This is a genomic window from Streptomyces sp. NBC_00057, from assembly GCF_045041165.1.
Classification (GTDB): domain Bacteria; phylum Actinomycetota; class Actinomycetes; order Streptomycetales; family Streptomycetaceae; genus Streptomyces.
Genome location: NZ_CP108256.1, coordinates 4,807,255 through 4,920,829, shown reverse-complemented (window position 1 = coordinate 4,920,829; position 113,575 = coordinate 4,807,255). Strand labels below are relative to the sequence as shown.

At 68.3% G+C, this 113,575-nt stretch carries 108 protein-coding genes, 1 tRNA gene and 12 pseudogenes (2 of these 121 running past the window's edge); 68 read left to right on the top strand and 53 right to left on the bottom strand.

Going from position 1 to position 113,575, the window contains the following annotated elements:
* From OG953_RS23225 to OG953_RS23205, 5 genes and pseudogenes are all read left to right on the top strand, one after another.
* Positions 1-750, top strand: partial view of a hypothetical protein gene (locus OG953_RS23225; protein WP_405686594.1) — the 3' portion only. 564 nt of this gene lie to the left of the window's left edge; only the last 750 of its 1,314 coding nucleotides appear in the window; the start codon falls outside the window, past its left edge; it ends in the stop codon at positions 748-750.
* A gap of 13 nt (positions 751-763) precedes the next feature.
* Entirely contained in the window at positions 764-1,930 is a 1,167-nt protein-coding gene (locus tag OG953_RS23220) for a pyridoxal phosphate-dependent aminotransferase (protein ID WP_405686593.1), read from the top strand.
* A gap of 846 nt (positions 1,931-2,776) precedes the next feature.
* Positions 2,777-3,295 carry a hypothetical protein gene (locus tag OG953_RS23215; protein WP_405686592.1) on the top strand — a complete coding sequence of 173 codons (519 nt, stop codon included), beginning with the start codon at positions 2,777-2,779 and terminating at the stop codon, positions 3,293-3,295.
* Positions 3,296-3,490: 195 nt separating this feature from the next.
* A pseudogene (locus OG953_RS23210) lies at positions 3,491-3,754 on the top strand (LamG domain-containing protein); the annotation flags it as partial.
* A 142-nt stretch (positions 3,755-3,896) separates the two neighbouring features.
* Entirely contained in the window at positions 3,897-4,481 is a 585-nt protein-coding gene (locus tag OG953_RS23205; RefSeq protein ID WP_405686590.1) for a sigma-70 family RNA polymerase sigma factor, read from the top strand.
* Between the two features lie 3 nt (positions 4,482-4,484).
* Here the strand turns inward: OG953_RS23205 and OG953_RS23200 are convergent, their stop codons facing one another.
* Positions 4,485-5,426, bottom strand: coding sequence for a hypothetical protein (locus OG953_RS23200; RefSeq protein ID WP_405686589.1), 942 nt, complete (start codon positions 5,424-5,426; stop codon positions 4,485-4,487).
* 243 nt (positions 5,427-5,669) lie between these two features.
* Between OG953_RS23200 and OG953_RS23195 the strand changes: the two genes are divergently transcribed.
* On the top strand, positions 5,670-10,052 hold the full coding sequence (locus OG953_RS23195; RefSeq protein WP_405692003.1) for an FtsK/SpoIIIE domain-containing protein: 4,383 nt from the start codon (positions 5,670-5,672) through the stop codon (positions 10,050-10,052).
* Between the two features lie 97 nt (positions 10,053-10,149).
* Here the strand turns inward: OG953_RS23195 and OG953_RS23190 are convergent, their stop codons facing one another.
* The 4 genes from OG953_RS23190 to OG953_RS23175 all read right to left on the bottom strand — a co-directional run bounded on the left by OG953_RS23190 (position 10,150) and on the right by OG953_RS23175 (position 12,803).
* The gene (locus OG953_RS23190; protein WP_405686587.1) at positions 10,150-11,382 is read right to left on the bottom strand and encodes a hypothetical protein; all 1,233 of its coding nucleotides are present in this window, start codon (positions 11,380-11,382) and stop codon (positions 10,150-10,152) included.
* 25 nt (positions 11,383-11,407) lie between these two features.
* Positions 11,408-12,106, bottom strand: a complete 699-nt coding sequence (locus OG953_RS23185) for a hypothetical protein (RefSeq protein WP_405686585.1) — start codon at positions 12,104-12,106, stop codon at positions 11,408-11,410.
* Positions 12,107-12,137: 31 nt separating this feature from the next.
* Entirely contained in the window at positions 12,138-12,434 is a 297-nt protein-coding gene (locus tag OG953_RS23180; RefSeq protein WP_405686583.1) for a hypothetical protein, read from the bottom strand.
* A 66-nt stretch (positions 12,435-12,500) separates the two neighbouring features.
* Positions 12,501-12,803 (bottom strand): WXG100 family type VII secretion target, encoded by a 303-nt coding sequence (locus OG953_RS23175; RefSeq protein ID WP_405686581.1) that lies wholly within the window; start codon positions 12,801-12,803, stop codon positions 12,501-12,503.
* Between the two features lie 337 nt (positions 12,804-13,140).
* Here OG953_RS23175 and OG953_RS23170 point away from each other — a divergent pair.
* Positions 13,141-13,434 (top strand): annotated as a pseudogene (locus OG953_RS23170) (aminotransferase class I/II-fold pyridoxal phosphate-dependent enzyme); the annotation flags it as partial.
* Positions 13,435-13,526: 92 nt separating this feature from the next.
* Here the strand turns inward: OG953_RS23170 and OG953_RS23165 are convergent.
* The 3 genes from OG953_RS23165 to clpB form a co-directional block, all read right to left on the bottom strand.
* Positions 13,527-14,087 (bottom strand): YbjN domain-containing protein, encoded by a 561-nt coding sequence (locus OG953_RS23165; protein ID WP_114245333.1) that lies wholly within the window; start codon positions 14,085-14,087, stop codon positions 13,527-13,529.
* A 71-nt stretch (positions 14,088-14,158) separates the two neighbouring features.
* Complete coding sequence (locus OG953_RS23160) at positions 14,159-15,424, bottom strand: MFS transporter (protein ID WP_405686579.1); 1,266 nt, start codon at positions 15,422-15,424, stop codon at positions 14,159-14,161.
* A gap of 388 nt (positions 15,425-15,812) precedes the next feature.
* The gene (gene clpB / locus OG953_RS23155; RefSeq protein WP_405686577.1) at positions 15,813-18,413 is read right to left on the bottom strand and encodes an ATP-dependent chaperone ClpB; all 2,601 of its coding nucleotides are present in this window, start codon (positions 18,411-18,413) and stop codon (positions 15,813-15,815) included.
* 192 nt (positions 18,414-18,605) lie between these two features.
* Here clpB and OG953_RS23150 point away from each other — a divergent pair, with 192 nt between their 5' ends.
* The gene (locus tag OG953_RS23150) at positions 18,606-19,010 is read left to right on the top strand and encodes a pyridoxamine 5'-phosphate oxidase family protein (protein WP_405686576.1); all 405 of its coding nucleotides are present in this window, start codon (positions 18,606-18,608) and stop codon (positions 19,008-19,010) included.
* Between the two features lie 118 nt (positions 19,011-19,128).
* Here the strand turns inward: OG953_RS23150 and OG953_RS23145 are convergent, their stop codons facing one another.
* Together OG953_RS23145 and OG953_RS23140 are read right to left on the bottom strand one after the other, a co-directional pair.
* Positions 19,129-19,449, bottom strand: a complete 321-nt coding sequence (locus OG953_RS23145) for a (2Fe-2S)-binding protein (RefSeq protein ID WP_093899390.1) — start codon at positions 19,447-19,449, stop codon at positions 19,129-19,131.
* Positions 19,446-19,823 carry a 5'-nucleotidase gene (locus tag OG953_RS23140; protein ID WP_405686574.1) on the bottom strand — a complete coding sequence of 126 codons (378 nt, stop codon included), beginning with the start codon at positions 19,821-19,823 and terminating at the stop codon, positions 19,446-19,448. Before OG953_RS23140 ends, OG953_RS23145 begins: the two co-directional genes overlap by 4 nt.
* Positions 19,824-19,952: 129 nt before the next feature.
* On the opposite strand from OG953_RS23140, the gene OG953_RS23135 reads away from it, so the two are divergent.
* Together OG953_RS23135 and OG953_RS23130 are read left to right on the top strand one after the other, a co-directional pair.
* Complete coding sequence (locus OG953_RS23135) at positions 19,953-20,939, top strand: helix-turn-helix transcriptional regulator (RefSeq protein WP_405686572.1); 987 nt, start codon at positions 19,953-19,955, stop codon at positions 20,937-20,939.
* Between the two features lie 346 nt (positions 20,940-21,285).
* A pseudogene (locus OG953_RS23130) lies at positions 21,286-21,753 on the top strand (peptidoglycan-binding protein); the annotation flags it as partial.
* A 398-nt stretch (positions 21,754-22,151) separates the two neighbouring features.
* Here the strand turns inward: OG953_RS23130 and OG953_RS23125 are convergent.
* The 4 genes from OG953_RS23125 to dnaK all read right to left on the bottom strand — a co-directional run bounded on the left by OG953_RS23125 (position 22,152) and on the right by dnaK (position 26,369).
* Positions 22,152-22,598, bottom strand: a complete 447-nt coding sequence (locus OG953_RS23125) for a heat shock protein transcriptional repressor HspR (protein ID WP_093899393.1) — start codon at positions 22,596-22,598, stop codon at positions 22,152-22,154.
* A gap of 1 nt (position 22,599) precedes the next feature.
* The gene (dnaJ, locus tag OG953_RS23120) at positions 22,600-23,784 is read right to left on the bottom strand and encodes a molecular chaperone DnaJ (protein ID WP_266360177.1); all 1,185 of its coding nucleotides are present in this window, start codon (positions 23,782-23,784) and stop codon (positions 22,600-22,602) included.
* A 93-nt stretch (positions 23,785-23,877) separates the two neighbouring features.
* Positions 23,878-24,519, bottom strand: coding sequence for a nucleotide exchange factor GrpE (gene grpE / locus OG953_RS23115; protein ID WP_405686571.1), 642 nt, complete (start codon positions 24,517-24,519; stop codon positions 23,878-23,880).
* Positions 24,516-26,369, bottom strand: a complete 1,854-nt coding sequence (gene dnaK, locus OG953_RS23110) for a molecular chaperone DnaK (RefSeq protein ID WP_405686569.1) — start codon at positions 26,367-26,369, stop codon at positions 24,516-24,518. The genes grpE and dnaK overlap by 4 nt, the downstream gene beginning before the upstream one ends.
* 265 nt (positions 26,370-26,634) lie before the next feature.
* On the opposite strand from dnaK, the gene OG953_RS23105 reads away from it, so the two are divergent.
* The 4 genes from OG953_RS23105 (at position 26,635) to OG953_RS23090 (ending at position 31,332) form a co-directional block, all read left to right on the top strand.
* Complete coding sequence (locus tag OG953_RS23105; RefSeq protein WP_405686567.1) at positions 26,635-27,348, top strand: sugar transferase; 714 nt, start codon at positions 26,635-26,637, stop codon at positions 27,346-27,348.
* A 102-nt stretch (positions 27,349-27,450) separates the two neighbouring features.
* Positions 27,451-29,718 (top strand): (Fe-S)-binding protein, encoded by a 2,268-nt coding sequence (locus OG953_RS23100; RefSeq protein ID WP_405686566.1) that lies wholly within the window; start codon positions 27,451-27,453, stop codon positions 29,716-29,718.
* A gap of 194 nt (positions 29,719-29,912) precedes the next feature.
* Positions 29,913-30,860 (top strand): Yip1 family protein, encoded by a 948-nt coding sequence (locus tag OG953_RS23095; protein WP_405686565.1) that lies wholly within the window; start codon positions 29,913-29,915, stop codon positions 30,858-30,860.
* Positions 30,861-31,119: 259 nt separating this feature from the next.
* Entirely contained in the window at positions 31,120-31,332 is a 213-nt protein-coding gene (locus OG953_RS23090) for a hypothetical protein (protein WP_405686564.1), read from the top strand.
* Positions 31,333-31,362: 30 nt separating this feature from the next.
* Here the strand turns inward: OG953_RS23090 and OG953_RS23085 are convergent, their stop codons facing one another.
* Together OG953_RS23085 and dcd are read right to left on the bottom strand one after the other, a co-directional pair.
* A complete protein-coding gene (locus OG953_RS23085; protein ID WP_405686563.1) occupies positions 31,363-31,863 on the bottom strand; it encodes a phosphoribosyltransferase in 501 nt (166 codons plus the stop codon).
* 6 nt (positions 31,864-31,869) lie between these two features.
* Positions 31,870-32,445 (bottom strand): dCTP deaminase, encoded by a 576-nt coding sequence (dcd, locus tag OG953_RS23080; protein WP_072487843.1) that lies wholly within the window; start codon positions 32,443-32,445, stop codon positions 31,870-31,872.
* Between the two features lie 479 nt (positions 32,446-32,924).
* Here dcd and OG953_RS23075 point away from each other — a divergent pair.
* The 3 genes from OG953_RS23075 to OG953_RS23065 all read left to right on the top strand — a co-directional run bounded on the left by OG953_RS23075 (position 32,925) and on the right by OG953_RS23065 (position 35,637).
* Positions 32,925-32,995, top strand: a tRNA-Gly gene (locus OG953_RS23075).
* A 459-nt stretch (positions 32,996-33,454) separates the two neighbouring features.
* On the top strand, positions 33,455-35,254 hold the full coding sequence (locus tag OG953_RS23070) for a hypothetical protein (RefSeq protein WP_405686561.1): 1,800 nt from the start codon (positions 33,455-33,457) through the stop codon (positions 35,252-35,254).
* Positions 35,255-35,256: 2 nt separating this feature from the next.
* Positions 35,257-35,637, top strand: coding sequence for a hypothetical protein (locus tag OG953_RS23065; protein ID WP_266919135.1), 381 nt, complete (start codon positions 35,257-35,259; stop codon positions 35,635-35,637).
* Between the two features lie 101 nt (positions 35,638-35,738).
* On the opposite strand, the gene OG953_RS23060 is transcribed toward OG953_RS23065, so the two are convergent.
* The 3 genes from OG953_RS23060 to OG953_RS23050 all read right to left on the bottom strand — a co-directional run bounded on the left by OG953_RS23060 (position 35,739) and on the right by OG953_RS23050 (position 37,785).
* Positions 35,739-36,893, bottom strand: coding sequence for a tyrosine-type recombinase/integrase (locus tag OG953_RS23060; RefSeq protein WP_405686559.1), 1,155 nt, complete (start codon positions 36,891-36,893; stop codon positions 35,739-35,741).
* Complete coding sequence (locus tag OG953_RS23055; RefSeq protein ID WP_014046958.1) at positions 36,893-37,111, bottom strand: helix-turn-helix domain-containing protein; 219 nt, start codon at positions 37,109-37,111, stop codon at positions 36,893-36,895. The genes OG953_RS23060 and OG953_RS23055 overlap by 1 nt, the downstream gene beginning before the upstream one ends.
* Positions 37,112-37,299: 188 nt before the next feature.
* Complete coding sequence (locus tag OG953_RS23050) at positions 37,300-37,785, bottom strand: helix-turn-helix domain-containing protein (protein ID WP_405686557.1); 486 nt, start codon at positions 37,783-37,785, stop codon at positions 37,300-37,302.
* 307 nt (positions 37,786-38,092) lie between these two features.
* Between OG953_RS23050 and OG953_RS23045 the strand changes: the two genes are divergently transcribed.
* The 4 genes from OG953_RS23045 to OG953_RS23030 all read left to right on the top strand — a co-directional run bounded on the left by OG953_RS23045 (position 38,093) and on the right by OG953_RS23030 (position 42,759).
* Complete coding sequence (locus tag OG953_RS23045) at positions 38,093-39,316, top strand: DUF3631 domain-containing protein (protein ID WP_405692002.1); 1,224 nt, start codon at positions 38,093-38,095, stop codon at positions 39,314-39,316.
* Positions 39,317-39,507: 191 nt separating this feature from the next.
* A complete protein-coding gene (locus tag OG953_RS23040; protein WP_405686556.1) occupies positions 39,508-40,314 on the top strand; it encodes a DUF2637 domain-containing protein in 807 nt (268 codons plus the stop codon).
* A 223-nt stretch (positions 40,315-40,537) separates the two neighbouring features.
* Complete coding sequence (gene mobC, locus OG953_RS23035) at positions 40,538-41,062, top strand: plasmid mobilization relaxosome protein MobC (protein WP_405686554.1); 525 nt, start codon at positions 40,538-40,540, stop codon at positions 41,060-41,062.
* Positions 41,059-42,759 carry a relaxase/mobilization nuclease domain-containing protein gene (locus OG953_RS23030; protein WP_405686553.1) on the top strand — a complete coding sequence of 567 codons (1,701 nt, stop codon included), beginning with the start codon at positions 41,059-41,061 and terminating at the stop codon, positions 42,757-42,759. Before mobC ends, OG953_RS23030 begins: the two co-directional genes overlap by 4 nt.
* On the opposite strand, the gene OG953_RS23025 is transcribed toward OG953_RS23030, so the two are convergent.
* Together OG953_RS23025 and OG953_RS23020 are read right to left on the bottom strand one after the other, a co-directional pair.
* Complete coding sequence (locus OG953_RS23025) at positions 42,760-43,317, bottom strand: flavoprotein (RefSeq protein WP_405686551.1); 558 nt, start codon at positions 43,315-43,317, stop codon at positions 42,760-42,762. It abuts the gene before it with no gap.
* Positions 43,314-43,498, bottom strand: a pseudogene (locus OG953_RS23020) (transcriptional regulator); the annotation flags it as partial. The pseudogene OG953_RS23020 and the gene OG953_RS23025, both read right to left, overlap by 4 nt.
* A 481-nt stretch (positions 43,499-43,979) precedes the next feature.
* On the opposite strand from OG953_RS23020, the gene OG953_RS23015 reads away from it, so the two are divergent.
* The 9 genes and pseudogenes from OG953_RS23015 to OG953_RS22975 all read left to right on the top strand — a co-directional run.
* The gene (locus tag OG953_RS23015; RefSeq protein WP_405692000.1) at positions 43,980-45,209 is read left to right on the top strand and encodes a helix-turn-helix domain-containing protein; all 1,230 of its coding nucleotides are present in this window, start codon (positions 43,980-43,982) and stop codon (positions 45,207-45,209) included.
* Between the two features lie 55 nt (positions 45,210-45,264).
* Entirely contained in the window at positions 45,265-45,711 is a 447-nt protein-coding gene (locus tag OG953_RS23010) for a hypothetical protein (protein WP_405686550.1), read from the top strand.
* The gene (locus OG953_RS23005; RefSeq protein ID WP_405686549.1) at positions 45,708-45,920 is read left to right on the top strand and encodes a hypothetical protein; all 213 of its coding nucleotides are present in this window, start codon (positions 45,708-45,710) and stop codon (positions 45,918-45,920) included. Before OG953_RS23010 ends, OG953_RS23005 begins: the two co-directional genes overlap by 4 nt.
* 191 nt (positions 45,921-46,111) lie before the next feature.
* Positions 46,112-47,344 (top strand): hypothetical protein, encoded by a 1,233-nt coding sequence (locus tag OG953_RS23000; protein WP_405691998.1) that lies wholly within the window; start codon positions 46,112-46,114, stop codon positions 47,342-47,344.
* A gap of 106 nt (positions 47,345-47,450) precedes the next feature.
* Positions 47,451-48,773 carry a UDP-glucose dehydrogenase family protein gene (locus OG953_RS22995; RefSeq protein ID WP_405686548.1) on the top strand — a complete coding sequence of 441 codons (1,323 nt, stop codon included), beginning with the start codon at positions 47,451-47,453 and terminating at the stop codon, positions 48,771-48,773.
* Positions 48,774-48,799: 26 nt separating this feature from the next.
* Positions 48,800-49,120 (top strand): MazG-like family protein, encoded by a 321-nt coding sequence (locus OG953_RS22990; RefSeq protein ID WP_405686546.1) that lies wholly within the window; start codon positions 48,800-48,802, stop codon positions 49,118-49,120.
* Positions 49,121-49,497: 377 nt separating this feature from the next.
* A complete protein-coding gene (locus OG953_RS22985; protein WP_405686545.1) occupies positions 49,498-52,377 on the top strand; it encodes an NACHT domain-containing protein in 2,880 nt (959 codons plus the stop codon).
* Positions 52,378-52,725: 348 nt separating this feature from the next.
* Positions 52,726-53,019 carry a transcriptional regulator gene (locus OG953_RS22980; RefSeq protein WP_405691996.1) on the top strand — a complete coding sequence of 98 codons (294 nt, stop codon included), beginning with the start codon at positions 52,726-52,728 and terminating at the stop codon, positions 53,017-53,019.
* 3 nt (positions 53,020-53,022) lie between these two features.
* Positions 53,023-53,394 (top strand): annotated as a pseudogene (locus OG953_RS22975) (hypothetical protein); the annotation flags it as partial.
* A 406-nt stretch (positions 53,395-53,800) separates the two neighbouring features.
* Here OG953_RS22975 and OG953_RS22970 read toward each other — a convergent pair.
* Both OG953_RS22970 and OG953_RS22965 read right to left on the bottom strand, forming a co-directional pair.
* Positions 53,801-54,013 carry a DUF4287 domain-containing protein gene (locus OG953_RS22970; protein WP_405686543.1) on the bottom strand — a complete coding sequence of 71 codons (213 nt, stop codon included), beginning with the start codon at positions 54,011-54,013 and terminating at the stop codon, positions 53,801-53,803.
* A 69-nt stretch (positions 54,014-54,082) separates the two neighbouring features.
* Positions 54,083-54,757 carry a DUF998 domain-containing protein gene (locus OG953_RS22965; protein ID WP_405686541.1) on the bottom strand — a complete coding sequence of 225 codons (675 nt, stop codon included), beginning with the start codon at positions 54,755-54,757 and terminating at the stop codon, positions 54,083-54,085.
* 657 nt (positions 54,758-55,414) lie between these two features.
* On the opposite strand from OG953_RS22965, the gene OG953_RS22960 reads away from it, so the two are divergent.
* The 9 genes from OG953_RS22960 (at position 55,415) to OG953_RS22920 (ending at position 61,875) form a co-directional block, all read left to right on the top strand.
* Positions 55,415-55,960: an SMI1/KNR4 family protein gene (locus OG953_RS22960; protein WP_405686539.1), complete on the top strand. Its 546-nt coding sequence runs from the start codon at positions 55,415-55,417 to the stop codon at positions 55,958-55,960.
* A 13-nt stretch (positions 55,961-55,973) separates the two neighbouring features.
* Entirely contained in the window at positions 55,974-56,291 is a 318-nt protein-coding gene (locus tag OG953_RS22955; RefSeq protein WP_405686538.1) for a hypothetical protein, read from the top strand.
* 398 nt (positions 56,292-56,689) lie between these two features.
* Positions 56,690-56,995 (top strand): transposase, encoded by a 306-nt coding sequence (locus OG953_RS22950; protein ID WP_405686536.1) that lies wholly within the window; start codon positions 56,690-56,692, stop codon positions 56,993-56,995.
* The gene (locus OG953_RS22945) at positions 56,992-57,660 is read left to right on the top strand and encodes an IS3 family transposase (protein ID WP_405691995.1); all 669 of its coding nucleotides are present in this window, start codon (positions 56,992-56,994) and stop codon (positions 57,658-57,660) included. Before OG953_RS22950 ends, OG953_RS22945 begins: the two co-directional genes overlap by 4 nt.
* A gap of 604 nt (positions 57,661-58,264) precedes the next feature.
* Positions 58,265-58,537 (top strand): hypothetical protein, encoded by a 273-nt coding sequence (locus tag OG953_RS22940; protein ID WP_383978323.1) that lies wholly within the window; start codon positions 58,265-58,267, stop codon positions 58,535-58,537.
* 110 nt (positions 58,538-58,647) lie between these two features.
* Positions 58,648-58,920 carry a hypothetical protein gene (locus tag OG953_RS22935; protein WP_266747157.1) on the top strand — a complete coding sequence of 91 codons (273 nt, stop codon included), beginning with the start codon at positions 58,648-58,650 and terminating at the stop codon, positions 58,918-58,920.
* Between the two features lie 270 nt (positions 58,921-59,190).
* Positions 59,191-59,613, top strand: a complete 423-nt coding sequence (locus OG953_RS22930; RefSeq protein WP_405686535.1) for a YjbQ family protein — start codon at positions 59,191-59,193, stop codon at positions 59,611-59,613.
* A 228-nt stretch (positions 59,614-59,841) separates the two neighbouring features.
* Positions 59,842-60,432: a DUF5994 family protein gene (locus OG953_RS22925; protein ID WP_266747159.1), complete on the top strand. Its 591-nt coding sequence runs from the start codon at positions 59,842-59,844 to the stop codon at positions 60,430-60,432.
* A gap of 450 nt (positions 60,433-60,882) precedes the next feature.
* Complete coding sequence (locus OG953_RS22920; RefSeq protein WP_405686534.1) at positions 60,883-61,875, top strand: phosphotransferase family protein; 993 nt, start codon at positions 60,883-60,885, stop codon at positions 61,873-61,875.
* 17 nt (positions 61,876-61,892) lie between these two features.
* On the opposite strand, the gene OG953_RS22915 is transcribed toward OG953_RS22920, so the two are convergent.
* From OG953_RS22915 to OG953_RS22890, 6 genes and pseudogenes are all read right to left on the bottom strand, one after another.
* A complete protein-coding gene (locus OG953_RS22915) occupies positions 61,893-62,447 on the bottom strand; it encodes an AAA family ATPase (RefSeq protein ID WP_405686532.1) in 555 nt (184 codons plus the stop codon).
* A complete protein-coding gene (locus tag OG953_RS22910; RefSeq protein ID WP_398628218.1) occupies positions 62,441-62,944 on the bottom strand; it encodes a hypothetical protein in 504 nt (167 codons plus the stop codon). Before OG953_RS22910 ends, OG953_RS22915 begins: the two co-directional genes overlap by 7 nt.
* Before the next feature lie 11 nt (positions 62,945-62,955).
* Entirely contained in the window at positions 62,956-63,465 is a 510-nt protein-coding gene (locus OG953_RS22905; protein ID WP_405686531.1) for a GNAT family N-acetyltransferase, read from the bottom strand.
* 293 nt (positions 63,466-63,758) lie between these two features.
* Positions 63,759-64,754, bottom strand: coding sequence for a tyrosine-type recombinase/integrase (locus OG953_RS22900; protein WP_405686529.1), 996 nt, complete (start codon positions 64,752-64,754; stop codon positions 63,759-63,761).
* Positions 64,754-64,965: pseudogene (locus OG953_RS22895) on the bottom strand (excisionase family DNA-binding protein). The gene OG953_RS22900 and the pseudogene OG953_RS22895 overlap by 1 nt, the downstream one beginning before the upstream one ends.
* Positions 64,962-65,702, bottom strand: a pseudogene (locus OG953_RS22890) (replication initiator); the annotation flags it as partial. The pseudogenes OG953_RS22895 and OG953_RS22890, both read right to left, overlap by 4 nt.
* A 157-nt stretch (positions 65,703-65,859) precedes the next feature.
* Here OG953_RS22890 and OG953_RS22885 point away from each other — a divergent pair.
* Positions 65,860-66,243, top strand: coding sequence for a hypothetical protein (locus tag OG953_RS22885; protein ID WP_405686527.1), 384 nt, complete (start codon positions 65,860-65,862; stop codon positions 66,241-66,243).
* A 155-nt stretch (positions 66,244-66,398) separates the two neighbouring features.
* On the opposite strand, the gene OG953_RS22880 is transcribed toward OG953_RS22885, so the two are convergent.
* Complete coding sequence (locus OG953_RS22880; RefSeq protein WP_405686526.1) at positions 66,399-67,676, bottom strand: tetratricopeptide repeat protein; 1,278 nt, start codon at positions 67,674-67,676, stop codon at positions 66,399-66,401.
* 383 nt (positions 67,677-68,059) lie between these two features.
* Between OG953_RS22880 and OG953_RS22875 the strand changes: the two genes are divergently transcribed.
* Positions 68,060-68,686 (top strand): hypothetical protein, encoded by a 627-nt coding sequence (locus tag OG953_RS22875; protein WP_405686525.1) that lies wholly within the window; start codon positions 68,060-68,062, stop codon positions 68,684-68,686.
* Between the two features lie 98 nt (positions 68,687-68,784).
* On the opposite strand, the gene OG953_RS22870 is transcribed toward OG953_RS22875, so the two are convergent.
* Positions 68,785-69,567, bottom strand: coding sequence for a polysaccharide deacetylase family protein (locus OG953_RS22870; protein ID WP_405686524.1), 783 nt, complete (start codon positions 69,565-69,567; stop codon positions 68,785-68,787).
* A 147-nt stretch (positions 69,568-69,714) separates the two neighbouring features.
* Here OG953_RS22870 and OG953_RS22865 point away from each other — a divergent pair.
* A pseudogene (locus OG953_RS22865) lies at positions 69,715-70,044 on the top strand (IS1380 family transposase); the annotation flags it as partial.
* A 249-nt stretch (positions 70,045-70,293) separates the two neighbouring features.
* On the opposite strand, the gene OG953_RS22860 reads toward OG953_RS22865, so the two are convergent.
* From OG953_RS22860 to OG953_RS22840, 5 genes and pseudogenes are all read right to left on the bottom strand, one after another.
* Entirely contained in the window at positions 70,294-70,893 is a 600-nt protein-coding gene (locus OG953_RS22860; protein WP_405686523.1) for a hypothetical protein, read from the bottom strand.
* Between the two features lie 528 nt (positions 70,894-71,421).
* Positions 71,422-71,935 (bottom strand): annotated as a pseudogene (locus OG953_RS22855) (tyrosine-type recombinase/integrase); the annotation flags it as partial.
* A 107-nt stretch (positions 71,936-72,042) separates the two neighbouring features.
* Complete coding sequence (locus tag OG953_RS22850) at positions 72,043-73,317, bottom strand: LPXTG cell wall anchor domain-containing protein (protein ID WP_405686522.1); 1,275 nt, start codon at positions 73,315-73,317, stop codon at positions 72,043-72,045.
* Positions 73,318-73,549: 232 nt separating this feature from the next.
* Positions 73,550-73,696 (bottom strand): hypothetical protein, encoded by a 147-nt coding sequence (locus tag OG953_RS22845; RefSeq protein WP_405686521.1) that lies wholly within the window; start codon positions 73,694-73,696, stop codon positions 73,550-73,552.
* A gap of 280 nt (positions 73,697-73,976) precedes the next feature.
* On the bottom strand, positions 73,977-74,609 hold the full coding sequence (locus OG953_RS22840) for a TetR/AcrR family transcriptional regulator (protein WP_405686519.1): 633 nt from the start codon (positions 74,607-74,609) through the stop codon (positions 73,977-73,979).
* 115 nt (positions 74,610-74,724) lie between these two features.
* Here OG953_RS22840 and OG953_RS22835 point away from each other — a divergent pair, with 115 nt between their 5' ends.
* Positions 74,725-75,675 (top strand): alpha/beta fold hydrolase, encoded by a 951-nt coding sequence (locus tag OG953_RS22835; protein ID WP_405686517.1) that lies wholly within the window; start codon positions 74,725-74,727, stop codon positions 75,673-75,675.
* 310 nt (positions 75,676-75,985) lie between these two features.
* On the opposite strand, the pseudogene OG953_RS22830 reads toward OG953_RS22835, so the two are convergent.
* Positions 75,986-76,189, bottom strand: a pseudogene (locus tag OG953_RS22830) (site-specific integrase); the annotation flags it as partial.
* A 69-nt stretch (positions 76,190-76,258) separates the two neighbouring features.
* Entirely contained in the window at positions 76,259-76,450 is a 192-nt protein-coding gene (locus tag OG953_RS22825; protein ID WP_405686516.1) for a hypothetical protein, read from the bottom strand.
* A gap of 336 nt (positions 76,451-76,786) precedes the next feature.
* On the opposite strand from OG953_RS22825, the gene OG953_RS22820 reads away from it, so the two are divergent.
* The gene (locus tag OG953_RS22820; protein ID WP_405686515.1) at positions 76,787-77,158 is read left to right on the top strand and encodes a hypothetical protein; all 372 of its coding nucleotides are present in this window, start codon (positions 76,787-76,789) and stop codon (positions 77,156-77,158) included.
* A gap of 815 nt (positions 77,159-77,973) precedes the next feature.
* Here OG953_RS22820 and OG953_RS22815 read toward each other — a convergent pair.
* Positions 77,974-79,104, bottom strand: coding sequence for a site-2 protease family protein (locus OG953_RS22815; RefSeq protein WP_405686513.1), 1,131 nt, complete (start codon positions 79,102-79,104; stop codon positions 77,974-77,976).
* 245 nt (positions 79,105-79,349) lie between these two features.
* Here OG953_RS22815 and OG953_RS22810 point away from each other — a divergent pair, with 245 nt between their 5' ends.
* From OG953_RS22810 to OG953_RS22785, 6 genes and pseudogenes are all read left to right on the top strand, one after another.
* Positions 79,350-79,634 (top strand): hypothetical protein, encoded by a 285-nt coding sequence (locus OG953_RS22810; protein WP_405686512.1) that lies wholly within the window; start codon positions 79,350-79,352, stop codon positions 79,632-79,634.
* Between the two features lie 73 nt (positions 79,635-79,707).
* A pseudogene (locus OG953_RS22805) lies at positions 79,708-80,075 on the top strand (DNA-binding protein).
* Positions 80,076-80,231: 156 nt separating this feature from the next.
* Positions 80,232-80,357 carry a hypothetical protein gene (locus OG953_RS22800; protein ID WP_405686511.1) on the top strand — a complete coding sequence of 42 codons (126 nt, stop codon included), beginning with the start codon at positions 80,232-80,234 and terminating at the stop codon, positions 80,355-80,357.
* Between the two features lie 421 nt (positions 80,358-80,778).
* Positions 80,779-81,702 carry a hypothetical protein gene (locus OG953_RS22795; protein ID WP_405686510.1) on the top strand — a complete coding sequence of 308 codons (924 nt, stop codon included), beginning with the start codon at positions 80,779-80,781 and terminating at the stop codon, positions 81,700-81,702.
* A gap of 187 nt (positions 81,703-81,889) precedes the next feature.
* Positions 81,890-82,189, top strand: coding sequence for a response regulator transcription factor (locus tag OG953_RS22790; protein ID WP_405686508.1), 300 nt, complete (start codon positions 81,890-81,892; stop codon positions 82,187-82,189).
* 204 nt (positions 82,190-82,393) lie between these two features.
* The gene (locus OG953_RS22785; RefSeq protein WP_405686507.1) at positions 82,394-82,624 is read left to right on the top strand and encodes a hypothetical protein; all 231 of its coding nucleotides are present in this window, start codon (positions 82,394-82,396) and stop codon (positions 82,622-82,624) included.
* Positions 82,625-82,661: 37 nt separating this feature from the next.
* On the opposite strand, the gene OG953_RS22780 is transcribed toward OG953_RS22785, so the two are convergent.
* From OG953_RS22780 to OG953_RS22760, 5 genes are all read right to left on the bottom strand, one after another.
* A complete protein-coding gene (locus OG953_RS22780; protein ID WP_405686506.1) occupies positions 82,662-83,123 on the bottom strand; it encodes a hypothetical protein in 462 nt (153 codons plus the stop codon).
* A 164-nt stretch (positions 83,124-83,287) separates the two neighbouring features.
* Positions 83,288-84,349 (bottom strand): LuxR C-terminal-related transcriptional regulator, encoded by a 1,062-nt coding sequence (locus OG953_RS22775; RefSeq protein WP_405686505.1) that lies wholly within the window; start codon positions 84,347-84,349, stop codon positions 83,288-83,290.
* A gap of 193 nt (positions 84,350-84,542) precedes the next feature.
* The gene (locus OG953_RS22770; protein ID WP_405686503.1) at positions 84,543-85,421 is read right to left on the bottom strand and encodes a JmjC domain-containing protein; all 879 of its coding nucleotides are present in this window, start codon (positions 85,419-85,421) and stop codon (positions 84,543-84,545) included.
* A gap of 35 nt (positions 85,422-85,456) precedes the next feature.
* Positions 85,457-86,326 carry a JmjC domain-containing protein gene (locus tag OG953_RS22765; protein ID WP_405686502.1) on the bottom strand — a complete coding sequence of 290 codons (870 nt, stop codon included), beginning with the start codon at positions 86,324-86,326 and terminating at the stop codon, positions 85,457-85,459.
* A 158-nt stretch (positions 86,327-86,484) separates the two neighbouring features.
* Complete coding sequence (locus tag OG953_RS22760; RefSeq protein WP_266360070.1) at positions 86,485-86,691, bottom strand: hypothetical protein; 207 nt, start codon at positions 86,689-86,691, stop codon at positions 86,485-86,487.
* A 1,295-nt stretch (positions 86,692-87,986) separates the two neighbouring features.
* Here OG953_RS22760 and OG953_RS22755 point away from each other — a divergent pair.
* The 9 genes from OG953_RS22755 to OG953_RS22715 all read left to right on the top strand — a co-directional run bounded on the left by OG953_RS22755 (position 87,987) and on the right by OG953_RS22715 (position 95,707).
* Positions 87,987-89,219 (top strand): ATP-binding protein, encoded by a 1,233-nt coding sequence (locus OG953_RS22755; protein WP_405686501.1) that lies wholly within the window; start codon positions 87,987-87,989, stop codon positions 89,217-89,219.
* Complete coding sequence (locus OG953_RS22750) at positions 89,216-89,623, top strand: roadblock/LC7 domain-containing protein (protein ID WP_401996448.1); 408 nt, start codon at positions 89,216-89,218, stop codon at positions 89,621-89,623. Before OG953_RS22755 ends, OG953_RS22750 begins: the two co-directional genes overlap by 4 nt.
* On the top strand, positions 89,620-89,994 hold the full coding sequence (locus OG953_RS22745) for a DUF742 domain-containing protein (RefSeq protein ID WP_114245364.1): 375 nt from the start codon (positions 89,620-89,622) through the stop codon (positions 89,992-89,994). Before OG953_RS22750 ends, OG953_RS22745 begins: the two co-directional genes overlap by 4 nt.
* Positions 89,969-90,559, top strand: coding sequence for a GTP-binding protein (locus OG953_RS22740; protein ID WP_405686500.1), 591 nt, complete (start codon positions 89,969-89,971; stop codon positions 90,557-90,559). Before OG953_RS22745 ends, OG953_RS22740 begins: the two co-directional genes overlap by 26 nt.
* 92 nt (positions 90,560-90,651) lie before the next feature.
* Positions 90,652-92,040 carry a cytochrome P450 gene (locus OG953_RS22735; RefSeq protein ID WP_405686498.1) on the top strand — a complete coding sequence of 463 codons (1,389 nt, stop codon included), beginning with the start codon at positions 90,652-90,654 and terminating at the stop codon, positions 92,038-92,040.
* Positions 92,041-92,370: 330 nt separating this feature from the next.
* Complete coding sequence (locus OG953_RS22730) at positions 92,371-93,501, top strand: cytochrome P450 (RefSeq protein ID WP_405691994.1); 1,131 nt, start codon at positions 92,371-92,373, stop codon at positions 93,499-93,501.
* Positions 93,498-94,310 carry an enoyl-CoA hydratase/isomerase family protein gene (locus OG953_RS22725; protein ID WP_405686497.1) on the top strand — a complete coding sequence of 271 codons (813 nt, stop codon included), beginning with the start codon at positions 93,498-93,500 and terminating at the stop codon, positions 94,308-94,310. The genes OG953_RS22730 and OG953_RS22725 overlap by 4 nt, the downstream gene beginning before the upstream one ends.
* Positions 94,311-94,430: 120 nt before the next feature.
* On the top strand, positions 94,431-94,736 hold the full coding sequence (locus tag OG953_RS22720; protein ID WP_405686496.1) for a CAP domain-containing protein: 306 nt from the start codon (positions 94,431-94,433) through the stop codon (positions 94,734-94,736).
* 506 nt (positions 94,737-95,242) lie between these two features.
* Positions 95,243-95,707, top strand: a complete 465-nt coding sequence (locus tag OG953_RS22715; protein WP_405686495.1) for a CAP domain-containing protein — start codon at positions 95,243-95,245, stop codon at positions 95,705-95,707.
* A 25-nt stretch (positions 95,708-95,732) separates the two neighbouring features.
* Here OG953_RS22715 and OG953_RS22710 read toward each other — a convergent pair whose 3' ends face one another.
* The 3 genes from OG953_RS22710 to OG953_RS22700 are packed head-to-tail and all read right to left on the bottom strand — an operon-like array spanning position 95,733 to position 99,429.
* A complete protein-coding gene (locus tag OG953_RS22710; RefSeq protein WP_405686494.1) occupies positions 95,733-96,746 on the bottom strand; it encodes a hypothetical protein in 1,014 nt (337 codons plus the stop codon).
* A gap of 6 nt (positions 96,747-96,752) precedes the next feature.
* On the bottom strand, positions 96,753-98,960 hold the full coding sequence (locus tag OG953_RS22705; protein ID WP_405686492.1) for a hypothetical protein: 2,208 nt from the start codon (positions 98,958-98,960) through the stop codon (positions 96,753-96,755).
* A gap of 37 nt (positions 98,961-98,997) precedes the next feature.
* Positions 98,998-99,429: a hypothetical protein gene (locus OG953_RS22700; RefSeq protein WP_405686491.1), complete on the bottom strand. Its 432-nt coding sequence runs from the start codon at positions 99,427-99,429 to the stop codon at positions 98,998-99,000.
* A gap of 245 nt (positions 99,430-99,674) precedes the next feature.
* Here OG953_RS22700 and OG953_RS22695 point away from each other — a divergent pair, with 245 nt between their 5' ends.
* From OG953_RS22695 to OG953_RS22685, 3 genes are all read left to right on the top strand, one after another.
* Positions 99,675-100,277 carry an FAD-dependent oxidoreductase gene (locus tag OG953_RS22695; protein ID WP_405686490.1) on the top strand — a complete coding sequence of 201 codons (603 nt, stop codon included), beginning with the start codon at positions 99,675-99,677 and terminating at the stop codon, positions 100,275-100,277.
* 18 nt (positions 100,278-100,295) lie between these two features.
* Positions 100,296-101,042, top strand: a complete 747-nt coding sequence (locus tag OG953_RS22690; RefSeq protein ID WP_405686489.1) for a DUF4118 domain-containing protein — start codon at positions 100,296-100,298, stop codon at positions 101,040-101,042.
* 159 nt (positions 101,043-101,201) lie between these two features.
* Positions 101,202-101,999: a VOC family protein gene (locus OG953_RS22685; RefSeq protein ID WP_405686488.1), complete on the top strand. Its 798-nt coding sequence runs from the start codon at positions 101,202-101,204 to the stop codon at positions 101,997-101,999.
* Positions 102,000-102,101: 102 nt separating this feature from the next.
* Here the strand turns inward: OG953_RS22685 and OG953_RS22680 are convergent, their stop codons facing one another.
* Entirely contained in the window at positions 102,102-102,926 is an 825-nt protein-coding gene (locus tag OG953_RS22680; protein WP_405686487.1) for an HAD-IIA family hydrolase, read from the bottom strand.
* Positions 102,927-103,045: 119 nt separating this feature from the next.
* Here OG953_RS22680 and OG953_RS22675 point away from each other — a divergent pair.
* Positions 103,046-103,672, top strand: a pseudogene (locus OG953_RS22675) (phosphoribosyltransferase); the annotation flags it as partial.
* A gap of 140 nt (positions 103,673-103,812) precedes the next feature.
* Here the strand turns inward: OG953_RS22675 and OG953_RS22670 are convergent.
* Complete coding sequence (locus OG953_RS22670) at positions 103,813-105,345, bottom strand: alpha/beta hydrolase (RefSeq protein WP_405686486.1); 1,533 nt, start codon at positions 105,343-105,345, stop codon at positions 103,813-103,815.
* Between the two features lie 90 nt (positions 105,346-105,435).
* The gene (locus OG953_RS22665) at positions 105,436-106,173 is read right to left on the bottom strand and encodes a polyprenol monophosphomannose synthase (RefSeq protein WP_405686485.1); all 738 of its coding nucleotides are present in this window, start codon (positions 106,171-106,173) and stop codon (positions 105,436-105,438) included.
* A 373-nt stretch (positions 106,174-106,546) separates the two neighbouring features.
* Here OG953_RS22665 and crcB (OG953_RS22660) point away from each other — a divergent pair, with 373 nt between their 5' ends.
* The 4 genes from crcB (OG953_RS22660) to OG953_RS22645 all read left to right on the top strand — a co-directional run bounded on the left by crcB (OG953_RS22660) (position 106,547) and on the right by OG953_RS22645 (position 110,132).
* The gene (gene crcB / locus OG953_RS22660; RefSeq protein ID WP_405686483.1) at positions 106,547-106,957 is read left to right on the top strand and encodes a fluoride efflux transporter CrcB; all 411 of its coding nucleotides are present in this window, start codon (positions 106,547-106,549) and stop codon (positions 106,955-106,957) included.
* Positions 106,954-107,310 (top strand): DUF190 domain-containing protein, encoded by a 357-nt coding sequence (locus OG953_RS22655; RefSeq protein WP_405686481.1) that lies wholly within the window; start codon positions 106,954-106,956, stop codon positions 107,308-107,310. The genes crcB (OG953_RS22660) and OG953_RS22655 overlap by 4 nt, the downstream gene beginning before the upstream one ends.
* The gene (gene crcB / locus OG953_RS22650; RefSeq protein WP_405686480.1) at positions 107,307-107,681 is read left to right on the top strand and encodes a fluoride efflux transporter CrcB; all 375 of its coding nucleotides are present in this window, start codon (positions 107,307-107,309) and stop codon (positions 107,679-107,681) included. Before OG953_RS22655 ends, crcB (OG953_RS22650) begins: the two co-directional genes overlap by 4 nt.
* Before the next feature lie 552 nt (positions 107,682-108,233).
* A complete protein-coding gene (locus tag OG953_RS22645; RefSeq protein WP_405686479.1) occupies positions 108,234-110,132 on the top strand; it encodes a LamG-like jellyroll fold domain-containing protein in 1,899 nt (632 codons plus the stop codon).
* A gap of 18 nt (positions 110,133-110,150) precedes the next feature.
* Here OG953_RS22645 and OG953_RS22640 read toward each other — a convergent pair whose 3' ends face one another.
* The 3 genes from OG953_RS22640 to OG953_RS22630 all read right to left on the bottom strand — a co-directional run bounded on the left by OG953_RS22640 (position 110,151) and on the right by OG953_RS22630 (position 112,869).
* Positions 110,151-111,713, bottom strand: coding sequence for a DEAD/DEAH box helicase (locus tag OG953_RS22640; RefSeq protein ID WP_405686478.1), 1,563 nt, complete (start codon positions 111,711-111,713; stop codon positions 110,151-110,153).
* Between the two features lie 221 nt (positions 111,714-111,934).
* A complete protein-coding gene (locus OG953_RS22635) occupies positions 111,935-112,138 on the bottom strand; it encodes a cold-shock protein (protein WP_073727988.1) in 204 nt (67 codons plus the stop codon).
* Between the two features lie 383 nt (positions 112,139-112,521).
* Positions 112,522-112,869 carry a MerR family transcriptional regulator gene (locus tag OG953_RS22630; RefSeq protein WP_405686476.1) on the bottom strand — a complete coding sequence of 116 codons (348 nt, stop codon included), beginning with the start codon at positions 112,867-112,869 and terminating at the stop codon, positions 112,522-112,524.
* A gap of 606 nt (positions 112,870-113,475) precedes the next feature.
* Between OG953_RS22630 and OG953_RS22625 the strand changes: the two genes are divergently transcribed.
* Positions 113,476-113,575, top strand: partial view of a hypothetical protein gene (locus tag OG953_RS22625; protein WP_405691992.1) — the 5' end (the start) only. 362 nt of this gene lie beyond the right edge of the window; the window shows 100 of its 462 coding nt (coding positions 1-100); it begins with the start codon at positions 113,476-113,478; the stop codon falls past the right edge of the window.

Genomic DNA, 113,575 nt, shown 5'->3' with positions numbered 1-113,575 from the left:
GCTATGGCACTGGCCGACACCCTCCACGACGACTGGGCGGCGGCGGAACCGTCCTGGGAAACACGGGTACTCGCCGAGGTCGCCAAACCGAAGACGGGCAAAGGTTCCGAAAGCTCGCTCCCTCCTCTGCCGACAGGACCCACCGTCGACGCGATCGCTCCGAGCGACCTCTTCGACCTCCCCGTGCCCCACGTGGAAAGGTTTCGCCTGCGAAGCCCAGCGGACGCCGGCCAGGCGGATCCTTCCGGCACCTTCATGCTGAGCACCCGTCCCGACGGCGCGCACATCGCTGTGACGCGCCGCCCGGCGACAGCCCTCAGAAGCGTCGTGGCGGTGCGCCCCATCGAGGACACGGACAGTTGGTGGCTGCTTCACGAACTCAGAAGCAGGAGCGGCGAGATCATGCAGACTGCGCAGGGCCGCAACGCCCGGGAGATCTCCGCCCTCGCCCTCAAGCGCCTGAAAGTCACCTGGCCAGACCAGTTCACGCGCACCGCCTTTCACAGGATGGCCGAGCCCCTGCACGCCACGGCGCGGCTCCTTGTCTCCAAAATCGCGACGTTGCACAACCTGCGGGACGCGCTCCTGCGCGATATCTCGGCCAAGGCCGGTGTTCTCCGGGAGCCGGCAGCACAGCCGGGAGAAGAGGGCGCTCTCGCTCCTCACCCCACTGCGTTCCCCGCACCACGCGGGGGCAAGACCGGCCATGAGCCAGGATGGTCCCCAGAGGCTCGACGGGTACCCGAGTGAGAACGGTGAAGATATGAACACCAGGCCACTGCTGAACCGAAGGCTGGACGGACTCGGGACAACGATCTTCGCGGAGATGTCGGCTCTGGCCACCGCGACGGGCGCGATCAACCTGGGCCAGGGCTTCCCCGACACCGACGGCCCCGACGAGATCCGCGAAGCCGCCGTCCGCGCCTTGCGGGAGGGCAAGGGAAACCAGTACCCGCCCGGCCCGGGAGTTCCGGAACTGCGCGCCGCGATCGCCGAGCACCAGCAGCGCTTCTACGATCTCCCCTTCGACCCCGATACCGAGGTCCTGGTCACCGCCGGCGCCACCGAGGCCATCGCCGCCACCATGCTGGCGCTCCTGGAGCCGGGCGACGAGGTGATCGCCTTCGAACCCTTCTATGACTCCTACGCCGCCTGTATCGCCATGGCCGGTGCGAAGCGCGTGCCGCTTACCCTGCGCGCCCCGTCCTTCCGCCCGGACCTGGATGAGCTCCGGGCCAAGATCACTCCGCAGACCCGCCTCCTGCTCCTCAACACCCCACACAATCCGACCGGGATGGTCCTCTCTGCCGAAGAGCAGGACGCCATCGCCGCACTCGCCGTCGAACACGACCTGCTCGTTGTTACCGACGAGGTGTACGAGCACCTCGTCTACGAAGGCACGCACCACCCCATCGCGGCCCTGCCCGGCATGCGTGAGCGCACCGTATCCATCTCGTCCGCTGGCAAGACCTTCTCCTTCACCGGATGGAAGGTTGGCTGGGTCATGGCGGACGGCCCGCTCGTCTCCGCGGTCCGGACCGCCAAGCAGTACCTGACGTACGTCAGCGCGGGCCCGTTCCAGTACGCCATCGCCGAGGCGCTCCGCCTGCCGGACTCGTACTTCGACGGCTTCCGCGCCGACCTGCAACGCAAGCGCGACCTGCTCGGCGACGGCCTGCGTGCGGCCGGGTTCGAGGTCTACCAGCCGCAGGGCACGTACTTCATCACCACCGACATCACCCCCCTCGGCGAGAAGGATGCCTACGCCTTCTGCCGCGCCCTCCCCGAACGCTGCGGCGTCGTCGCCATCCCCAACTCCGTGTTCTACGACGACCTCGACGCCGGCCGCAGCCAGGTCCGCTTCACCTTCTGCAAGAGGGACGACGTCCTCCAGGAGGCAGCCAGTCGGCTGCGGCGCCTGGCGTCTTGAACCCGCGCCCCCTTTATCCCGAATGAAGTACGGACAGCAGCCTGACCAGGGGCTTTACGTGCAACCCGGCCCGGCGCGGTCCCGAGCCGCCTGCACCATTCGGCACCGGTCCCCACGAGAGGAGGGACCGGTGGCGAATGGCGCGGCGTCGTTTTCCGGACGCGCCGGGGCGGGCGGCGCGGAGGAGTCCGGGGGCGAAGGGCCGGGTGCCGGGGGAGCTGTTGACCATGGCGATCAGGACAACGATCCCGGCGATGGTGAGGACACAGCCCGCGGTGATCAGGGGGCGCTGAGTCAGCCGAGCTCCTCCGCAGTAATGTCTCCGCGTCGGCGAGGCCACGCTGCGCGAGCTGTTGGACGCCTGACCGACCGAACGCCCGGCCCGGCACGTATGCCGTACCGGCTCCTACACCGGTCACAGGCCGAGCGGACTCTCCCCTCCGGTACGGCCCCCGGTCTGCCCGTCCCGAAGTCCCTGGGCGTACCCGCCGTACCGCTCACCGGCAGCCGTAACGGAGTTTGAGCGGATTCCACGGGACACGCCCCGCACCCCACCGCACACAAGTGAACGGCCGGGGAAAGACGGCGGACGCCGGCGACCGCGTCGTGAACACTCGGGAACGGTTGGCGGACGATGCGTCCGCGCCGCCGGAACGTCACAACTCCCCATGTTCCACTGCCCCGGACAAGGCGTCGCCGCATCTCCCGGCGCACGGGCGCACATCCAGGGGCGGGCAGGTCCGCTGTCTCACAGGCCTGTCACAACTTACGTGCACACTGAACCACTTCCGGATCGGACGCGTGATCACCAGAGACACATTTATGCCGCACCTCCTGAGGAAATTCATGACGCGCAGATGGGCGCTTATCACCACAATCACCGTATTGACCGTCGCGCTGGCCTTCGTCGTCGTCCAACTGGTGCGCGGCCAGGACTCCGGGAAGGAACAGGCCGGGGCGAAACCGGCCGCGTCGAGCCCGACCGACAACAAGAGGAACAGCAACGGCCCCATCCCGGCCGGCTACCTCGGCACCTGGTCGGGCTCCATCGACAACGCCGCGGGCCACTCCACCCGGGAACTCGTCATCCAGCAGGGCACGGTCGGCAAGACCGTCCTCACCCTCACCGCGGACGGCCCACTGGACGGCGGCGGCTCCTACCACTGCGTCTTCCAGGCAAACCTGACCGCGGAACCGTCCCCGAACGGACCCGTCGAGGTCGGCCCCTCCACGGTCGTCGTCGGCGAACCCATGACGTCCTGCACCGCGGGCAAGCCCACCACGCTCACCCTGCTCCCGGACGGCTCCCTGCGCCGCGAGAACACGGACAACGGCGAGCAGCTCACGTACACCAAGGCCGACTGATCAGCCCAGCAACGCGGACACCGCGTTCAGCAACAGGGTGTGACGAACCTGTCGGGCGCCGTCGGCGGGAAATGCCACGCCAGCGGCCAGGTACGGCCGGCCAGGGCGGGATCGGTACATAACTGATCCGGCCCGGACGGGAACTTCGCCTTCAGTTTCAGCGGTGCCCGTACGGTCGCGAAGACGCCCGACAAGCCGCAGCCCGGCCGCTGGTACCACCTGACCGGCACGTACAGTCAGAAGCGCCACCGGATGCAGGTCTACGTGGACGGCCGGCTCGCGGGAACCAGGGTGGCCTCCAGCAGCGTGAAACCCACTGGCACTGTGGTGATCGGACGCGGCAAGTTCGATGGGAAGGCGGCCGACTGCTGGAACGGTGACATCGCCGACGTACATGTCCACAACCGGGAGTTGACGTCCCGTGAGGTGGGCTCGCTTTCCTCTCGCGAACCGGACTGAGCGGCGCTGACGGGGCGAGTTCACCGCCGCCGCAGGCTGACGGGCGCCGCACGGGCGCACGGCGGCTCGCGGCGGCGCCTGCCGGTTGTCCCGCAGCCGGCGAAACCCGTCTTCCCCACAGACGACCGGAGAGGAAAGGCCCTTGTCGGCCAGCGCTTCGACCGAAGACCTCATTCCTGGCCCCCGCGCCGCGGAACCCAGCCCCGACGAGTTCCTCAGAGCGCTCTACCACTTCCACGGCAGCGCGTTGCTGCAGTTCGCCGCACGGCGGCTGGAGGGCGACTGGCACCGCGCCGAGGACGTCCTCCAGGAAGTCGCGATACGCGCCTGGCGGCACGCCGAGGAACTCGACCCGACCACGGATTCGGTGCGGCCCTGGCTGTTCACCGCGCTGCGCAATCTGGTCATCGACGGCCATCGGGCCCGCCAGGCCAGACCACCGGAGACCGGTGACCCCGAACTCGCCCACCTGCCGGTGTCCGACGGCGTGGACCACATGCTCACCTCCCAGGTGCTCATCGACGCGTTGCGGGACCTGCGGCCGGCACAGCGCGAGGTCCTGCTGCACGTGCACTACCTGGGACTCAGCGTCAACCAGACGGCCAAGGTCCTCGGCGTGCCGCCGGGCACCGTCAAGTCCCGGACGTTCTACGCCGTCCGCGCCCTGCGCGAGGCACTGCACAGCCGGGGGCTGTACGCGGGCGGCCTGTACCGCGAGGCCGGATGACACTCATGCCAGACGTCCCGCGTGCCGGGTGATCTCCAGGCCGAGCGGCCCGGTGTCGAGCGAACCGCCCGCATCGGCACGCCAGCGCCACCCCGTGGGTGCCTCGCCGATCACCAGCAGCGCGTCCCCGCGCCGCAGACCGGCCAGTGCCCCTTCCCGGCGCGGGAGCTGCGAGGCGTCCACGACGAACAGATGCGGCGCCTCGCCCTGGACGGCGATCCGGCTGCTGCCCTCGATCAGCCGGTAGATCTGGGTGACGTCGGGCGAGCCGAACTCCGGCGCTCCCGTGCCCGCCGACGCCGCCGTGGCGAACGCCTCCTCCAGGCTGGCCGCGCTGTGCAGACGCGAGGTCCGCGGCTCGTCGCCGAAGAGGAGCCGGCCGTCGGCCAGGGATCCCACCAGGGTGACCTCGGCGAGCGCCCCCACCGGCCCGGCGAGCGCCTCGCTGACGACGGCCCGCACCAGGCTGTGCACCTCCTTGTCCGGCCCCGTCACCGAGACGGGCCCCGCCGCCCGGGAGAGGTCGACCAGCACGCGGTCGGGTCCGTCCAGGCCCACCGTCACCGTCAGCGCGTACGGCAGGGCCGGTTCGCCCTCCGGGCCGGGGCGGTGCAGGGCGTCGGGCGAGATCGTCCAGCGTTCGCCGTCCTCCTCGACGGTCCAGGGCGCGGGGGCGGACTCCTCGGCACCGGCCAGCAGCAGTGCGAGCCGCTCCTCGGAGTAGACGACGGCGTACAGGTCGGGCAGCGGCCGGCCGGAGCGCAGGCACTCGCCCGTCAGCCGGCGCAGTCCCGCGTTGACCACGTCCAACGCCTCCCGGCCCACGACGGCCACCGAGGCGGCGCGGGGCTTCGGCGGGCGGGGCCGTCGCTCGGTGACGATCAGCGCGGCCACCGCCCCGATCAGCGCCAGCCCCAGCACCACGGCCAGGACGTACCAGATCATGTTCTGACTCCTTGTCGGGACGCCCCGGCGGCGGAGCCGGGACGATCGGGAACGAGAGCGGCACAGTCGCCGCGCGGTGCACCCGATGGCCACTACGGCGCCCGTCGGCGGATGGTTCACCCGCCGCACCGGTGAACCATCCGAGGACGCGCTCCGTAGGTCCCATCAGTGCCACGGGAGCCGCCGACCGCGGCTGCCGAGGCCCCCATTTCACGTCGGCTGGAGGACGTTCTCGTGTCGTTGATGTTGACCGTGGTCGAGGAGGGCGGTGACGCGTTCGACGTCCACCTCGACGCCGACCCCGACACGCCCGTGGGCGCTGTCGCGGAGGCGCTGGCCGGGGCGGGCGGCGTCCACCGGCCCCCGGAGGGCCTCGGCCTGTACGCCGGCGACCGGCTGCTGCCCGCCGACATGCGGCTGCGGGACGCGCCGCTGCACCACGCGGCCATCGTGGGCCTCGGCGGCCCGGCGGGCACCGCGTCGGCCGAACCGAACGGGCTGGTGGAGGTCCGTACGGTCGGCGGGGCCGGCGCGGGCGCCGTGCACCGGCTCGACATGGGCGAGTACCGGATCGGGCTGGCCCACGACGGGACCGCCCAGGTGCTGCGCGCCGTACCGGACCGTCCCTTCGCCGTCCTGGCGGTGGGCCCCCAAGGACGCTGCCGTATCACGCCCGACGCCTCGGCGCCGGACAGCGGCACCCTGCAACTGGACCGCGAGGACCTCGCCGAGGCGACCGCCTGGCCGGCCGGCGCACAGCTCCTCGTCGGGGACAGCCTGCTCGAACTCGCCCTCCCGCAGAAGCCGGACGCGGCCGTGCAGCCGTCGGAGGACGGCACCGGCTACGACTACAACCGGCCGCCGCGGCTGCGGCCGGCCGAGAACGCCACCCGCTTCACCCTGCCCTCCCCGCCCGGCCCGCCCCCCGCCCGGCCGCTCCCGTGGATCACGGCGCTGGCCCCGCTGGTGATGGCGGGGGCCGCGGCACTGCTGTTCGACCGTATGACGATGCTGCTGTTCGGACTGCTCTCCCCGGTCGCGATCGTCGGTAACTATGTGATGAGCCGGCGCACGGGGCGCCAGTCCCACTCCGAGAGTGTCGCCGCCTACGAGGAGAAAAAGGCACGGATCGAGGGCGACGCGGCGGACGCCCTGACGGCCGAACGCACCGCCCGGCGCCGCGGTTTCCCGGACCCGGCCGAGGTCGTCCTGACCGCCGTCGGCCCCCGACGCCGTCTGTGGGAACGCCGTACCTCCGACGCCGACTTCCTCGAACTGCGCATCGGAACCGCCGATCAGGACTCCGAGGTGGTGCTCCAGGACCCGACGAAGGACGAACACCGCCGCGAGGACCCGCGGACCGCATACGACGTCCCGGTGACCGTTCCGCTGCGGGAGCACGACGTCCTGGGCATCGCCGGTGAGGGCACCGTCGCACGCGCCGTGGCGCGCTGGGTGGTCGCCCAGGCCGCCGTCCTGCACAGCCCCCGTGACCTCCAGATCCATCTGCTGACGACCGGCGAACAGGGCCGGGACGGCTGGTCCTGGCTGCGCTGGCTGCCGCATGTGCGCAAGAAGTCCGGCGACACCCCGGCCAGCATCGGCTACGGCACGGAGACCTGCGCCCGACGGGTCGCCGAGCTCACCGCGCTGATCGTCGAGCGCGCCGGACGCAAGGACCGGCGGAGCCGGCCCGCCGGGCCCGACGTGCTCGTCATCCTCGACGGAGCCCGCAGGCTGCGTTCGCTGCCCGGCGTGACGCAGATCCTGCGCGACGGACCGGCCGTCGGCGTCCGTGCGCTCTGCCTGGACGCCGAGGAGCGGCTGCTGCCCGAGGAGTGCCACGCCGTCGTCGCCGAGGAGCCCGGCGGAACCGTACGGGTGGGACGCTCCGGGAGGGGCACCGTCGGGGGCATCCGGCCCGACGTGGTGTCCCTGGACTGGTGCCGTTCGCTGGCCCGCGCGATGGGCCCGCTGCGGGACCCGGGCGGGGCCGACGAGGAGGCCGCGGTGCTGCCCGGCTCCGCGCGGCTGCTCGACGTCCTCGCCCTCGACCCGCCGCAGGCCGGGGCGATCCGGGCGCGCTGGACGGCCGGGGGCCGCTCGACCCGGGCGGCCGTCGGCGTCTCCCTGGACGGCCCGTTCCACCTGGACCTGCGGCGCGACGGCCCGCACGGGCTGATCGCCGGCACCACCGGCTCCGGCAAGTCCGAACTCCTCCAGACGCTGGTCGCCTCGCTCGCAGTGGCGAACCGTCCGGACGCGATGACGTTCGTCCTGGTCGACTACAAGGGCGGCTCCGCGTTCAAGGACTGCGTCGACCTGCCGCACACCGTCGGCATGGTCACCGACCTCGACGCCCACCTCGTCGAGCGGGCCCTGGTGTCACTGACGGCGGAACTCACCCGGCGCGAGCACATCCTCGCCGCGGCCGGCGCCAAGGACATCGAGGACTACGTCGACCTGCTGGACCGCAACCCTGCGGGCCGCTCGCCGATGCCCCGGCTGCTCATCGTCATCGACGAGTTCGCCTCGATGGTGCGCGACCTGCCGGACTTCGTGAAGGGTCTGGTCAACATCGCCCAGCGGGGCCGCAGCCTCGGTATCCACCTGATCCTGGCGACGCAGCGCCCCAGCGGCGTCGTCTCCTCGGAGATCCGCGCCAACACCAACCTGCGCATCGCGCTCCGGGTGACGGACGCCGGCGAGAGCCAGGACGTCCTCAACTCCGCCGAGGCCGCCGGGATCTCGCAGGGCACCCCCGGTCGCGCCTATGTGCGCCTGGGCCAGAACTCCCTCGTGCCGTTCCAGTCCGGACGGGTCGGCGGCCGTCGGCCCGGTGCCGCGGCGACCTCGCTGCCGGCGCCCTGGGCGGTGACGGTCGGCTGGGAACGGCTCGGCGAGCCGCTCCCGGCGCGCCCCCGCGGCGCGGCCGTACCCGCCGAGGTGGAGACCGACCTCACCGGGCTCGTCGCGGCGATCCGCGAAGCGGACCGGGAGATGGGCATCCCCGCGCAGCACAGCCCCTGGCTCCCGCCGCTGCCCGAGGTCCTGGTCACCGGCGAACTGCCGGCGCCCCCGCCCTCGGACTACGACCTCGCGCCCGTCGCGTACGGCGTGGTGGACCTGCCCGCACAACAGGCCCGGCTGCCCCTGGTGATCGACCCGGCGACGCTCGGGCACCTGCACATCATCGGCTCGCCCCGGCAGGGCAGGTCACAGACGCTGCGCACCATCGCCGGCACCCTGGCCTCCGCCCATTCCCCGGACAAGCTGCACATGTACGGCATCGACTGCGGCAACGGCGCGCTGCTGCCCATCGAGAGGCTGCCGCACTGCGGGGCCATCACCATGCGCACCCAGCCCGACCGGGTGGCCCGGCTGCTCGCCCGGCTGACCGGGGAGCTGGCCCGGCGCCAGGAGATGCTCGCCGCCCGCGGCAGCGCCGACCTGCCGGAGCTCCGGCGCGCCCTGCCGGAGAACGAACGGCCCCCGCACATCGTGCTGTTCATCGACCGGTGGGAGGTCTTCGACAAGCAGCTCGGCGAGTACGACTCCGGGAGCCTGCTGAACTCCGTGCTGACCCTGCTCCGGGACGGCGCGAGCGTCGGCATCCACCTGGTGATGACCGGCGACCGGGCACTGTTCTCCAGCCGGGTCAACGGCTCCACCGAGGACAAGCTCGTACTGAAGCTGAACGAGAAGTCCGAGTACGGGATGATCGGCATCACCCAGCGCAACGTGCCCGACGAGATCCCGCCGGGCCGCGCGTTCCGTGCCGCCGACAAGGCGGAGGTGCAGATCGCGCTCCTCACGGACAACCCGGAAGGCCAGGCGCAGGCCGCGGCGCTCATCCAGATCGCCGAGTACTGCCGCGACCGGGCGGCCCAACTGCCCGCCTCCACCCGGCCGTTCCGCGTCGACACCCTGCCGGACCGGCTCAGCTGGGAGGAAGCGGTCCGGTACGTGCCACAGCCGCTGCCGTCCTCGCGGTGGGCCATGTCCGGTGTCGGCGGCGACGAACTCGCCGCGTACGGGCCGGACTTCGGCGTCACACCGACCTTCCTCGTCGCCGGACCCGCGCGCTCCGGTCGCAGCACCGCCCTGGCGACGCTGACCCTGTCACTGCTGTCGTCCGGGATGTCCGTCGTCATCGGCGCGCCCGCCAGGTCACCGTTGCGCCAGCTCACCGGACGGCCCGGGGTCCTCGCGGTCTTCGACGAGTCCGACATCGACCCCACGGCGCTGGAGGAGGCGCTGGCGTCCTCGCCGCAGGGGGCCGTGGTGGTCCTGGACGACGCCGACCTGCTGCTGAAGACGAAGGCCGAGCCCGTCCTCACCCAGATTGCCAAGTCCGGTGCCGAGAGCGGCCGGGGCCTGGTGATCTCCGGGCAGACCGACCGGCTCTCCTCCGGCTTCTCCGGCTGGCACACCGAGGCCCGTCGCAACCGGTGCGGTCTGCTGCTGAAGCCGCAGAACATGAGCGACGGCGAACTGATCGGCGTCAAGGTGCCCCGCAGCCGCCTGGGCGCGACCCGCCCGGGGCGGGCGATCCTGCACCTGGGCGACGGCGTGCTGCGCACCGTCCAGGTCCCGGAGACGGTGCTTCCGCCGGCCGGGAGCTGAGCGCCCGCACAGGGGTTCCGGCACTTCACGGCAGAGGGCTCCCGCCCCGGCTACGGCCGGGGCGGGAGCCCTCACGCATGACGGGACGCGGCCCGGATCAGGTCGATCCCTCCACGTAACCGGGGTCGTGCTTGACCGTGCCCTTCGACCCGTTGGGGACGGCGCTGTTGATCGCCCAGGCGAGGCCGGCCAGTCCGATGAGGTTCGAGCTCTGGTCGATCCACCCCGCCGTCTTCGTCCAGATGTTGGTGATGCCCGGCAGCTGCTTGATGATGTCCGGTGTCTTGATCCCACCGGGAAGGTTCTTCATGATGTTCGCGATCAGGTCGCCCGGGTTCTTGAACCCGGTGAACGACTTGATGGTGGGGATCACGGTCTTGATGTTGATCTGTATCGTCTTGAGGTTGCTCGTGACGGACTTGAGGGTGTTCGCGATCCCGCCCAGATTGGCGATCTTGATCAGGCCGACGCCGCCGAGCACCAGCCCCAGGCCGCTGAGGACCATGTCGAGCACATCCCATTCGCCCGATTGGATGCTGTCGACGATATTCATGATGAAGGGGATGGCGGCGGTGACCAGACTGGCGATCGTCAGGATGAGCCCCAGGCCCTGAAGTCCGGGGATGAGCATGGCGATGATGCCCAGGGCGGCGCTGATGAAGCCGAGCACCTTCTTGAAGATGTCCTTGATCTTCTCCCACAGGCTCTTGCCCGGGACCGCCTCGCTCGTCGCGTCGTCCAGGGCGCGGGCCGCCGTCGAGGCGTCCGTCTCGCGCAGCTCCCGCGCGTCCTCGGCGAGCATGCGGGCGGCGTCGAGATCCCGCTGGGCACTGTCGGCGTTCCCCTGCGCCGCGGACTGGTCGCTGCGGGCATCCTCCATGGCCTGCCGCGCACTGCGCCGGGCCGCCTCGTCGTCCGGCGGGGGCGGGTCCGCCGCGTCCAGCCCGCTGATCACGGACCCCGCCGCGGCGGCAGCATCGGTGGCCCGCTGCAGCCGCTCCTTGGCGTCCCGTCCGTCGACCAGGGCGTTGTCGGCCTTGCGCTGATGGTCCCCCAGCTGGTCGGCGTAGGTGTCCAGCGCGCGGGCCGCCTTGTCGTACGAACTGTGCAGCTTCTCCACCTGATTGGCCAGGTCCCCGAGCTTGTCCCGGAGTTTCTCCATGGCCTTGCCCTCGCCGAGCTGGCCGTTCTTCAGGCCGCTGACGATGGGGAGCGCCTGGTCCGCGTCGTCGGCGACGGACCGGTACTGGCCCGCGAGCCTCCCGAGCATCTCCGCATCGCCCGGCGTCGGGTCGTCCGAGAACCCGAAGACCGTCTCCCAGTCGGACACCGCTGGCCGCACCATTGCCCCGCCCTCACTTTCCGTTCTCGTCCGTGCCCTGCGGGCTCTGTGCGGCCGGCACAGCCGTGCCCTCGCTCTTGACTTCCACGAAGCGCAGCGTCCCCGCGATGGCGTCGAACACCTCGAAGAACTGGTCCTTGAGCTCCACGTTGGGCGTGGAGCTGGAGACCAGCAGGTATTCCCGGCGGTTCGGGATCGGGAACAGCGTGTGCAGCAGCGCCGTACGCACCGGCGTGCCCTTGTAGTCGATGTCCTCGATCGAGGCGATCCGCCCGACCGGTCCGACGTCCGGTAGCTCCAGCAGATCCACCTCGCGCGGCGGGTACCCGCTGCTCTGCGGGTCCCCGGCCAGCATGCTCGCCCCGAACAGCACCTCGGCCAGATCCGCCGACTGGTCCTCCGGCACGGGCATCCGCAGCACGACGGACGTGGCGCTGAGCATCGAGTCCCCGCCGGGGAACCTGACCATCCCCGCCGCCTGGAGCGCTCCCCGGGCGTAGGCCTCGCGGGCCGTTCGGCGGGTGTCGCGGATCAGGCCGTCGAGCCGCTCGCGGGAGAGTTGCGGAACCCCCTTCGCCTGGTGCTCGATACGGCGGCGGATGGACGCGTCCCGGGTGCTCGGGTCGAGGTCCAGATGCCACCAGGAGCCGGGGAAGCGCAGCTTGTAGTGCGCGGGCGCCCCCGTAGCCCGGTCCGTGACCGGATGCGTCATGACGCATGTCCCTTCTGCCAGCAGGCTCTTGTCAGGTCTTCTTGGAGTCGTCCAGCGTCTTGACGGTCTCGTCGTCCGTCTGCGTGAAGGCGTCGGAGATCTTCTTCGTGTTCTCGGAGAAGATCTTCACGTTCTCCTGCACCTTCTCGTGGCCCTTGCCCCATGCGTTGTCGAAATCTGCGAGGGAGTCGGCGAGCTTCGAATCGCCCACATCGTCCTTCGATCCGATGTCGCTGAGCCGCGCGGTTTTGTTGATCCGCTCCCCGATGTCCTCAAGTGACTTGACCGTCTCGTTCAGGTCGTCGAGGGGGACGCTGATGCGGGTCATCGGTTGCTCCTCTCCGGCCGCCGTCCGGTCCCGCCGCAGAAGGGCGGGACCGGACAAAGGGGCACGTCAGCCGATGGAGCCGGACGTCTGGTCGTCGGTGTCGACGAACGCGTCGGCGACCTGCTTGATGAACTCGCTGACGCCCTGCAGGCCCTCGATCGCCTTGTCGGTGCCGTTCTTGTACTCCTCCCAGAACGGACGGAACTTGGTCTCGGAGCCCGGCGTCGCGTAGGCCGCCTCGACCATCTCGTCCATCTTGGTGTTGGCCTCGTGGAGGCTCTGCTGCATCAGTTCCTTCTGGTGCTGCAGCCAGGTCGACGCCTCCCGCATCTCTTCCGGGCTGATCTTGATGTTGCCGTCGGCCGCCATGTCGGCTCCTTCTCTCGTTTCTGGTCGCCGCGGTCGCTGAGCCGCGCACACCGGTCTGTACGGGGCACCCGGCGGGGCGGTTCATGCCTGTTGCGGAACAGTGACGAAAGTGGCGGGCCGACGCCCTGATCAGGCCTGCGACCAGGCCCCATGGCCCGCAACATCCCATCACCGGCTCCGGAGTGACGTTCCCTCACCGAACCGGACAGCAGCGCGACACGGGGAGGTGCGGTCCCGGAGAAGGCAGCGCCGGGCACAGGTACGGCGCCGCACACCGGGCCGACGCCACAGGGCCGGTCGGTGTGGTGCGGGCGGCGGCCTGCCGGTTGCCGGACGCTTGCGCGCCGACCTGCGGGCCAAGCGGGACCTGCTGAGCGGCGGGCTCGCCGAGGCCGGTTTCGAGGTCTACCGCCCCGTCCGGAACGTACTTCGTCACCACCGACATCCGCCCCTCGGCGAGAGCGACGGCTTCGCCTTCTGCCGGGCGCTGCCCGAGCGGTGCGGGGTCGTCGCCATCCCGAACGCGGTCTTCTACGACCACCGGGAGCAGGGCGCGCCGTTCGTCCGCTTCGCCTTCTGCAAGCGTGACGACGTGCTGGCCGAGGCGGCGTCCCGGCTCAAGCGGCTGTAGCCCAAAGGCCGCCCCGCCGTGAAAAGACCCGGCCCGGGGCGGCGGTCATGGAGACCGCCGCCCCGGGCCGGGCTGTCACTGCCGTGCGGGACTCAGGCGTCCGGAGAGGCCTGCTCCGTGCCGTCCGTCTTCTCCTCGGCCGGCGTCAGGCCGAGACGCTCCTGCAGCCACTTGTCGAACTCGATCGAGGCGCGCACCCAGCTGACCGTCGACGAGACGAAGTGCTCCAGGCTGACGCCCGTACCGATGAGCATCTGCGCCTCACCGATCAGACGGACCGAGACCTCGGTCTCCTCGGAGCCCTCCTCGGGCTCGTGGGTGTGCGTGTAGACCTTGGGCCACAGGGTGCGGCGGTTCCAGTCGTCGATCGCGTCGAGGAGGACCGGACGCTGGTCCGCGGCGTGCGGGCGGTCGTAGAACGTACGGACCGAGAAGACCTGCTGCTCGTCCTCGCCGCGGAACATGAAGTACGTGCGGAAGTCCTCCCACGGCGCCGCGAGGTCGCCCTCGTCATCGACGACGTACTTCAGTTCCATCTGTTCCAGGAGCTGCTTGACGAGGTCCTGGTCAGGGACAACGGGGCCCTCGGGTCCTGCTGCCTGCGGTTCGGGCTGGCCCCCGAAATTGGGAATCGAGGAAGGATCGATAGACATCGCTGCGTACTCCTGTGGATCGCACGTGGTTTCCTTCCGTCGACCCTAACCGCGTTTGACGGCCAGTAGTTCTACGCCCTCCGGGGAATCGTCCCCGCATCAGCTTCCCGCGCCCGCGACCAGGCAACGGCGACAGGGATCGCACACAACACTCCGAGGAGTCCGGACGCACCGATGGTGTCCGCCGACGACCCGGACAGCTCCGCTGCCAGGCCACCCGCGGCAACACCGATCCCCTGCATGGCGATCAGCCCCGACCTGGCGAGCCCCAGCACCTGGCCACGCTGGCCGGCCGGGGTCAGGAGTACGAAGGTGGCTCCGGCGGTTATCTGATAGGCGGAGCACACCCCCGAGGCCATCAACACGAGCACGGCCACACCTATCCCGGGACCGAGCCAGTAGATGAGCAGCGGCAGATTCGCGCCGACCGCCAACGGCCCGAGCAGGCGGCGCCGCCACTCGTCCCCGACCCGAGCCCGCCCCAGAAGAGCTGCACCCAGCACCATTCCCGCCGGATGCGCGGCGAGCAGGAGTCCCACCGAGGCGGCGCCCCCGCCGACCTCGTCCGCGAAGGGGGCGGCCAGCCCCTCCGGCAGGACGACGAACCCCGCGAGCCACCCCAGCGCGACCAGCGACCGCAGCCTGCGATCCGACCAGATCAGTGCGGCCGCACTCCCGACCTGAGCGCCGAGCCGCGTCTTCCGCGCGTCGGCACCCGCCGCGGGACGGGCCTTTACGCCGAACCTGACCAGGGTCGCCGAGAGAAGGAAAGTCACCGCGTTCACACCCAGGGAGAGGTGACTGCCCAGCCATACGACCAGCACACCCCCACCGGCGAAACCGACCAGCTGTCCGGCCTGGTGAGTGATCAGCATGACTCGCTGGCCCCGCTCGTATCTCTGCTCGCCGAGCACGGTCGGCAGCAGTGCGCCCTGCGCAGCGCCGAAGGGTGCCTCGGCCAGCTGCGCCAGCACCAGCAGCCCGGCCAGCAGCGGCAACGGCGTCCCGGGCAGGGCCATCAGCGCGACCAGCACCGACCGCACCAGGTCGCATCCGATCATGACCGTACGCCGGGGGAAACGGTCCGCCAGGCCGGACAGGAGCACCCCGGACAGCAGAGCGGGCAAGGTGGTCAGCGCATACGTCGCCGCGGTCCATCCGGGCGAGTCGGTGCGTTCGAACACCAGCAACGACAGGGCCACGCGTGCCAACTGGTCGCCCAGGATCGACTGGGCATAAGCGACCCAGAGAGTACGAAATTCGCTGAGGTGAATGAGATTGTCACGTCTGGGCTTTTTGGGACCCGGACTTATCTCATCGCTTATCCGCTCGACCATGCGGGTACCCTACCGGCCGCCGAATTCGGTATCTGTTCCTCCTTGCGAGCAGGTCACGGAAGGAGGCTCGCAGTGTCCTGATCATTCGCGTGAACCCGGGCAGGCGTTGCGGCCATCCGGGCATGTGTCCCTTTGTAGGGGCGGGTGTTGCGACCTGGGGCAGAGCAAGGTGACGTGAATCCGCACCTCGACGCGGAGTGGGACGTTCGGCTCAATATCGACGTTGAACAACGGATCACCGATGACGGCGATCGATTTCCCGTTCTCCGGAAATCACCGCAATTCTTCTTCAATTGCACTGCGGCGCAGACGACGAGTCCCCAGCCGGGACGCTTGGTCTTCCGGCTGGGGACATGACGTCGAACAGGTCGTACGCCGTCTGCAGGGCCTACAAGGTCTTCCCCGAGGTCGCGGGGCCGACGAGCAGGCCGTCCCCGACCCGGTCCACCCGGACGGTGTCCCCGTCCTTGACCTCGCCCGCGAGGATCTCCTTCGCGAGCCGGTCGCCGATCGCCGTCTGGATGAGGCGGCGCAGCGGCCGTGCTCCATAGGCCGGGTCGTTGCCCTCCTCGGCCAGCCAGGCCAGGGCCTGAGGCGTGACGTCCAGGGTGAGCCTGCGCTCGGCCAGACGCCCCGCGAGCCGGTCGATCTGGAGCTTCGCGATGTGCGAGAGCTCGTCGCCGGACAGGGCGGAGAAGACGACCAGGTCGTCGAGCCGGTTGAGGAACTCCGGCTTGAACGAGGCCCGTACGACCTCCAGGACCTGTTCCTTCTTCACCTCGGGCTCGGTCAGCGGGTCCATCAGGAACTGGCTGCCGAGGTTGGAGGTCAGGATCAGGATGGTGTTGCGGAAGTCCACCGTCCGGCCCTGTCCGTCGGTGAGACGGCCGTCGTCGAGGACCTGGAGCAGGATGTCGAAGACCTCGGGGTGGGCCTTCTCGACCTCGTCCAGCAGGACGACGCTGTACGGGCGTCGGCGGATCGCCTCCGTGAGCTGGCCACCCTCCTCGTAGCCGACGTAGCCGGGCGGGGCGCCGACGAGACGCGCCACGCTGTGCTTCTCGCCGTACTCGCTCATGTCGATGCGGACCATGGCCCGCTCGTCGTCGAACAGGAAGTCGGCGAGCGCCTTCGCGAGCTCCGTCTTGCCGACACCGGTCGGGCCGAGGAAGAGGAACGAGCCGGTGGGCCGGTCGGGGTCGGCGATTCCGGCGCGGGTACGGCGTACCGCGTCCGACACCGCCCGTACGGCCTCGGTCTGCCCGATGAGGCGCTTGCCGAGCTCGTCCTCCATGCGGAGCAGCTTCTGGGTCTCGCCCTCCAGCAGGCGGCCGGCCGGGATGCCGGTCCAGGAGCCGACGACATCGGCGATGTCGTCCGGGCCGACCTCGTCCTTGACCATGGTGTCCTTGGCGGCCTCCTGCTCGGCCTCGGACGCCTCCGCCAGCTCCCGCTCCAGGCCGGGGATCTCCCCGTACAGCAGCTTGGAGGCGGTGTCGAAGTCGCCGTCGCGCTGGGCGCGTTCGGCCTGGCCGTGCAGTTCGTCGAGGCGTTCCTTCAGTTCACCGACGCGGTTGAGGCCCTGCTTCTCCTTCTCCCAGCGGGCGTTGAGGCCGCGCAGTTCCTCCTCCTTGTCGGCGAGGTCGCGGCGGAGCTTCTCCAGGCGCTGCCTGGAGCCGGGGTCGCTCTCGTTCTTGAGGGCCAGCTCCTCCATGTGGAGACGGTCGACGGCGCGCTGGAGTTCGTCGATCTCGACGGGCGAGGAGTCGATCTCCATGCGCAGCCGGGACGCCGACTCGTCGACCAGGTCGATGGCCTTGTCGGGGAGAAAACGGGAGGTGATGTAGCGGTCGGACAGGGTCGCGGCGGCCACCAGCGCGGAGTCCGCGATGGAGACCTTGTGGTGGGCCTCGTAACGGCCCTTGAGTCCGCGCAGGATCGCGATGGTGTCCTCGACACTCGGCTCCGCCACCAGCACCTGCTGGAAGCGGCGTTCCAGGGCGGGGTCCTTCTCGATCCGCTCACGGTACTCGTCGAGCGTTGTCGCGCCGACCATGCGGAGCTCGCCGCGGGCCAGCATCGGCTTGAGCATGTTGCCCGCGTCCATGGCGGAGTCGCCGCCGGCGCCCGCGCCGACGACGGTGTGCAGCTCGTCGATGAAGGTGATGATCTGCCCGTCGCTCTCCTTGATCTCGGAGAGGACGGTCTTCAGCCGTTCCTCGAACTCGCCGCGGTACTTGGCTCCCGCGACCATCGCGCCGAGGTCGAGCGATACGAGCCGCTTGTTCCGCAGGGACTCGGGGACGTCGCCCTTGACGATGCGCTGGGCGAGCCCCTCGACGACGGCGGTCTTGCCGACGCCGGGCTCGCCGATGAGTACGGGGTTGTTCTTCGTACGCCTCGACAGGACCTGGACGACACGCCGGATCTCCTGGTCACGTCCGATGACCGGGTCGAGCTTGCCTTCCCTGGCGGCGGCCGTGAAGTCCGTACCGAACTTCTCCAGGGCCTTGTACTGACCTTCCGGGTCGGGTGTGGTCACCCGGCGCCCTCCCCTGCTCTTCTCGAACGCGTCCAGCAGCCTCTTCGCACTGGCCCCCTGAGCGCTCAGGATCTCACCGGCGCGGCCGCCCTCGGCGGCGATCCCGATCAGCAGGTGCTCGGTGGAGATGTAGTCGTCGCCGAGCTCCTTCGCGCGCTGCGCGGCGTCCGCGATGACGGCGAGCAGCTCGCGGTTGGGCTGCGGAGGGGCGACGGTCGACCCGGTGACGCTGGGCTCCGCGCCCAGGAGCCGCTCCGTCTCGGTGCGTACGGCGATCTGGTCGGCCTCGACGGCGGCGAGCAGGTCGATGATGTTCTCGTTGTCCTCGCCCGCGAGGAGCGCGAGCAACAGATGCCCGGGGGTCAGGTCGGGGTGTCCGTCCTTCACGGCCCTGCTGGTGGCCGCGTTGATGGCATCCCGGCTCTTGTTGGTCAGCTCGGCGTCCACGTGCGCTTTCTCCTCCTTGCGGTGACTGGTCTCTCCACAACACTGACTGTGTCAACGTGCACAAAGTTGAGCCTATTCCACTCAATCTAGCTGACTTGCCTCTCCCGAGTGCGATTCCGAGTCAACCGGCCCGAGAGAACCTCCGCCACCGCAGGGGCGGGCCACGGATGCGCACTCCCTACCCTGTTCCCCATGGCAGTCGACGTGACGAATCCGAGCCCCGAGTACCTCGCGTTCTGGCGCGAGTACCACCTGTGCACCCTGACCACGCCCCGCCCCGACGGCACGCCGCACGTGGTGCCGGTGGGCGTGACGTACGACCCCGAGGCCGGGCTCGCCCGCGTCATCACCAACAAGGGCAGCCAGAAGGTCGCCAACATCCTGGCCGCGGGCCCGGCCGGCGCCCGGGTCGCGGCCTGCCAGGTCGACCGCGGCCGCTGGGCGACCCTGGAGGGCCGCGCGACGGTACGCACGGAACCGGACGTGATCGCCGACGCGGTACGCCGCTACGCGGAACGCTACGAACGCACACCGGCACCCAACCCGGACCGCGTCGTCATCGAGATCGCCCTGGACCGGGCGCTCGGCAGGGCGTGAGCAGGACTGCGGGCTTTCCGGGGCTTTCCGGGGCAGCACAACGGCGCCATCGTGTTCAGGTCACGATGGCGCCGTTGTGTGGGGGAGTGCCGAGCGACATGTAACGACGGGGGATCGCTCAGGCACTGCGGGGGGTGGCGGAAATAGTCTCTGGCTCGAACAGCTGGTGGTCCCGCCGGTCGAGGTTGACGAAGATCATGTCGTACCGAATCGCGCAGCGAACGGGCTGCGGGGCTCCACGCGGCTTGCGGAGGCACCGGTAGGCACGTACTTCGTCGTCTTCTTCACGTGCGACAACGATGGGGTCGCCGAACAGAGTGACCATCAGCGAGTCGCCACAGCGGGGGATGGCAGTGACGAGATCGATGAAATGCCAGCCTGATCGGTAGGCCGTGGCCATTTCCCGCCGGAAGGTCCGGTCGTCCGGCGGGATGGTCATGCGCCCTGATGGGTCGGTTCGGACCAGGCGATGTCACCGGGCTCGACTGCCGCGTCGACGCTCCATGCGATGTCGCCCGGCGCCGATGCCTGAATGGACCAGGCGATGTCACCCGGCGCCGATGCCTGAGTGGACCACGCGATGTCACCCGGCTCGACTGCCGCGTCGACGCTCCATGCGATGTCGCCCGGCGCCGATGCCTGAGTGGACCACGCGATGTCACCCGGCGCCAATGCCTGAGTGGACCAGGCAATGTCGTCCGGCGAGGATGCTGCCCCGCTGCTCCAGGCGATGTCGCTGCCGCTCAGTACCCCGAGTCCCAGGGCCGCGACGAACGAGGCGGCAAGCGCCGAGCGAAGCATTCGCTTATACATAGTCGGCTTCGTCCTCACTTGTGGATTCTTCTCCCCCGCACCTAAGACGATGTCTCACCTGGGCACACGAACACCACTGAATCGATGCATCATGTTCCTGCATGTTCAGGAACCTGGGGGGTGGAGAATATGGGCACAAGCGATACAAAGCCGACACATTCTCATGGGATCACCGAACTATGCGAAGCGGGAGTCCGTCTCTACGCCGGCGCTTTGCGCTCGGGACGTATCGCCCGGAGCGAGGTGGAACCGGCGCCCTGCCTCATGGACTTCGCCCTGCTGCACCCCGACCCCGACGACCCCGACTGGCTGCGGCCCGTCCCGCCGTCCGCCGCTCTGGCGAAGCGCCTGCACCCCATAGAACGCGAGATCCAGGAGCGCCGACGGCATTCGGTCCTGCTTGCCGAGTCCTTCGAGCCGTTCATGGACATCAGCGCGCAGGACCCGCCGACCACCCACGCCATCACCGTGCTGGAGGGCGTCAACCGGATCAACGCGGCACTCGATCTTGCCACGGCGGAGTGCCGCTCCGAAGTCCTCACCGTCCAGCCCGGCGGCGGCCGTAGCGAAGACCGCCTCAGCGAAGCCCTGCAAAGGGGCCTCTCCGTGGTGGACCGCGGCGTCAGCATTCGCACTCTCTATCAGCACACGGTGCGTCACAGCCCCGGCACCCTGGCCTACGCCGAGCGGATGGCCGACGACAACGTGGAGATCCGGACGCTTGAGGAGCTCATAGAGCGACTCATCGTCTTCGACCGCACGGTCGCGTTCATACCCGCCCAGGACGACCGCCAAGTCGCCCTGGAACTGCGCCATCCCGGACTGGTCGAGTATCTCGTCAAGGTATTCGAGCAGCTCTGGACCCGTGCGGCTCCACTCCTGGAAGAGGTCAAGTACGACCCGACCCCCAAGGGAATCAGCGGCGTCCAGCGCTCCATCGCCCAACTCCTCGTAGAAGGACATGTCGACGACTCGATCGCCCGCCGCCTCGGCATGAACGTCCGCACCTGCCGCGCGCACGTCGCCAAACTGTCCGCAGTCCTCGGCAGCAACAGCCGGGCCCAACTCGGCTACCTGATAGCCCGGTCAGGGATTCTTGAACAGGATCCGGGCTGAAGCGGCCGCAATCGCAATACGGGGGGAGAGCGACCGCGGCTCCGCACCGGTGTGTGCATGAACCGGAACATGACGAGCCTCCCGCGCCGACTAGGCTTTCACCACCGTCATCTTGCTGCACTGCCAGAAGTGGGGGGTCACAGATGGACAGAGATGGGGACGAATTCACCCACTCCCACAGGGACGGCGAGTTGTGTGGGGCAGCGCTCCAGCTCTACGCCGAGGCTTCCTCCCGCCCGCCTCCGGCCACTGTCGGCGCTCGTCGCTCGGCGCTCAGTACGCCGGAGCCTCCCACAACTCCGCGGCGACGCACAGGGATCGGATCCGGCCGCGGGGGCCACGAGAGAACATCGGCAACGGCCGTGCCCCCTGCCCCGCTGCTCAGCCGCACGCCACCGAACGCTTGGCCGCCGCACCGTGCCGGGTGCACGGCTGGTCGGCAAGGAGCGTGATCGCGCACAAGGAGTGGACCCGGCGCAAGATCGACCCGTCGTTCTCGATGACCTCGATGCGGAACCGGATCGCGGCCCGCCTCGGTTCGCTGCCCGCCGAGCCCGGCCTTCCCGTCCACGAGCCGTTTCCCGGCGCCGCCTTCGTCGTGCCGGGCAGGAACAGCCCGCTGGTGACCGCGGTCGGCAGGCGGCTGGTCGCCGAGGGGTGCGGACGCTACGCGGTCGGGCCCGGACCGGTATGGGACGAGGCCGACCGGCGCTCGTACGCCGCCTGGCAGCGCAGGCTCGGCTACAACGGCGGCTCGGCCGACGGCATCCCGGGACGCGCCGACTGGGACCGGCTGCGCGTCCCCCGTATGTGAGGAGACCCGCGATGACGCAGTCCGAGGCCGAGAGCATCGCTCTCGAGCTGGAGCGGCTGCACCGCTCCGTCGACGTCGGATTCGCTACTACCCGGGGTGACTTGGCACTGCTGCTGCAACGCGTCGACCAGACCGACAAAGCGCTCGGGGGGCACGAAGAACGCCTCGACGCGCTGGAGCGGGCCCGCTGGCCGCTGCCGTCGCCGGCCGCGGCGACCTCGTGCGCCGCGCTGGCCCTCACGCTCTGGCAGACCTCGGGGAAGTGGCCTCCTGGGACGCAGGGGAGATTGCCGTCCCCTGCAAAGAAAGGACGTAGAAGGGTCAGGGCCCGTCCCCCGTGCGCTTCACGGGAGACGGGCCCTTTCCTCGTACGTACGGTGCGGGTACGCCGAACCCGCTCAGTCCTTCGGCCGCTTCGGCCGCCAGACCACCAACGCGCTGGTCTGCTGCACATCCTGATACGGCACCAGATCACGCCGGTACGAGGCATGCACCTGGGCCTCGCGCTGCTGCATCGCCACCGCCGCGCCGTCCACCGCCGCCGAGAGTTCGGCGACGCGCTGCTGGAGGGCGGCGACCTGGTTCTCCAGCTCGATGATGCGCTTGATGCCGGCGAGGTTGATGCCCTCGTCCTGCGACAACTGCTGCACGGTGCGCAGCAGCTCGATGTCGCGGGCCGAGTAGCGCCTGCCGCGCCCGGCCGTGCGGTCGGGGGAGACCAGGCCGAGGCGGTCGTACTGGCGCAGCGTCTGCGGATGCAGGCCCGAGAGCTGGGCCGCGATCGAGATCACGTACACCGGTGATTCATCGGTCAGTTCGTACGGATTGCGTCGTCGGCCGTCCACCTCAAGCTCCCTTCGCAGCCTGGAACAGCTCCGCCCGCGGGTCGTGGCCCGCGGTCGCCTTCCGGTAGGCCTCCAGCGCGTCCCTGGCCTCGGTGCTGAGGTCCTTGGGCACCGTCACCTCGACGGTGACCAGCAGGTCGCCCCGGGTGCCGTCCTTGCGTACGGCGCCCTTGCCGCGGGCGCGCATCGTACGCCCGTTGGGGGTGCCGGCCGGCAGTTTCAGGGTGACCGGCGGACCGCCGAGCGTGGGCACCTTCACCTCGCCGCCGAGCGCCGCCTCCGTGAAGTCGACGGGCACGGTGACCGTGAGGTTGTCGCCCCTGCGGCCGAAGACCGGGTGGGCGTCGACATGGACCACGACGTAGAGATCGCCGGCCGGTCCACCGCGCTCGCCCGGGCCGCCCTTGCCGCGCAGCCGGATCCGCTGGCTGTCCGAGACGCCCGCCGGAATCCTGACCTGCATGGTCCGGGAGGACTTCGCCCGTCCGCTGCCCTTGCAGACATCGCAGGGGTCCTGGGCGATGAGGCCCCGGCCCTTGCAGTCCACACAGGGGTCGGTGAGCGAGAAGCCGCCGCCGGTGCCGCGCGACACCTGGCCGGTGCCGAGACAGGTCGGGCAGACCCTGGGGGTGCCGTTCTTGTCACCGGTGCCGGAGCACGCCTTGCAGGGCGCCTGGCTGGACATCCGCAACGGGACCGTGGCCCCTTCGACCGCCTCGATGAAGCTGAGCGTCACCTCGGACTCGATGTCCTGGCCGCGGCGCGGCTGCACCCGCGTCCCCGTACCGCCCCGGTTGAACAGGCCGCCGAAGACATCGCCCAGGCCGCCGCCGCCGAAACCGCCGGCTCCGCCACCCGCGCCCCCGCCCTGGGTGCCTCCGAAGAGATCGCCCAGGTCGAAGTTGAAGTTACCCCCGGCGCCTCCGGGTCCGGCCCTGAAGCCGCCGTTGCCGAAGAGGGCGCGCGCCTCGTCGTACTCCTTGCGCTTCTTGCTGTCGCCGAGGATGTCGTTCGCCTCGGAGATCTCCTTGAAGCGCTCCTCCGCCTTGTCGTCGCCCTTGTTGGCGTCCGGGTGGAACTCGCGGGCGAGCTTCCGGTACGCCTTCTTGATCTCGGCGTCGGTGGCGTCCTTGGGGACGCCGAGGACCTTGTAGTAGTCCTTCTCGACGAAGTCCTTCGTGCTCATCGACGTCCCTCCTTCCGGACGATCGGCCATGCGACCGGCCCGTTGGCCGGTCGCATGGCCGGGCGGTGGGCCGCGAGGTGGTCAGACGCGATGTCAGACCTCCTCGGTGCCACCGCTCTCCTCGTCGGTTGCCTTCTCTTCCTTGCCTGCCGCACCCGGCTGGGGTTCGGCCACCGCCACCCGCGCGGGGCGGATGGTGCGCTCGCCGATCCGATACCCCGGCTGCAGGATCGCCACGCAGGTCGTCTCGGTGACATCCGGCGCGTACGAGTGCATCAGGGCTTCGTGGATCGTCGGGTCGAAGGGCTCGCCCTCCTTGCCGAACTGCTGCAGGCCCAGCTTGGCGACGACCGTCTCCAGTGATTCGGCCACCGACTTGAACCCGCCCACGAGCTCGCCGTGCTCACGGGCCCGGCCGACGTCGTCGAGCACGGGCAGGAGCTCGGACAGGAGACCCGCGACTGCGATCTCCTTGACCGTGGCCCGGTCCCGCTCGACGCGGCGACGGTAGTTCTGGTACTCGGCCTGGAGCCGCTGGAGGTCGCCCGTGCGCTCGTTGAGCGCGGTGCGGACCTGGTCCAGCTGGGCCGTCAGACCGACTGTCTGTACTGCGTCCCCGGCCGGGGACGCCTCCTCCTCGGAAGAGGAAGCGACGTCCTTCGGCTCAGCTCCGTCAGGGGTGGCGCCGGAGGGGACGTCGGGCTTCTCCTCGAAACCCGGAGTCTCCTCGGTCACATCGCACCGCCCTTCGCGTCCTTCTCGTCGTCCACGATCTCGGCGTCGACGACGTCGTCGTCGGCCTTGGCCTGCTGGGCGCCCGGCTGCGGGTCACCCTGCGGGCCGCCCTCGGCCTGGGCGTTGGCGTACATCGCCTGGCCCAGCTTCTGGGAGACGGCCGCAACCTTCTCCGTGGCGGTACGGATCTCGGCGGTGTCCTCGCCCTTGAGCTTCTCCTTCAGCTCGGTGAGCGCGGTCTCCACCTCCGTCTTCACGTCACCGGGGACCTTGTCCTCGTTGTCCTTGAGGAACTTCTCCGTCTGGTAGACGAGCTGCTCGCCCTGGTTGCGGGACTCGGCGGCCTCGCGACGGCGGTGGTCCTCCTCCGCGTACTGCTCGGCCTCCTCACGCATCCGGTTGACCTCGTCCTTGGGCAGCGAGGAGCCGCCGGTGACGGTCATCTTCTGCTCCTTGCCGGTGCCGAGGTCCTTGGCGGCGACGTGCATGATGCCGTTCGCGTCGATGTCGAACGCGACCTCGATCTGCGGGACGCCACGCGGGGCCGGCGGCAGGCCGGTCAGCTCGAACATTCCGAGCTTCTTGTTGTACGCCGCGATCTCGCGCTCGCCCTGGTAGACCTGGATCTGCACGGAGGGCTGGTTGTCCTCGGCCGTCGTGAAGATCTCGGAGCGCTTGGTCGGGATCGTGGTGTTGCGCTCGATGAGCTTCGTCATGATGCCGCCCTTGGTCTCGATGCCGAGGGAGAGCGGGGTGACGTCGAGCAGCAGGACGTCCTTGACCTCGCCCTTGAGGACACCGGCCTGGAGCGAGGCGCCGATGGCGACGACCTCGTCCGGGTTCACACCCTTGTTGGCCTCCTGGCCACCGGTCAGCTCCTTGACGAGCTCGGCGACGGCCGGCATACGGGTGGAGCCACCGACGAGAACGACGTGGTCGATCTCGGAGAGCTGGATGCCCGCGTCCTTGATGACGTTGTGGAACGGGCCCTTGCAGCGGTCCAGGAGGTCGGCGGTGAGCTGCTGGAACTGCGAGCGCGTGAGCTTCTCGTCCAGGTGCAGCGGGCCCTCGGCGGACGCCGTGATGTAGGGCAGGTTGATCGTGGTCTCGGTCGAGGACGAGAGCTCGATCTTCGCCTTCTCCGCGGCCTCGCGCAGACGCTGGAGAGCCATCTTGTCCTTGGACAGGTCCACGCCGTGACCGTTGGCGAACTGCTTCACCAGGTAGTCGACGACGCGCTGGTCCCAGTCGTCACCACCGAGGTGGTTGTCACCGTTGGTGGCCTTCACCTCGACGACGCCGTCGCCGATCTCCAGCAGCGATACGTCGAAGGTGCCGCCACCGAGGTCGAAGACGAGGATCGTCTGGTCGTCCTTGTCGAGGCCGTACGCCAGCGCGGCGGCCGTCGGCTCGTTGACGATACGCAGGACGTTCAGGCCCGCGATCTCGCCGGCCTCCTTCGTCGCCTGACGCTCGGAGTCGTTGAAGTACGCGGGGACGGTGATGACCGCGTCGGTCACCTTCTCACCCAGGTACGACTCGGCGTCCCGCTTCAGCTTCTGCAGGATGAAGGCGCTCATCTGCTGCGGGTTGAAGCTCTTGCCGTCCAGGTCGATCTTCCAGTCAGTGCCCATGTGGCGCTTGACGGAGCGGATGGTCCTGTCGACGTTGGTCACCGCCTGGCGCTTGGCGACCTCACCGACCAGCACCTCGCCGTTCTTCGCGAAGGCGACGACGGACGGCGTGGTCCTGGCGCCCTCTGCGTTGGTGATGACGGTGGGCTCGCCGCCTTCGAGAACGCTGACGACGGAGTTAGTCGTGCCCAGGTCGATGCCGACCGCACGTGCCATTTCAATTCCTCCAGCTTGACTACTTGAGTGGAACTGACTCAAGGATGCATGACAGGCGCCCCAGTGTCAACAGAGTTGAGTCGAGTCGACTCAACTATCGTGCACGCACCTCGCGCGCACAAGGAGATCAAGGGCGACACCCACCCGCCTCACAGGCCACGCAAACCGCCCCCATCATCGCGCCATGGGATCGTTCTGTCACAAAAGGTTGCGAGTCACGCAAAACCGGCACCCGATCCGCCCGACCCCCAGGCAGGTGCGAACGATGCAGAGGCAGAGACAGGGGCAGAGGCCGGGCCGCGCGCCGGGCCGCACGCCTATCCGCACGCAGGCACAGCCGCGGGAGTGGACATGGGAGTGGTTCCGGGAATGGAGGCAGGCGTGGCCGTCGGCCAAGCGCGTACTGGACCTGACCCTCGGCTCGGTCCTGCTGGCCCTGGCCGCCCCACTGCTCGCCGCGGGCGCCCTCGCCCTCGCGGCGCACCGGCTCCCCGGCGGCGCACTGACCCGCTCGCCCCGGATCGGCCTGGGCGGCCACCTCTTCGTACTGCGCTCGCTACGCACCCGGCGGCTGCGGCTGGATCTGCTCTCCCGGCTGCCGCACGTCGTACGGGGAGACCTCTCCCTGGTCGGCCCGGAGCCCCTGACACCGGACGACGAGCGGGCCCGGACCCCCGGAGCCGATGCCGATACCCCCGAAACCACCACCGCCACCGCCGCGAGACACTGGCGGCAGGAACTGAAACCGGGCCTCACCGGCCTGGCACAGGTACGCTCCCGTTCCGGAATGCCGTGGGACGAGCCGGCCCTGCTCGACCAGCACTACGCCGAGCACCACTGGGTGGGACTCGACCTGGCCATCCTGGCGAGAGCCGTACACGCTCCGCTGCGCAGGGCGATCCGCGGACTCACCCGGCGCGGCAAGGCACACCTGAGCGACACAGATCACCGCCGGTGCGGCTACAGCGCGGCGGAATAAGTGGATAGTGTCAGCACAGACTGATTAAGTTACTGCTTAGTAGTCGCCAGTATTCGCTCGTAGACGCTGGATCCCACCCTCGCAGGCCCGAGGAGCCCCCAAATGCAACTCGCCGCGATCATCGTGTCGCTGGTGCTGACTGTGGTCGGCGTTGCGCTCATCGCCCGAGCCGTCGCGCAGATCTACCGGTTCGTCACGCTCGGACAGCCGGTCCCGGCAGGCAGCCGCACCGACAACCCGAAGCAGCGCACGATCACCCTGGTCAAGGAGTTCCTCGGCCACACCCGGATGAACCGGTGGGGGATCGTCGGCTTCGCGCACTGGTTCGTCGCCATCGGCTTCCTGACGCTGCCGCCGACGCTGCTCCAGGCGTACGGACAGCTCTTCAAGGCCGACTGGGTCCTGCCGATCATCGGCGACTGGACGCCGTTCGAGATGTACACCGAGTTCATCGGTCTGATGACGACGGCCGGCATCCTCGTGCTGATCACCATCCGGCTGCTGAACCTGCCGTCCCGGGCCGGCCGCAAGTCCCGTTTCGCGGGCTCCAAGGCCTGGCAGGCGTACTTCGTCGAGTACGTCATCCTCATCATCGGCCTGGCGATCCTGACCCTGCGCGGCCTCGAGGGCGCGATCCACCACGTCGAGGGCTACGACGCCGCGTACTTCATCTCGTACCCCCTGGTCCTCGCGTTCAAGGACCTCGGGCTCGGCACGCTGCAGAACCTCATCTACTTCACCGCGATGGTCAAGATCGGCGTTTCGCTGATCTGGATGATCACGGTCTCGCTCAACACGAACATGGGTGTCGCCTGGCACCGCTTCCTCGGCTTCCCGAACATCTGGTTCAAGCGGAACGCAGACGGGTCGTCGGCGCTCGGAGCGCTGCAGCCGATGACGTCGGGCGGCAAGGAGATCGACTTCGAGGACCCGGGCGAGGACGACGTCTTCGGCGTCTCCCAGGTCGAGCAGTTCTCCTGGAAGGGCATCCTCGACTTCTCCACGTGTACGGAGTGCGGCCGCTGCCAGTCGCAGTGCCCGGCCTGGAACACGGGCAAGCCGCTCTCCCCGAAGCTCCTGATCATGTCCCTGCGCGACCACGCGCACGCCAAGGCCCCGTATCTGCTGGCCGGTGGCGGCAAGGACATGGAGGGCAACGAGAAGGCGTCCGAGGAGCAGCTGAAGGACGTCCCGGCCGCGGCCCTCGCGGAGGCCGAGCGCCCGCTGATCGGCACGGTCGAGGAGAACGGCGTCATCGACCCGGACGTGCTCTGGTCCTGCACCACCTGCGGTGCGTGCGTGGAGCAGTGCCCGGTCGACATCGAGCACATCGACCACATCGTCGACATGCGCCGCTACCAGGTCATGATCGAGTCCGCGTTCCCGTCCGAGGCGGGCACGATGCTCAAGAACCTGGAGAAGAAGGGCAACCCCTGGGGGCTCGCCAAGAAGCAGCGCGTCGAGTGGACCAAGGAGGTCGACTTCGAGGTCCCGATCGTCGGCAAGGACGTCGAGGACCTGTCCGAGGTCGACTACCTGTACTGGGTCGGCTGCGCGGGCGCCCTGGAGGACCGGGCCAAGAAGACCACGAAGGCCTTCGCGGAGCTCCTCCACATCGCGGGCGTGAAGTTCGCGATCATGGGCGGCGACGAGAAGTGCACCGGTGACTCGGCCCGCCGCCTGGGCAACGAGCCGCTGTTCCAGCAGCTCGGCCAGGAGAACGTCGCGATGCTGAACATGGCGTTCGGCGAGGACGACGAGGACGAGACGACGAAGAAGCCCAAGTCGTCGAAGAAGATCGTCGCGACCTGCCCGCACTGCTTCAACACCATCGCGAACGAGTACCCCCAGCTCGGCGGCGAGTACGAGGTCATCCACCACACCCAGCTGCTCCAGCACCTCATCGACGAGGGCAAGCTGATCCCGGTGACCCCGGTCGAGGGCCTGATCACGTACCACGACCCGTGCTATCTGGGCCGTCACAACAAGATCTACACCCCGCCGCGCGAGATCATCGCGAAGGTTCCGGGCCTCAGGAACGAGGAGATGCACCGCCACAAGGAGCGCGGCTTCTGCTGCGGTGCCGGTGGTGCCCGGATGTGGATGGAGGAGCGGATCGGCAAGCGCATCAACAACGAGCGCGTCGACGAAGCCCTCTCCCTCAACCCGGACATCGTCTCCACCGCCTGCCCGTTCTGCCTCGTCATGCTGACCGACTCGGTCAACGGCAAGAAGAACGACGGCAAGGCGAAGGAGTCGGTCCAGGTGGTCGACGTATCGCAGCTGCTGCTGGACTCCGTGAAGACCCCGGCCGACCCGGCCGGCGAGGCGGAGCCGGCGGACGCACCGGAGCCCGAGCCGGTGAAGTAGCCAGGGCTGTCGTGCGACAGAAGCGGCCGGACCTGCCTCGGGGGCAGGACCGGCCGCTTCTGTATTCCCGCACGGCTACGCATGGGGTCGACCCCCCAGGGTTCCCCTAGGGGATGTCACAGCTCGGCCGCAATGGCGGGCAGGTTTCCCGGGCCCCCTCACCACACCCACGCGGACCAGGTACGTTCGATGACGTGGCTGGATTCAGGATCGGACGCGGCCGGGACAACCGCACCCCGCAGCAAGCGCAACAGCAACCGCGGCAGCAGCCGTACGGCACACAGGCACCACCGCCGTACGCCCAGCAGCCATGGCCGCCGACGGGAGGCAACGGCGCCCCGCCCCCGTACAACAACGGCGGGCACGGTGGAAACAACGGGCCCAACGGCGGCTACGGCAACGGCTACAACAGTGGCGGCCACGGCGAGCCGGAGTATTTCGGCGACCCGTACCAGCAGCCCCACCACCCCCACGCGTCCCCCCAGCACGGCGACCCGTACGCCAACTCCCCCGGCCACACCCAGGCGTTCAGCATCGGCGAGGACCCCTACGGCGACGGCAACACCTACCGCGCCGGCCAGGCCCCCGCCCAGCCCGCGGGCCCGCGGCTGCCGTGGAAGGACCTGCTCACCGGCATCGTGCTGCGCCCGGGACCGACGTTCTGGCAGATGCGCGACTACCCGGTCTGGGGCCCGGCGCTCATCGTCACGTTCCTGTACGGCCTGCTCGCCCTCTTCGGCTTCGACCAGGCCCGGGACGACGCGATCCACGCGACGATCTCCACAGCGGTCCCCTACGTCGTCATCACGGGCATCGGCTTCGTCATCGGCGGTCTGGTCCTGGGCGCGGTCACGCACACGCTCGCCCGCCAGCTCGGCGGCGACGGCTCCTGGCAGCCGACCGTGGGCCTCTCCATGCTGATCATGTCGATCACGGACGCTCCCCGCCTGATATTCGCGCTCTTCCTCGGCGGTGAGAACTCCCTGGTCCAGGTCCTCGGCTGGATCACCTGGCTGGCCTCGGCCGCGCTCTTCACCTCGATGGTGAGCAAGTCGCACGACCTGCCGTGGCCGAAGGCGCTGGGCGCATCCGCGATCCAGCTGATCGCGCTGCTGTCGATCATCAAGCTGGGCACGATCTGACGGCATCCGACCATCTGAGGAAGAGCCCCCGACACACCGCGTCGGGGGCTCTTCCTCATGCGGGTGCGACTGCTCGCGGACGACCGTGCCGCGCATCTCGGCCACGTGTGCTCGACGGAGAGATCACGCACCGGCCCGGCGCCCTGTGGGAACGCGCGTACCCCGACCGGGCCGCCGCCGTGCAAGGGGACCTGCCGGACACCCGGGCTCTGCTGCTCACCACCGACGAGCTGCGCCGGGCGGAACGGACATCGAAGAAGTGTCCGCGGAGGAGTGGCGCCTGCGGTTCCGCCGGCTGCTCACCGCGCACCCCGACCCGGCCCAGGAACTGCGCCGCGTACTGGTGGAGGAACTCACCGCTGCGCTACCGGCCCAGCAGGCGCCCCAGAGCGGATCCACCGTGTTCCACGCTGCACCGGCCGGCCACGCGCGCCTCTGCCAGTCCGCCGGGGACCCCGTCATCCACCCCTGACCACACACCACCGGCCGCAGACCGCCGGCTCTACGCGTCGAGAATCTGCCCGCTGCGCCGTACGACGGGCCTGTCCACGCTCCACGGGAAGTTGATCCAACGATCGGTCTTCTTCCACACGTACTCGCACTTCACGAGCGAATGCGACTTCTCGTAGATGACCGCGCTGCGCACCTCTGCAACATGATCGATACAGAAATCGTGCACCAGCTTCAGCGTCTTCCCGGTATCGGCGACGTCGTCGGCGATCAGAACCTTCTTGTCCGAGAAGTCGATGACATTCGGAACGGGTGCCAGCATGACCGGCATTTCCAGGGTGGTACCCACCCCGGTATAGAACTCCACGTTCACGAGATGAATGTTCTTGCAGTCCAGGGCATAAGCGAGCCCACCCGCGACGAATACCCCGCCCCGCGCAATACTCAGCACGACATCGGGCTCGAATCCGTCGTCGGCCACGGTCTGCGCCAGCTCACGCACGGCCTGACCGAATCCTTCGTACGTCAGGTTCTCCCGCGCATCATCGCTCATCCGGCATCACACCTGGGTCCGGTGGAAATTCATGAACGAGCGCGACGCGGTCGGCCCGCGCTGGCCCTGATACCGCGATCCGTACCGCTCGGAGCCGTACGGGAACTCCGAGGGCGAACTCAGCCGGAACATGCACAGCTGTCCGATCTTCATCCCCGGCCACAGCTTTATCGGCAACGTCGCGAGATTCGACAGCTCCAGGGTCACATGCCCGGAGAAACCGGGGTCGATGAACCCGGCAGTCGAATGCGTCACAAGACCGAGCCGCCCCAGCGAACTCTTGCCCTCCAGCCGCGACGCAAGATCGTCGGGCAGCGAGATGACCTCGTACGTCGAAGCGAGCACGAACTCACCGGGGTGCAGGATGAACGCCTCGTCCCCGTCCGGCTCGACCATGCGCGTCAGATCGGCCTGCTCGACGGCTGGATCAATATGTGGATAGCGGTGGTTCTCGAACACCCGGAAGTAGCGGTCGAGCCGCACATCGATGCTCGAGGGCTGCACCATCGACGCGTCGAACGGATCAATGCGTACACGTCCGGCGTCGATCTCGGCCCGGATGTCCTTATCTGAGAGAAGCACGCCCCGAGGATACGCAGAACGCGCGGGCCCGCCCCAATCCGGGACCGCCCCGCGCGCCTGTCACCGCTCTGCCACCGCGCCTACCGCTCTTCGAACACCACAGGCACGGCATGCCGAAGCCGTGCACAACGAGGACAGCGAATGAGCCGCCCGGGTCCGATCCTCCCGGACCCGAGCTGCTGCATCGGGAACGAAGCGGTAGCGAAAACGTGCCCTTCGGCACAGCGGACGACGGTGCGCTCCATGGAGTCCATCAAGTCCCTTCCCCAACAAGCCTTGGACGAAAAAGCCACATTAGGGGATGAACAGGACGCCACTCCAGGCGGCACTCCGCGCACCCACGCTACGCCCCCAACTCCCGCCCACGGCACCCGCATCCACCCTCCCCGCACAGCGAAAAGGTCCCACGGCTCAAACGCCGGGGACCTGGCATGGGGTACAGTGTGGAACGATGCGGAGCTGATCAAACGGCTCGCTTCGCGGGTGTAGTTTAATGGTAGAACATGAGCTTCCCAAGCTCAGAGCGCGAGTTCGATTCTCGTCACCCGCTCTTCGAAGAAGGCCCAGGTCAGCGACCGGGGCCTTTCTTGTTGTCTAGACCTCTTAGAGGGTGGCGTGCCCTCCGTGTGCCCCATCTCCCGCCGAGGCGGATGCCCCGGCGCCGTCCTCAATCCATGGGAGCCACGCCGGGGAAGGTACCAGGAGACAACGTGGGTGACTTGGGCCACTCCGCCGGATCGGCTGTGTCAGCCGCATGCGAGAGCACGTTTACCACCCGGTTTCAAGGCGCCGAGGAATCGTTGCGTGTCGGCCGACGCTGAGGTGCTTCTGAGTCAGACACGGTCATTCACCAGCGAAGTAGGGGCCGCATGCCAGAAGGTGTGGTCCTCATAAGAAGCGTCCTCGGGGGAGGTGGCAGATGCTGCTGTCGTGGAGGGCGATGGCGCCCAACGGAAGCAGCCAGCACCCCACCGGCCCGCAGAAGCCGGACGCTATCCCCGGAGTCCCCGTGGATACCGTGACCGGAAAGCCAATCGCTTACGTGCCCGGACAGCGCCCCGCCCGGACCGAGTACACGCAACGGGATGAGGTGCCGAGCAGTAACTCGGTCACCCGAGGATTGGCCGGCTCCGTGCATGAGCGGGTCAACCGGATCGGGCAAGCACAGGACTGGCTCGGACGATGGCAGGACAAGATCCAAGGAAGGCCCCCGCGTCCTATCCGGGCTCTGGATGAATTCACCGGCGAGTCTCTCGCGCAGTGGGCCTTGGCCAACATGCTGTACGCCCGAAAGCGGCCAGTACCGTCCTTCGGCTTCGGGCTGACGCCGGTGCTCACACACAGCGTTGCGGCACGAAGGCAGCGTCGGCTCCGTGGCGCGTTGTTGCTGGCAACGCCTGTCTATCTGGCGGGCTCACATCCACGAGGCCTTGTAGCAATCGTCGCCGCCGTGTTGCTGTGGCAGTTCCTCACCGGGCGGGCTGGCCGGGCGATCGCGCGATGGGGTTTCAGTGCACTCGTTCCAGCTGTCTTCCTTGTTGCGGCGCTACTAGCCCTCTGGAATCTCGCCAAACCACATCACCCGCTGCTGCGTGATGCCGTCCTGGAAGGCTTACTTGTCGCGCCGCATCTGTTGCTCGCCACCACTGCCGTTCACCTGCTCGACCGTTGGACGTGCCACGCCTACGTGCAGTCGCTGCGTCCTGGCCGCGAACACATCGCCACACGTCCCTTCCTCGCTCCCTTCGCCGCCAAGAGAATCGCTGCGCACAAGGTCACTGAGCAGTGGCAAAGCATCGCGTACCGCAGGGAAGGCAGGGTGGATCGCTTCGTCGGAGCCGGCCTCGACTCGTGGCCGAGAGGCGCCACCCGTATCCAGCTCACGTCAGCCCGCACCAGTGAGGATGAAGAAGACGACCCGCCTTTGGCCACAGCTGATTTGTCCGACCTCGACGCAAGTCAGAAATTCGAGGCGGACGAGCTGCTCGACAAGGTGCGCGACGAGCTGGAGGAGCTTCGCGGAGCTCTCGTCGAAACCCACGCCCTGCCCAACTGCGATGTGGCCGAGTTCCTCGGAATCCCCGAGGGCCGGTGGAAGAGCTTGGGCCAGAGCAGTGGAGGCGGCGGCGATAAGTCGGAGTGGCCGGAGGCCACTGAGATGTGCACCGAAGCCCGGGATGCGCCCACCGGTCACTTCTCCCGGAGATACCTCGCCGCGCAGGTCGTCGCCTGGGACGGCCAAATCGTCGTCACGGTCTTCGCGCATGCCGCCCTGGAAGGCAACACGCTGCACTTCGTCACCCGCCCCCACGTCCTGGCACCGCTGCTTCCCTCGGCAAACGTAACGCCCGCCAAGGGCTGGGATCTCGCCAGGAAACTGGCAGAAACACCACTCCACGCATGCGGAGATACCGTGGCGCTCGCGTCCCGGGTGTACACGACCATCGGACGCGGCCTCGGGCTGCTGACCGCTGTGACCACGGCCGCTGCCGCTGTCCGCGAGAAAGACGACGGCCGGCCGGTGAGCCTGAGAGAGCACTGCGGTCGGGAGACAACTGAGGACATGCACCAGACCGAGGACGTGCAGCGCTACGTGTCGATCCTGCAATCGCGGATGTTCAGCACGGTGAGCGCTTTTCTCGCCGACCACGGTCTGGCGACCGGCGAGTTCAAACGTCAGGCCATCGCCATCACCCAGAACTTCATCAGCGGCGACAACAACCAGGTCAACACCGGCAATATGGGCGGCGGCATGCAACAAGGCCCCATGCCTGGCGGTCCGGCAAACAGAACCGAGAAGGCAGGTTGATCATGAGATTCGGGCGAGCAAACGCTGGTGGTGGCACCAACGTCACCGGCAGCGGCAACCAGGTCAACACCGGCAGAGTCGGTGGTGACATGCGCCAAGTCCAAGTCTCGGGGACTGCAGCAGACGATCCCAGGCTGTTGGCTGCACAGGCCAGACTCGCCGAGCTGGTAGCTGCCCTCGACACACACGCTGACGAAGTGCACAGCATCGACAGTTGCCGCCAGGCCGTAGCCAGAATTGACGAGGAGCTACGCGAGCCGACGCCGGACGGGCGCCGCCTCACCGAGACCCTGGAGATGCTGAGCCTCGCGCTCGGGTCCGCCACGTCCCTGACCTCGCTCGCCGGATCACTTCGAAATGCGATCGAGGCACTTCTCAGCTGAAGAACCCGATCGCCCTTCTTGCTGCGAGAAGGCCAAAAGCCAGCTGGAGGCCAAGCGTCACGGCTACGTGGGCAGGGCCGACCGGCCCTGCCCACGTCCGCCTATTTCTCTCGTGCAGCCAAGCGGCGCGCTTCCTCCATCTTCCGGCGTCCCTCCTGCACCAGGGCGTCGATGCCCGACGCAACCTCCCGCTGCCGCTCACCATCGGAGTGCTGGTAGATCAGCGCCGCCTTCTCCGAGGACTGGCCAGCGCGGACCATCGTGTCCTTGAGCGTGGCTCCCGACTGGGTGGACAGGGTGTGGCCGGTGTGGCGGAGGTCGTAGAAGCGGAAGCCTTCCGGCAGGCCGACCTTGGATCGGGCCCTGCGCCACTTGCGGCCGAAGGTGGACCGACGAAAAGGAGCGCCCTTCTCGCCGACGAACAGGAGCCCGTCGGGTTCCTTCTCGGCGTACCAGTCGAGGTGACGCTTCACCTCGATGTACAGGAAGGCCGGGAGGAAGACGGTTCGCCTTCCTGCGGCCGACTTCGTGTCGCCTTCGACACGACGGCCGGTGGTCAGCTCAGGTGCGGCGTCACGGATCTTGACCGCGAGGGGTTCGAGCGTGACGTCGGGCCGTCGAAGGGCAGCCTGCTCCTCCGGGCGCATGGGCCCGTAGGCGCCGAAGTAGACCATCAGCCTCCACCTCGGTCCCATGGCGTCGGCGAGCGCGTCGACCTGTTCGACGGTGGCCGTCGGGCGTTCCTTGGCTTTCTCGCTGCCGGCGCCCCTGATCCGGCACGGGTTACGGCGGATCAGCTCGTCGTCGGTCGCCGTCTCCATGATGGCCTTGAGGAGGCGGTAGGACTTGGCGACGGTCGTCGCACCGGTCGCCCCCAACCGCTCGGCCCGCCAGGTGCGCACGCCCGGCGGCGTGATGTCGTCCAGGTTCACCGTGGCGAATTCGGGCAGCAGGTGCAGGCGCAGGAGCCTTCGGTACAGCTCCTCCGTGGTGGCGGAGAGCCCGCGCTCCTCGACCCACTTCATGGCGTACGTCTCGAAGTTGACCGATCCGGCGTCGGGGTCCACCCAGTGCTTGCGCTCAATGTCCGCCTGGGTGAGCGTGAGCCAGGTCTGGGCATCGGTACGCGTCTCGAAGGTCTCCGGGGCGGTGCGGCGGCTGCCGTCCGGGGCCCAGTAGCGCACCTGCCACCGCCCCGACGGGAGCTGACGAACGGTGCCGAACTCGCGCCGCCGCTGCGGCTTGCGGGCCGCCATCAGGCGGCCTTCCCGAAGCGGGAACGCGCGTCGCCGAGAGTCGGAACGGTGCGTTCCTCGATGTACGCGGCGATGGCGCTCTCGGGTATCCGTACGGGCTTGCCGAGTTTGACGTAGCGGATGCGGCGCTCCTGGATGAGTCGCCGGATGAAGCGCACGCCGGTGCCGAGGCGCTCGGCGGCCTGCTCCACGGTGAGGAGGGTGTCGGTAGTGGTCACCTCCCCCTGCGGTCGTGGGCGCTGAACAGGGGCGTGCGGTATCGCCGAATGGCGCAAGTGAGTGCTCCGGTTCCGGCCGACGGATGGGGCGGCAACCCCGCGCCTGGCCTCGTGTCGTTCAGGGATGGGATGGGCAGGACGGCCACAGCGAGGGTTTGCGTTCCCGCTGCGCCAGGTGGAGTGAGCCGCTATGCGTCGGAGGCGGGGCCGTACTCTTCGTTGCTCTTCATCAGTTCGGTGGCGATGGCGTTGGAGACCATCACGTCAGCCTCCTTACGGATGTCCGGGTGTTCGGCGAGATAGGCGTCGAGCTGGTCGCGGGCCTTCCGTGCCTCGTGGTTGGCACGGTTGGAGGCTCTGTAGGCGGCTACGACGTTGTCGATCAGCTCCATGGCCCGGCCCATGGTCGCCAGACTGGGCGGCCCGACGAAGTTGCTGAGCGGGACGCCGAAAATCTCGGCGAAGCCGATGGCCTCGTCGAGGTTGATCCGACGCTTGCGGTTCTCGATGCGCCAGACCGCAGACGGGTTCATGTCGAAGCCGACGTCGTTCATGCGGTCGGACAGCGTGGTGGTGCTCCAGCCGCGTTTCTCGCGCTCCAGCTTGACCCGCACGGCGGCGTTCTCCTCGCCGCTGAGGAGCACCCCCTCGGGGGTTCCCTCGTCATCCGGCATTGCCCCTCCTCCCGTTCACTGCGTGTACCGCCGGTTTTGCGGCATGGAACAAGATTAACATCCGTTCTGCGGATCGCATAGCGCTATGCGATCCGCATAGTCCGTGGTACCGTAAAGCACCCCAGCAGACCGCACCGATCCGCTGAGGCATGCCTTCAACCAGCCCCGACATACAAAAAGCCCCCCGGTGACGCAACACCGAGGGGCTCAAAGCGCAAACCTCATGCCGCCCATCCCTGAACGACTGACCTGCGAGGCCGGGATTGCCGTCCCATTGGCCCGCAAGCGGAGGAGCTACATGTCCAGTATGGACGATCCCGCCCAGAGCACGCCATCCCTTCCGACCACCGCCGTGTGGCCGCCGGTGGCCATACCCGGCCGCCCCACCAAGCCCGTACCGCCGTCCGCAGAAGAGCCCGAACCCGCTCCGGAGTCCGAGGGCGAGGCGGTGCTGGCGGAGCTGCGGGAGCAGATTCGCCGCTACGTCGTGTTGCCGAGCAAGGAAGCGTTCACGGCCGTGACCCTGTGGGTTGCGGCCACGCACCTGCAGACCGCGTGGCAGCACGCTCCGCGGTTGGCCGTCGTGGGGCCGGCGAAGCGGTGCGGCAAGTCGCGGCTGCTGGACGTGATCACCGAGAGCGTTCACGATCCGCTGATCACGGTCAACGCGTCGGCCGCCGCAGTGTTCCGGTCGATCACCGCCACACCGCCCACCCTGCTGGTCGACGAGGCCGACACCCTCTTCGGCTCCGCGAAGGTCGCGGAGAAGAACGAGGAGATGCGCGGTCTGCTCAACGCGGGGCACCAGCGCAACCGCCCCACCCTCCGGGTCTCCGGGCCCAACCACGAGGTCGCGAAGTTCCCCACCTTCGCCATGGCGGCCCTCGCCGGCATCGGTGACCTGCCGGACACGATCATGGACCGATCGATCGTCATCCGGATGCGCCGCCGCAGGCCGGGCGAGAAGGTGGCGGAGTTCCGCACCTACCGCGACACCCCGCCCCTCCACGCGCTGCGCGACCGGTTGGCCGCCTGGCTAGCACCGCTCCACACCGACGCCATGGAGCTGACCCCCGCCATGCCGGTCGAAGACCGCGCGGCCGACACCTGGCAGCCGCTGGTGTCCGTCGCCGACCTCGCCGGCGGGAGGTGGCCCCACCTCGCGCGCACCGCCTGCCGGGTCATGGCCAAGCACGAGGCCGAGCAGGACCAGGACCGCAGCAGCCTGGGCATCCGTCTCCTGGCCGACATCCGCCGCGCCTTCACCACCGAAGGCAACCCGCCGATGCTCCGCACCAGCCGACTCCTCGACATCCTCAACAAGGACGACGAGACCCCCTGGCCGGAGTACACCGCCAACGGCCTGACCGCCCGGGGCCTGCAGATCCTGCTCCAGGAATACGGCATCAGCTCGGCGAATCACCGCTTCCACGGCAACGTCCAGGCCAAGGGCTTCACCCGCCAGCAGTTCGCCGACTCCTGGGCACGCTACTGCCCCGAACCCGCACCGGAAGCCACAGCCGGGGCCTGACCCGGCACGACCCGTCGCGACTCGTCCCCGCGCAGGTCAGCGCGGTGACGAGTCGAGGGGCGGTGACGAGTCGACTCGACATCACCGCCCCACCCGTACCTGCCCTGACCAGGCATGCAACGAGTCGCGACGGGTCTCCCCCGCCCTCAGGGCCACATCAGCCACACCCTGCACCCCTGGAGCATTTCCCTTTGCCTTCCCCCACCATCGTCATGGCACCGTCCACCCCGCTGCCGCTGGCCACTGCGATCCGCACGGGTGTGTCGCTGCTGGCCGTGGCCGCCTTCGCACTGTCCTACGACGCCCTGCGCCAGATGGCCGCCGCCAGCCACATCCACCGGGCGCTCACCTATGCCTTCCCGCTCGTCATCGACGGGTTCATCGCCATCGGGATCGGCGCCCTGCTCGTCCTGCGGACCGCGCCCCTCTCCGCCCGCCTCTATGTCTCGGCGCTGGTCGGCATCGCCACCGCCACAAGCATCTGGGCCAACGTCCTGCACGCCATCCGCCTCAACCAGCAGACCCGCCACAACGGGCTCTCCCTCGACGACATCACCGTCGGAGTCATCTCCGCCATCGCCCCGCTCGCCCTGGCCGGAGCCGTCCACTTCTATCTCCTCGTCGCCCGGCGCCCCGCTACCCCTGACCGCCACAACACCGACGACCGCCACGAATCCTCCGAGGGGCACACGCCCAGCGAGCTCGCGCCGCCACCCGCCACGGACACCGACGACGACGTGCCGGAGCCACTCGCGAAGCGCGAGGCGGAGGCCCCGCAGCAGCCCGGTAAGCCGGGAAGCAAGCAGCCGAGCGTTTCCCTGGAGCAGGCCGTGGCCATCGGCCGCACGGCTCCCCTCGGGCGAGCCGGCCGTGCCTCGCGGCGCAACATCGAGAAGACCGTCAGGGACCAGGGTTTCGGTATTTCCCGGAGCCGTCTGGACGAGGTCAAGGACCTGCTGCAGGTCGAACTCGACGCCGTGACCACAAGCAACGGCTGAACCCCGCATCCCCCGTCACCCCAGCCCGTTCCTCCCGTGAATCAGCACGGGAGGAACGGGCCCTCTCCCTCCACCACCGCTTGCAGGAGCCCACATGCACGGCCTCGACCGCGAACCCTCGTCATCACAGCAGCAGCCGACCGCCACCCCGGCATCAGGCGGAGCAAGGTATGACATTGGACCGTCCACGGGCCGGTCCAACGCAGATGCCTCCGCCCCAGGGGTGGCGGAGGACGTCGGGCACCAGGGGGTGCCCGACCGGAACAAGCCCGTCGACACCGCCACCCGCACCGTGCTGCCGAAGCGTGCCGCCGAAGCCGCCGCACTGCACCGAGTTGCCCGCCGCCGTCAGCGCAAAGAGACCCAGCGCAAAGAACGCGTCGACGTCCGCTACAGCACCGACGAGAAGACAGAGATCCTCGCCGTGGCCCGGTCGCTGAACATCGCCGCCGCCCACTACGTCGGCGCTGTCGTCATGGCCCACGTCCACGGAGACCTCGCACTGCCCGGTCAGCGCACTCAGCTCGACGACTACATCGACGAACTCACAGCCCTCCGCGGTGAGATCGCCAAGATCGGCCACAACGTCAACCAGATCGCCAAGAAGCTCAACTCCGGCGGCCTTCCACACCATGGGGACACCGCACTCCTCGCCCGAGCGGAACGCTTCCTCGGCACGGTCGGCACCACCGTCCGCCACATCGCAGCAGCCACCAACCAGGCCGCCGCCACAAAGGGGCCACGGTGATCGCGAAGATCAGCAGCGGCAAGAGCACCGCCGGCCTCATCCGCTACCTCTACGGCCCCGGTCGGGCCAACGAGCACACCGACCCGCACCTGGTCGCCTCCTGGGACGGCTTCGCACCCGACCCCGGCCGCACCGACGACATCGCCGCCACCAAGAAGCTCCTCGTGGCCGACCTCGACCTACGCGTCCAACAGGCCAAGCGACTTGGCCGAGCCCCGAAGCAGCACGTGTGGCACTGCTCCGTCCGTGCAGCACCCGGCGACCGCCTCCTCGACGACGCCGAATGGGCGGACATCGCCCGCCGTGTCGTCGCCGCCACCGGCATCGCACCGACAGACGACCCGGACGGCTGCCGATGGGTCGCCGTCCGCCACGCCCCCGACCACATCCACATCGCCGCCACCAAGGTCCGAGGCGACCTGCGCACCGCACGCCACTGGAACGACTACCTCACCGCAGATCGCGAACTCGCAGCCATCGAGAAGGAATACGGCCTCTTCCAAGTCGTACGCGGGGACCGCACCGCCGCGAAACGGCCCACCCGCGCCGAGCAGGAGAAGGCCCACCGCACCGGCCACGACAAGCCCGCCCGCATACGCCTGCGCACCCTCGTCCGCACGGCCGCGGCTGCCGCCACCAACACCGAGGAGTTCCTCGGACTACTCACCCACACCAACGGCGTCCTCGTCGAGGTCCTGCACTTCCCCTCCGGAGAACCACGCGGCTACAAAGTCGCCCTGGAAGACGACACGAACGCCGAAGGGGAACCGGTGTGGTTCTCCGGCTCCACGCTGTCGCCAGACCTCTCCCTCCCGAAAATCCAGAGCCGTCTCGCCGCAGCAGACATTCCGGTCGGCAACCCCCAGGGACACCTCCGGCCGCATCCGTGGCACCAAGCCACCGCAGCCACAGAGCGCATCCCCCACCACCTCGGCCGGCCGGACGCCGAAGCCGCCCAGGCCCACCTGGCCGCCCTCGGCGAAGCACTCGACGCCGTAGCCCTCACCGCACCGCCAAACATCCGTGCCGAACTCCGCGCAGCGGCCTCCGCCTTCGAACGGGCAACCCGTTCACGTATCCACGCCGAACACCACCACGCCCGCGCCCTGCGCGGGGCAGTGAAATCCATGCTCCATGAGCCAACACCCAAGGACGGAGCCCTCCTGGCGATGTTCCTCGACGCCGTGCTCCTCGCCGTCATCGCCGCCGCCCGCTGGCACGACCAACGACAGCACAACCAGCAGACCGCAGCCGCCCACCAGACCCTGCTCCACCTCCAGACCGCCTACGACCGAACCTCATCCGGGCACCTGCTTGGCGCCAGCCAGCATCGACCGCCTCAGAAGATCGCAGTCCGGTACGCCCAGCTCATCCGCCAGGCCACACCCACCCACGCCGCCCAGATCCTCGCCGACCCCGCTACCGATGCGCTCACCACCGCATTGGCCGACGCAGAGACCGCAGGACACGATCCCGGACGCCTGTTGCAGCAGGCAGCAGACGAACGCGCCCTCGACGACGCCCGCTCCCCAGCACGCACACTGGCCTGGCGCGTACAACGGCTCTCGCAAAGGCCCGCTCCAAGCCGGCGAGCTCTCGCGGCACAGGCACACAGCACCGTTCCACGCCCCGTAGCTCCCCCGCAGCCTGCGGCACCGGCCACACCCACCGCTACCTCTCGGCCTCGGCGGAGGTGATCACGCCTGGGCGGCCACCCTGGGGGTGAGCAGGTCGAGTGCTTCCTCCCAGTGGAAGCAGTCCGCGCCACCGCCGGCCTTGGGGGGATGGGGTTCGTAGGAGCCGATCAGGATGCCCATCGCGCGCAGATTCCGCAGGCTCTCGGCGTACGCGGGGTGGGCGGCCTGGGCGGATTTCACGTACGGCAGGGCGGCGGTGGGGGTACCGAAGCCGTACGACTCGCACAAGATGCCCAGGGCCAAGGTGTCCGAGATACCGGCCGCCCACTTGTTGATCGTGTTGAACGTGGCCGGGACGACGGCGATCGCATCCGGAGCCGGAAGTGGACGTGGGTCGCCAGGAGACCGCCAGGCCGAACGGATCGGGTACCCGGTCTGCGCCTCGACGGCCGCCGCGTCGATGAATCCCAGGCCCTGCGGCGTGGCGACGACGCCCACCTCCCAGCCGGTGTCCTGCGCCGCCGCGATCAGCCGACCCACGTCACCGGCGATGCCCGACCCACACACGACAACGTACAGAAACGGCTTCTTGGCCGGCTGGTCGGGCTGCTCACTCACGCGGGGACTCCCAGTTGACGGCTGAACAGGCGCAGTTCAGGCAGCGTACGACGACGATCGCGGGCAGCCATGTCCGCGACCAGCTCCCGGTGGCCGGGCGCCGGATGTCCTGTGCCGCACAGCTCTCCGCGATACGAAGCGCCTGGTATCCGTCGGCGAGCCGGCCCTGCTGGCTGTAGGCGCTCACCGAGCCTGGAGGGGTTATGGCCACCTTCATCTCCCGCCGGAGAGAGCCTCAGCCCACAGGCGCGTCCTCCTCAGTAACCTGACCGCGCGGGCCTGACACTCCCGGACACCCGCTTTGTTCACTGGGTAAGTCCCGCAGTTGGATCCAGGGTGCAAGAGGGTCACGACGGTCACTGGCTGCCTCCGGCGGAATGCGACGTGGTTGTTCCTCACCAGCATGATCCTCTGCCGCATGGCGGCGCCGGCAGAGGACTTGGCACCTGGTTCGGGCGAACCTATCGCTGATGAGGCCGAAGTTCCCGCCAGCCTTTGTTGGGCCAACCGCTCATGGCGAGACAGGGAACACAGCTGTGACACCCACGCCCCGGCAGCTCGCCTCACACGCGATCCGCGTCATGGGTACCGTACTGGTGACGAACTCTGTACGGACGGACCGGCGATCGCGCCGGGTGGTCCGGCGGCTGGGAGGTGTCCTGATGCTGGAGGAAGCCGAGGAGATCGGCAGGCGCGTTCGCAGAGCGAGACTGCGGTTGGGCATGCCGCAGGCCGACCTTGCGACGGCCCTGGGTAAGTCGCAGGGCTGGGTGTCGAAGATGGAACGGGGCCTGATCGAGCTGGACCGGGTCGGGCTGCTCAACCAAGTCGCCGCCGAGCTGCACGTCCATCCGAACGACCTGATCGGACGCCCGTACAACAGCTCCCCCGAAGACAACCAGTGGCAGGTTTCCGCCTCGTCGATCCTGCGCGAGCTGCGCCGCTACGACCTCGCACCCGTCTTCGACGGGACTCCACGGCCGACGTCACAGCTGTGGCGTGAGGTGACGCGGCTCCACCGACTGCGGGACACCGCCTCCAACGTGGCGATCCTCCGCGTCCTGCCGGACCTGTTCCGCGAGGCGCGGGCCCTGGCGGAAGTGTCGGAGGGGCACGAGCGTGAGGAGGCGTACGCCATCTACGCGGTGTGCTGCAAGTTCGCGCACACCGCCGCCCATGCCCTCGGGCACCCCGAGTTGGTCGCCATGGCATGCGAGCGGGCGGCGTGGTCGGCCCGCCTGTCCGGGGATCCGGTGCTGCCTGCGGTCGCGGACTGGATGCGGGTCTGGGACATGTGGGCCACGGCCGACTGGGCTGACGCGCTGACGCTCTCGGACAAGGCGATCACCTCGGTGGAGCAGGCGTACGAAGGCGGCGATCCGCTGGCCGTACGGGCCTGGGGCACACTGCAACTGCGGGCAGCGGTCTCCGCCGCCCGAGCCGGCCGCGCCTCGGAGGCGGAGGACCGCATCGGACACGCAAAGGACGCCGCCGAACGCATGGACGCGTACGTCGGGGCACCGGTGTACGACCGGCATTCACTGACGTTCTCCGCCGGGAACGTACAGATCCACGCGATCAGCGTGGCCCTGGAAATGGGCAAGCAGGGCAAGGCGCTGGAGATACACCGTCGTACCAGCCCGGGACTGGTGGGATCGCTGCCCAACTCCCGTCAGGGACACCACCACATGGATGTCGCGCGAGCCTGGTTGTGGGACGGGAACCGGGCCAAGGCCCTGGTCGAGCTGGAGACCGCCGAGCGGATCGCGCCCCAGCTCGTACGGAACCACCCCATCGCCCGCTCAATGCTTCGCAGCATCGTCTACGCCGAACGGGCAGCTACGCGCGAGAAGCTGCGGCGCATGTCCGACCGCTTTCACCTCGACGGATAGGGGTCGTATTCCTCCGGCTCATATTCGAGGGTTGCCCTGTCCCTAACTTCAGGGCATGACGCGACGACGTTCTCCCCACCTTCCCTCGCAGGGAGCCGGGTTAGGTACCGCAGCTCCCTTCGTTCCCCGGCTTGGCGACCTCGCCACCGACAGCGCCCGCGAGGACCGTGTGGGGGTCGTGGTCGCCCTCCCTGGTGAGGGCTCCGCCACGACCTACCACCTGCGCCCGCCCGCGGGCGGGACCCAGTGGTCAGCACCTGCCGACGGGACGACGCTCAGACCCGTGCCGGTGAAGGCCACCCACGCCACGCTGCTGCCCGGCCGTGACGCGGTCTACGACCCGAGGGCCCGGCAAGGGTCGGTTCCCGTCGAGTTCCACTTCGATGACGGCTCGACCCTCGACGGCGCGCTCATCCTCACCTCTACTGAGCTGGAGCGGTTGCACGCGCAGACCAGCCGCCTCCTTGACGCCCACGAACGCGCCCTCGGCGGCACCCCGTGACCAGGACACGTCGCCGCCATCGGCGACACGCCGCGCCCCTCCTCGTACGGTCCGACCGCAGCGGCCGGCTCGCGCTCACGTTCCTGGCCGTCGCCAGCCTGGTGGGCCCGGCCTGGGCACTGCGTGAGCACGCCGACCCGCTCCTCGACGGCGCCGGTCACCGTCCCTCCGCCGTCGCACCGGACGCGAGCCCGCCCTCCGACCGCTGAGACCGCTCCGGCGCCCGGGCCGCCTGCCCGTGCCCGGCCGCCGGAGCCTCCCACGCCGCTCTCTCGTCAAGCGGCGCTGAAAGAACCGCCCCGCTCCGCGCAGCTTCGCGGCTTCGGCTGCCCGGAGCGGGACGGCCTGCACCCCCGTCAGACATCTGGAACATCCACGCGTGATTCTCCAGGGAGGGTTCGTGGACATCCCGTACATCGTCATCGACCAGCTCGTTCCCGAGCAGCAGCAGGTCTGGAACACGTACTTCGGCGACGCCGACCGTCCCCGCTACATCGAGGAAGGCATCTGGCGCCGCACCCAGGAGAAGGCCACGGCCGGCCAATCCGGCTGGGCGGCCTCCGACGACGCCCGGCGGCGGATCATCCACTACCGCTACCGGTACGGCTTGGTACCCACCACGGCGGCTCCGGCCATCGGCTTGACCGACCTGTACCTCTATCACTCCGCGTCCGCACCGGCCGGTGAGATCGCCGCGCACCACGACACCCTGTTGGATTCGCTCGCCGCCGGTGGTTGGAGGGAGGCCCCCGGCGGATTCTTATGGACACGGCGGGATCTGAAGTGCCGGATCACCGAGCACGACGTCCACCCCCAGGACGCCGCCGCGGGCCGCATCCTTCCAGCCGGCTACCAGAGCCTGGACGTGCAGATCGCCTCCGTGGCCTACGCGCCTCCGCCCTCCGTCCGGCAACTGCCGTGGAACGTACTGTCCACCGGTATCCGGTTCAAAGACCGCCCCGGCACGCCGACCCGCGTCCCGGACCTGTCCGTGCTCGCGGACTTGCGGCCTTTCCAGGTGGAGATCGGCTGCGGCACATCCGTCGAGGCGGGGATTCCGCCCCTGCACCGGCTCCACGAGATCTACCGGGTCACCGACCGCCAAGGTCATGAGCCGCGTGAACACCGCTTCACTCTCTCCCCGACGGCAGACACGCTCCTCCACGAGGTACTGACCGAGCCGGAGGAGAAGACTGCGGAGTTCGTGGAGATGTTCCGCGCCTGCTTCCTCGCCGAGCCCACCCCGGCCATGTGGGCGCTTAAGGAGCTGAAGGACGCCGGTCATCTCGTCGGTCCGGTCATCACCAACAACTTCGACGTGCTGGCCGCCCGCACCGGGCTCGACGAGTGCTTCATGCGCCGGTACGACCAGGCGGTGCCCGACGTCGAGTGGGTCGACGGCGCCAAGGCCCTCCTCGTCGTCGGCCTGCACGCCGACCGGCGCAAGGTCCAGGTCCGCGCCCGCGAACGCGGCATGCAGGTCGTCTACCTGGATCCGGAGGGCTTCTGGTACGACGGCCAGTTCATGCCGTACCCGCTGGAAGGGCCCCAGGACGGCGACCTGGTGTGCCGGGCGACTGCCGCCGAGGCTCTGCCCGCGCTCGTCAATCTGTTGAATCAGCAGTCCGGTTGATCCACCTGCACGAAGAGGACTGGGCCGAGTAGTGGCGCTAGCGTGACGCACCCGGCCGGCCCGGACTCCCCGGGCGGGCGAGAACAGGGAAAGGAGCTTCGGCCCCATGCGCGTATCCGTCATCGGCTGCGGTCACCTGGGCATCCCCCACGCCGCCGCCATGGCCGAGATCGGCCACGAGGTCATCGGCGTGGACCTGGACCAGGCGAAGATCGACCGCCTCAACGCCGGCGAGAGCCCCATCTACGAGGAGGGGCTGCCCGAACTCCTCGCCACTCACACCGCATCCGGGCGGCTGCGGTTCACCACCAGCCTCGCTGAAGCCGCCGAGTTCGCCGACGTCCACTTCCTCGCCGTAGGCACACCCATCGACGCGGACGGCCGCAGCTACGACACCGGGCAGGTCTTCGGCGCCGCCCGTGCACTCGCCCCACACCTGACCCGCCCGACCGTCATCATCGGCAAGTCCACGGTCACCGTCGGCACCTCCCGCGACCTCGCTGCTCTCCTCGCCCGCCTCTCCCCAGATGGAGACGAGGTGGAGGTCGTCTGGAACCCCGAGTTCCTCCGCGAGGGCCACGCCATCGAGGACACCTTGAGGCCCGACCGGATCGTCGTGGGCGTCCCTTCCGCCCGCGCCGAGGACGTCGTGCGGGAGGTCTACGCACCGCTCCTGCGAAACCAGATCCCGCTCTTCGTCACCGACCCCGCCACTGCCGAACTCATCAAGGGCGCCGCCAACGCCTACCTCGGCATGAAGATCTCCTTCATCAACGGCGTCGCCGACATGTGTACCGCCGCCGGTGCCGACGTCCAGCAACTGACCGAAGCCATCGGCCTCGACCCCCGTATCGGCCGCGGCGGCCTCAACGCCGGTCCCGGCTACGGCGGCGGCTGCCTCCCGAAGGACGTCCGCGCCTTCACCGCCTCAGCCAGCACCCTCGGAGCCACCGAAGCAGCAACCCTCCTGCGGGCGGCAGAGCAGGTTAACGAATCCCGCCCCACGGCTGCCCTGAAGCTCATCGAGCAGACCCTCGGCCGCCCGATCGACGGCGTACGCGTCACCGTCTGGGGCGCCTCCTTCAAGGCCGGCACCGACGACGTCCGCGAATCCCCCGCCCTGGCAATCGCCGCCCTCATGCACCAGCACGGCGCGATCGTCACCGTCCACGACCCGCACGCCGTACCCACCGCACTGCGCCGCCACCCCGAACTCGACTACGCCGACACCCTCGACGACTCCGTCCAGGGCGCCGAACTCATCGTCCTGGCAACCGAATGGCCCCACTTCCGCGAGGCCGACCCCAAGGCCCTCGCCCCACTGGTCGCGGACCCGGTCATCGTCGACCTCCGCAACCTCATCGACGGCGACGCCTGGCGCATGGCCGGATGGACCGTACGCCAGCTCGGACGACCCGCTCAGGAATAGCCGAACCCATCGATCGGAGGTCCGACGTGGACACCCTGTGGGACAACATCGAGAAGCTCTCCGCCGTCTGCCGAGCGGCTGGCGCCCATCTGCCCGACGAGGAGCTCAAGAGCCTCCAGCTCGGCAAGGTCGCCGAGGAAGCTGGCGAGGCCCTGCACGGCCTGAAGGGCCTCACCACCTGCGGCGACGACCACGCCTGGTCCGAAGTGCAGAACGACCTCGTCGGCGCCGTCATCGCCGCCCTCTTGGCCATGCACTACATCGACCCCACTGGCGCCCGCGCCACCTTCGACGAGATCCTCCACCGGCGCACTCGCAGGGGACGTGAGGCCGCAGCTGCGGCCTGAGAACGGGACACCGTCGGCCGCGCGCCCACAAGGCGCGGTCGGCGGCCATGCCGGGCACAGGTTGCGCCAGGTGCCTGAGCCGAGCGCTGTACGGCTCTCCACACTTCATCAAGGTGGCTCGCTCTACTGGCCCGCATTCACAGCTCGCCGCCAGCGCCTGGGCACTCCTGCCGTCGCCCCGTTCTGGCCCCGGCTGCACCGGTCGCGAGGTTGGAGCGAGCACCGTGATCGGGAGAAAGCCTCTGTGAGTGGGCGGCCGGTTCCACGGCTTCAGCCAACCGATTTGAGGCAATCCTCTAACTCAACGCCCATGTCCGGTCGCACCGCCCTAGACTGCCGATCAGTTGATCGGCATACCGAATACGGGGGGGGACACCTTGGATCCGATTTCGATGGCTGCGAGTCGAGCCGTAGGTTCCACTTTGGGAACGCTTGCTGGCCGATTTTTGAGACAGGCAGGTGGTGGTATCGCGAACAGGATTGCCGCTCGCAACGCCATAAAGGCCGGACCCAGCGCATTTCACTCTGTCGCACTTGAGCAGATCCCCAACCTAACTCCCGCATCCCGAGAAAAGATTACCCAATTCATCCAGTCAGGAGAGTTTGAACAATTGACCTTGCGACTTTCCATCGCAACGTCCGCCAACAAGAAAAGCGAAATTGCCGCATTACGGAAGTCTCTAAATGAATCCATGAGGCTTTATCGCACTGTTCCACAAAATGATCTACAGGCAGTTTCCGACGCCCTGTTTGACGATCTCTCCGCAGCTGTCACGTTAAAACTTGCAGAGCTAAATTCCGAGAAGAAGGTCTCACTAACATCAGCAAGGGTCGTTTCAGCGCAAGCTGCGGCAAGCACACGAAACTGTGATCTAATTTGCAAGATTGATGATCTGCGTACCTATGACGAATTTCATAAACATTTCAGTCGACAGGTTGCACTGACCGAGAACAAAGTTAGACCTCCACAAATTGACTCGGGTAGTCGCATCGCCATCGATCGAATCTATGTGCAAGCAACCCTAAAAGAGGAGGGAGATAACGAGGAAAGATTTCACAGAGAAACTCCGCTTCTACCCAAGGACATCTTTGAAATCTACCCCCGCGTGGTCATCCTCGGAGATCCCGGCGGAGGCAAATCGACTCTGGCTACGAAACTTTGCGTTGACTTGGCCCGAGGAAGGAACCGCGGATCAGCCGCAAAGGCGCCTTTCAAGGTCGTCATGCGTGACTATGCGAAATACTTCCAAAACTCACGAGTCTCAATCGTGGAGTACATTGAAAAGATTTGCGGTGCACTTTATTCAACGCCGGCACCGGAAGGCTGCATTGAATATCTTCTCCTCAACTCTCGCGCCGCCGTCATCTTTGATGGCATGGATGAATTGACGAACACCGCCCTGCGTCAAGATATGGTTAGCGCAGTCGAAGCCTTTTCGCTGGCCTATCCAGGAACTCCGATCATGGTCACTTCGCGCAAGGTTGGATACGACCTGTCGCCTCTCGACGCAGATCTCTTTGAGGTATTGACGTTGGGTAGTTTTTCCTATGGCCAGCGCCAATCCTACGTGCGAAACTGGTTCGGTTTGATGCGTTCTGGAGGTCAACCCGAGCGCACTAGGCTCGCTGAAAACTTCCTCAACGAGCTTTCACACGCAGACGACCTCGGCGGCAATCCGCTAATGCTGGGGCTCATGTGCGCCCTATATAGGGGCGCTGGGTATATTCCGCGAAACAGGCCCGAGTTGTATCGACGCTGCTCAGAGTTTCTCTTCGAGAGGTGGGATTCCTCTCGTGGCATCCTCGTAGAGAAGCCGTTCGAGCGGGGTATGCAGAATGCCATGTTCGCTCTCGCGCTTAATCTGATGCAGAGTAGCGACGGCGCATCTGGAATCACAGAGAAAAGACTGGTTCAGTTCACGACCAGCTATCTCCACGATCGATACTACGAGGACTTCGATTCCGCCCAGGACGCCGCACGCCAGTTTGTAGAATACTGCCGTGGGCGCGCATGGGTGCTGACGGACGTAGGAACAGACATAGCAGGAAACAATCTTTACGCCTTTACGCATCGCACGTTTCTCGAGTACTTTGCGGCACGACAGATCGTACGCGAATGCAGCGATGTCAGTTCGATCTTGGATGTTCTCTATTCCAAATTGCGGGTGCAAGAGTGGGATGTAATCGCGCAGCTCGCGATTCAGACACTCGACGAGAGACTCCTTGATGGGTCGAACGGGGCAATCCTGGCGCTACTTGAAAAAGTTAAAGAGGAGTCCGATCGTAGCGCCCGGATAGCAATCACATCATTCTGTGCGCGGTCGGTCGAGTTCATGGATCTACGCCCAGCCGTTTTGCGTAGCGTCACAGACAACTTCCTTCAGATGATTCTTGCCGGATCGATTCCTGAAGATAGGCAGAAGTATTCGCTTTCATCTGCTGCTAGGGGCCTTTTGAAGGCGCCCGCTGAGTTGCATCCAGTGATTGCCGATCAGATTATTACCTCAATCACGGCGATGCCGGACAAGACTGAATGTCTCGCCTTTGCCTTGAGCCTAACGGCTTACACAGGAACTGCCGACGACCGCGGCGGCAACTACTGGAACGAAGTGGAAAATCAAGTTGTTGATACCTTCGAAAAGGAGGTTGAAGATCTCTGCATTTCTGGACCTTGGTTCGCCGTGAAAATGTACCAGAAGGGGAGGTGCACGCTTGATGAAGTAGTTTCGCGACATGGCGTGAAAGTGATCTTCGAGGACGGTCACCATAAAATGGCGGCTGCATCGAGCCCCGAAAATCTGTACACCTTCATGACCTATAGAGGGCAATCCCTTGAAGGGATTGAAGAAGTCAGCGACGCGGAGTCGGCGAATCCGGAGGGTTGGCGCAAGGAGGTAGCGCGAATGTTGGAACTCCTACTTGCAGCGCCAACTCCCTGGGCGAAGACGGTGAGGATGCACAGATGGGAACACGATGAAACAGATTCGATCCCTGAGGACAGCGATCAGCTATTCCTGAGGATTCTTAACGTAATGTTGGGTGGGGATCGCCTGCTGGAGCTAGTGATCGGGACCAGGAAGCGGTTCACTTCTGGCCAGCGAGGCTCCATCTATCGAGCAATTTCGCGTGCCCGCAAAGGAGAAATCGGAGAAACCAAACTGCGTCAGGTGCTTGACATTCTCCCTGAGGACAGGGCGAATTTCGTAGTGAAGTGGTGTGCGCGTGAAATCGACATCTTGGAAGTTCACCTCCAGTAGAAAATGAAGTGATTACATTCAGACGCCCTGATTTCTTATCTGAAGTGCTCCGGGTCGCCCACGCCGTCGTAGGGGCCGATAAACACCCAGCCGAAGCCTTCGTCGTGTTAGATGACGACCAGGTGGGTGTCCAGTCGCGGAATATTGGCGACCACGCGATGGCCGGATTCGACAGTCCGGAGAGGAACCTGTCCGAGGAGATCGATCAGGTGGTAATGCGAACCCTCGCTGGTCTGATGGGACAACGCAGAAGGCCACAACCGCTGCGGCCGCCGGGCCACAGCCGCGTTCCTTGTTTGCGGCGCCTTGTCGCCGAGTGAGGCAGCACCAGGAGCCTCTTCCTGGATAATCGACTTATGGTCACAACCCGGCCTTTCCGATCTCCGTCGTGCCAAGTTCGCCCGGCGCCTGCACGCAGCGCTCTCTGAGCTTGCCGGCCCCCAGCACGGCCCAGTGCATCTGCCGCTCCACCTTGCATGGTCGGGGCTGACCACGTTCGACCTCGACCGGCCCCGCCTGCGGATGAGCTACTACCGCATCGTCCTGGCCGAGGGTCGGCACGCCGACCTGGGCCAGTACCTCGACCGGGACCTTCTCGCCGGCCTCTGGCCCACACTGCGCACACTGGTCAGCCGTCCGTGACGTAAGGAAGCACTCTGGCAACCGCCCGTGCACACCGAGCACGGCTTGGTGCTGTCCCTCGAAGATGTCGTCGGCACCAAGGTCCGCGCGCTGTCCGACCGCGGACTCGCCAGGGATCTGATCGATGTGCAGGCCACCACGGGCCGCTGGAGCCCCCTCGGACTCGAAGAACTCGGCCGGCGCCATGCCCGCGACTCCTTCGATCTCAGCGAGCTTCAAGCTCGGCTGAGCGGAGCCGACTGGATCGACGACACGGAATTCGCCGCCTATGGACTCGACGAGCAGGCAATCGCCGGACTGCGCCAGTGGGCACAGGCGTGGGCCGACGACATCGGGGAACGACTCCACGAGCTTGAGGCCCCGCACGAGGACTGATGGCCTGACGGATGCCGACCGCTCAACAGGAATGCGGTTCGCGACAGAGGCTGCCCCCTCGGTCGCCGTGCCCCATCCGTGCCCTTCGGAGCGGACAACAGCGGTCAAGCACAGCACCCAGAGACCACACCAACCTCGCCCACCCCGGCCAAACATGCAGGCCAGAGCCACTTTGGCTGTCCAAGAACCGTTGATTCCCAAGCTCAGAGCGCGAGTTCGATTCTCGTCACCCGCTCCATAAAGAAGCCCCAGGCCGGCGGCCGGGGGCTTCTTTGTTGTCTTGACCTCTCATGGTCCGCGTGCCATTCGCCCGCCATGAGCTCCCTCGCGGTGCTTCAGGTCGAGGCTTGCAGATCCGCTCCCCTCGACGGGAATGCCGCAATTCCCGAATGAGGTCGAGCCCTGGTTACTGGCCGCTGTCCTCGGCAAGGGTGTGGGCGACCAAGGCGTTGGCGTGGCCGTGGCCCAGACCGTGCTCGGACTTGAGCCAGGCAACCAGTTCCATGTGCTTGGTCAGCGGCGAAGAGCGGACGAGGCTCTTCCATTCGGAGATCGGACGGCCGTACTTCTTCTCGATCGAGGGGAAGTAGCTGGCAGGGCCCTTCACAGCGTCGGTCATGGGATGTCCTGTCTGTCGAGCGAAATGATTTTGCTGTCTTCGAGCGTTGGCGGCTGGATCACCGCCTGGCTAGTGCTTGTCCGGCGACGCTTCGGTCAGCAGTCGGGCCGTGACGGCTGCCAGCCAGCAGAGGCCGAGGCCCGCTCCGGCGGTGAACGCCAGGACAGAGGCGGCAGAGGCCATGAACCCGGCCAGGACAGCGACCGGAGCGACACGGGAGGCCAGGGCCCAGCCGCGGTGACCCCGGGCCGCGAGCGGACGGGCCAGGACGAGGAACGCGGCGCACAGCGCGAGGTAGCCGATCATCCCGCCACCCATGTGGACGGCGCCGTGCGCGCTCATCGGGGGCGCCTCGGGGGCGCCGACGGGGAAGCCGGCCCCGGCGTCGGCCCTGAAGGCTGCGGCGGCCAGGAACGAAGCACCGAACACACCGATCAGGACCGGTCCCCAGGTGCCGCCCGGCTCTCCTCGCAGCACCCGGCGCAGCCCGATCGCCCCGCTGAACAACAGGGCACCGGTGAGCAGGAAGTTCACCGTCTGGATCCACCCCATGTCACCAAGGGCGAGTTGACTGATCGCGTTACGGGTGAAGTCGAAGCCCTCCCGTGTAAGCCCCTGGACGATGCCTGCCCCGAGGAACAGCGGGCCCGCGACGAACGCGCCGGCCAACAACCCCCGTGACGCGGGCGAGGGGACGGCCGCGGTGCGGGCGGCGGGCGGGCGGGCGCTGAGCGTCTGGGTCATGGCGGGCCTTCCTCGTTCGGGTGTTGTCGCATGTATGACTGGCGACGAACGCAGAAGTCATCGATTCGCAACGTATGACCTGGGCCACAGTGCGCCTGGAAGCCGGGCGACCCGGCCGATGTCGCCGCGCCGAGCAGGCCGTGCCACAACGTGCCAGTGGGGGCGGTGAACAGCGGTCACCAGGGGGCACGTCGAAAGCCGTCACACAGCCTCACCAGCAGACATTTCCACAGGTCAGCCACCATATACACCTCAATGTACTGAGGGATTCCCAAGCTCAGAGCGCGAGTTCGATTCTCGTCACCCGCTCCATGAAAAAGCCCCTGGTCAGCGGCCCGGGGCTCTTTGATGTCTGGACCTCTCGGGTGGGTCTCGGCCAGTGCAGTCGGCGCCCTTGCCGCGTATGGTCGGCGGGCCCGCCGACCTGGTTCCTGCTGTCGCGAGCGCTTACGCCGGCGACGGCAGAGGACAACGTGCGCTGGGCACTCGTGCTCCACGGTGAATTCCGTGTCGGTGCGGTGCGCGTCGCCCTAGCGTGTACCCATGAGTGACGACACGTGGGCGGGAGTGCGGGAGCGGGTACTCCGGCTCACCGAACACTCCGGAGCGGGCAAAGTCTTCGGGGCACAGGGGCATGGCTTTCGCCTCGGTCCGGTCATGAGCGAGGAACAGCTCCGGGCGCTGGAGGCGGACCTGGGCGTGGGTCTGCCCGCGCAGTATCGGAGTTTTCTCCTCCATGTCGGAGGAGGGGGAGCCGGCCCCGGCTACGGCCTGATGACACCGACCTTGGGCGACGGCGGGTGGCAGTGGCGCGGCATCGGGCTCGCCTTCTCCGGGCAGCCGACCACCGCCGAGTTCGCCGGACGGCCCTTCCTGGCCGAGGCGCTGCAAAGTGAGCTTGCCGCGCTCGAGGCGCAGGAGCCCGAGAAGGGCGCCTTTGCGTCCGACGAGGAGTTCCGCCGCGCGTACGCGGCCTGGGATGCGCGCTACGAGGAGCTGTATGACGCGCAGGAGGCGGGCGCGGTGTTCCTCAGCGAGCAGGGATGCGGCTATGCGTCGCTGATGGTGATGACGGGCCCGCACCGAGGTGCCATCTGGGAGGATCTGAGACCGATGGACCGAGGGATCGAGCCGACCAGGCATGACTTCGCGTACTGGTACCGAAGTTGGCTCGAGCGCACCGAGCAACGGCTCGAAACCTGACAGGGTGAGGACCATGCAGTACTGCGAACGCCATGAAATGCACAACTGCGCAGACTGCGCTCCGCGCGCACCCCGCGGCAGCGCACCCACCAGCGACTGGAACGGCTGGCCGGTGGCTGCGATCATCATCCACGCCAGCGGCAAGGCCCACCTTCCCGGCTGCATGCACATCGTCCCGGCCGACATCCGGCCACCCCTTTACGGCTGGGTGCTCACCCCCTCACCCGGGGCATGGCGTCGTCTCGCGCCCTCCAGCCCGCTCCGCGCCACCCAGGGCAACCTCGAGCGGGCGGCTGTGAGCCGCTGCAAGAGTTGCGACGCAACGCAATAGGGACGCCGCTCGACTCCTTGGCGGGGAAGAACCTGCCCATTCAAGCTGAGCCGACCGTGCCCCAACCATGCCCTTCGGAGCGGTGAACAGCGGTCAGAACGAGTACGACCGGATCACCGCCAAGAGCCGCCCATGAGAGCGTTCCCGCAGGTCAGATAGCTGACGATCCCACCGAGCAACGGTGATTCCCAAGCTCAGAGCGCGAGTTCGATTCTCGTCACCCGCTCCATGACGAAGGCCCTGGTCACAAACCAGGGCCTTGTTTGTTGTTGGCTGTCTGGTGCTCACGGGGCGACGGTCGGCGGATGAGGCCTGTGCGTGAAGTTCCCCTGAAGTTCCCCCTCTGAAGTGGACAGCCTGACACTGGGACGGATCGGTCCCGGAGGAAGCAGCCCAGGTTGAGTGGCAAGAGCAATATGAGCAAGCGGTACACGTCGGAGTTCAAGCGGGACGCGGTGGCACTGGTCCTCTCGTCAGGGCGCAATGTCACCGAGGTCGCCCGGGAACTTGGCGTGAGTCCCGAAGGTCTTCGCGGCTGGGTGAAGCGGGCGAAGACTGACCGCGGCGAGGGGGCGCCCGGCGCGCTGACCACGGCGGAGAGGGAAGAGCTCCAGCGGCTGCGCAGGGAGAGCCGGGAACAGCAGCAGACGATCGAGATCTTGAAAAAAGCCGCGGCCTTCTTCGCGAAGGAGACGATGAAATAGGCACGCTGTACCGTTTCATCGACGCGGAGAAGGCCGCCGAGACCAACCCCGGCGGCTACAGCGTGGCCCTGCTGTGCCGCGTCACGGGGATCAACCGCTCCACCTACTACTCCTGGCTGGCGGCCCGGCCGGCGGCCGAACGGCAGCTGGCGAAGGACGAGTTGACCGAGGAGATCCGCGAGATCCACGCCTCCTCACGGGGTGCCTACGGTGCCCCGCGCGTGCACGCCGCGCTGCGGCGCAAGGGCTATGCGATCAACCGGAAGAAGGTCGAGCGGATCACGCGCGAGCGCGACATCCGCGGCGTCACCCGCCGCAGGCGCCGCCACCTGACGCAGCAGGACACCAAGGCCGCACCGGCCCCGGACCTGGTCCACCGCGACTTCACCGCCACCCGGCCGGGCAAGAAGCTCGTCGGCGACATCACCTATCTGCCGACGATCGAGGGCTGGTGGTATCTCGCGACCGTCATCGACCTGGCGACGCGCGAAGTGATCGGGTACGCGATGGCCGAACACCATGAGCAGCATCGAGCAGCACGCCGCTGGGAGCATGCCGCCGACATGCGCAACGCCTTGTCGGCTTCGCGAGAGCCCCTCACCGACATCACTACCGCGTCGGCAGAGCTTCCGGGAGCCGACTTGCTCACCGCAGTCACCCAGTGAGCGAGGGCGGCCGCCCCGGCTCGGCCCGCCTCGCCTTCAGTGCCGGTATGGCCGGTTGCCGGCCGGTGATGCCGAGGTCAGCAACGTGATCATCACTGAGCTCAGCGACGCGCTCACGACCCTCGGCGCGGTCGTCTGTACCGTCGGCGCGCGGTCCGACGCGGCGGTCGTGGTCAGCGTTGGCAGGGGTGGTGTACCCAAGTGCCCTCACCGACACCCCCCGCAGCGCTGGAGGACCTCTTCTCACGCCCCGACCGCCGAGGGCGATAGGGCACACGGGCCGCCCCCACGAACGCCTGGTCTCGTGTGGGTTCGGTGGACCGTCGGCCGGAGTACGGTGAACCCATCGGGATATTTCGAGCGCTCCCACCGCTTGCCGGTATCCCTCTCGGTGAAAGCGAGAGGAACGCGAGCTTTCACGGCAGCGATGCCTTGCCGGAGCAGGAAGACCGGCGGTGGGTCCGGCCGGTTCATCCCTCCGTCCATCGGCAACTCGCCGCGGACAGCACGATAAGGGCGGTGAGGACGCCAATGACTGGCGGCGGTAGGTGTGAGCCTTCGCCTCACCCCGTGGGCACCTCACCCGCCTGGCAAAGAGGCTGGCATGAGACCTGTAGAACCGATGCCTTCGGCAGGGATGGCCGAGGTCCGTATCGTCGCCGCGTCCCCCGAGGCCGCCCGCCGCGTCACAGAAGTTCTGCGGCACTGCTTCCCTGCCACCGAACAGCGCAGCTACCCCGCCGGCCACGATGGCGGGACCCGGCTCCACATCACTGTGGACACCACGCACACGCCCGAGCCCAATGCGACGGCCCCGCCGTGGCTGGTGACCAGCAAGTCAGCCGCGCGTGACCGCCCGCATCCGGACGAGGTCTGAGGGAGCCGGGCCTCAGATAAGCAGCTGCGACAGAGTCGGCTCCTCGCCGGGCATCCCGGCACCCCTCCGCCGCGATAAGCACGGCGCCTTTCCCCCCAGAGGTGGCAGTCATGGCATCACTAGCCGACCGGAAGGCGTACCGCGAGAAGATCATGCAGGCTCTGTACGAGGCCACTGAAGGCAACCGCCTTCTGGGGATCACCGGGGCGAAGCTGCTCCAGGAACTCGCGATCCCCCAAGAGGATCTGGCGGCCGCCTGCACCTATCTGGTCGGCGAGGGCCTGATCACGGTCGATTGGGCCGCGGGCAATACGCCGGTCATGATCACGCTGACGCACCAAGGCATTCGACGTATGGAGTCTGAAGAGGAAGAGCACGGTTGACGCGGAGCCCGGGCGACGTCCGAGCTGCCCGGACTACGCGGTGCCGGGTACTCCAGGTGCCGTTGGCCGGGGGGAAGCTGGACGCAAAGGGATGCGTCTGGGGCCGGGCAGGCGAGGAAGTCGCGGTCCAGGTCTCGCTTGCGGGACTCGGATGAGACGGCATGAGGGACCTGTCCAGGAACGGGAGCGCGTGCCCTTACCGGCGGAGTCCCGGAGGAACAACCCGTCCGGCCGTCAGTGCTCGGGCTCCGCAATGGGTATCGGTGAACCATGGCTGGCACCTTCACCACCCGCACGATCAACATCGCAACCGGCTCCACGGAGACCCTGCACGACCTCACGAACGCATGCTCCGCGTTCCTCCGAGAGGTCGCTCACGGGCGAAACGGACTGCTGAACATCTTCACCCTCCACGCGACGTCCGGCCTGGCTATCATCGAGACCGGCGCGGGCAGTGACGATGACCTGTTGGCGGCCCTCCGCGACGTTCTTCCCGCGGACGACCGCTGGCAAGACCGCCACGGCAGTCCTGGCCACGGCAGGGCCCACATGCTCCCGGCTCTGGTCCCACCACACGCCACATTGCCCGTAGTCGATGGTGAGCTGGAGCTGGGGACCTCGCAGTCCGTCGTACTGGTGAACACCGACCGGGACAGCCCCGAACGCCAAGTCCGGCTGTCTTTCCTCAGCTGACCACACGACCCACGCGGCCCTGCGGCTGACAGTCCTCTGCTGGCAGCCGGTGCCGTACGAGACCGTCCAGTTGCCCGCACGGGAGGCTCCGTATCGGTCCGGCGGGTCTTACCACGAGTAAGCTGGAAGTACCGAGGGCACTTCGTACACCAGTCTCCGTGCTCGTGTCGTTTTCGGCGATTCACGACACCGGGCGGGTTGCGATCGGCCCGGGGCAGGGTCCGCGTCATGATCACGACCATTCGGTATACGCATGCGGTCGAAGGCCGGACCTCTTCGTTGCCCCTCCGACTCATGCTGGCGCCGGCCGGTACCGCTCCGGCTCTGCTCGACGGTGCGTGGTGGCCCCGCTCCCGTGACCTCACGGCAGAACTTCCCGCACTGACGGCCGTCCTCGACCCGCTGTGGGGGCGGATCACCCACGTCACGGTAAACCCCACGTTCTGGCCGGTCATCCCACGGAAGGTGCCCGTCGACGGGCATGTGGTGGGTGTCGGCTGGTTCAAGGCCGAGCAAGATCCCCACAAGCTGCTGCTGCTCTCCTACAGCACCGGCCGTTGGGACCTGCTGGTGATTCCACCGGAGACCATCCCCGCCACAGCCGCCCGGCTCATGGCGGAGGCCGCCTATCCGCTGGGCACCCTCACCGCGAGCGCCCTGATGGAGGAAGCGGAGCAACGCCGGATCGCGGAGGAGATGGAGCTGTCCCTGGTTTCGGTCTGGGACTCCGAAGGCGGCCATGGAGCAAGCCTGCCGACATCACGTTCCCCCGCCCAAGCAATCGTTGCTCAGGTACCAGATGCGGTGGAAGGTATCTGAGTATCGTGGAAACCTTCGAGAGCGCGGCGTCGATTCCCGTCCCGCGCCGGAAGAAAGCCCCGGGCCAACAGCCGCCTTCGGTACTCATGCCCCATCCGTGCCCTTCAGAGCGGTCAGCACCGGTCAATAGCGGTACTGAGGCGCCCCCGGATGGCGCCCCCTCAAGGGCATTCCTACAGTTCAGAGCGGTTTATGGGGGCTGAGCGCCAGTGATTCCCAAGCTCAGAGCGCGAGTTCGATTCTCGTCACCCGCTCCACGATGAAGGCCCAGGTCAGCGACCTGGGCCTTCATCAAGACCTCTTCAGGCACGGAGTGCCGTAAGTAACCGCTTGCCCCGACGAGTTCGGGCGGGCACACACCTTCGTCCAGGGGCGGCGGGGGCTGGTTCATGCTCTACCGCCGTGATACTGCGTTGCACCGGCCGGACCGAGCGGAGCATGGTTGCGTGCGTGATCAATACGCCTGCCAGGAAACGGCTTGCCCAGGTCTTGTCCGCGTCGGGGATGCCCCAGGACGTCAAAGCGGTGCCGCTGGAGAGCTATTCCAACGACGCCTGGCGCATCGGCGATCGGATAGTCCGCGTGTGCTGGCGAGGAGACATCGGCCGGCTGCGGCGCGAAGCGGCGGTCGTGCCCGCGCTGCCCGCGGAGATTCCCTGTCCCGAGATCCTGGCGGCCGGCGACGACGGCGAACTGGCCTGGACGGTCACCCGTCGGATGTCGGGGCAGGGTCTACACGCGATCTGGCCCACGCTGGACGACGGCGAGCGCCGCAAGGCCATCGCCCAGCTGGCCGACGTACTGCGGGCACTGCACGCCTGGCAGCCGCCGGAGCGGGTCCGGAGCCTGCTGCTGGGGCATCTGCGCGCCCAGCCGACCGCCCCGGAGGCCATCGTGGGCGCCGACCTGTGTCCGCTGCCGGTGGAACGCGCCCAGGCACTGGTCGCCCATGCCGAGTCGCCCGGCCTCGACCTGGTCGAATCCAGACTCGGCGAGCTGGCCGGCCTCGACCCGTACAGGGAAGAGCCGCGGAGCATCGTGCACGGCGACCTGCACTTCGCGAACCTGCTCTGGGACAAGGGGCGGATCACCGCGGTCCTCGACTTCGAATGGGTCCGGATCGGACCGCCCGATCTCGACCTGTTGCCCCTTCTCCGTTCGGTCGACTGGGCCGGTTCCGGCGATGCCGAACTCGTACCGTCTCGGGAGATGACGCGGATCTTCGGCTGGCTGGCCGCCGATTACCCGCAGCTCTTCGCCCATCCCGATCTGATCCATCGCCTGTGGCTCTACCAGCTCGCCCACACCGTCCGCGAGCTGTACACATGGCCCCCGGCCGTGCCGGAAGAGGCAGCGGCCGATCACCCAGTGAACAACCTGCCCCGGTTCGGCCTGGGCACCGACCACCTGCGCGGCCTGTTCCCCCTGTCCCATGACGGCTGACGTCCCCGGTGACGTGCTCAGGATGTGGAGAACGCGAATCGCCGGGCAGCCTCCGTAGGGGTAACCCCCTGCCCTCGCCCGGGGACGTCGTAGACGAACGCAGCGCCTTCCGCCCGCAGCTGGGCACCATGCGCGCCTCGCGTCATAGTGGCGGCGTAGGCCCTGACATCCGCAGCGGAGACGTCGCCCCTCCCCCGCTCCTCGTTCTGCCTGAGTAGGTCCGCCTCGTCCTGGGGGAAGCGCAGCACAGTCACCGGCGCACCGAATCGTGCTGCAATGGCCGCGAGGCGTGCACGTGCTTGCGATGTGACGTTCGTCGACTCGGCGACCGCGATCCGGCCCCCAGCGAGTCTGACGGTGATCCGGCGGTCGCGCTCGTCGAAGACCCGCGCATCGGCCCTGTCGGAGGCGACATCCGCCGCCTCGACCCCGAAGAACTCCGCACGGATTTCGTCACTGGAGACGACGGCTTCCGGGGCGAGCTTCCCCTGAGCGACCAACTCACGAACGAAGGCGGTCTTGCCCGAGGCCGGCGGTCCGACGAGTACGACAAGTCCTGCGGGGATCACCATCGGCTCGAAGCTCCTGGCACTTGGCCTGACGGGGAGGACAGGCTTGCGCGGGCCGCGGTCATAAAAGCGGTCTTGTGCTCCTCCAAGTGCTCGTTGACCTCGGTGTCGCCGATCTCACGCCACACCGCCTGATTGAGCGCGCGACCATAGGCGTGGACAGGGGCGTGCAGGTCCGGATCACAAAGCAGCACGAGGTGTCGCTCAGCGACCCAGAGCATGGTCATGGTGGCGGCAGCAGGTCCACTCCAGCCGTCATCACCGCTCCATGATTCAGGGCGGCTGTAGGCCGCTCGTTCGGCTTCCTGGGCACATGCGATGAATTCCTTGATCGCCTGGAGCTGTTCGGCCCGGCGCGCCTCGTCGGTGGCCGCCCTCCGCCGTTGTTCCTCCGACCGTTCAGCGGATCGCTGGGTGGCGCGCTGGGAGAACGCCGTCAGACCACCGCCGAGCGCGACACCCGTGAGCGAGAGGACCGAAGTCCACACCTCCGAGGCCATGACCGTCCTCCTTACGACAAGTCCTTGTGCATCAAGGTGCACATGGTTTCGTACCGACGGAGCGAGCCGTCCGGCGCCTCCACGTCCCAGGCATCCGGCCGACGGCCGTAGGCCACGTACCCCAGCCGCTCGTACAGTGCCCGGGCCCGTGGATTGCTCTCCTCCACCCCGAGCTCCGCACGCCGCAGGCCGCGTGACCTGATGCGGTCCTCCGCGGCCCGGATGAGGACGGTGCCCAGACCGCACGATTGCAAGGCCGGTAACACCACGAGCTGCCACAGCGTGCCCGCGCCGACCGCGACCTGATAGTCGACACCGCCGATCGCCACCGGAAGACCGGCCGGGGTGCAGACAGCCAGGTAGTCCACGTCCCCGGCAGCCGCACGTTCCAGTTCCCGTGTCACCTGCACCAGATGGGTCGCCGAGCCGGACCAGGCACAGTCCGGGAGATCAGCGGACGTCAGATCACGGACAAGGACAGGTACGACGACCTCGGCCGCCCCGGCATGCAAGAGACTCATACACCCATCCCAGCAGTCCGAAGAAGATCCGCACAATGGGTTTCGGCAGGGCACCAGCCCCGAACGGCGCGTGCCACTACGTGCCAGTCAGGGCGGTCAGCAGCGGTCAACAGCGGGCCTGACGAGGCAACCAGAACGGGGCCACCTGTGGGCATTCCCCCAGGTCAAAGACCATGCTGACGCCCAAGCACCGAGTGATTCCCAAGCTCAGAGCGCGAGTTCGATTCTCGTCACCCGCTCCATGCAAAAGCCCCAGGCCAGCGGCCCGGGGCTTCTTTGTTGTCTGGACCAGTTCAAGCGTCCCGCACCAGATCCGCACCAGAAGGCTTCTTCTTGGCCTTCTCGCGGGCGGCGCGCACGAGGTCGTCGAGTCCGCTGGCGACCTCCTGCTGTCGCTCAAGGTCCGAGTGCTGGTAGATCAGCGCGGCCTTCTCCGACGACTGGCCGGCCCGGACCATCGTGTCCTTGAGGGTGGCCCCGGACCGAGTGGCCAGGGTGTGCCCGGTGTGACGAAGGTCGTAGAAACGAAAGCCGTCCGGCATGCCGACGAGCGCGCGAGCCCTGCGCCATTTCCGCCCGAAGCTGGACCGCCGGAACGGCTTGCCCTTCTCTCCCACGAACAGAAGTCCGTCCGGCCCCTTCTCCGCGTACCGATCGAGGTGGCGTCGGAGGTCGGTCCGGAGAAAGGCCGGCAGGACCACGACCCGCTTGCCCGCCTCCGACTTGGTGTCACCGGGAGCACGGCGACCGGAGGTCAGCTCGGGCGCGGCCATACGTACGCGGATGGTCATCGCGTCCAAGTGCACGTCCTTGCGGCGCAGCTCGGCCTGTTCCTCCGGCCTCATGGGGCCGTATGCGCCGAGGAAGACCATCAGCCGCCAGCGAGGACCGAGAGCGTTGGCGAGCGCGTCGACCTGGGCGACGGTGGCGATCTGGCGTTCGGCAGACGACTCTTTCCCGGCGCCCCTGATGCGGCAGGGATTACGGCGGATCAGCTCGTCATCGACCGCGGTTTCCATGATGGCCTTGAGCAGCCGGTACGACTTGGCCACGGTCGTGGCTGCCCCGGTGGACGACAGCCGCTCGGTTCGCCAGGTGCGGACACGGAGCGCGGTGATCTCGTCGAGGTCCAGGCCCTCGAAGGTGGGCAGCAGATGGAGCCGCAGGAGCCGCCGGTACAGCTCGTCAGTGGTGGCGGAGAGACCACGTTCGTCCACCCACTGGAGGGCGTACTCCTTGAAGTTCACCGCACCGGCGTCCGGGCGACGACTTCCCTTCGCGTTCCCCATCAGGCGGCCCTTCCGTAGCGGGACCGGCGACGGCGGATGGGCTGAACGGTGTTGCCCTCGATGTACGCCACGAGGACGCTTTCCTTTATGCGCACGTGGCTGCCGACCTTGACGAAGGCGATCCGGCGTTCGGCGATGAGGCGGCGGGGAAGCGTGCGGTGGTGCCGAGGCGTTCGGCGGCTTGGTCGACGGTGAGCAGGGGGTCGGTCACGACCGGTCTCCTTCCAGGGCGGCGAGGGCATCGCGGGCGGTTTCTCGGTTGAGTTGCAGGTCTCTGGCGATCGAGGCGGCAAGAACGGATTCACCGGGGCTGTGGCCTTGTCCGGCGTAGCGCCAGTCCGTGAGGACGAGGACGGTCTGGTCCTGGTCCGGGTCGGGCAGGCCGAGTTCTTCGCGTTGCTGGGCGGCGCGGTAGTCGGCACGGATCTGGCGGAGGGCGCCGAGGGTGGTGGAGTAGCGGCGGAACTTGCTGGAGAAGTGGCCGCGGAAGCCGAGCATGTGAGCCCAGGCCCTCAGCCGCCGGTCCGGGTAGAGCGGATCGAGGTCGAAGCAGGCTTCGATGAGTCGGCGCGGGTGGTCGGGTACGTCGAGGAGGACCAGGGCCTCGCGGTTGCCGACACGGCGGTCGACAGTGCCGGTCGTCTCGGCGGCCTTGGTCGCGTACTTGGCGACGTAGGAGGCGACGGCCTGTTCGGTGATGTCGGTACCGGCGTCGAAGGCGCGGATGGGGCGGATATCGAGCTGGGTACCCCAGCGGAGCGGGCGGGCGGGTTGGCCGGCGGCGGCCGGGACGGTGATGGTCGTGTACGAGTACGCGACGGCGGCGCGGATGGAGTCGCTGAGCAGCTGCACGGAGGCCCAGGAGGGCGACGGGCTGTCGGCTCCTTCCGGGCCGTCGAGGCGTACGGCGGCATGGAAGTGGACGGCCCCGCGCTTCTGGAACTCGGCGAAACTGGCGCTCTAGAGAAAGCCGGCCACGCTTGACTCGGTCAATCAGCTCCGCCGCCCTCAAGAGACGTGGAAGGCAACGCGATCAACGCCCGGCACCAGGACCCGAGGCGGTCGGTAGCCTCTCCGCAGTCTCATTGAGGGGAAGGACCGCAGGATGAGTAATGACCTCGGCAGGGGGAGCGAGTGGCGCAAGCCGCTCCGCTGGCTACTGCTCTCGGTGATGCCGTGCTTCGGACTCTTCTGCACCTGGTTCTGGGGAGCCTTCTCTGGTGGCCTGGATGCGAGAGAAACCTGTGAGCTACTGGAAGGGCAGACCTACGATTCGGCCTACAGGGAAGAGAACTGGCAGGAGCCGTCCCGGCTGTTCCCGCTGCACAACAAGTGCAACGCCTCATACGACCTCGTTCCCGCGTGGATCAACCCCACGATCGTCTGCCTCGCTGTCGCGACAGCGGGCTGCCTGATCACGGCCGTGGTGATGACTGCGACGCACTCCAGATTGAAGCGGCGTCTGCGGCGTGTGCCCGAACACCTCTGAGGCGACTCAGGGCACGAGCATGGCCGTACCCCTCGTCGTCCCCCGCGATTCTCAAGCAGTCGACGTGGTTGGTGCTCGAGGCGATCGTCCTTGTGGTGGCCCGCACGAAGTCCTAGCGGCCGACGCCCCCCGGCTTGCTGGATTCGCACGTCTGGCTATCGCAAGTTCTCCCTTCGCAGCACCTTGGCCCCGTCGAGTCGGTCGCGGAGGTGAGCGATGGCTTTCTGCGGCTCGCCCTGCCGGACGAGGCGCTCGGCAAACGCGATGGCGCCGCGCACCGTTCCGTCGTGGAGAAATTCCTCGTCGAGGCGGGCGAACGGGGCAAGTTCGGCGTCGGCCTCCGCGGCGCGACCGCAGCGCTTCAGAACATAGGCCCGCGCGAGAGCCTGTTCGTGTCGGTTGCCGCCGTGGCGGGCGAAGTAGTCGTCGACGTAGGCAAGGGCGTCGTCGGCCCGGCCCGCGTCGACAATGATGCGGCAGAGCAGATGGATGATCCAGTCGGAGTCGCCGCCCGCCGACTCCGCGACCGGGCGCAGCACCTCGACCGCCTCGTCGTGGCGGCCGTGACGGGCGAGGAGCTCAGCCAGGTGGAACGCCGCATGGGGATTTCCGGTCCCGGCGGGCTCTTGCAGCAGGGCAACCGCCTCCGGAATCCGGCCTCGTTCCTCCAGGAATTCAGTAAGGGCGCTCAGGGCGTACTCCTCGCCGCCCTCGACCGTGAAGGCGCGCAGCTCGGTCTCACGTCCGTGACGGGCCAGGAGGCGGGCGAGTTGCTCGGCGTGGTCGGCGTACATGATGCCGTCGACATGCACGTGCCTGCCGAGCAAAGCAGCTGCCTCGTCGATGCGTCCCTGGCGTTCGAGGAGTACGGCGTGCAGCGGGACGGTGTCCCACGCGTCGGTGACCCGGGACTCGAACGGATCCGTCGCACCCAAACCGACGGCGGGGAGCAGCGCAGCGATCTCGGCGTCGCGATCGCGGCCCACAGTGAGCTCCACCAACTCCGAGGCGAGACTCTGGTCGGCACTGCGTGGGCCGAGCACGGCAACAACCTGGTCGATGTGGCCCTGGCCGGCGAGCAGGCGTGCCAGTTCGCGTACGGCTTTCCGGTGGCCCGTGTCGGCGAGCGGGCGTAGTAGAGCGATGGCCTCGTCGGTCATCTCCCACTCGGCGAGCAGCCCGGCGACGGTGCTGACGGCCGGCCACCAGCCGGTGCCGGCGAACGGCTCGAGCAACGCCAGCGCCGCCGCCTGCCCGCCCGGGGCATGGTCGACGGCGGCCTCGGCGAGTCGATGGGCGCAGAACCAGTCACCGCCGGCAGCCGCGTCGCGGAGGATGCCGTGGTGACCGTGCTCGTGAAGGAGGGCGGCGACGGTGGGCGGTATCCAGCCGTCGTAGGTGCGATGGCGGTGGTCGAGGTCGGCTGCGTCCATGATGGCGAAACCCTAGCGGTCAGGACGCCGACGAGACTGCGCTCTGCAGCAGCCCCATGCTGAGGGCATCCTTTCGCGGTGCGCCAACCGTCTTCTCATCCGGCGGGTCATGGGCCACGAAGGGTAGCCGGCCTGTGACCTTGCTCCGTGGTGATGGCGTTGGCGGCTCGTCTGACAGCCGTGCCCGATGCGTGCCCGATCAGGCGGATAACCGCGGCCGGTCAAGGTCGGATACGACCCCGATACGGCTCCGTGTGTCTCCCATTCCCGCAGCTCAATGCTGGTTTGACGCCTGCCGAGCCCGGTGATTCCCAAGCTCAGAGGCAAGCTGGGCGCTGGCAAAAGAATCGACACCACCTGGCGGCGTCCCTAGGCTCCGGCCTGTGACCGAGGACAGCCAGCGCCTAGCAAACTTCCGCGTCAACCTCGTGCCGGCAGTGCTGGCTCTGGCCAACCCCCCGTGGCAGCAAGCGGTGTGGCTCGACCCGTCAACTTTCGAGAACTTGGACCATATCTTTCACGTGCTCTTCGATGACTTCTGCGACGCCGACCAACCAGAGCAGTACCTCGGTATCAGTCTGCGGACCGACGAAGAAGTCACACTTATGCGTCAGTTGGGCTCCGCCCTCAACGCCGCAGACGCCGAGGCCCCGAACGACACCGATCAGGAGTACCTGCAAGCGACGACCTGGCCGGAGGTTGTGGCGGTGGCCGGCCGTCTCGCGCAAGTTATGGTTTCGAACGACCTGAGCGAGCTCGTTGCACTGCATAGCACCGAATCCGTGGAGACAGCCACCGCAACAGAAGCTGACGGGCAAGCCCCCGCAGGCTCAGCACCAGATGAGCACCAGAACGCCGGGGAAACAGCGGTCAGTCCTGGTCAGGGAGCAAGTGCCGCGACTACGCAGGAGTGCCATACGGCTGGGGGCTTCTTTTGTACTCGCCCGGAGCGGAGACTTGCTCACCGTCGGCCTGCGGTGGGTAGAACGTGGCCGTCTGGCCGTTCTTGATCACCTGAGACTGGTCGGAGGTTGCGACGACCCACTTGTTCATGTCTGTCTGCCGGTGCCGGGGGTCCGGGTCCGATGTCAGTGCGGGCGAGCCTCACTCACCGCACGGGGAAGCCGAAGGAGTACCCCTGCTGCTTCAGCCAGGGCAGCACCTCGCGCAGAGCGGCCACGGTCTGGGAGCGATCCCCTCCCGCGTCGTGGAAGAGGACGGTCGGCCCGTCGGAGATCTCGCTCTTGACGGTGGCGACCATGATGTCCACGCCGGGACGCTCGAAGTCTTTGGAGTCGACGTTCCAGCCCAGCGGCCGCATCCCCCGGGACGCGGCAAGCTGCCGGCTGTACGGGGTGAAAGCACCGCCCGGGGCCCGGTAATACTGCGGCCGGACGCCTCCGGACGCCTTGGTGATCATGCGTTCGGCATCCAGGATCTGCTGGGACTGGTATGCCTCGGACTGGGTGTCCATGGTGGTGTCGTGCGAGATCGTGTGGTCGCACAGCCGGTGCCCGGCCGCCACGACCTCCTTGACCAGGTCCGGGTACGCCTGGGCCTGTGTGCCCACCATGCAGAACGTGGCCTTCACGCCGTTGTCCTTCAGCAGTTGCAGTACCTGCGGCGTCCAGACCGGGTCCGGTCCGTCGTCGATGGTGATGTTGACACCCCGGGCGCCGCGGTCCGAGGCGTGCGCGATGTCCGCCGCCACCTTGGCCACGGTCCGGTCCTGGGGCCGGGCGTCCGGCGCTGAGACACGCGCTTGCGGCTGCCGCCCTCCGGCGGGGTCGGCCTGCGCGGTCCACACCGAGGCGGCAGCGGCCACCACTGTCACCCCGAACGCCGCCGCGAGAAGCCGACCGTGCCATCCCCTTCCCTTGTGCCTTGCCATGTCCGCCCGCCCCTTTGCTGTCTCCGCCGATGCCGTGCCCCCATGAAGACATACGAACGCCCGTACACGATCCCTCTGTTACCGATCGCTGACGAATTCGCAGGGGGCCGACGACAAACGCAGGAGCTCCGCGACAGATGAGGGGGCGCAACGGCCTCGAAAAGGTGCCGACGAGGGCGGCAGACGCTGATCCGCACGGATTGCGGCGGAGGCACCCACGCATTCGTCGAATGGTTCGCGAAACAGGGCCGATGGCTGCCCCACTCGGTCGGCATGACCATCACCGAGCAGATTCACCAGTCCCTGCTGACAGTCCTGTCCTCCGCCTGGATGCCCGCTGTCGAACCCGGCGGCGAGATCCGCGACGGCTCCTGGGTCGCCGAGCTCGACGGAGACTGTCCGACCGGCCGGCCGAAGGGCATGCGGCTGTTCGTCCGCGAGGAACGGCCGCACCTCGGCGCCCAGTTGCGCTTCACCCACCACTGGGACTGGACCGACGTCATCACCAGCGCGATCGAGCGACTCGACGCCCTCCCGAACCCCGGTTGATCAGCAGATCCACCTGTCCCGACGAGCCTGAACCATCCCACCGGAAACGTGGACCCCGGCGCCCACCCAACGCGACAATCGGGCCAGCGGCCTGCCCACACGCCCCAACAAACGAAGAAGAGCCCGTCAGCAAGCTGACGGGCTCCCGTGAAAGATCGAGGCTAACCTGCCATCAGGTCAGATCGTCGGTGTGTCATCGACGATCTCCTTGTGCGGTTCGACAATGAACCTCCAGCCATCGCTGGGCTCCAGGAACCGCACTCGGGTCGGGTAGATGTCCAGGGCACGGCGGTCGCGGTTTTGGCTGTTCGTGTTCTTCCGCCCCCGGGCCGGCTCCTCGTACAGGTCGACCTTGACGTCCGGCACCTCGACGGTTTCCTCGCTCCAGCGCTGAACGATCCCCGCGCCGAACGCGTCCCGTGCGGCGGAGTAGAGCGACTCCAGGGATTCCTTGTTCCCGTTGGGCACGAAGAGGGCGAGGTTCAAAAGGACGCCGGCACTCTGGAGAACCTCGATTTCTTCCCCTGCCTTGTCGGCAATCCAGATCCCGCGCTCTTCGACATTTTCCGGGAGAACATGAATTTCCTCACCGAAGATCGTCCTCGCGGTGAAGGACCCTCCCTCGAAATTCTTACCCGGCTTCGTAAGGAAAGCCGGGGCGTAGCAGTCGAGAGGAAGGCCATCCATCTCCGCCGAGACGAAAATGTCGTCCTGGAGGCCCAATTCCGAAACCTCTCCGGCCGTAAGACGTCGAGCCGTGACCTTCTCGGTATTCACGCCATTCCCCTTTTTTCGTGGCGTCCTGTAAATTCATTAGGACTATATCATGAAAGCGAACAGCCAGTCCCTTTACGCACACCTTCGCGCTCACGATAGTACAGTCAACCCTCCGAGTAATTTCTTCCGACAGAACAGCAGACAAATCCTCTCGAATCGCCGACGAAACGCAGCCCCCGTAGAGAAAACGGTGAGGCCCAAGAGGTGACTCACCGCTTCGGCGGGGTTTTCGGAACTAAGTCAGCCACCAAGTGAAATGCGAGCGGCCTTGGTCGAATGGCAACCCGGCGACCCAATCGAGCGAACCACGGCGGTCGCCTCTCCGATCGGGCACTTCACGCCTCGCCCCCTACGGCCGCCTTCGCGGGGCCGCCGTCTCTTCACCCACGGCCCAGGCGGAGTCGAAGGAGTAGCACCGGTGCCCCCACTCCAATCGATCCGCACCAGTAGGACGTCCCCTGCGCGTCTCCTCCGAGCAGCTCCAGGCGGAGCCGGAATCCGGGGGCACGAGCTCGTAGACGTTGGCGTCAGCTTGGCTCCGGTGTCGGCGGCGAGTGTGTTGCCGGTGTGGCGCAGGTCGTAGAAGCGGAACTCCTTCGGCATGCCGACCGCGTCTCGCGCCTTGCGCCATTTGTGGCCGAAGGTGGTGCCGCGCAGAGCGGCACTCTTCTCCCCTACCAACACGAGACCGTCAGGTCCGGGCTGGGCGAACCACTCCAGGTGCCAGCGAACATCGAGGAGCACGAAGCCCGGCAACGTGATCTCCCGTTTGCCCGCCCGAGACTTGGGGTCGCCGATCACCCGGCGGCCCGTGTTCCGTTCCGGGGCAGCCCACCGCACCCGGACCGAGCCGGTGTCGAGGTCGATGTCTGCGCGGCGCAGCTCGGCCAGTTCCTCCGGGCGCATAGAGGCGAAGGCGCCCAGCAGAACCATCAGCCGCCAGCGGATGCCGATGGCCTCGGCGAGCGCGAAGACCTGATCGATGGTGGCCACGGGCCGTTTCGTCCGCGCCCTCGCGACCCGCCCCGCGGATGGAGCAGGGCTTGAACGTGGCGGAATTCCGCAGCGGGCCCGACACCACTCGGTGTCGGGCCCGTTGGGCGGTCAGCGCGTGGGCCGGGGGGCCTGGTCGGCACCCCGCCTCATGCGTCAGGCGTGGGCGCCGGCCTTGCGACGGCGCACGGCGAACACCGCGCCCGCGCCGATCACCAGGGCCGCGCCGCTGGCGAGGGCGAGCTGCGACGTCGCGGAGGACGTGCCCGTGGCGGCGAGGCTGCCGCTCACAGGACGGGCCGACGCGCCGCTCTGCGGCTTGAGGTCCGAGGTGTTCGGCTTGGTCGTGCTGGGCTTGGCGTCGTCGACCTTGCCGGGCTTGCTGCCCGCGGCGGCGATCAGGAACTCGTAGCCCTCGAGGTCCGGGTTCCCGCCGCAGGTGCCGTTGTCGTTGAAGTAGTCACCGGCGACGAAGGTGATGCCGTTGCCCGCGGGGGCCGAGGCGTCGATCGTGAGGCGCATCTTGACGTCGGCGTGGGCGCCGGCCTTCAGCGGGCTGATGGCGTCCATGTAGTGCTCGTTGTCGACGGTCTTCCACGTCGGGGACGAGGCGGACGACCACTGCAGGTGCACCAGGTCGTCGATGTCCTTGAGCCCGCTCTTGTCGGTCGCGTGGACGTAGGCGAACGGAAGCACCTCGTCCATCGTCTTGTCGGTGCCGTTGGTCACCCGGAGATTGAAGTTGGCCTTCGTGCCGGCGACGACTGTGGACGGCAGACCCGTGACGACCGTGGTGAGCTTGGCCTCGGGGATGCAGTCCTCGCCGCCCTCACCCGCTTCCTCCTTCGCCTTGGCCAGCGCCTCGTCGGCGGCGGTCTTGTCGGCGAGCGCCGCCTCGGTGGCCTTCTGCGCCCGGTTCAGCGTCCGGGCTGCGGCGACCCGCTCGTCGTCACGCGCGTCCAGGGCTTCCACGACCTTGGCATCCGCGGCGGTCTTGGCATCGGCGGCTGCTGCTGCGGCGGCTTCCGCCTCGGTGAGAGTCGTCGCCGCCGCGGTCTTCTCCTCCTCGGTGGCCGTCTCCGGGAGGGCGTCGACCGCCGCCTTGGCGTCGACGACCGCCTGGTCGGCGTCGGTCTTCGCGGTGGCGGCGTCGGCCGCCGCGGCCTCGGCAGCCTTGGCTGCCACGGCCAGGGGGGCGGTGTCGGACAGGAGCGCTTCCAGAGCCGCGTAGGCGGCACTCTCGGCCGCTACGGCGTCGTCGTACGCCGCCTTCGCTGCGGCAGCGGCCTTTTCCAGCTCCGCGATGGACGGCTTCTCCTGCGTCTGCGCTGCCGGTTTGTCGTCGGCGAACGCGGGGGTAACCGACAGCAGGAGGGCAGGCGTGGTCACTGCGGCGGCAACAGCTGTGGCAAGAATCCGGCGAATCTTCACAAGAGCCCTTCGGAGTCCGAAAAAGAGAAGAAGGGGTCGCAGCGGAATGGGACACGCAGATGCGACTTGAGCCGATCGTATGGCCGGGGCAACGGTCGACCGTCACGAGTTCTTCACCTGTTCCGGCCAATACCACACCACCGGGACAGACAGAAAAGACGAAAGGGTGCAGTTGCTTTCACTGCACGCACTTTCGCTGTGAGGAATGCCACACGACTCTGGACGCGTCGTTCTACGCCTCTCCGGCGCCGCCCCATCCGGCGAGCGCCTGCACCTGCGCGTACGCGACCCTGCTGTCGGAGCGCATCTCATTTGGGCAGACATCGCCTATGACCTCGACTATCCCGAAGACCTGGAGGCACTGGTCCACTGCGCTCACAACCTCGACGGCCGGGAGGAGAGCTGGGGCGTTTGTACAACGCGGTCAACAGCGGCGCGGTCGGGTCACACCCAGACCCTTCAGATCAGGTTTCCCCAGGTCGAAGACTTCTGGGCTCGGCAGGACCCGGTGATTCCCAAGCTCGGAGCGCGAGTTCGATTCTTGTCACCCGCTCATGGGAGAAGGCCCAGGTCAGCGACCTGGGCCTTCTTCGTTGTCCAGGCCTCTCGGAGCCCACGCTCCATTCGCGTGCCACAAGTATCCTGACAGCACGTCAGATTCAGCCCGCCGCCGCGTTCACCGACGTCTCGGTGGTCGAGAAGATCCGGTCCAGATGGTGACGAAGTACCGCGATGGCCGACTCCGGACTCCGCTGGCCCACGAGGATGCTGGTGCCCATGGTCGCCGTCATGGCGAGCAGACTGATCGCCTCCGTGCGCGCGGCGATACCGGGATCGGCCAGGCCTGACTCCTGGGCCTGCTCGAGCAGCCCGGTCAGGGCGTTCTCCGCGGCGTCGGGGTTGTCGATGAAGGGCTGGGCGGCCAGCGCCTCGTCGGTCACGGACAGGATCGAGTAGGAGCTGTAGAGGAGGTGGAAGGTGCGACCCTCCTCGTCGGTCGGAAGGGAGGCCAGCAGCAGCGCCTCGATCGTCGCGCGCGGGCCCCGGCTCGTACCGGCGGCGCGGAGACGGGCACCCACCCGTGCGGTGAAGCGGTCGGTCAGGTGCTGGAGCCCGTAGAAGAGCAGTTTCTCCTTGGTCTCGAAGTAGTACTGCACGAGCCGGAGTGACACGCCGGCCTCAGCAGCCACGTCCCGCATGCCGACAGCGTGCAGTCCGCGCCGTCCGGCGACCCGAATGAGCGCCTCGGCAATCTGGTTGCGCCGTTCCTCGTGGTCCACGCGCTTCGGCATGTTCTCGTGTCTCCGCCGGTCGGTGATGGGTCAGCAGCCTCTTTTCATGGTACCGCCGTATCAATATCATGGTACGGTCGTATCACGAAGAACGGATCTTCCAGGAGGTGCCACCGTGCCCGACAACACGACCCGTGTACGCCGCGACGTCGGCCGCTACGTCAACGACACCCTGCGCGACCGGTACTTCGCCGCCTGCGACGCGCTCTACGCGATGGGTGCGCCCGCCCGCTCCGAGACGGACGTGGAGACGAGCTTCGGCACCACGCACGTCTACCGGTACGGCCCTGCGGACCCCGCCGCCGAGTCCCGTACACCGGTGGTACTGATCCATGGCGCGGGCTACTGCTCGGCGATGTGGTACCCCAACACCCCCGGGCTCAGCGCCGAACGGCCCGTCTACGCGCTCGACACCCCCGGCGACGCCGGGCGCAGCATCCACCGCGAGCCCATGTGGCAGCCCGAGCGCGCCGCGCAGTGGATGGACGAGGCCCTCGACGCGCTCGGCCTCGACCGGGTCCACCTCGTCGGCTCGTCCTACGGCGGCTGGCTGGTGCTCAACCAGGCGCACCACCGGCCCGGGCGGCTCGCCTCGGTCACCGCCCTCGACCCGGGCGGCCTGGAGAAGGTGGGCCTGCGCTTCTTCGCCTGGGTCTTCGTGAGCCTCTTCGCCAGCTTCGCTCCCAAGGCGCTGCGTCCGCGCCTCGCCTCCTGGCTGGAGCAGCCGGTCATCGCCGTTCCCGAGTTGCGGAAGTGGGTCCAGGTAGGCGCCAGGGCCTTTCGGATCCGCCGTCCCGCACCTCTGCCGCTGGCCGAGGACGCGCTGCGCTCCATCCGGACCCCGCTCTACCTCATCATGGGCAAGCGCAGCCTCCTGGTACACCCGCAGCGGCAGCTGGAGCGCGTACCGCGCCTGATCCCCGGCGCCCGCGCCGAGATCATCGCCGCGACCGGCCACGGACCGCAGATCGACCACCCCGACCTGGTCAACGCCCGGATGCTGAGCTTCATGGAGGACGTCGACTCCCTCGACCCGGCCGCCGTTGACGGCGCAGTCGACGCGTAGGACCTGTAGCTGGGAACACCGGCGTCGGCGGGGCGGCTATGAACCACCGGCCTCGAAGGAACCTCCACACACGTCGGTCGCCCGCCTCAGCACCAGTGAACGATGCCGGAAGCCACCACTCCGCACCGTGGCCCATCCATGCCCTTCAGAGCGGTGACCAGCGGTGAATACGGGACCTTCGCCCGCCTCGGGAGTGAGCCATCGGGGCCGCTGTTTCCGCAGTTCAGGGGCTACCTCGCCGCCCACCGCGCCATAGACTCCCAAGCTCGGAGCGCGAGTTCGATTCTCGTCACCCACTCCATACAAAAGCCCCAGTGGTCAGCTCTGGGGCAGCCTGACGGACCCGGACGGTGAGGTTGTCGAGGTCGACGTCCTTGCGGCGCAGCTCCGCTTGTTCCTCCGGCCGGAGAGGTCCGTACGCACCGAGGAAGACCACCACCCGCCGGCGGGGCCCGAGGGCGTCGGCGAGCGCGTCGACCTGGTCGACGGTGGCGACGTGTCGTTCGGCCGCGGCGCGAGGGTCGCGGTGTCCGTGTGGGAGCTGAGGTGAGTGGTGGGTCGAGGTGGGGGCGGAAGCGGCCGGTCAGTTCAGCAGCCCTCTACGCATCAACTCTTCCTCAATGGCTTCTCGTCCGGCCTTCCAGGAACGACGCCCCTTGTTTGCGGCGGCCCGAGCTTCCCCCGCCCGGTACCTGCGCAGCTCCGCACGAAGTACGTCGTCCGACATTGCGCGATACCTGAACTCCTCGGCGGCGTCCTTCTTCCAGCGCGGCACGACGGCCCTCTCCCCTGGTTCACCCGGCGGCATTGATCGCAGCACAGCAACCGCCCCCACCGCAGTCAATCCGGTTTGGCTTTCGGCCCCTCTGCGGTCGGTGTGGTCACGGCGGCCGCGACGTTGATCACTGCAGTGACCCAAGGCGTGCCCGTCGCGTGCCCGACGTGGCAGAACCTCGAAGGGAAGGGCGGGAAGTCACGGTCTGTCCGTCGTAGACCCAGGTCACGAACGCCACAGGTCAGGCGTCATCTGCGTACGGGATCTCCAAACTGGTGCACCATGGCCCCTCGGCTGAACTGACCCGGATCCACAATCCCGAAGAAGGTAGGAGCCATGCTGACAAGGACACTGCCCCCTGAGCAGTGGTGGATAGGTGCCGTCATCTCCGGCGTTGTCTTTGTGATAGCCATGCACCCCATTGCGACCACGGCGAAGAAGAAGCTGCTCCTGCCCTTGATACCCCTTGCCGGCGGCGCCTACCTCTTCCTTGATACGGCGGGAGACGAGGACGCGTATCCGGTGGTCTGGTTCACGGCCATCATGATCATCTTTGCAGTGCTGAGGATCATCTTCGCCCCGTATCTCCGCCGTCAGTTCGCCCTGGCACGTTCAGGACAGCGGATGCAAACAATGACGGGCAGGCAGCAGGCAGTCTTCTGGTTCACCTTCTTGATCGTCACAGTTGCCGTGCTTCTCGTCATTTGAGTCCCCCACGACTACAGACGCCGATGCCTGCCCCCTGGCGGTGCGGGGAGCAGGCATCGGCATGGCGGTGTCGCCGGTCTGGACGCGGGCACCTCACATCTCTGAGTCTCAGCGTGATCACCCTGGATGTAGACCCGTTTTGCTGACATCCAACGCTGTCGTCAACGGCGCCGGACAGCATGGATGATCGATTCGCCGCCGCTACAGCCCCGATGCGGATAAAGGGGACTGTCCTCAGTCATCGGCGCGGCAAGTGGTGGCATGACCGCTGCCCTCGCGTTGTCACAGGTGAGCCCGGCGAGGAGCTGCCCGAACCGTGGTCACCGGCTCCCGAGTACATCGAAGATGACTGATCACGGGCTCTGTCCAGCTCGAATGAGGCCAGAGGCCGCCCTGTAAAGACAGCGTCCGACTCACGCAGGTCGTGGTCGCCAACGACCTCCACGAAATCCTTGCACTGCACGAGGCCAGGGTTACAGGCGAGGCACCGCAGTGAAGCCGCGTCGCGGCATCCTCTCCTCCGGCACAGCAGGGTCATCGCGGCCATCGGCAGCAGCCGTCTCCACAGGGCCGTCTGGTCGGTCCGTGCCAGGTGTGCCGGATCAGCGGCTGGCCGTACCCCGCTCACCTGGCCCTCTGTGCCGGAGGCAGCCGGACCGCAGCCGCCCGGAACACGAAGCTCGGTCGTCCTACAGGTTCCGGACCGCCGGTGCGTCAGGAATCCGGTCAGGGTTCCGTCGAAGGTGAGCCATCGGGGTGCCGACGGGTCTCCCGGCCGAAGGGCGCACATCGCCGGCGACGCTGCGGGACCGGGCTCAGTCGGGCCCTTGGCCCCCCAGTGTGTGCCGCTGGATCAGCCGTGAAATGTCCTTCGCGGTGACGATCCCCACCAGATGGTGCCCGTCCACGACGAGAATGAGCATGCCAGCACCCGGGCGGAGCTTGTCGAGAGCCTCACCCAGAAGATCACTCGGGGCGGCAACCGCGCACTGTGACAGCGGGATCGCCACCTCGCGCACGCGCAGCTCCTCCCGGCGCGCTCCCGGTATCCGGGCTAGCTTGCGTATCTGAACGATCCCGCTGGGGTGGCCTTCGAAATCGAGCAGCGGCACGACGGAATGGCGGGAGTTCACTGCCACCTCGTCGATGAAATGCCGGATGGTCAGCCAGTCGGCGCCGGTGGTCACCGGGCTGGACATGGCATCGGCGACCTTGATGCCCCGCAGTGCGGTGTGAATCACGGCGCGCTGCCGTTCGGTGCCTGCGACGACCGTGATGAAGAGACCGACGAAGACGAGCCACAGCCCGCCCGGCACCCCCCGCAGGAAGGAGATCCAGCCGAAGGCCATCAGCAGCCCGCCCACGACCTGACCGCTTCGGGAGGCCGCCCGATCCGCACGTTCCCGGTCTCCGGTACGCCACCACAACAGCGCCTGCACCACCCTTCCACCGTCGAGCGGCGCAGCGGGAAGGAGGTTGAATGCGCCCAGGAACAGGTTCGCCCAGCCGAGCCACACCAGAACGGCGGCGGGCACCGCCCAGCCGGACATCGCGTGCAGCCCGATTCCCGCTCCGAGCGCGGCGCTCCCGATGGCCAGGCTGGTGAGCGGCCCGCTGATCGCCACTGCGAAAGCCACCGCGGCCGTCGGTGGTCGCCCCATCCTGGTCATCCCGCCCAGCGCCCACAGCGTCACATCCTGTACCGCGATCTTCTTCCTGCGGGCAGTCGCAGCGTGTGCCGTCTCGTGGAGCAGGAGGCTGCCCATGAGCAGCACGGCCCCCACCGCACTGGCGAAGGTGTAGACCGCATCCGAGCGCCCTGGAGTCCATGCGGGGAGGGTCTGGCGGCCAAGACCGTAGGCGAACAGGACCACCAGCAGCGGCACGCTCCAGTGCATCCGCAGTGGTACCCCGACAACTTGTCCGACACGGACCGAGCCGTTCATCGTCGTCTCCCGTCGGCTCGGCGCCCGGTCCACCGGGCAGGACCTTGCGACCTGACTCCATGAACCGACCAGCACCGGCACCCACCCACAATTGTCGCTCTCGGAATCTCCCGCAGTCGGCCAGGGCCCAGGACGCGTTCCCTCCTCAGTTCCGTGGACTCCGTTCAGCGCGTCGCTGCGCAGATACGGTCGGGGAGGGCGCCGGGTCTAGGCTGGACCTGCCGACAGCACTGTGGAGGTGCGTCATGGGCAGTCATCACTTCCACCTGGATCAGGGTGACCACTCGATCACCGTGAACGTCGGGCCCGGAAGAAACGGAGAGATCGAGCTCCTGGTCAATGGCAAAGTGGTCGCGTGCCAGAAGCAGCACGACCCCGGGACGAGCTTGCTGACCGGTGAACTGCCCGAAGAGCCCGCCCGCCCATTCCGGGTCCGGATACGCCAGCCGCACCTCGTCCCCTCCAAACCCAGATGCACGCTGGAGCTCGACGGCACAGAGCGCCCCATGCCGGACCGGCCCGAGCTGTGAGTTCCCTGCTGCGCGGCTGAGGGCGGGATCAGGTACACAGCGTGCTCCCGCGCCGTCCGACGAACCCGCGCCTCTGGTGCGATGTGCTGCCGCGATCGCGCAGGACCGTAAGTTCCTTGCGATGCTCAAGGTGTTTCACGACACCGGAGCTGATCTTGTCGTCGGGGTGAACACCATCGTGGAAGTCAGGCACGCGCGTACGAACTCGCCTCGCCTCGACTGGGCCCTGTCGCGAGTCAAGGTGGAGCCGGTCACGGAACAGCGGCCAAGGCCGCTGCCGAGCTCCTGGAGACGGCCGGCTTGCACAGCCACAAGTACGCCATCGACGCCACGGTGGCCGAAGTGGCACTGCGACAGCCAAGGCCCGTCGCGCTGCTGACGTCCGATACAGACGACATGATCAAACTCTGCGGCGACCAGGTCCGCGTCATCGGCCTCTGAGACATTGGCACCCTCTTCGCAGGGTCGCCTTCATCACCGCCGGACGCCACAGACAGGCCGTCGGGAGCCGGCTGGAGTGACCGCTCCAGCCTGGATGCAGGTGGACCCAGGGGCCGTGGCCCTCGCCCACCCGCCGGGGCGGCCGACGCCCGGACGGTGCCCGACCCGCAGGCGGCCGCCGACGTGCTGGTCCGGGCCGCCGGCGGCGTCGGACGCAACGTCGAGATGGTCCGTCCGGCCTGGCTCACCGAGGAGGCAGAGCGGTTGCGCGGCGAGGTCTGACGCTGCGGGACCGCGCACCGACTGAACCATCACCTGGAAGTTGGTACCGGAAGGGCGAGGAACGGTCGCGGTCGGCGCGGTGTGAGAAGGCGACTGCGTCCCCATGCCCATGGGCACCGCGCCCTTGCCGACAGGCATGATGTCGCCGCCTTCGAAGGTGGCCCGGTTCCGACATCGCCACGGGCGCCGAGCCCGGCGGGAGCAGCGGCCGGTGGCGGCCACTGCACGGCGACGCCCCCGGGCCGGAGCAGCGTTCGGGATCCGGCGATGTCAGTGGTGGCTGTTAGCTTCCTGTGCGTCACCGAGGAGCTTTACGGCCACCCCCCTGGGTCCATTTTGACCGGTACCTGCCATGTGACCCATGTGTGACCCATCCCGGTCCACCAGGACGGGAATCGCTCCCTTTGGAGGAAGAAGCTTGATGATCAACAGCGTGTCGGTACGCAACCTGGCCCGGGCGGCGGCCGTGCTCACGACGGCCATGGCCATGGCGGTGACGGTGGCCCCGCTGTCGGGGACCGCGCAGGCCAACGAGGCGGTTTCGGGGTCGCTCGGTTTCAGCGGTGAGCCGGGGGAGTTCGTCTCCGACGGGCAGTCCCAGGAGTTCACGGCCGGATCGGTCGAGATGTTCGACGTCTCCGGGCCCACCAACGAGAACGCCGCGGGCGTCACGATCGTCACGCCCGAAGGCAAGCGCTGGTCCCTCCTCCTCCAGGCACCCGAAGGCCAGAAGCTGACCGACGGCGCCACGTACACCGGGGCCTCGCGCTGGCCCTACGCGCAACCGGAGGACCCGAAGCTGGAGTTCGGCGCGGACGACCGGTGGTGCAACAACAGCACCGGCTCGTTCACCATCTCCCACATCGCCTACGGCCCCTACGGCTACATACGCGAGCTCGACGCCACCTTCGAGCAGTACTGCAACGGTTCCGCGGTGCCGCTGCGCGGCGAGGTGCACGCCCGCACCGCCGAACCGCCGGCCGAACTGGCCATCGGCCTGAACCTCGACCCCGAGGGCACGATCGACACCAAGTCCGGTCAGGTCACCGTCGGCGGCTCGGCGACCTGCAACAAGCCGGCCCGCATTTCGCTCTCGGGCCTCGTCTATCAAACCCAGAAGAGCGGGGAGGCGGTCGGCCGGTACGAGGACGAGATCGTCGACTGCGCTGCCGGCGACCCGGTCCCGTGGAAGGTCACCATCCCCGTCACCGCCATGGAGCCCGGCACGGATTTCCGGCCCGGCACCGCCACGTTGCGCGGCTTCGGCAAGGCGGACGACCGCGACTACCCGGTGACCGTCGACGCCGGTGACAACACCTCCCAGATCACTCTGGTCAGGTCCTGACCTTTCCGACGCGGGGCGTCGCGGGTGGGCCCGCCCGCGACGCCCCGCGTCGGTCCGGCGCCGGCCCGGCGCCCGTACCCGCACCAACGCAGAGCGCTTCGCCCCCCTTTGTCGCCACCTCGCTTTGCTGTCAGGCAGGTTGATGAGGTGTCCGGCCCCTCGCGGGCGGGTTCAGAGGTGGCCCAGTGTGGTGGATGCCCGGACGGGACCGGCCCGACAGGACGCCCGCCGGCCACCCGTCGACGAGGAGGAGCCCGCCATGCCGGACGCCCTGAACACCGTTGTCTGCGAGCCCACACTGACCCCCCGCGAGCGCCAGGTCCTGACGCTGCTCGCAGGAGGCGAGACTTACTGGGGCATCGGCCGTCGGCTGGGCATCAGCCCGCACACGGTCGACACCCATCTGCGCCGGCTCCGCGACAAGACGGGCACGACCAACCGGACCCAGCTCGTGGTGCTGGCCATCCAGCGGGGCTACTTGACCTGAGGGTGCGCGCACGAGCCGGACGTTCGCCGGACTTCCACCGGCTTGAGGGTATTCGATCCCCCTTCACTTTGCGGTCACGCACCTTGGTGAGGGGCTCGCTCCCGTACATACGCGACCGGCCTGGGCCAGTGTTGGTCACACACCGCACGAACGGAGCGGGCCCGCCGCAAGGGCGGGCCCCACACCATGTCCCTGGGGGGAATCATGCCGAAGCGCCTTGCCCTGCTCCTCGCCGCCACCGCCGCCCTTTTGGTCCTCCAGCCCGGCTCCCCCGCGTACGCCGACGACATCGATTGCGGCGGCATCGAGCTCTCGTCGGTGCACGTCTCCGCCGAGGGGACCATGGGCGACCCGGCCACCGGACGGAACGTCGCGGACGAGGAACTGGCGGACCAGGGAATGATGCACACGTGCGACACCTCGTGGGGCGGCTGATCCCACGGGCATCCGGCGTCCAAGGGTGCGACAGGGCCTAACTGCCGGGCGGCGTCATATCGGTGACCACGTACTGCGCTCCCGGTGTCAGTTCCACCGTCCAGGACCAGTGTGCCGGAATGTAGAGGACTTCGCCCGACCGCAGCCGGTGCCGGAAGGCCCCCGCGCCGCCATCGGCCCGGTCACCGCGCAGTCGCCACAACCCCGCGCCCTCGGTCTGATGGATCACCAGATGTGCGGCGGGGTTCCGCGCACCCTCGCAGGTGCGGCTTCCCCGGCTGCTCGTGACCAGGCCGGTACGCAGGCCGAGTTCGGCGGCCAGGTCGTCGAGTGCTTCCGGCCGTTGCGGGCTACCGAGGGCCGGATGCTCGTACTCGGGCCACATCACGCCGGGCGCCCGGTCCAGGTGCACGGAGAGGAACAGCAGCAACTCCCGCAGATGGAGCGTGCCTTCACTCTCCGCCCGGGGTGCCGGAGGTGCCAGGGGCCGGCCGTCCATGTCTCTCCTCGCACTCGCCGCCGAAGCGTTGCGCGGGAAGCGTCCCGCACGGGCTCTGCTGACAGCATCCGACACCGGGCGGCCCCGGGGCCAGTCGCGTGAGTTCGCTACCGGGAGCACGGTCCGGGCACCGACGGATACGGCCGTCCGCCGGCTGACGGCCGTCAGGCGACCGGGCCGTCAGGCGATTCCGCTTCGGGAGCGGTGTTCGCCAGGAGCCCCCGGGCCGCGGCGTGGGCGCCGGCCTGGAAGCGGCTCGTGGCGTCCAGCTCCTCCATGATGTCGGCGATGTGCCGACGGGCGGTACGCAGCGACATGCCGAGTCTGCGCGCGATGGCCTCGTCCTTCAGACCTGCTGCGAGCAGCCGGACGATCGTCTCGTGGATCTCCCGGGACACCTCTTCCAGGCCCTGGCTGACGGCATCGGCGAACGGGGTGGCCCGGTCCCAGGCCTGCTCGAAGATCTCGCAGAGGTACCTGACCGTGGACGGCTCCCGTATGACGACAGCGCCCCAACTGTCGTCCTTCACGGGGATGAAGGCGAGTTCGCGGTCGAAGACGATGAGCCGGCCGAACAGTTCGTGCGCGGTGCGGTACTTGCCGCCCAGCGCCGACGCGGCGGCCACGTAGGCCTGGCTGGGGCCGTTGAAACGGGCCGTGTGGTGGTAAAGCGTACGCAGCTGAATGCCGCGCTCCAGCATCGACTGGTCCCGCACCAGCGCCTCCCGCATCGCTTCGGGATCCCGCGCCCCGCCGCCGGGCTGGCTGGTCAGCACCTCTTTGCGGCAGCGGTTCGACGCCTGGTTGAGGGTGTTGCGGACGTCCTGCACGTTCTCCAGCAGCTCCAACGACTCGCTGCGGTAATGCCGCTGGTGGTAGCACGCGACGAAGGGACCGAGGTCCTGGCGCATACCTGCGAGCCTGTCCTGCTGTTCGCGTATCTTCGCCTCCACGGGCGCGGCCAACTGCGCCAGCGCGGTCTCGGGCGCTACCGCGAACAGCTCCCGGGAGCCCCCGGGCACGTTCTGCTCGTGCAACAGCCGGGCCCGCCGCAGCCGTTCCAGGCTCAGTCCGGCCTCCTCGGGGCCGATCCCGGTGGCCTCGGATACGGCCCCCGGGTCGCCCGTACGGTGTTCGAGGACCCAGCCGTACACGGCGAGGTCGTTCTCGCCCAGCCCCCGGGCCGCCTCGAACGGCCCGGTGCGTACCTGCTCCTGCCCTTCCACGTACCCCCCTCGTCGCCGTCTGACGGGTGGTGCCGACCGGCGCATCGGATGCCCCGGGCAAGGATAGGCAGAAGGGACAGGCAGAAAAGATCTTGTCGCGTCAGGACTGCGCAAAGGCCCCCGAGCGCAGGGCTTCGGGGGCAGTGTGCTGCGGGCTGCGTGGCGGTTCAGGGACCGGCACCGGCCGGACGGGTCACGCGGCGGCCGGCATCGTCGCGCGCATGGCGGTGCGCGCGTGGGCCACCAGTGCATCGGGGGTCAGGGTCGCCAGGGTGCGGCGGGTATGGCCGATCAGGGCCTCGGCGGCATCGGTGAGCGCCTCGTCGTCGAGCGGCCGGCCGGGGATCGCGGCTCCGTCGGCGAGGAGAGCCTGCAGCAGGGCGTACAGGTTCGCGGTGCCCGCCTCGCGTACGGTCAGCGAGAGGTGGACGGACGGAGCGTCGCCCACGGCGTCCGCATGGTGCGCGAACCCCCTCGGTACGTACAGGACTTCGCCGGGTCGCAGGACGGTCTCCAGCAGCACCTCGCCCGGGTCGCCGTCCTCCCTGGCCGGTTCCCAGTTCCCGTCGGCCGGTCCGGCGTGGACGCGCCAGCGCTTCTCCCCGCTGATCTGGATGGCGAGGACGTCGGCGTCGTCGCGGTGGAGGGGGCGGCCCTGGGTGCCTGCGGGGGTGCGGAAGCAGAACGCCTCGACCTGGCGGCCGAGTTGCTCGGCCAGGCCCGTGGTGAGCGCCCGTACGCCCTGGTGCCACTGGTCCACGTACCGCAGCAGTACGGTGGCCCGCTCGTCGTCGACCAGCCGACGCACGAGTTCCGCGTCCGCGTAGTCCTCGACCACCTCACCGAGCACCACCCGGGGCGTGCAGAATCGTTCGGCGGGTACGTGGCTGTCCTCGTGCACAAGCCCGATGTAGGGCACCTTGAGCAGCCCGGCGTCGAGCAGGCCGTCCAGTTCGGCGGTGTCCAGGAGGTCCACCGGGGGATCGTCGGGGCGCAGCACGGCCGGTGCGCGGCGCCAGTGCATGGCGAAGAACTCCTGCTCGTCCCGGACACATCGCTTCAGCCAGTCCATCGTTGGTCTCACTCTCCGTCGGGTGCTCGGGCCGGTCAGGCCGTGGGGCGGCTGCTGTACGCGTGCAGGCGGGCGCTGCGCACGAGGGACTCGGCGCTCGCGCTGTCGAGCCTGTCGCGGAAGTGGTCGAGGAGGGCGGCGGCCGTCCCGGTCAGATCCCCGTCGTCGAGGGGGCGGCCGGGCAGGACGAGGCCGGAGGCGAGCAGGGACTGCAGCTCCGCGCGCAGGTGCCCGGCGCCGGCCTCGCGCAGCGCGATCGTGAGGTGCAGCGAGGGGCCGTCCTCGGTGGCCTGCGCGGTGTGGGCGTAACCGTTCGGGACGTACAGGACCTCGCCGGGCCGTACGACGGTGTCGAGCAGGACCGGGCCCGGGTCGTCCTCCCGTACGGGCTGCCAGTTTGCGTCGGTGGGGCCGCCGAACACCTGCCAGTGCTTGGCGCCGCTGAGCTGGAGCACGAGGATGTCGCCGTCGTCGCGGTGTACGGCGCCGAAGCGTCCGGGCTGCGAGTAGAAGCAGAACGCCTCGGCCAGCCGCCCGAGTTGCTCGGCGAGGCCGGCGGTGAGCTGCCGGACCGGCGGGTACCAGTGGTTGACGTAGCGCAGTTGCAGGGTGGCCCGCTCCTCCCGGATCAGCGTCCGTACGCGCTCCGGGTCGAGCCAGCCTTCGAGATACCGCCCAGCCACCACGCGGGGCGGGCAGAAGTCGGCCTCCGGCACGGCGCCCGCCATCGTGAACAGGCCGGCATAGGGCACTCTCAGGGCGCCCGAGTCGATGAGGTCGTCGAGGTCGGCGGGGGTGAGGATTTCGGTGGGCGGATCGTCCGGCCGCAGCACGACGGGCCCTTGGCGCCACTGCGTACGGAGGAACCGTTCCGCGTCGGAAACACAGCGTTCGAGCCAGTTCACGGCTCACTCTCCTTGTTCACGCTCCGCCTGCGGGGCCCGCCGGCCGGGTGGCCGGCGGGCCCCGTCAGGGCGCTGTCGGGATCGAATCCGAAGGGGGCTGCCGGAGTCGGGCGACTGCCGGAATCAGCCGACCGGGGTCAGTCGGATGACCGCCGGGATCAGATGACGTCCGGGTAGCAGTCCCCGCAGCCCGCCTCGACGGAGTGGCTGGGCGCGGAGTCCGACGCGGCGAAGGCGCTCGGGGCGAACATCGAGCCGCCGATGACCGCCGCCGCGGCGACGCCGAGGGCGGCCTTGCGGGACAGGGTCAGGCCGGCCTTGGGCTGGGCGTCGGTCGGCTGCGCGGTGTTCTGCGAGAGGTTCATGAGATCTCCTGTGACATCGGCCGGCCCTGTGAGGACCGGGTTTCTGCCCGGGGCGTTTCCCCTTGGCTGGTCTCAATCTTGGTTTCCGCCCGCCTTCGCCGACAGTGACGAGAGCCCGCTCCCGCATGCACGTGACCCGAGGTCCCGGGAGGGGCGGGCGCGCTGAGACACCGCTGCCGGGCGCCTTGTCAGGAGCCCCTCGTCAGGGCTCGGCTCCGTCTTCCCTCCCCTGTGTTCCGCCGAGGCCCTCCATGACCTTGTCGGTGACCGGTCGCCGCCCCGTCGCCATGGCAGAGGTACCGGGCGATGGCGGCCGAACAGGGCCTGAGCATTGTCGCGGTCGACCCCGCCTACCCCTCCCTGTGAGGTGCCCAGCACCGGCAGAAACCGCTGGCCACCCCCAAGCGAAAGATGTCCCGTCACGATGCCGCCGGCATCGCGATCGGACGACGCGCCCTCGGACACCCGATCCGGGATGGGGTATCCCCTGCTCGAACGGAGTTGAGAGCTTGGGGAAGGACGGCACCGCCCCCACACGACCGGAGCGATCGTGCGGGGCATCGGACCGCCCGGGCCGGACCAGGCAACCGGGGCGTGAGGGAACCCGCCCACCCGCAACGGACCACGCCCCACGAGACGTGCCGCCGAACGGGACGCGAAAGCGGCAACCCAGCGCATCCAGAACCGTTCGGGATGCGCCCAGAACGCAGCAGTGGGTCCAGGACTCACTCATGCGCACTGGTCAGGAACGGTATCGGTCCTGTCGGAGGTCTCGCGGGGCGCTGATCCCGGAAGATCTCGTTCTCGTACCGATCGCTCCCCGTCGCAGCAGAAGGGTCGTGCTGCTCGCACCGGGCGAGCGGCCCTGGTCGCCGCCCGTACGGGCGCTCGTGGGCCCCATGAACGAGCTGCCGCAGCCCCCTGAGCTCCGTAAGTCCCTGTACAAACCTCACTATCCGCGCACAACCCTGAATGTCCGTCATATCTCTTTGCCGGAGGCAGGGTAACGGCGGGGGCTGCGGGCAGCGACTCTGCCCGGATGTGAACATTCCGCGTCAAGAGTGCAACTGGCGTGTTGGTCTTGACATTTACCCGAGAGGCCGATGGTAAGATCATCTTACTTCCAGTGGGCTGATGGCATATGGGGGCATTCCGGGAGGGATGAATTCCTCGGCCCCACTTTCGGAGGGGCCTTCCCTGCGCGGCGCAACCCGTGGCTCAACGAGTCCGGGCTGCAACGTCCATGAGGGAGCGTCAAGCCGTTATCCATAGCCATGGCACTTGAAGTGAGTCTCATGACATTTGCACAGGGCCCACTCTTCTGGGCACTGGTTGTCGTAGCACTGGTCGCTGTGGGTGCCGTCCTGCGGGCTCGCAAGACCAACATCGGCCTGCGCAGACAGAACACCGACCTCCGGGGGGAGCGCGACGCGCTGCAACGGCAGCGGGACGAACTCCACGCCGCCCACACCGGTCTGCTGCACCGTCAGGCCGCCGAGCTGGCCGAGGTCCGCAAGGACGCCGAGGAGGAGACCAAGGCCGTCCTCAAGGCGGCCGTGCGCACCCTTCAGGGGCTCGCGGACGAGCAGCAGGTGGTCATCGAGAACGCCCAGAAGAAGTACGGCGACGACCCCAACATGCTCGCCGACCTGATGGCCATCGACCACGCCAACAGCCAGTTCGGGCGCCGCGCGCAGGGCATCGCGGTGCTGTGCGGCGGCTGGCTCGGGCGCAGGGAGACGGTCGCCTCCGTCTTCGACGTGGCCCGCAGCGCCCAGGGCCGTATCCGGCAGTTCGACCGCGTCCGGGTCAACGGGCAGGTCAACTTCTCCGTCGTCAGCAAGGCCGTGGAACCGGTGGCGGTGGTCCTCGCCGAGCTGCTGGCCAACGCCACGAACTACTCCGCGCCCGGCGCTCCGGTGGAGATCAACATCCAGGCCGTCCCGAAGGGCGTCTGCCTCATCGTCGACGACGCCGGTCTCGGCATGGGCCAGGAGGAGAAGGACCGCGCGGCGGCTCTCCTCGCGCCCCGGGCCGCGATCAGCGTCTCCAGTCTGGGCATTCCCCCACAGTTCGGGTTCGCCGTCTCCGGCGTGCTGGCCGCCCGCTACGGGTTCCAGGTCTCGGTGGACTCCGTATCCCCCTATGGAGGCGTACGAGCGGTGGTTCTCCTGCCCGACGAGCTTCTCACCGGCGATGCACCAGCACCCCCGGCGCCCCTTGCGGCCCCCGGTGGCCACGATGCGGATGTGTCGGCGCTCCCCCGCCGCCAGGCACCCACGCCGCCTCCGACTCCCCTGTTCCCTCCGGCCGCACATCCGGCCCCCGCCCCGCAGCCGACGGGGTCTTTCACCACCGCAGGTGGCCTGCCCAAGCGTCGTCGCAAGAGCCCGGTGTCAGTGGTGCCGTCGGCCGAGCCCGGGCCGGTGCGCAGCAACGAGGAGACCGCTTCCCGCCTGGGCGCGTTCCAGCGCGGAACACGGACCGGGCGTGACACGACGACGATGGAAGGACCCGAGTTCCAGTGAACCCCGATCTGTCCTGGGTGCTCAACGATGTGCTCCAGGTACCCGGCGCGCGGCACGCGATCCTCGTCTCCGCCGACGGTCTGCTGCTGGCCAACTCCAGTGAGATCGGCCGGGACGACGCGGAGACCGTGGCGGCGGCGATGAGTTCCATGCAGTCGCTGAGCCGGGCCGTCGCCCCCTTCATCGGCGCCCAGACCCCCGGCCGCTGGCACCAGACGCTCCTTGAGTACGAGCACGGCTGGATCTTCCTGATCGCTGCCGGTACCGGCGCCTATCTGGCGGCGGCCGCCGCGGCCGACGTGGACATGGAGGCCATGTCCTTCCGGATGCAGCAGCAGGTAGCCGCGCTGGGGAAGGCGATGACCACACCTCCGCGCCAGAACGCCGGAAGCAGCGGCGCATGACGACGCCGGGCGAGGAGCAGGCGGTCAGCAGCGGGTTCATCCGGTCCTACGTCATCACCGGCGGGCGCGGCCTGCCCGATGCGGAGGGCCTCTCCCTCGTCACTCTCGTCACCATCGCACCCGACCGGCAGCAGCCCCCGAACCCGAGCCCCGAGGTCCGGGCGATCTGGGAGCTGTGTTCCGGCGGCTATCTGTCGGTGGCCGAGGTCGCGGGCCATCTGGAGCTGCCCGTCGGAGTGGCACGGCTGCTGCTGAACGATTTAGCGGATCAGGGTCATCTGATGCGCCGCAAGGCGCCCCCGCCGGCTCAGCTCGTTGACAGGAAGATCCTCGAAGAGGTGTTGCATGGACTACACGTCCGGTTCGGCTGAGAACATCTATGTGCCGGACGCGGTACAGCGTGCGGCGAAGATCCTCGTCGTCGGACACTTCGCCGTGGGCAAGACGACGCTCATCGGCACCCTCTCCGAGATCACTCCGCTGCGCACCGAGGAGAGGATGACGCAGGCCAGTGCCCACATCGACGATCTGCGGGGCGCGCCCGACAAGGTGACGACGACGGTCGCGCTGGACTTCGGCCGTCTGACGCTCAGCGACGAGCTGGTGCTGTACCTGTTCGGTACGCCGGGCCAGCAGCGCTTCGTCGAGCTGTGGGAGGACATGGCGCGGGGCTCGCTCGGCGCGCTGCTCCTCGTCGACCCGGCCCGTCTCGCCGACACCTTCCCGGTGATCGACCTCGTCGAGACGTACGGGCTGGAGTACGCGGTCGCGGTCAACAGCTTCGACCCGTACTCCCGGCATGCCGAGGAGGAGTTGCGCGAGGCTCTGGATCTGCTGCCGGACACCCCGGTCGTCTACTGCGACGCCCGGGACGAGAAGTCGTCCGCGCAGGCCCTGATCCATCTGGTCCAGCACCTTCTCGTGCGGGTGGCCTGACCTCTGCTCCGTACGCCGGCACGGGGCCCGAGCCCCGTTTTCCGTCCACCGTCCGGGCCTGCGAGGCCCGCGATCACACCGAGGAATCACACATGGACTCTCAGCCGGGAGCCACCCCGTACAGCGCCCCCACCGGGTGCCCGATGCACGGTGAGCGGCAGACGTCGCTCTACGGGCCGGAGTTCGCGTCCGATCCGCAGCGTGTGTACGACGAGTTCCGGGCGCACGGGCTCGCCGCTCCGATCGAGCTGGCTCCCGGGGTGGAGGCCACCCTGGTCGTGCAGCACGAGGCCGCGCTCCGGGTCCTGCAGAACCCCTCCTTCTTCGCCCGTGACTCACGGCGGTGGGCTGCGCTGCGGGAGGGCCGCGTACCGCTCGACAGTCCGGTGCTGCCCATGATGGCGTACCGGCCCAACTGCCTGTTCACGGACGGCACCGAGCATCTTCGCCTGCGCAAGGCGGTCACCGAGAGCCTCGGCCGCCTCAACACCACTCGGCTCAGCCGGGATGTCGAGCGCATCGCCGACTACCTCATCGACCAGTTCATCGAACGCGGCAGCGCCGACCTGCTGGGCGACTACGCCAAGCTTCTGCCGCTGCTGCTGTTCAACCAGCTCTTCGGCTGCCCCGGTGACATCGGCGACCGGCTGACCCGTGGCATGTCCGCGATCTTCGACGGCGAGGACGTGCTGCGGGCCAACGCCGAGCTGACGGAGTGCCTGATGGAGCTCGTCGCCCTCAAGCGGCGGCAGCCCGGCGAGGACATCACGTCCTGGCTCATCCAGCACCCGGCGGGCCTGCGGGACGAGGAGCTCAAGGACCAGCTCGTCATGCTGATGGGCGCGGGCATCGAGCCGGAACGCAATCTCATCGCCAACGCACTGCTTCTCATGCTGTCCGACGGCGCCGGGGGTCCGCAGCGGCGAGGTACGGGGATGCTGGTCGAGGACGCCCTCGACGACGTGCTGTGGAACAACCCGCCGATCGCCAACTACGCGACGCACTACCCGGTCCAGGACGTCGACCTGGGCGGCGTGACGCTGAAGGCGGACACCCCCGTACTGATCAGTTTCGCCGCCGCGAACAGCGATCCCGCGCTCACCGATGCCCGCCAGACCCTGAGCAAGGGCGCCCATCTGGCCTGGGGTGCGGGCCCCCACGTCTGCCCGGCGAAGTCCCCCGCCCAGCTCATCGCCCTCACCGCGATCGAGAAGATCCTCAACACCGTGCCGGACCTCACCCTCGCCGTACCGGCCTCGGCTGTCGAATGGCGGCCGGGTCCGTTCCACCGGGCGCTGATTTCCCTGCCGGTCCGGTTCAGCCCGAGTGCCGCGCGCCATGCGTCGACGGCCGCACAGTCGCCCGTTTCGTCCCGGATCGCCGCCTCCGAGGAGGCCCCCGCCGCGCGCTACGACCACGTGGAGCCGCAGAAGAAGACGAAGGGCTGGTGGAGTTCCTTCCTGGACGTCTTCCGCGTGTGACGGAGAGCCGGCACACGGGTTCTGACGCCTTGTAGGCGCAACTGAACGTCATAACGGTCCGACGTGGGGCCTGTTCTGCATATGGCAAGGGGTCAACAAGGCATTTGCCTGTGACACGAGCAACAGAGAACGACGCATGGCACATACATGCGGAGGGGTAGGTTCTGGCCGTAACCATGAGCCCAGGACAAGGAACTCTGCGTGAGCGCAATATGTGGCACCGACAGGCCCACCACCGTCGACCGCCGTGCCCTCATTTCCCTCCTACGACGCCTCAAATCGCCGGAGGGGCAGGCTGATCCCTACGCCCTCCTGGGCGAGCTGAGGTCCATGGGTGATGTCGTACGCGCTCCCTGGAACGCGTACTTCGTCACCGGCTTCGACACATGCAGCGAGGTGCTGCGCGGCCGCAACTGGCTGGCGCCGGACTTCGCCTGGCAGGAACGCCAGGCGGACACCGAGCGCTGGGACGCGGTCGCCACCCAGGAGATGACCAAGACGCTCTCCCGGCTCAACGCGCCCGAGCACACATGCCAGCGCCGCAGCCTCGGCAACCTCTTCGACCGCTCCACCATCCAGCGGCTGACCCCGCAGGTCGAGGAGCACGTCACCCGCCTTCTCGACGAGCTGGCCGACAAACTGCGCTGGGGCGAGACCGACTTCGTCAGTACGGTCAGCGAGCAGCTCCCCATCAGCACCATCGGCTCCTGGCTGGGGGTCCCGCCCGAGGACTACTCCCACATCCTGGAGATCACCCACAACCAGGTGCACGCCCAGGAGCTGTTGCCCACCAAGAGCGAGCTCGCCGTGTCCGCCGAGGCGACCGTGCGTCTGCGCTCGTACTTCACCGACATGGTGAAGCAGCGCCGTGCGAACCCCGGCAACGATGTCCTGACCGGCTGGATACACACCTGGGACGCGATGGAACCCGACCGTGAGGCGGCGGACGAGATCCTCTACCGTCTCACCATGTTCGTCACCATCGCCTCGCTGGAGACCACCGCGACCCTGCTGTCGACCATGGTGGGGCTGCTGTTGAGGGAGCCCGGCCGGTGGGCGTGGCTCGCGGAGCACCCCGGATACATCGACGCCGCCGTCGACGAGGCCCTCCGGTACGACCCGCCCATCCACATCAACACCCGGATCGCCGCCGACGACACGGTCCTGGCGGGCGTGCCGATCGCGAAGGACAGCATGGTCCACGTCATGTACGGGGCCGCCAACCACGACCCCCGGCGCAACGAGGACCCGGATTCCTTCGACATCGAGCGCACCGGCACCCACCTCACCTTCGGGGGCGGTGTGCACTACTGCCTGGGCGCGGCCCTCGCCCGCCTTGAGGCACGTACGCTCCTGACCCAGCTCCTGAAACGTTTCCCCACCCTGCGCGCCGTCACGGGGCCCAGTTACGCGTCCCGTCTGGTCTTCAGGCGTGTGACCTCGATGAATGTGGCGATATGAAGCTCTCCCTCACCGAGTACCTGTCCCCGTACCGGGCGGCACCGAGCCCCATACGCACCGCGCGGGAGGACGGCATCCTGCGCGTGGAGCTGAACAGCCCCGACACCGGCAACGCGGTCACCGAGGCGATGCTGGACGATCTGCTGGCGATCCTGACCATGCCGGACCCCGATGTCCGGGTGGTGGTGCTCAGCGGGGCCGGCGAGCACTTCTCGCTGGGCGGGGACCGCAACGAGTTCGCCGACTGGCTCGACGAGGACCCCACCGGGCGGGGCATCCGGGTCGCGGCCGAGAAGGGCCGCCGCGTCTGCGAGGCGATCACCACCAGCCAGGCGGTCACCATCGCCAGGGTCCAGGGCAAGGCGATCGGCGCGGGCATGGCGCTGGCCCTCGCCTGCGATCTGCGCGTGGGCGCCGACACCGCCGGTTTCCGGCTGCCGGAACTGGCACTCGGCCTGCCCACCGCCTGGGGCGGGATGCTGCCGCGCCTGCTCCATGAGGTCGGCGCCGCCCGGGTGCGCGAACTCATCCTGACCGGACGCGCCTTCGACGCCGCCGAGGCGTACGAACTGTCGGTCCTCCAGCGCATCGTGCCCGAGGACGCCCTCGACGAGGCGGTCACCGCGTGGGCCAAGCCCATCGTGCGCCGCCCCGAGGCCGCCCTGCGCGTCACGAAGGCACTGCTCAACTCGTACGCCGCCCCGACGCGGCTGGCCGATCCGTCCGTCCTGGACGCGGAGCTGATGGCCACCGTCGCGGCCGCGAGCCGCCGGACCCGCGACGCCGGAGGGACCGTACCGGTGCGCTAGGCCCGGTGCTCACGAGCCCCGACCGCGCCCCTTCTGTGACGCGAGTCACGGGAACCCTCCCCGGGGTGCCGGACAGCTGAGGGGGGTGAGCACAGAAAGGCCGGTTGCTCACCGCTGACCATGAACGCGAAGCTGACGAAGGCCGCCCGGGACCACAGCGCGGACATGGCATCCCACCGGAACATGTCCCACACCGGCTCCGACGGCTCGGCCCCGGGCGACCGGATCACACGCGCCGGTTACCAGTGGAGTGCGTACGGCGAGAACGTCGCCTACGGCTACACCACCCCCGAGAGCGTCATGGCGGGCTGGATGGACAGCCCCGGCCACAAGCGCAACATCCTCAACTGCTCGTTCAAGGAGATCGGCGTGGGCCTCGCGCAGCCCGGCAACTACTGGACCCAGGACTTCGGAACGGCCCGATAGGACTTCGGAAACGGTCCGATAATCAGCCCACTTCACCGCGACCGCGGTGAAGTGGGCCCAGACACGTCCGGGTTCCGGTCCGACGGCCGGTCAGCGATACCGCCCCGAGCCGCCCCTTCCCTGCTGCTGCCCGCCAAGCCGCTTGAGGAAATCGGCGACGAAATTCTCGACCTCACTCCTGCGAGTCTGCAATCCACCAAGCGAACAAAAGTCTTCACTTGTAGGGAAATGTCTGACACCCGTCACCGACAACAGGGAACGTTCCGATGCGGGTTTGCTCGTCGCAGCGTGGACCAGGTGCGGACCGCCGGAGGTGGCGAGGACACCGGAGGCCAGGCTGCGTGCAGGTCGTTCACGAGTCGGAACCTTCCCGCAGCACCCTCTTGAAGCCGTTCCCACGCGAACATCGAGTATCGAGTGAGGTCACACACATGAGGAAGCACCACGCGAAGAGGTCCCGCCGACGGACGGCCATTGCTGCCGTCGCCTTGGGAGCCGTGGGAACCATGGGCGTCGCGGAAACCGCGGAAGCCACAGGTGTGCCCTCCGCCGCCGCCTCGGCCGTCTTCGGCGCTCATGCGAAGGAAGCCGCCCGCCTGCTGAAGCTCGTCAACAGCGCCCGCAGCGCGGTCGGTTGCTCGCCGCTGACGTTGAACGCGAAACTCACGAAGGCCGCCCGGAAGCACAGCGCGGACATGGCTTCCCACCGGAACATGTCCCACACCGGCTCCGACGGCTCGGCCCCGGGCGACCGGATCACGCACGCCGGATACGACCGGAGTGCGTACGGCGAGAACGTCGCCTACGGCTACACCACCCCCGAGAGCGTCATGGCGGGCTGGATGAGCAGCCCCGGCCACAAGCGCAACATCCTCGACTGCTCGTTCAAGGAGATCGGCGTGGGCCTCGCGCAGCCCGGCAACTACTGGACCCAGGACTTCGGACAGCCCGACAGGCAATCGGCCCGGTAGGCGCCCCGCTCAGCAACCACCCCTCTCATTCGCAGCCGAGGGAGGTGCGCGCGGCCTTGGGGAAGCGGTCCCAGATCAAGGACTTCTGGAAGAAGGTCCTCGCCGCTTCGTCCTTCGGGTCCCTCGTGCGCCACTCGAAGGAGAGGCTGTCCATGGCGAAGTAGGTTTCCTTGCCTCCGCAGACGGCCCTTTCGAATTCGCGCTCCCTCGCCGCGGGGAACAGCGCCGGATTCTGAATGATCGCGAGACGGGCGAAGGTACCGCTACGGTCGGTCCGCTTGCGGACGTCGCCGGGCTCATCAAGGCTGAGATCGCAGAACCATGCGTCGTCACGGGAGCCCGAGGTCTGTTCCTGTACGGGGGTGCCCGCCGGGGCCGCGGCGGCGAGGGCGAAGCCGGGGAGCCCGCACACCTTGGCCGGGTCGGTCTTTGTCAACGGGGAAGCCGGAAGGTAGCGGGCCGCACCCGCTGTCGAACCGGAGGCTGGCCGACAGTTGTGGGCCCCGGCGATCGCCCGGGCGGCGCGCTCCGCCATGCGGGAGAGTTTCACCGGGTCGGAGACGCTCCGTTCCACGAGCGTCCGCAGCACCACGGGGCCACCCGTGATCGCCCTGTCCCCCAGTCGACTGCAGGAGGCGGGGAGGGACACCCAGCCATTGCCGTACGTGTCGAAGGCGCCGGGAAAGGCGCCCGACACAATGAGCCGGTCGCCCGAGACGGTCCACCCGGAGTCGACAAAGGGATCGTCCGCTCGGTTGGTGGAGATCACGAGACGGACTTTCGCGTCGTCGCTGCCCGGCAGCCAGCCAGTCTGTTCCAGCGTGCATTCGCTGGGGAAGGCGGAACTGCTGGTCACCCGGCCTTGGCCACCGAGGCCCTGCCGCGCGTCCTCACTGCTCAGCCAGCCGTCGCACAGCTCCCGAGGACCGAGCGCGTTGGTGTTGGTTGCCACCGTCAAACCGGCCACCACGGCCAGAGCGCACAAGAGGGCGGAACCCAGCCACAGCCGACGGCGCTTGCGGGGTGCATCCGTGGTCACGCGTGCTCATTCCCATCCGAGGTAGACCGCCGCGTCTCCGCGGGAGCCCGAGTACGACTGCTTCGCTTCGTCGCGCATGGCCTGCCATGCGTCCCAGTTCGGGTCGTTCTTCTCGTTCTTGTGGTCGTTGACGTCCACGCCCCGGTCCTTGGCCCAGGCGTCGATGAGACTGTATGTGCCATTGACACCGGCGCTGTAGTGGTCGGAGTTCTTCTCGACGGCAGCGGAGTTCGCCGCGTCGGCGACGTCCTTGGACCACTCGTAGGTCGCCGCGTCAACTAGGCGCTGCGCGGTGTCGCCCAGGACCGGCAGACCAGTGATCGGGGCGCCGATCGCGTGGTAGGCGTAGCGGGCCTGGTCATTGACTTCGGCGATCTTGCCGTCGCGCTGGTCGAGGATCACGTCGGAGCCGATGGAGTTCATGGCACCCATGACCTGACCGAGGTCGCTGGCCGGGTTGATCCAACGCAGCTGTCCCTCGCCGCCCTGTGCCGGAGCATTGGCCAACTGCTCCATCGCGTAGTTCCGCTGCGTGGTGTAGAGCAGGTCGGCTGTGTCGGCCTCTTCGGTGACACCGCGCATGATCCGCATGAGCGAGCCCTTGTCGACGGTGATCCCGGCCTCGGCCTCGTCGCCCGAACCGTCCTGCCAGATGCCGTCAAGGCCCTCCGGGCTTCCGTACCTCCCGCCGTCGTTCTCCGCGAGAATGTTGTGGTTGTCGGCCGCGTAGTCTGCCAACGCGTTGGCCAGGTTCTGGTGCATGTTCTTGGGCACGCTGTCGCCAGCCGCACCGCTGTCGAGGTACTCGATAGTCCCCTGCATGACCCGGGCCTGGCCGGGCGTGTGGGGGCCGGGCCGGCCATTGGACTCTCCCTCTGCCAGTGGCGGATGCCCGGTGGTGGCAGCTTCCAGCGCGGCCCCGAGTCCGGCGTGGCTGTACGGGTCGTCGACCTCCACCCTGGGATAGTCAGTGAGCAGGAGTTTCGGCCAGTCGCGGGACTTGTCGCCGGTGCTGGTCAGATACTCCAGCCGGTGGTTGCCCTTCTCCGGGTCCTGGCCGGGGTCGAGGAAGGTAGTGGCGGTTTCGGGGTCACGGCTCATCACGCCGAGCAGGGTGTCGATGGCATCGGCACGGATGCCGTCGTGGCCGGCGCCCCTCTGCACGAAGAGCTCGTGGTCCTTCTTCTCTGCGGCGATGAGATCGTCGCCCAGTCCATACAGGAAATCCGGATCGAACTTGTCATCGGCCGTGTTCATCATGCTGACGAACGTGGAGTAGCCAGTGACCGGGTTGGATGCCGAGCCGAAGTTCTTGGTGCCGTTCTCCTTGAGGTCCTTGGTGAATTCCTCGTAGAACGCGCGGTCCTGATCGTTCCTCGGCTTCTGCGTCGCGCTGGCCACTGTATTACCCAACTCGCGCTGCGTTTGCAGAAGTTGGGTGCGGTTATTCTTGTCGCCGTCGTATGCCATCTCGAACAGCTTGTTACTGAGCCTGATGGAGCCGTCCGCGCCCAGCGCCTTCAGGAAGGGCTGGCTGAATTCCTTGTTGCCACTGTTGTCGCGCAACGCGCGTTCAAGACCAGCGAGTTCCTTGTCAGACACCTTTTCGCCCGAGTTCAGCTTCATCGCGGTCTCTGCGACGGCGTCGGCCTCGTACTTCTCGATGTCGCCGGTCGCCCTGGAGTTGAAACCGTCCATGGTGCCGTCAAGCGGGTCACTGTCCTGCATCGCGGCTTTCAGGGCCAGGGTGAATCCATCGTCGGCGTCACTGACGGCGCGGACGGCGCTGGCTATGTGATCGGTCCAGGATTGCTCGGTGTCGCGCAGTCCCGGGTCGTGATGGGCGGTGAAACGTTCCTGTTCGGTGACCTTGCTGTAATCGAAGCGAGCCTGGCCCTGGTCGGAGACAGCCATTCCGGCCTTGACGGCCTCCGCGACGGCAGCCTTCACCTTGGCCCGCAGATCGACGAACTGGGTGTGCGCGTCCCGGATCAGTGAGGCGACTGCCTTCGCCTCAGTCTGCGCGGACCTGTATTCCTTGAGGGTTACAGTGAAGCGCTTGTTGGCCGCATCGGCACTCAGACCAGACCAGGACTGTCCCAGGCTGATGCCGTGAACATCCTTTTTGTAAGCGCTCTCAACCTTCTCGAACTCGGCGGCCATCGCGTCCCACTTCTCGGCCGCGGTAGTCAGTGCGGACAGGTCAGTGGTCATGACTTCGTGGTAGCTCGGCACTTCTGGATCCCCGGAATCAGTTGATGTCGCTGAGCTTCGACACACCTTTGAGCCGGTTGCCGACGCCGATGTCGTGGCTCTGGAACCGGATGCTGGTGTCGCGCAGCAGCGCGCTCTCCGAGGCCAGCCGCTTGCACAGCGCTTCGACCTGCTTGTCCCAGTCCTTGTCAGCCTTCTTCAGCGCGCTCGATGTGGCCCAGCCGTCCCCGTCCTTGGCTCTGAACGCCTTGACCGCCGCGCTGTTGGACTCGTCCGCCCAGTTACCGGCTTTACGGGTGTCCTTGAGGATGGGCCCGTCGATGGCGTCGGCAGCAGCCTTCTTCTCAGCCGGAGTCGACGCGAAGTCGGGCGTGGCGACGGACGGGGACGGGTGCGATCCGCCGATGTCTGCGGGAAGTTGGTTGAGCCGCATCGACGTAGAGCTGTTGTCGCGGGCCTCTGCCTTCAATTATTCCCACTCGTCCCAGGCCATCGATGTCGCCCCTCCCCGTGCGCACTTGCGTGCAGAAGCTCGAATTCCTACACAAGCATGATGCATCGAGCGACTTCAAGGCCGTGGACGAGGGTCTTGAGTCCGACCCCCGGACGCTTCGGGCGAGCAGTCCCGAGGCCTACGCCGCAGAGCGCCAGAGCCGCCAACGTCCTGTTGATCCTCGCGATCCGTTGATCCGAGTGACAGTGGCGTGAGAGACCATGCGAGCGTACGACACTGTCGTCATAGGCGGCGGACCCTCGGGAGTTCCTGCCACTGTTCAAACCGCTCGGCTCGGCGCCCGCACGCTGCTGGTGGAGAAGAACGCCGGGCTGGGTGGCACGACCACGAGTGCCAACGTCGCGTTCCCGGGGCTCTTCCACGCCTGGGGCGAGCAGGTCATCGGCGGGATCGGCTGGGAACTGGTGTGCAGGACCGTCGAGTTGAGCGGCGAGGAGCTGCCGGACCTCCGCGACGACGAACATCCCTCCGGCCCCGCCGTGCCCCGGCGCGGCCCAGGCACTGCCGGAGCGCGGCACTCGCGCCGCCGACCTGTTGCCCGATCCGGACTGGAGCGCCCCTTCGTGGCTACCTTCCTTTACCGGCTTGGCCGCTTTTCCTTCCGGAGACGCCGGCTCGTCGCCCTGCTCTGGGTGGCGGTCCTGGCCGCCTGCGCGTTTGCCGCGGCCAGGGCGACGGCCGCCCCCAAGGACGGTCCGCGCCAGGAACGCGTCAAGGAATCCGGCCCGGGAATCCGAGCCGTGCGGGCCGAACGCAGACTGGAATGGTCGGCCGGAGCCACCGGCGTACCGGAGAAGCTGTGAACCACAGCGAGGTGGATCATGGGATTTCCGCTTCGTGACCGCATCGCACTGGCTGCCGCCCTGATCGGCCCCTTCCTGGCCGCACTGGTGCTGGCGCCCTTCCGTACGAGCATGTCGGGCACCAACCTCGCCCTGCTCCTGGTCGTCGTCGTGGTGGCGGTCTCGGCCATCGGGAACCGCTGGGCCGGGGCCGGCGCGGCGCTGTCGTCCGCCGCGTGGTTCGACTTCTTCCTCACCCAGCCGTACCAGCGGTTCAGCATCGCGGGCACCAGGGACGTCGAAACGGCTGTCCTGCTCCTGGTCGTAGGGGTCGCGGTTTCGCAGCTGGCTGCTCGTGCCCGCCGCCTGCGGGTGATCACCATTACCGATGCCGACTACCTCGCCCGGATCCACGACACCGCACTGCTCGTCCAGTCGGCCACCTCTCCCGACGCGGTGGTCGACCATGTCCGGCACCAGCTCGTGGACCTACTGCACCTGCAGGGGTGCCGTTTCGAGTACGGAAGCCTGCTGGGACAGCCGCCGAGGCTGGAGCAGGACGGCAGTGCCGTCGTGGGGCACCGGCGCTGGGACGTCGACCGCGACGGCTGGCCGGAGGGCGAAATCGAGCTCCGCGCCTCGGCGAGCGGCCACTACTCCGGCCGGTTCATGCTCCGGCCCGCTCCCGGAACCGTCCCGTCGTTGCAGGCACGTCTCGTGGCCGTGGCCCTTGCCGATCACGCCGGTGCGGCGCTCGACACCGCGGGTCCGGCCGTGGACCGCTGATGGCGTGACGGCCCGGCCGTGGCCCTGACCGGCATGTGCACAAGTACAGACGGTGTACGCCACCGGGGTCGGCGGCCCCGTTTCCAGCGCGCGGGCAGGCGGTCGGCTGGCTAGCGTGAAAAGCCGGACAACCCCACCGAGCACGAAGGAGTCGACGTCATGGCTGTACACCCGGAGGGCACGCCGTGCTGGGCCGACGCGATGTTCCCCGACCTCGACGGAGCGAAGAGCTTCTACGGTGATGTGCTCGGCTGGACGTTCGGCGAGTCCTCGTCCGAGTTCGGCGACTACACGCAGGCGTACGCCGACGGCAAGGCGGTCGCCGCCGTCGTGCCTCCGATGCCCGGCCAGGAGGGACAGTCGGCCTGGTGTCTGTACCTCGCCTCACCGGACGCCGCCGCCACCGCCGCGAAGATCCGCGAGAACGGCGGCGAGACGCTGATGGACCCCATGGAGGTGGGCGAGTTCGGCACGATGCTGCCGGCCCGCGACCCCAGCGGTGTCGTCTTCGGCGTGTGGCAGGCGGGCAGCCATGAGGGCTTCGAGGCCCAGGGCGTGCCCGGTGCGTTCTGCTGGGCCGAGGTCTTCACCCGGGAGCCCGAGAAATCGGACGCCTTCTTCTCCGCCGTCTTCCCGTACAGCATGGTGAAGATGGAGGACGAGGCCGTCGACTTCAGGATGTTCAACCTCGGTGACAAGACGGTCATGGGGCGGATGAAGATGGGCGACGAATTCCCGCCCGAGGTGCCGCCCCACATGAATGTGTACTTCACCGTCGCGGACTGCGACGCGGCCGTGGCGAAGGCGACCGAGCGCGGCGCGATCCTGCGGTTCGGCCCGATGACCATGCCCTTCGGCCGCTTCGCCGCGCTGACGGACCCGCAGGGCGCGGCGTTCTCCGTGATCGACGTCAACACGACCGAGGGCGAGGTGCCCAAGACGTCCCCGGTGTCCTGACCGGTCCGGGACCACGGGGCCGTGCGGATTCGTACACCGCGACCACCGCCTGGGTGCGGTCGCGCAGTGCGGGACGCGTGAGGGGCGGGTGCCCCGGCTTCCTCACGCCCCCAGCCGCTCCAGCAGGGCGGGGAGATCGGCGAAGGAGTCGATCACATGGTCCGGGGTGCCTCCGGCCGCCCGGTTTGTCTCGGGGAGATACTTGCCGGTCCTGACGAGTACCCCGGTGAGCCCGGCGCGCTGGGCCGCAAGGACGTCGGACTCGATGTCGTCACCGACCATCAGTGCGTGGGACGCGGTGGCGCCGAGGTGTGCCAGGGCCGTGGCGAAGAACGACCCGGCGGGTTTGCCGGTGATCTCCGCCTCGACGCGGGCGGCTCGCTCCAGCCCCAGAAGGAAGGCCCCGGTGTCGAGGTCGAGCCCGGCGGCCGTGCGCCAGTACATGTTCCGGTGCATGGCGACGAGCCGGGCACCGCGCTGCACGTGGCGGAAGGCGCGGTTGAGAGCCGCATAGGTGAAAGCGTCCCCGGCCCCGCCGAGGACGACGACATCCGGCGCCCCGCCGTGAGCCGACCCGGACTGAGCCGAACCGGACTCCTCCTCGTCGACGAGTGTCACGCCCGTCAGATCGTCCCGGACGTCGCCGGTGTTGATCAGCAGGCAGCGGGCTCCGGGATGGTGTTCGCGCAGGTGAGCGGCGGTGACGGCGGGGGCGGTGAGAATGTCGTCGGCGGAGACGGGGAAGCCCTCGCCCACCAGCTTCTCGGCGATCGAGGCGCGGGTGCGGGAGGTGGTGTTGGTGACCAGCGCCAGCGGGATGCCCGCCCCGCGCAGCCGTTCCATGGCCACCACCGTGCCGGGCAGCGCCTTCCAGGACACCGTGAGCACACCGTCGATGTCGATCAGGACCGCTCCGATTCGTTCCATGCAACCGACCCTGCCCGAGTTGCGCGGCCGCCGCACATGGAGTTGTTTCGAAGTAGGGAACCAGGTGGGGTGTGTACTCATGTGGTCCCTGACTCTCCCCTGGTTGGGGGTGAACAACCGTGTTGTTCGCCGATCGCGAGGACGCGGGACAGCAGCTGGCCGAGGCGCTCCGGCATCTGGAGCGGGAGAGCCCAGTCGTGCTGGGCCTGCCCCGTGGCGGAGTCCCGGTGGCCTTCCAGGTGGCGCAGATGCTCGGCGCCCAGCTCGATGTGATCGTGGTCCGCAAACTCGGCGTGCCGCACCACGAGGAAGTGGCGTTCGGCGCCATCGGCGAGGGCGGGGTGCGGGTCATCAACGAGGACGTCGTCAGCCACCTCCGGGCCGGGAAGCAGGATCTCGCGGCGGTCGAGCGGGTCGAGGCGGCGGAGCTCGTACGCCGGGCGCAGACCTACCGCGCGGGCAGGCCGCGGACGCCGCTCGAAGGCCGGACCGTCATCGTCGTGGACGACGGCGTCGCGACCGGCGCCACGGCCGAGGCCGCCTGCCAGGTGGTACGGGCACAGAACCCGGCACGTCTGCTGGCGGCCGTACCGGTGGCACCACCGGACGCGGTCGCCCGGCTGCGGCAGTGCGCGGACGAGGTGGTGTGTCTGTCCACGCCTCGCCTGTTCTTCGCCGTCGGCGAGTGGTACCGGGACTTCTCGCAGACCTCCGACGAGGAGGTCGTCTCCCTGCTGGCACAGGCCCGGTACACCGGGCATGTGCCGCCCGGCAGCGACTGAACGGCCGACGGCCGGGCCGCCCCCGCCTGTGAAGCAGGCGGAGCGAAGGACGTCCGCGACTGCGCGGAGCCGCACCGCATCGGGCGCCGCCCCGCGCAGTCCATTCAGTCCGCGCAGTGGACGTCCCGCTCCGGCCGCGTCCCCGTCGTCAGGAACGTGCTGACCGCGCGGTCGCCGCAGGCATTGCCGTTGCCCAGGTAGAGGCCGTGCCCGCCGTGGTCGACCGCGACCAGGCGGGCCCGGTCACCGAGGGCCTCGCGCATCTTCAGGGCGCCGGAGTACGGAGTCGCCGGGTCGCGGAGGCCCTGGATCATCAGGATGTTGGACGGTCCCTCGTCCGTGATCCTGGTCGGCCGCTCCACGGGCGCGTCCTTCCAGAAGGCGCACGGTGTGACGTTCACCGGCATCCCGGCGGTCAGCGGGTGCTTCAGGCGGTCCGCGGCGACGGCACGCCCGTACGACGGGACCGTGCCGGACCAGCGCACGTCGTTGCAGACCACGCCGATCGTGACCGCCGCGTCCGGGTCCGGCAGCGGCTGGGCCAGTTCGGCGGGCAGGACGGGCTTCACGGAGGCGTCCCGGGCCGCTTGGACGAGTCCGGCCAGCCGGGCGAAGGCGCCGTCGCTGTACAGAGCGTTCTGGAGCGCCTGGCGCAGCCGGTTGCCGGTCAGCGGGACACCCGCCGTGGTGGTCTCCTTCGGCTCACGGTCCAGCCGCACCGCCAGCTCCAGGACCAACGGCCGTACGTCCTCGGCACGTTCGGCCAGCCGCAGCCCCTCCGCCTTCCGGGCCGGATCCGCGGCCCATCGTGCGAAATCGGGGAAGCGGTCGTCCGCGCCCACCGCCATGTTCGCCAGCCAGCCCTGCTCGACGCGCGACGGGTCGGGATCGCCGCTGCTGTCCAGCACCCAACGGTCCGTGTGCTGCGGGTACTTCTGGGCGTACAAGGCACCCACATAGGTGCCGTACGAGCTCCCCCAGGCCGACAGTTTCTTCTCGCCCAGCGCCTGCCGGAAGCGGTCGATGTCCCGTACCTCGTTGGCCGTGGTGAAGCTCCGCAGCCGTGCTCCGCCGTTGCGGGCGCACGCCTCGGCGACGCGCCGCGACCGCTGCACGTTCTCGGTGATCGAGCCGTCGGCAGCGGGCCAGGACCGCAGATTCACCAGCTCCCGGTCCTCCGGGGCGAGCCCGCAGCTCGCCTTCGGGCTTCCGCCGGTGCCGCGCGGGTCGAGACCGACGATGTCGTACTGCCCCGCCGTCTCCCGCTGCAGCCGCTCCCCCTTCTGTGTCACCCGCTGCACCCCTGACGAGCCGGGGCCACCGGGGATCACCAGCAGCGTCCCGCGACGGGCCGAGGGGCGGTCGCTGCGCACCCGGGTCACCGCGAGGCCGAGCTGCGGGCCGTCCGGTCTCCGGTAGTCGAGCGGCACGGGCAGCTCGGCGCACTCCTGCGCGGCGGGGCCGCCGTCCTCGGCACACGGCTGCCAGTTGAGCGCGGGGACGGAGGCGGTGGCGGGAGCGGCGGTCCCGGCGACGCCGTCGGCGTGGGCCGGCGGGGTCACGACCCCGGTCAGAGCGGTGGCGGCAGCGGTGACGGACAGGGCGATGAACGCGGCAGATCTGCGGTGAGTCGTCATGCTGCAAGCCTTGTTGAGCCGAAGGCCCCGGCCCATCCGGGAGGCATGACGGCACGGGGTGGGGTTAGCCCCCGAACTCCCCGCCCGAAATCAGTGACTGTCCCTTCCGAACAACAGCTTCCACGGCGCGAGGGCGGACTCGATCTGCACGCTCAGTCCGAGCTTCGATTCGCCCTCGACCCGCTCCTCGAATCGGATCGGCACCTCGACGATCCTCAAATGGCGCCTGACCGTGCGGTAGTTCATCTCCACCTGGAACGCATAGCCGTTGCTGCGGACCGAGGACACATCGATCGCCTTCAGCGTCGATGCCCGCCAGGCCTTGAACCCGGCGGTGGCGTCCTTCACCCGCAACCGCAGGATCGCGTTCACATAGAAATTCGCCCATGCGGAGAGCGCCTTGCGGTGCCAGGGCCACTCCGTGGCGAGCGAACCGCCCGCCACATAGCGGGAGCCGATCACCACGGCGGCATCCCCGGCAAGCAGCGTCTCGATCATGACCGGGAGTCTCGACGCCGGGTGGGAGAGGTCGGCGTCCATCTGGACCACCACGTCCGCACCCTCGGCGAGTGCGCGGGTCATGCCCGCCACGTAGGCACGTCCCAGCCCGTCCTTCTCCTTGCGGTGCAGCACGCCGACCGTTTTGGCGGTGTCGGCCGAGAGCTTGTCCGCGACCTCGCCCGTGCCGTCCGGCGAATTGTCGTCCACCACGAGAATATGCAGGTCGGGCAGGCCCAGATCCATAAGGAGATTCACGAGGACGGGCAGGTTCGTCCGCTCGTTGTAGGTGGGCACGACCACCACGATCTTCGGTGAGGTCTTCTCCACGGCCATTTCCTCGTGCCCCCTTGAGGTGCTCCTGCGTCCCCCTGCGTCATCCCCGGATGTTCTCCGGTTCGTTCCCCGGTTCGTTCCCCGGTTCGTTCCCCGCGCAGGATCGCGCGAGCCTAGCATCCGGGCATCCTGACCCGACAGAAAGCGGAATTCTTCATTCTGCTCTGCATCCGCCGAACAAGGCACCTCGAATTCACCACGAGAACTGCAGGTGGCGCCGGATTCCCAAGCCGCTCGTCACACTTTCCCGCCGGCATCCGTCAGCGGTCTCCCTTTTCGGTACCGAGTGGCGGGTGACGGGCCCGACACGCTCCTTCGGGGCGGCGGCGATAGCCTGGTGCGTGTAGCAGGCAGGAGACATGTAGGTATGGGAGCCCGGAATCCCCAAGGCTCCGTCGTCGCGGTGGTCGCGCTCGGCGGTGCACTCGGAGCGTGTGCCCGCTACGGGGCCACGCTGATCTGGCCCACCGCCCCGGGCGGCTTCCCCTGGACGACACTGATCGTGAATGTCGTCGGCTGCGCGGTGATCGGCGTTTTCATGGTGGTGATCAGCGAGGTGTGGGCGGCGCACCGGCTGGTGCGGCCGTTCTTCGGTACGGGGCTGCTGGGCGGGTTCACCACGTTCTCCACATACGCGGTGGACATCGAGCGCCTCGTCGACGGCGGCCGGGCCCGTACCGGCCTGGCGTATCTGGGACTGACACTGTGCGCGGCCCTCGCGGCGGTGTGGAGTGCGGTGTGGGCAACCCGCCGCGTGCTGGCGTGGAGGCAGTCATGACGACGCCGAACACGGAACGGGCACTGCGTCTGACGGTCCTCGTCGGCGAGTCCGACGGGTGGCACCACAGGCCGGTGTACACGGAGATCGTGCACCGGGCGCACAAGGCGGGGCTGTCGGGCGCGAGTGTGTTCCGCGGGATCGAGGGGTTCGGCGCCTCGTCGATGATCCACACCCAGCGGCTGCTCTCACTGAGCGAGGACCTGCCGGTGGCGGTCGTGATCGTGGACGCGGAGGAGCGGATCCGTGCGTTCCTGCCGCTCATCGAAGAGCTGGTCACGGACGGCGGTCTGGTCGTCCTGGACAGTTGCGAGGTCGTCCGCCACGGCGACGGCCGGGAGCGGAACCGGTGAACTGGCTGCTGGTGATCGGCGGTGCGGCGGTCGGGGCACCCCTGCGGTATCTGACCGACCGGGCGGTGCAGTCCCGGCACGACACCGTCTTCCCGTGGGGCACCTTCGCGGTGAACGTGACCGGATCGCTGATCCTGGGCCTGCTGACCGGCGCGGTCGCGGCCGGAGCCGCCTCCTCCCACCTGCAACTGCTGCTCGGTACGGGACTGTGCGGGGCGCTCACCACGTACTCGACCTTCAGTTACGAGACGCTGCGGCTGGCCGAGGACGGGGCGAAGTTCTACGCGGCGGCCAATGTGGTGGCGAGCGTGGTGGCGGGGCTGGGCGCGGTGTTCGCCGGTGTCTCGGCCGCCGAGGCGCTGTGGTCGTAGGGGGCGAAGGCCGCGAGGCAGCCGTGCCGGCGCAGGGCGCCGCAGAGACGGTCGGCGTCCCCTGCCACCGCAATGCGAGACGGTGGCAGGAGAACGCCGTTGAGGAGGAGCCGTCACCGGCGCCGGGCGATTCAACCCGTTCCACGCCGACAGCGGTCCGTCAGCCGCCGACCCTAGGCATCCGGCCCCTCCCGCACCGCACACCACGCGGGCGGCCAGCCCGGCACCACTCCAACAGCAGGCACCCGGGATGCTCGCGGGGGCCCGGGCATCACCCGACCGGGGGCCTTGATCCAAAGGGCGGCGGCGAAGTCCGGGAGGTGTTCTCCGTACATTCCGAGAACGACGTGACCGGTCGCGGCGGGTCGGGGCCCATCACCCGGCCCTCGCCGTCCCGCGTCCGCACGCCCCCACCACCACGACCCCGCGCGCCCCGCGCTGTGCAATTCATGGAGTCTTCGCCCGGCTGTCGCCCTTACGGACCGGTTCCTCCCCCACTCCGCGGCTAGCTTGCAGACGATCACCCGACGTTCGTCCTCCGCGGAGACATCCATGTGCAGCCCCCTCCACCAGCCCGACGGACCGCTTCTGCCCGGCGCGAGCCGTCGTACGTTCCTGCGGGCAACCGCGCTCACCGGTGCCGCCACCGCAGCCACGGGGCTCGCGTCCACCACGCCCGCCGCGGCTCTTCCCCAGCAGAACACCGGTGCCGTCACAGCCGGTTGGCGACCCGACCCCGAGAGCCCCAGGTTCACGCTCGTCGTCATGCCGGACACCCAGTACCTCTTCGACGGGGCGAGCATCGACAGGGCGCCGGTCGAGGCGTCGTTGCGTTACGTACTCGATCACGGGCGCGACGAGAACATCGTCTTCCTGTCCCATCTGGGCGACCTCACCGAGAGCGGCCAGGCAGGCGAATTCGCGGCGATCGGCGAGGCGTTCGAGCTGCTCGACCGGCGGCGGGTCGGCTACAGCGTCGTCGCGGGCAACCACGACATCAACTCGTCCACCGACGACCGGCGCGGCCGCACCCCGTACCTGGACACCTTCGGTCCGCAGCGGATGCGGCGCCTGCCGACGTTCGGCGGGGCGACCCCGGACGGCTACAACACGTATCACCTGTTCCGCGCCGCCGGGCGCGAGTGGCTGGTGCTGGCGCTCGACTGGCGGCCGTCGGCGGCCGGGCTCGCCTGGGCGAAGGACGTCATCGCCCAGCACCCGGACACGCCGGTCATCCTCACCACCCACGAGCTGGTGTACGCGGACGCGGACGGCGACGAGGCCGAACTCTCCGACCACGGAAAGCATCTGTGGGACGAGCTGATAGCCGGGCACGACCAGATCTTCCTCACCCTCAACGGCCACTACTGGCCCGCCGGGCGCACCACCCGCAAGAACACCGCGGGCAACGACGTCCATCTGCACATCACCAACTACCAGAACCGCTACTACGGCGGCAGCGCCATGATCCGCCTCTACCGCTTCGACCTGGCCAGGAACACCATCGACGTGGAGACGATCTCCCCGTGGATCCTCGGCCGCGCGGGCGAGAGGCTCAACGACCTGGAGCGCGGCGAGATCGAACTGACCGGTCCGCAGGACTGCTTCGCCGTCCCCATCGACTTCGAGAAGCGCTTCGCGGGCTTCGCGCCCGTGCCCGTGCGCAGCCCCCGCCCGGCGAAGCAGCTGCTGATACCGGGCACCGTCGCCTACTGGCGCTTCGACTCCCCTTCGCACCAGGACGGTTCCGCCGCCGACGCCGGCCTGCGCGTCCCCGACCTGTCCGGGCACCGCAACGACCTGGTACGCGAAGCCGTCCCCGGCAGCGCGCCGGACGCGCTGCGCTGGTCCACCGCCCACCACCCCGACCAGCCCGGTCACGGCAGCCTCTACTTCGACGGCTCGAAGCCGCCGCTGCGGGGCGCGTATCTGCGTACGGAGAACAACGCACCGCTCAACACCAAGACGTTCAGGTCCGGTTACACCATCGAGGCCTTCCTCCGCCTCCCCGCCGACTGGGACGCCGGACGCAACGCCTGGAGCGCCGTGCTCGGCCGCCGCGGCACGCTCGGGGCGGCCGGCAAGACCTCCGGCGACCTGGAGGAGCCCGTCGCCACCCTCTCCGTATCGGACGGCCCCGGGCTCCAGTGGGCGGCGGCGCCGCTGAACCAGCCGGGGGCCGTCACCAACTGGAGCCATGAGCTGCTGCGTGAGCGGTGGTGGCACGTGGCGGTCGTCAACGACGAGAAGCACACGACGATGTACGTCGACGGCTGCATAGTCGCCCGCAACCCCGCCACCCGCACCACCGGTCTCGCCACCCTGGGCCTGCCCTGGCTGCTCGGCGCCTATGAGTACGGAGGCAGGCTCGACCAGTTGATGCACGGCTGGCTCGGCGACATCAGGATCGTCGAACGTGCCCTGCCCGTACGGGACTTCATGATCGCCTGAGGATCGCGGCCCCCGGGGTCACGCCGCCCGGTTGGTACGGCGCTGCTTGGCGGCGGCACGCGCCTGAGGCGTGGGCAGGTCCGAGCGGCGCGCCTGCCCGGACCGGACGGGACGGTTGCGCCGGCCCCGGGACGACGCGCCACCGCTCCGGGGCCGCTCGGTCAACGGTGCGGTGATGGTGACGGGCACCCCCGAGGGCGTCCTCGCGCCGGTGATCCGGCTCAGCTCGGCCTCGCCGGAGCGGACCTGGGCGATCTTCGGGATGATCCCGGCGTCGGCCATCAGACGGGTCATCTCACGGCGCTGGCCCGGCAGCACCAGCGTGACGACGCTGCCGGACTCACCGGCGCGGGCGGTGCGGCCGCCGCGGTGCAGGTAGTCCTTGTGGTCGCTCGGCGGGTCGACGTTGACGACCAGGTCGAGGTTGTCGATGTGGATGCCGCGCGCCGCGACGTTCGTGGCGACCAGCACCGTGACGTGCCCGGTCTTGAACCGGGTCAGGGTGCGGGTGCGCTGCGGCTGGGACTTGCCGCCGTGCAGCGCGGCAGCCCGCACCCCACTGTTGAGCAGATGGTCGGTGAGCTTGTCCACTGCGTGCTTGGTGTCCAGGAACATGATCACCCGGCCGTCGCGGGCCGCGATCTCGGTCGTGGTGGCGTACTTGTCGGCACCCTGCACGTAGAGCACGTGGTGCTCCATCGTCGTCACGGCGCCGGCCGCCGGGTCGACCGAGTGGACCACCGGGTCGTGCAGATAGCGGCGGACCAGCAGGTCGACGTTGCGGTCCAGGGTCGCCGAGAACAGCATCCGCTGGCCCTCCGGCAGCACCTGGTCGAGCAGTTCGGTGACCTGCGGCATGAAGCCCATGTCGGCCATCTGGTCGGCCTCGTCGAGGACGGTGATGGCAACCCGGTCCAGTCGGCAGTCGCCGCGCTCGATGAGGTCCTTGAGCCGGCCGGGCGTGGCGACGACGACCTCGGCCCCGCCGCGCAGTGCACTGGCCTGCCGGCCGATCGACATGCCGCCGACGACGGTGGCCATGCGCAGCTTGAGCGAGCGGGCGTACGGGGTGAGCGCGTCGGTGACCTGCTGGGCCAGCTCCCGGGTGGGGACCAGCACCAGGGCCAGCGGGCGTCGGGCGTCGGCCCGGTTACCCGCGGTACGGGCCAGCAGGGCCAGGCCGAAGGCGAGCGTCTTGCCGGAGCCGGTCCGGCCGCGGCCCAGCACATCGCGCCCCGCGAGGGAGTTCGGCAGGGTGGCCGCCTGGATCGGGAACGGTGTGGTGACGCCCTCGGCGGCGAGCGCCGCCAGCAGGGGCGCGGGCATGTCCAGGTCCGCGAAGGCCTCCGCGGCGGGCAGCGCCGGGGTGATGGTCTTCGGCGGCGCGAACTCACCCTGCTTGGCCGCGGGCCTGCGGCCGAAGCCACCGGAGCGCCGGTCGGGCGCGCCGTAACGGCCGCCGCCCTGTCCGCCCTGGCGGCCCGGGGACTGCGAACGGAACCCGCCGCCGGAAGCGGTGGATCCGCCGGAGCGGGTGCGGGAGTATCGGTCGTTCGGGCGAGCTGTGCGATCGCGGTTCATACAGAACCCTTCCTCGATATGGCGCGTATCGAGGAATTCACTGAGCGAACGAGCGGCGCAGGAATCGCAAGAACGGGCCGTTGACATACGTGTACCGAGCCCGGCTGCGAAGAATGAGCCGTACCGGACGCGGGAAAAACAACGAGCTGGGGCCCGCACCCGAAGGTGCGGGCCCCAGCTGCGCACATGCGTCTCAGCGCGTCAGCGCCGGAGCAGCGGGATCAGGCGGGGGTGATGTTCTCCGCCTGCGGGCCCTTCTGGCCCTGCGTGACGTCGAAGTTCACCTTCTGGCCTTCCTGCAGCTCACGGAAACCGCTGGAGGCGATGTTCGAGTAGTGGGCGAAGACGTCAGCGCCGCCGCCGTCCTGCTCGATGAAGCCGAAGCCCTTTTCTGCGTTGAACCACTTGACGGTGCCAGTAGCCATGTTTCTGTCTCCTTCTGGGGCAGTGCCCGGGGATTCGCACTGTGCGGATCCCGCGTCGCCGCGATGATTACCCCATCCGGAACAAAGCACCGGAAAATACAAAAGTGCACTCATCGACACATTAAGCCGAAGAGAGCACTTGGAGTCTTTGGGAACCACAACTGCAACTGCATCCACAGTAGCACGGTGGAAGCGTCCGGGCGCGGCAAGTAATTACACTCCACCGGATACGCCATAAACCCTTGCCGCGCATTGCATGAAATTCTGCGTCGACAGCAATAGATATTCACCCGCCCCCGGCGCCACGTTCACCCGTCCCCAGCGCCGCGTTCACCCGCCCCCGGCACCGCGGAAGCCGGGGCGCACGCCCGGGTCCGTCCTCCTCAGGCGCCCGCCGCCCCGCCGGATTCCGTCGCGGGCCGGCGCAGCTCCGCGTTGAGCCGCAGGGCCTCTTCGAGCTGGTCCTCCAGGATCACGATGCGGCAGGCCGCCTCGATCGGCGTGCCGCCGTCGACGAGTTCACGGGCCCTGGCCGCGATTCGCAGCTGGTAGCGGGAGTAGCGACGGTGGCCGCCCTCGGACCGCAGAGGGGTGATCAGACGGGCCTCACCGATCGCCCGGAGGAAAGCGGGCGTCGCGCCGATCATCTCCGCGGCGCGGCCCATGGTGTACGCGGGGTAGTCGTCGTCATCGAGCCGGTCGGTGGCGCGCGGAGGGGTTCCTGTGGGCATGTGCACCTGCCGCGTATCGCTGACTTCGTTGACCGAAAGAGGAAATCTCATTGTGCGAGCCATCGCTTCTATCATAGCCGCGACAGATTTTCCTGGTCCGGGCGGGGAAATTAGCTGCCCAGAAGCCGTGCAACCGGTCGGCTCCCCTCCGGCGCACCCCACAGACGCGCCCCTCCGGCGCACCCCGCACCGTCCGGTTGATCCGGTTCGACGCAGGTCCGGCGCGGGGCAGGTGCGGCAACGCGGCCCCGCACCCCCAACGCCCACTGACCAGTCGGTCAGTTGATGACACCCTGACCAGCAGTCATAATGTACGTGTAGCCCTTCGCGCATCCCCCGTCGTGAAGGGCTACACCCATATGCGGACCATGCCCCTTTTGCCCGCGACGACTTCACGGGCAGGAGACTCCCCTCGTGGTCCCCTGACCGTGTTTTTTCGAGTTAACAGTGACGTAGATTGCTTGCGCAAGCCCGCTCCCGTGCAGCGTTCCGATCCGCCTCCCGCACCGAGGACGCCGCGTCAGAGTTCGTTACAGTACGAGCCCGTTGACCGACATCGAAGAGCGTGCCGCACCGGTCGGACGGGGGCGGATACGTGGGGGCCGGATGGACAGCGGCGAGGAACGCGCGCCGGAGCTGCGGACGTTGCAGCAGAAGGTCGAGTACATGGTGGAGAAGACGTTCCCCGGTCAGAAGATCTCGGGGC

Coding starts and splice junctions, on each gene's coding strand:
- OG953_RS22905 (WP_405686531.1), bottom strand. CDS start 63,465: ATGAGTCTCTTGCATGCCGGGGCGGCCGAGGTCGTCGTACCTGTCCTT.
- OG953_RS22770 (WP_405686503.1), bottom strand. CDS start 85,421: ATGGACTGGCTGAAGCGATGTGTCCGGGACGAGCAGGAGTTCTTCGCC.
- OG953_RS23045 (WP_405692002.1), top strand. CDS start 38,093: ATGGACGATCCCGCCCAGAGCACGCCATCCCTTCCGACCACCGCCGTG.
- OG953_RS23085 (WP_405686563.1), bottom strand. CDS start 31,863: ATGAGCGATGATGCGCGGGAGAACCTGACGTACGAAGGATTCGGTCAG.
- OG953_RS22760 (WP_266360070.1), bottom strand. CDS start 86,691: ATGAACCTCTCGCAGAACACCGCGCAGCCGACCGACGCCCAGCCCAAG.
- OG953_RS22840 (WP_405686519.1), bottom strand. CDS start 74,609: ATGCCGAAGCGCGTGGACCACGAGGAACGGCGCAACCAGATTGCCGAG.
- OG953_RS23180 (WP_405686583.1), bottom strand. CDS start 12,434: ATGACCCGCATCAGCGTCCCCCTCGACGACCTGAACGAGACGGTCAAG.
- OG953_RS22885 (WP_405686527.1), top strand. CDS start 65,860: ATGAGTAATGACCTCGGCAGGGGGAGCGAGTGGCGCAAGCCGCTCCGC.
- OG953_RS22960 (WP_405686539.1), top strand. CDS start 55,415: ATGAGCGAGGAACAGCTCCGGGCGCTGGAGGCGGACCTGGGCGTGGGT.
- OG953_RS22780 (WP_405686506.1), bottom strand. CDS start 83,123: ATGGACGGCCGGCCCCTGGCACCTCCGGCACCCCGGGCGGAGAGTGAA.
- OG953_RS22655 (WP_405686481.1), top strand. CDS start 106,954: ATGACGACGCCGAACACGGAACGGGCACTGCGTCTGACGGTCCTCGTC.
- OG953_RS23195 (WP_405692003.1), top strand. CDS start 5,670: ATGTTGACCGTGGTCGAGGAGGGCGGTGACGCGTTCGACGTCCACCTC.
- OG953_RS22955 (WP_405686538.1), top strand. CDS start 55,974: ATGCAGTACTGCGAACGCCATGAAATGCACAACTGCGCAGACTGCGCT.
- OG953_RS22935 (WP_266747157.1), top strand. CDS start 58,648: ATGGCATCACTAGCCGACCGGAAGGCGTACCGCGAGAAGATCATGCAG.
- OG953_RS23060 (WP_405686559.1), bottom strand. CDS start 36,893: ATGGCGGCCCGCAAGCCGCAGCGGCGGCGCGAGTTCGGCACCGTTCGT.
- OG953_RS23145 (WP_093899390.1), bottom strand. CDS start 19,449: ATGACCATCCCGCCGGACGACCGGACCTTCCGGCGGGAAATGGCCACG.
- OG953_RS22910 (WP_398628218.1), bottom strand. CDS start 62,944: ATGGCCTCGGAGGTGTGGACTTCGGTCCTCTCGCTCACGGGTGTCGCG.
- OG953_RS23050 (WP_405686557.1), bottom strand. CDS start 37,785: ATGCCGGATGACGAGGGAACCCCCGAGGGGGTGCTCCTCAGCGGCGAG.
- OG953_RS22690 (WP_405686489.1), top strand. CDS start 100,296: ATGGGATTTCCGCTTCGTGACCGCATCGCACTGGCTGCCGCCCTGATC.
- OG953_RS23160 (WP_405686579.1), bottom strand. CDS start 15,424: ATGGTCGAGCGGATAAGCGATGAGATAAGTCCGGGTCCCAAAAAGCCC.
- OG953_RS23010 (WP_405686550.1), top strand. CDS start 45,265: ATGACGCGACGACGTTCTCCCCACCTTCCCTCGCAGGGAGCCGGGTTA.
- OG953_RS22630 (WP_405686476.1), bottom strand. CDS start 112,869: ATGCCCACAGGAACCCCTCCGCGCGCCACCGACCGGCTCGATGACGAC.
- OG953_RS22640 (WP_405686478.1), bottom strand. CDS start 111,713: ATGAACCGCGATCGCACAGCTCGCCCGAACGACCGATACTCCCGCACC.
- OG953_RS22705 (WP_405686492.1), bottom strand. CDS start 98,960: ATGACCACTGACCTGTCCGCACTGACTACCGCGGCCGAGAAGTGGGAC.
- OG953_RS23100 (WP_405686566.1), top strand. CDS start 27,451: ATGCAACTCGCCGCGATCATCGTGTCGCTGGTGCTGACTGTGGTCGGC.
- OG953_RS22680 (WP_405686487.1), bottom strand. CDS start 102,926: ATGGAACGAATCGGAGCGGTCCTGATCGACATCGACGGTGTGCTCACG.
- dnaK (WP_405686569.1), bottom strand. CDS start 26,369: ATGGCACGTGCGGTCGGCATCGACCTGGGCACGACTAACTCCGTCGTC.
- OG953_RS22815 (WP_405686513.1), bottom strand. CDS start 79,104: ATGAACGGCTCGGTCCGTGTCGGACAAGTTGTCGGGGTACCACTGCGG.
- OG953_RS23185 (WP_405686585.1), bottom strand. CDS start 12,106: ATGACGCATCCGGTCACGGACCGGGCTACGGGGGCGCCCGCGCACTAC.
- OG953_RS22925 (WP_266747159.1), top strand. CDS start 59,842: ATGATCACGACCATTCGGTATACGCATGCGGTCGAAGGCCGGACCTCT.
- OG953_RS23220 (WP_405686593.1), top strand. CDS start 764: ATGAACACCAGGCCACTGCTGAACCGAAGGCTGGACGGACTCGGGACA.
- OG953_RS22715 (WP_405686495.1), top strand. CDS start 95,243: ATGGGCGTCGCGGAAACCGCGGAAGCCACAGGTGTGCCCTCCGCCGCC.
- OG953_RS22730 (WP_405691994.1), top strand. CDS start 92,371: ATGGGTGATGTCGTACGCGCTCCCTGGAACGCGTACTTCGTCACCGGC.
- OG953_RS23150 (WP_405686576.1), top strand. CDS start 18,606: ATGGCAGTCGACGTGACGAATCCGAGCCCCGAGTACCTCGCGTTCTGG.
- OG953_RS22685 (WP_405686488.1), top strand. CDS start 101,202: ATGGCTGTACACCCGGAGGGCACGCCGTGCTGGGCCGACGCGATGTTC.
- OG953_RS22695 (WP_405686490.1), top strand. CDS start 99,675: ATGCGAGCGTACGACACTGTCGTCATAGGCGGCGGACCCTCGGGAGTT.
- OG953_RS22915 (WP_405686532.1), bottom strand. CDS start 62,447: ATGGTGATCCCCGCAGGACTTGTCGTACTCGTCGGACCGCCGGCCTCG.
- OG953_RS22965 (WP_405686541.1), bottom strand. CDS start 54,757: ATGACCCAGACGCTCAGCGCCCGCCCGCCCGCCGCCCGCACCGCGGCC.
- crcB (WP_405686483.1), top strand. CDS start 106,547: ATGGGAGCCCGGAATCCCCAAGGCTCCGTCGTCGCGGTGGTCGCGCTC.
- dnaJ (WP_266360177.1), bottom strand. CDS start 23,784: ATGAGCACGAAGGACTTCGTCGAGAAGGACTACTACAAGGTCCTCGGC.
- OG953_RS22785 (WP_405686507.1), top strand. CDS start 82,394: ATGCCGAAGCGCCTTGCCCTGCTCCTCGCCGCCACCGCCGCCCTTTTG.
- OG953_RS22810 (WP_405686512.1), top strand. CDS start 79,350: ATGGGCAGTCATCACTTCCACCTGGATCAGGGTGACCACTCGATCACC.
- OG953_RS22670 (WP_405686486.1), bottom strand. CDS start 105,345: ATGACGACTCACCGCAGATCTGCCGCGTTCATCGCCCTGTCCGTCACC.
- OG953_RS22720 (WP_405686496.1), top strand. CDS start 94,431: ATGAACGCGAAGCTGACGAAGGCCGCCCGGGACCACAGCGCGGACATG.
- OG953_RS23065 (WP_266919135.1), top strand. CDS start 35,257: ATGAGATTCGGGCGAGCAAACGCTGGTGGTGGCACCAACGTCACCGGC.
- OG953_RS22745 (WP_114245364.1), top strand. CDS start 89,620: ATGACGACGCCGGGCGAGGAGCAGGCGGTCAGCAGCGGGTTCATCCGG.
- OG953_RS22795 (WP_405686510.1), top strand. CDS start 80,779: ATGATCAACAGCGTGTCGGTACGCAACCTGGCCCGGGCGGCGGCCGTG.
- OG953_RS22735 (WP_405686498.1), top strand. CDS start 90,652: ATGGACTCTCAGCCGGGAGCCACCCCGTACAGCGCCCCCACCGGGTGC.
- OG953_RS23015 (WP_405692000.1), top strand. CDS start 43,980: ATGCTGGAGGAAGCCGAGGAGATCGGCAGGCGCGTTCGCAGAGCGAGA.
- OG953_RS23105 (WP_405686567.1), top strand. CDS start 26,635: ATGCAGAGGCAGAGACAGGGGCAGAGGCCGGGCCGCGCGCCGGGCCGC.
- OG953_RS23140 (WP_405686574.1), bottom strand. CDS start 19,823: ATGTATAAGCGAATGCTTCGCTCGGCGCTTGCCGCCTCGTTCGTCGCG.
- OG953_RS22645 (WP_405686479.1), top strand. CDS start 108,234: ATGTGCAGCCCCCTCCACCAGCCCGACGGACCGCTTCTGCCCGGCGCG.
- OG953_RS22940 (WP_383978323.1), top strand. CDS start 58,265: ATGAGACCTGTAGAACCGATGCCTTCGGCAGGGATGGCCGAGGTCCGT.
- OG953_RS22880 (WP_405686526.1), bottom strand. CDS start 67,676: ATGGACGCAGCCGACCTCGACCACCGCCATCGCACCTACGACGGCTGG.
- OG953_RS22930 (WP_405686535.1), top strand. CDS start 59,191: ATGGCTGGCACCTTCACCACCCGCACGATCAACATCGCAACCGGCTCC.
- OG953_RS23175 (WP_405686581.1), bottom strand. CDS start 12,803: ATGGCGGCCGACGGCAACATCAAGATCAGCCCGGAAGAGATGCGGGAG.
- OG953_RS22870 (WP_405686524.1), bottom strand. CDS start 69,567: ATGGCAAGGCACAAGGGAAGGGGATGGCACGGTCGGCTTCTCGCGGCG.
- OG953_RS23135 (WP_405686572.1), top strand. CDS start 19,953: ATGGGCACAAGCGATACAAAGCCGACACATTCTCATGGGATCACCGAA.
- OG953_RS23215 (WP_405686592.1), top strand. CDS start 2,777: ATGACGCGCAGATGGGCGCTTATCACCACAATCACCGTATTGACCGTC.
- OG953_RS22755 (WP_405686501.1), top strand. CDS start 87,987: ATGACATTTGCACAGGGCCCACTCTTCTGGGCACTGGTTGTCGTAGCA.
- OG953_RS22740 (WP_405686500.1), top strand. CDS start 89,969: ATGGACTACACGTCCGGTTCGGCTGAGAACATCTATGTGCCGGACGCG.
- OG953_RS22725 (WP_405686497.1), top strand. CDS start 93,498: ATGAAGCTCTCCCTCACCGAGTACCTGTCCCCGTACCGGGCGGCACCG.
- OG953_RS23165 (WP_114245333.1), bottom strand. CDS start 14,087: ATGTCTATCGATCCTTCCTCGATTCCCAATTTCGGGGGCCAGCCCGAA.
- OG953_RS22900 (WP_405686529.1), bottom strand. CDS start 64,754: ATGGGGAACGCGAAGGGAAGTCGTCGCCCGGACGCCGGTGCGGTGAAC.
- OG953_RS22820 (WP_405686515.1), top strand. CDS start 76,787: ATGCTGACAAGGACACTGCCCCCTGAGCAGTGGTGGATAGGTGCCGTC.
- OG953_RS22970 (WP_405686543.1), bottom strand. CDS start 54,013: ATGACCGACGCTGTGAAGGGCCCTGCCAGCTACTTCCCCTCGATCGAG.
- OG953_RS22635 (WP_073727988.1), bottom strand. CDS start 112,138: ATGGCTACTGGCACCGTCAAGTGGTTCAACGCAGAAAAGGGCTTCGGC.
- OG953_RS22995 (WP_405686548.1), top strand. CDS start 47,451: ATGCGCGTATCCGTCATCGGCTGCGGTCACCTGGGCATCCCCCACGCC.
- OG953_RS23200 (WP_405686589.1), bottom strand. CDS start 5,426: ATGATCTGGTACGTCCTGGCCGTGGTGCTGGGGCTGGCGCTGATCGGG.